Source organism: Exiguobacterium sp. LL15 (assembly GCF_024436095.1).
GTDB classification, from domain to species: domain Bacteria; phylum Bacillota; class Bacilli; order Exiguobacteriales; family Exiguobacteriaceae; genus Exiguobacterium_A; species Exiguobacterium_A indicum.
The window spans coordinates 1,510,667-1,620,549 of the sequence record NZ_JANFNX010000001.1 but is presented as its reverse complement, the minus strand read 5'-3'; the positions used below and the strand labels follow the sequence as shown (position 1 = coordinate 1,620,549).

The window sequence follows — 109,883 nt, the reverse complement described above, 5'->3', positions numbered from 1 at the left end:
GGTCACGCCCACGGCATCACATTCGCGCCGATGAGTACGTTTGAGCCGGCAGCCTACGCAACACTAGACGATATCGATGAAAAACTGATCACCGTGCCACAATTGATGCACGGGTCGCGTGACTTAGAAGCGAGCATGTTGCAGGACATACAAAAAGGGCAACCGACCGAAATTCGTTTCATTAATGGGATCGTCACGATGTACGGCAACACGTACGATATCAAAACGCCGTTCAACTCACTCATTCAAGAAATCGTCGAAGAAGCGCAAGCAGCGAAGACGGTTCCAGATTTTGAAACAAGTGTCGCACGCTTTGCCGCATTGTTAAACGCATAAAGGAGGGATTCAGATGAGACAGAAAGATGTAAAAAATATCGTCGCGACACCGATCAATGCACCGGTCTTTCCGGCAGTCGATATCTTCTTTCGGAATCGGGAATACTTGAACATCATCTATGAGACGGACATCGAAGCGTTACAAGCAGTCGTTCCGGAACCGCTCGAGGTGCTGAGTAATCAGATCAAGTTTGAGATCATCAATATGCCGGATAGCACAGGTCTTGGGAGTTATCTCGAGTGCGGGCAAGTCATTCCGGTTCGGTATCAAGGAGAGGTCGGTGAGTTTTACCTCTCGATGTATGTCAACAATCAGCCGGCGATCGCCTCTGGTCGTGAAGTGGCTGCGTTTCCGAAGAAGTATGGTTCACCCCGGCTTTATCTCGACAATGATGTACTCGTTGGAACGCTTGACTACCATTCACTCCGTGTCGCCCAAGCGACGATGGGATACAAGTATGTTCCGATGGCGGTCGAAGAGGCACAATCGATTGTCGGTGCGCCGCAGTTCATGCTCAAACAGCATCGCGGTTATCAAGGCGAGTTGATCATCTCCGAACTGACGCGGAGTCAAATCACGGATCTTGAGATTAAAGAAGCATACCGTGGACCGGCGCGACTTCAGTTATTCGAACATGTCATGGCACCACTCGCTGACTTCCCTGTTCGGAAGATCGTCGATGCCCAGCATATCATCGCTGATCTTCGACTTGGTGGACCTGCGAAACTGTATGATTATTTAACGGATTAACGACTCTCTAACATTAACGACCTCCAAAATGGATGGTCGTTTTGTTTTACCCCAAAAACTGGCATACTGAATTGAGAGGGGGAAACGACCATGCGACAAGTCATTGTGTTACCGTATCAATCAGAATGGGCGAGTGAATACTCACGAGAAGCGGATCAGTTACGAGAGGTTTTCGGAGCACGTCTTAAGCAGATCCATCATATGGGAAGTACATCAGTTCCGGGACTCGCTGCAAAACCGATCATCGATATCTTACCCGTCGTCGATACACTCGAGGGAATTGAGCAGTTCGACGGACGGATGGAAGCGCTCGGTTACGAAGCGAAGGGTGAATTCGGGATGCTGGGGCGTCGGTACTATCGAAAAGGTGGAGACGAACGGACGCATCACATCCATCTCTATGCGGCAGGAAATCCAGAAATCATGCGTCATCTCGTCTTTCGGGATTACTTACGTACCCATCCAGAAGAAGCCGCTGCTTACGGAGCATTAAAGGAACAATTAGCAACGACATATCCGCTTGATATCGAAGCCTATATCGCCGGCAAGGATGCGTTCGTCAAGGAACTCGAACACCGCGCAATCGCTTGGAAGAATGCGCATGACTGACTGGGAACATGCCCTCATTCGCCATGTCGGTGTTGGTGTAAAGACGTCGAAAGCATTATTTGAGAAAATCGAGGTGCAGGATTGGGACGCGCGACCAATCCCCGGGAAACGGACCGTCGGTGAAGTCGCTGTCCATCTCGCTGTGTTACTTGAAGCCGATTTGATGCTAGCAGAAGGGGCGACGGCTGAAGCAATGCAGGCGTTTTATACGGAACCGGTCCCGCGCGATCAGTTAAATGAACGAATCAATCGTGCGTTTTCTATCTATCATCATCGATCCCAGTTATTTGATTACTTGAACATCCTTGGGTACGAGCTAGAGATCTCGTTATTTGAATGAATGGAAGTAGGGGTAGTGTATGGAATATATCGTTGAAACATCAGCCGGTCGCTTTGATACCCGGCTGACAGGAAGTGGGGACGTCACATTCGTCCTCGACCACGGGATGATGTCGAACCGACACCAGTGGGGCTGGTTACGAACTGAATTATTGAAACGGGGGCGGGTCTTTGAATATTCGCGTCTCGGGTATGGTCGGTCGAGTCGTGGCAAAAACAAACGACTCTTTACGCATCAAGCGGATGAGCTCGCGGACGTCTTACGGATGCTTCGTGTCGAAGGACCGTACATCTTCATCGGGCACTCGCTCGGAGCCTATATCTCGCTCGCGAGTGGACGATTGTTTGCAGACGAGACACGCGGCATCGTCTTGCTCGATCCCTCGCATCCCGATGTCGACGAGGCATTACCGAACTGGTACGAACGAACACAAGAGGAGTGGAATCGATTCCTCTATTTCCTTAGTCACGTCCGACCGATCGCCTGTATGATTCCTGATCGTCTCGGCAAAAAGATGTTCAGTGTCTTACCGGAAGCCGATCAATTACCGATGTGGCGGCATTTTGCGGCACCTGGACATTGGCGGGGGACGCTCGACGAATGGCAAACGGTCGAGGAGAACAATCAGCTGATTCTTTCGTTGCTTGAAGACGTGACACAGCCGGTCCTCGTCCTGTCCGCTTCGAACTGGGCGGGTGGTATGCCAGAAAGTTGGTTAAATCCAGCATTGACCGAACAAATCAATGCGGCTCACGCTGCGTTCGCCGATAGTTTACCGAACGGGATGTATCATGTGATTGCGGATACAAATCATTACACGATTGCCGGGTTTTCGCACGAGGCAGCGGAGCGGATCACGGATTTGATTGGTACAACATGGGATTTACCGATTCATAGTCAGTAGTAAGGTTACGCTTTTTCGTTTCGCTCGAATCGTTTTCCTGGGACAAGCATCGCACCGCTTCACTTCGTTGCAGGGTCGCTTCTGCTTGTATTTCCCTAGAAAGCGATTCCGAGCTAAAAAACGTTTTTTTCTTGTGCTTCGGAATATCTGACGGAGCTGACTCTAAAGCCAGTATCTACAAAAAATGACGCGTCACACGCCACTCCTACAGGAAAAAGCGCATTATGCGCTGTCAGAGACAAACAAGACCCGCTTTCCTGCTTGAAGGAAGCAGGAAAACTGGCTTGTGTCTCGCCTGAGGAAAGGGCGTGAGAAGATGCGTCATTTTTTTGGAGTCAGACCGGTCTACTCCTTGAGTCGATGCTTATCGGCTTTTTTTTAGGGAACAAAATAAATCGAAATCATTACGATTGACGTCAGGTAAAAAGTCGGTTACTCTATAAAACGTAATGATTACGTTTTAGGAGATGAATGATGATGCAACCGATATCGATCACCGTTTTATCTGGATATCTTGGATCCGGTAAAACGACACTATTGAACCATTTACTACATAATCGCGAAGGGCGCCGCCTCGCGATCATCGTCAACGACATGAGTGAGGTCAACATTGACGCGGCATTGATTGAGCAAGGCGGGTTCTCGCGGACGGAAGAGTCGTTCGTCACACTTTCGAACGGGTGCATTTGCTGCACGTTACGTGACGATTTATTACTTGAAGTCAAACGCCTCGTCGACCAAGGCGATATTGACGGTATCGTCATCGAGTCGAGTGGTATCTCGGAACCGATTCCGGTCGCACAGACTTTTACGTACGAAGATCCGGACAGTGCCATCGACTTATCACAAGTCACGAAAATCAACGCGATGGTCACGGTCATCGATGGATATCGTTTTCTGAAGGACTTCGAGTCTGGTGAATCGTTGATTGAGCGGAAACAGGCAGTCGATGAAACAGACGTGCGCGAAGTCGTCGATCTACTCGTCGATCAAGTCGAGTTCGCGGACATCATCGTCTTGAATAAAGTCGATCGCCTGACACCGGAAGAGCGCCATACCGTCATCGGTTATCTAAAGGCATTAAATCCAGTTGCCCGTTTGATCGAGACGACGTATGGTCAAGTCGATCCGGCAGACATCTTAGATGTTGATCTATTTGATTTTGAACAAGCGGCAGCGAGTGCTGGTTGGATCCGTGAGTTGAATGCGGAAGAACATATTCCGGAAACGGAAGAGTATGGGATCAGCTCGTTCGTCTACAAGCGCGACGTGCCGTTCCACCCGGAGCGTTTGCTTGCCTTGATCGAAGACTGGCCGCAAGAAGTCGTCCGGGCGAAGGGATTCTTATTCCTTGCGACACGTCCCGAGATGGCATTGCTGTTCCATCAGGCAGGATATGCGTCGAACATGGAATACGCTGGTCGTTTTGCATCAGATGAGGATCGACGGACCGAACTCGTCTTGATCGGCATCGGACTAGAACAAGAGAAGCTCGAAGCGCTATTCGATGCGTGTCTCGTCCAAGCAGACGAAACGGACTGGGCGTCATTGAATGATCCAATTCCTGGTCGCGAGATGTACGAAGAAACATTTTTATAAGAGGTCAATCTTTCGAGAAACCGTATCTGCGGTTTCTCTTTTTTGTTATATTTTCATAGTGAATGGGGAAAGAATACTAGTGAAGGTATGTTAATTGAAGGAGGAAAATCTGTGCGCAACCGGATTTTACAATTCGCACTCGTATTTTTAGTCGCCGGTGGCATCATTTGGGGACTATATCAACTCGGCTATTTATTTTATGTCTTAACGATTTCAGCGACGGTCGTGCCGCTCGCCGTCATCATGATCATTTTCATCGAAAACCGGACAGCAGAATCAACGATCGCTTGGTTCCTCGTTCTGATTTTCTTACCAATTCTCGGAGTCATCATCTGGTTGATGTTCGGTCGGAATCCACGGCGTCGCCGTCGGAATCGTCGTTCGCATGACGAACGGAAATTGCTCAAGCAAGCGATTCGTCCAGTTCGGTCGCTTGCTGTCAGTGAGTTGCCACCGAATCACTTGAAGCTTGCGAACACGATTCGTAACTTCGGTGGCGGCGGGGTGGACGTTCATACAGCAAGTGAAATCCTGACGAACGGGGAAGAGACGTTCCCAGCGATTTTGGACGCGATTCGTCAAGCGCAGCATCATGTCCACATCCAGTACTACATTTATCGGAACGATGAGACAGGCAAGGCAATCCGTGAAGCGTTGATGGAACGACTCGAAGCCGGAGTAACGGTGCGGTTCATGTATGACGGACTCGGAAGCTATATGCTCGGTGAGAACTTCCTGCGCCCGCTACGCGACGCTGGAGCGCATATCGCAGCCTATGATCCAATCTCGAGTCCCTTGTTCATCTTCACGGCAAACTTCCGCAATCACCGAAAAATCGTCGTCGTTGATGGAAAAGTTGGCTTCACCGGCGGATTGAACGTAGGGGATGAGTACGACGGCAAGAGTAAGAAGTTCGGGTTTTGGCGTGATACGCATTTGCGGCTCGAAGGACGTGCCGTCAAAGAATTACAAGCGACGTTCCTCGACGACTGGATCTATGCCCAAATCGAATCGGATGACACATGGGAGACGTTTGCGGGGGGTGAGTCAATCCACCAGTACTTCCCGAAACATGATGTGGCGTCAGACGGGGCGATTCAAATCGTCACGAGCGGACCGACCTCAAAGGACCCCGCGATTCGCAATGCGTTGATTGCCGCGATCATCGCAGCGCAACGTTCGATCTGGATTGCGACACCGTACTTGATTCCGGACAATGAGACGATGACGCTACTCCGACTCGCGGCACGTGCCGGACTCGACGTCCGCATCCTGACGCCGGGGAAAGGCGACAGTTTTACGTCTTATTACGGGACCCGGTCCTACTTCGGACCACTTCTGAAGGACGGCGTCAAGATTTACACGTACAACCGTCACTTCATCCATGCCAAACTGTTTCTCGTCGACGGGAAAATCGGTGCCGTCGGGACGGCAAACATGGACATTCGCAGTTTTGTCCTCAATTATGAACTAATGGCGTTCCTGTATGACACAGAAAGTACGGAACAGCTCGAGCGTGACTTCATCGCTGATTTCGATGTCTCGATTCAGTTATCATCGAACGATTACGTCAAACGTCCGCTCCGCTTCCGCATTTTTGAGTCGCTCTCGCGCTTGATTTCACCCTTATTATGACGCAACGTTCCGCATCGATTTTCAGGTGCGGGACGTTTTTTTGGTTCATTCTTCCTTGAAGTGGGAACATGAACTCTTATACACTAGATGTGTAATCGGTTGCACACTACTTAGCCTGGAAGGAAGTGAAAGGGGCGTAAGTCCCGAACCCGTATGCGAACAATTGATGAATCCCATTTCTACACGCGCGACATGAAACCACAAGCACGACCAGACGCCATCATCCAAGGAGATGTCTACCGTTTCACGGTCTTGACGAGTCGCATGATTCGACTCGAGTACGCGGCGGATGGACAGTTCGAGGATCGACCGACCCAAACGGTCTTCAATCGTGATTTCCCGGTACCTGCTTACCGCATCGTCGAAAACGAGGAAGAATTGCAAATCATCACCGAGCACGTCCATCTGCATTATACGAAGGGACCGTTCGCTGCGAACACACTCTATATCGATGTCTTAGGGAACTTCAGTACCTACTACAGCCGCTATACGTTCGGCGGACCGCTCCGGACGTTAAAAGGAACGGCACGGACGCTTGATCATGCGGACGGCGTCATCCCACTCGAAGAAGGGATTCTTTCACGACAAGGTTACGCGGCGATCGACGACTCGAACGCCTTCGTCCTGACGGAAGACCACTTCGTCGAACCGCGACGCTCCGGTACGCATGACATCTATTACTTCGGATACGGTCACGACTACAAACAGGCACTGCGTGACTTCTACCACCTGACAGGACCGACGCCGATGTTACCACGTCAGGTACTCGGCAACTGGTGGAGTCGCTACTGGCGTTATAGTGAGAAGGAATACAAGGATTTGATGACGCGCTTCAAGACAGAAGACATTCCGTTCTCGGTCAGTGTCATCGATATGGACTGGCACGTCACCGATATCCCGGAACGGTACGGGAGCGGCTGGACGGGCTATACGTGGAACCGTGATCTATTCCCGGATCCACGCGGATTCTTACAATGGTTGAAGGATGACGACCGGATGGTAACGCTCAACTTGCACCCGGCGGACGGTGTGCGTGGGTTTGAAGAAGCCTACGAGGCGATGGCGGTCGCGATGGGCGTCGATCCCGAATCGGATGTCCGGATCCCATTTGATTTCTCGGACCGGACGTTCATCGAGAACTACTTCACGAAGCTTCATCACCCGCACGAGGCAGATGGCGTCGACTTCTGGTGGATCGACTGGCAGCAGGGCGCGAACTCGAAGATGAAAGGGCTTGATCCGCTCTGGATGCTCAATCATTATCACGCGCTCGATATCGCTCGCGATGGCAATCGACCGTTGATCTTCTCACGTTACGCGGGACCCGGAAGTCACCGCTATCCGGTTGGTTTCTCAGGCGATACGATCATCTCGTGGGCATCACTCCAATTCCAGCCGTACTTCACGGCGACAGCGTCGAACATCGGTTATGGATGGTGGAGCCATGATATCGGGGGACACCAACGGGGAGAGAAAGATGACGAGTTATCGACACGTTGGCTCCAATACGGTGTCTTCAGTCCGATCATGCGCCTGCACAGTACGATGAGCATCTTCAACGGGAAAGAACCGTGGCGTTATTCGACCGATGCGGCGAACGTCATGAAGAAATATTTACGACTTCGGCACCAGCTCGTGCCGTACATCTACACGATGAATGCCCGTAATCACTTTGACGGCTTGCCACTCGTCTCACCGATGTATTATGAGCATCCGGAAGACGATCAAGCATACAACGTTCCGAATCAGTTCTACTTCGGAACGGAATTGATCGTCGCGCCGATGGTCACACCAATGCACCGGAAGCTGCACATGACGGCGACGACAGCGTGGTTGCCGGAAGGGGAATGGTTCGATTTCTTCAATGGGCACCGATACCGCGGCGGCAAGCAGATCCGTCTGTTCCGTTATCTCGAAGACCAAGGCGTACTCGCAAAAGCCGGTGCGATCGTTCCACTCGGTCGTCATCTCGAACAGTCGAATGCCCTGCATAATCCGGACGATCTCGAAGTCGTCGTCTTCCCGGGAACATCGAACCGGTTTACGTTGTTCGAAGACGATAGCACAGGTGTCGCGCACCGCGACGGTGTCAACGTTGAGACGACGTTTGCGCTCGACTGGGAAGCACGTGAGTTGACGATCGCGGCACCAACCGGACACCGTGACTTGCTACCCGAAAACCGCTCGATTACGTTGATCTTACGTGGAGTCCGTGAAGGATACGTTCAGCGCGACGGAGAGAGTGTCACCGGCGTCTATGATCATGCGACGCAGTCCCTTCGCGTTGAACTGGGTGAAGTGACCGATACGATCACGTTGTCGCTCCAAGTCGAGATCTCGACGAACGAGAATAAGATGGACCGGTTGTATGCGTTCCTCGACCAAGCGGAAATCAGCTATGATTTGAAGGATCGTTTGTACCGTCTGCTGTCACAAAAGCTCGACCCGGTCAACATGATGCACCAGTTGCAAGCACTCGAACTCGAGAAGGATCTCGTCGACTGTCTGCTTGAGTTGATGTTGTCTTAAACGATTGTATAGGCATGCGAAAAAGCCAGTATTCGTCATACGTATGGACGAGGAATACTGGCTTTATGGTTTAGGTCATAACTCTTCGTCTATCTCTTCATCCATCCAAGATAGCAAGTCTTCTGCATCGAGATCGTCACCTTTACTGAGGATCAAGGTCGTGACGTCATCTCGTTTCTGTTCTAACAACTCCGGGTTGTTCGTCAAGACTTCCATGAGGTAATACGCATAAGAGTCGAGGAGATCAGGCTGGTTGTTTCGTTCGATCAGTGTCATGAACGCTTCGATGAGTTCTTCCTGTTCTTCATCGAGAATCATCCAGTGGGAGTAGGCAAGAAGTTTTTCGTTTTCGTCATCTCCACGGAGAATGTCCTTGATTTCAGGTAACGTCAGAAATACGACATCCGGCATGACGACTTCCGGAACATCGGTACTCAGCTTCGTTAACCACTCGTCATATGTCGCCGCGACGAAATGTGTTTCTGCGACAGAAATATCGAGGCACCAGACAGTCGGCTCAGCAGCTTCCGTGAAGTGGAAGTACCAAAAATAGCTACCTTCTCCTTCCGCGAACATCATGACGTTTCCTTCGACATCCCATTCCCGGAGGACCGACAATTCGTCCACATACCGTTCGAATGTCAATGACGTCATGGAGCGGAGTGGGAGGTGCAACCCGCTTTCTTCGTCCGACCATGTATTCTTGAACTCGACCATCACGGCCATTGCTTCTGGGGCACCACCGTTTTGTTCCCGAATTTGTTCGAGGTAACGGACGGGGAGTGAACCGTTGACGGCTTGCTCGATTCGTTTAATGTCTGTTTCTTTGACTGAAATCATCGTTTCTTCCTGTAATTCTTCATCCCAAAATGGCATCGTATGACCTTCCTTGCTATGTAATATGTAGACCTTGATTATACGCGAAGCTGATGGAAAATGTTTCAAAAAAGACCCTATCCGTTATGGAAGGGTCTGTTGTGTCATTTACGACGCAATTTTTTCGCTTTTTGTTTCATGTCGTTGTACGTGATCATCGGGCTATCGTCCATCGTCAAGCGCAGATGGTTCGGTTCACCTTTGTTCGTGATGCCGGAGCAGTACAAGATGTCGGCATATTCATTGAATAGATCCTCGTAAGCCGGTAAATGGTGCATCAGTCGACCAGGCGATCCCCAGCCACAGAGGACGACGCCATTTTTCGCTTTGACTTCAGCAAGTGTCTTTGCGACGAACTCATAGTTCGTCTCATCGAAGCTCGCTTGCGCGAACGGCAGATCCTCGCTGACGAGCAGGTCCGGCATCAAACTGATGATGTCATATTGTTTGACGGGGTCACTGACATACTTCTTCATCAAATTGTACGCACGTTGTGTCGTCGTTCCAGAGAGAAAGGCATCCGTCGTCCGTGGTGTGTAGATTAAAGCGGCGACGTGCGTCCCTTCTGCGATGTCGTCAAAGATGTAGCTTCGTAAATAGCGTTTCGTCTTGTCTCGATCAAACGTCGTCTGGACGCGGATCGACGATTCCTCAATCAAGAGTTCGGAAGAATCGGCTGGTGTCATGGGTGGTGCCTCCTTTTAATTGGTCAAACGTGAGCTGATGCGAAGGAAGAATGCGAGTGTTTTCTTCTTGAGGTCGAGGTCGTTCGCATCGATCGCCTCGACATGTTGCTGGTAACGATCATATTGGGCGAGCACGTCAGAAACATATTGTTCACTGCGATTGTATTCAAACAGTGCTGTCGCGAGCGTGTCTCGGTCTGATGTCTTCGTAACATCGTGTTGGTTCAGGTATTTCGCTGCCGTGTGGGCGCTGTCGACGAGACTCGTCGGATCGGCTTTCCCGTCGCCGTCCGCGTCCACTCCGAGACCACCATATTTCTCGATGGCTTCCGGATCCGTCACGTCGATGCCGTCATGCTCGATGTCACCGAGCGACGTGCCACCTTCGTATCCCCAACCGACCCATGTTTTCGGCATGAATTGGAACGGACCGATGGCGCCAACGGACGATTGCATCGCTGACGAGTTTGAGAAGATTGTCTCGACGCGATGGATGGAGGCGAGTAGCTTCCAGTCGATGCCGTAACGTGCCGCGGCTTGTTCGTAGATGTCGATGTTCTCGGCAGGTACGCCATGCTGTCCATAATACGTACGATACATTTCATTTTGAACACGTTCCCGATTTTGCCAGTAGATGAAACTACTGACGATGAGGGCGAACAGTACGAACAAGATGCTGATTCGAAAAACTTTTCGCATATTGTTCTCTCCTCTGTATAGGATTCCACTGAATGGTATCATATTTTAGTAGGGTCTAATAGCACTTTCTGTGACGGGAGTGTGGAATCAAAAAAGGAGTCGAAGTCATGTATCTCTTCGTAAATGGATTTTTACTCGGATTGCTCGTCGTCCTTTCAATCATCGCAGCGGTCCGACCGGTCGACTTGACGATCGTCCCACGCAAGGAATTCTACCCCTCGATGGTCCAGTCGAGCGGTATCTTATGTCTGTTGCTCGTCGGTGGAACGCTGGTCAGCGGTACGCTGTTACCGGAAATCGGCTTGACGTTTTTTGTCCCAAGTGGACCAATCTGGTACGCGACGATCGGACTGATCGTCTTTCTCTGTATCGTCTTGCTTTTGACAGCGACCGTTCCAGCGTTTCGCAAACGTTTGTTGCCGCTCTATCAAAGTGAGGCGGAACGACTGATTCTGCCGCGAACAAAAGAGGAGCGAACCGGGTTCCAAATGGTCGCGCTGATGGCAGGAGTGACGGAAGAGTTGATCTATCGCGGGTTTCTCTTTCATACGCTCGGATTATTTTTACCGTTTTCAGACGTTAGCTTTGTCTGGATCGGGGCCATCTTGTTCGGGGTCGCCCATCGTTATCAAGGGTGGTTCGCGATTCTCGTGACGGGGCTGATCGGGGCGGGGTTCGGCTACTTGTATCTAGCGCTCGAGACACTCTGGCCGCTGATCATCATCCATGTCTTGATTGATCTCGTTGCCGTCTACGTCTACAAGGACGATGTTAATTCCTGACATCGTCAAAAAGCGTTGAGTTTGATAGACTGAATGTCAAGCGAAGTTATCGTTTAAATTGGTCAAGTTGACGGTTGCAGAATAGGTCAAATGACAGGTAGAATGAGAAGGTAAACGCTTACACATCAAAAGGAGATGGATGAAACCATGCGAACGATCACTTCCACTGGCGAGCGAAAGAAGACGAGTTGGGCATTGAATATCGGCAATCAGCCACATTTGATGATGGATGGTGTGACAGAACAAACGCTTGATGCCGAGCAGCGTGTTGTCTATGACGAATTTTTAATTCCGACGACGGACACTTTGATTCATCGGTTCAAAGCCCGCTTCCCGAACCATCTCTGCGAGAACGGGTATGATGTGTATGGCGCTGCCGCTTTTGACGAACAGGTCGTCGAACTGATCTCGAATTGGTTTATCGAGCTGGTCACCGTCTTAACAGCGATGCAGCGGACGAAAGGCATTCAGCATGTCCAGATTGAAGGCGGTGTCGCAAAACGGACCGACTTCTTACCGACCGTGCGTCGGACATGCCGGGCACTGGAGTCGACGATTGATATTTATTGAAGTACCAGTCACGTGTTCAGAGGGGGCGTCCATCAGGGCGTCCTCTCTTTTTTGTTCATCTCGAATCGTTTTCCTAGAAAGCGTTTTTGAGTGAACAAAACGTCTCTTCTTTCATAAATTAAATAGCAAAAACGAAATCGAAATACTCGCAGAGTCGGACATGATTGTCCGGCTCTTTTTCATTTTCTGGATGATAGCAGGAAAAAACAGGTTGACGCTAGACTGTATGGCATGTACCATACAGTTAACAGATGTACTATTGTCTTAATACAATGGTCGTAATCAAGGAGGGAAGTCTAGTGCTTGAAGTGAAAGGGCTACAAAAGCGATACGGACGAAAAAAGCACGTCTTACGTGACGTGACGTTCTCTGTCGGTCTAAACGAAGTGACATGTCTGATCGGCTTGAACGGGGAAGGGAAGTCAACGATCCTAAAAGCAATTCTCGGTTTGATTCCGGTGGATGCCGGGACGGTGACGGTCGACGGTAAAACGTCGCGTGACAAAATCGCATTCGTGCCTGATCTTCAGACGATGCCGAGCTACATGACGATCGGACAAGCGCTCACGTATATGGCGGATCATTATCCGGATTGGAATCAAGAGACAGCGGAACGGTTACTAGAGACGTTCCAGCTGTTTACGACGGATAAAATGGCGAACTTATCAAAAGGGAACAAGGCGAAGTTCAATCTCGTCTTAGGATTCGCGCTTGATCGACCGTACATAGTACTCGACGAACCGCTCGCGGGAATCGATCTCTTCATGAAGGAACAGATTGCCTGGATTTTCTCAAGTGAGTTCATGGAAGGACGAAGCATCCTGATGACGACACACGAAATCGCTGAGGTCGAGCAGGTGATTGACCGAGTATTATTCTTACGGGACGGAAAGATCGTTGAAGTCAAAGAGACGGATGAGCTGCGCGGCCGTCATCATCAATCGGTCCAGGACCGGATGCGGGAGGTTTATCAAGGATGAAACGTTGGTTGTTATTAACGAATGAAGAACTGAAACGAAGTACGAAATTACTGGTTTTGTTGATTTCAGGATTGATTGTCGCAGAAATTGCGTCACTGCTCTATCAGATTTACGATTATCAGCACTCGGTTGAGGCAACGATGCGGATCGAACAGATATCAGAACTCGACGCCATCGAGCAGGGTGGTGGTCCGCTGTTATTTGCGCAAGCAACGAATTTTTACGATTCGATCATTGTATTAGCGATGGGGATGATTGTCCTGTTCGCGTTCTGGATTTGGTACCGCGACTGGATGGGCGAGACGAAGTACATCTACCGGCTACTATTGCTTCCTGGATCACGCCGGGCGATTGTTGCATCGAAGATGACGACACTCTTACTTGTCGTCGCTAGTCTGATCGGCATCCAGTGGGTCTTGTTGTTGCTTAGTCGCACTCTCTACTTATGGTTATTACCAGATGCTCAACAAGTCACAGCTAGCATCAACGAATACTCCTTCTACATGAAGTTGTTCTACACAATGTATCCGAGTGATATTTTATTCATCTTACTGATGACATTCATCGTCATCTCGTTCGTTTTCATGACAGTTTTACTTGAGCGATCGTTCCGAAAGAGCAAAGCGTTCTTCCTCGTCGGATTAACCGGGATTGCGCTGATTGCCGGGTGGATCGTGATAGGTGTGACGTTGTCAGCTATTTCGAACGATTTGAGTCAACTGCACATGCAATTTTATCTCGGGTACGTCGTGCTCTTGACGTTATATGTGTCGTACAAAAATCTGCGGTTAGTCCAGACGCGCCTATCCGTCTAAAGGAGAACTTTCATGAAACGATATCGTCAACTTTTGATCTATGGATTGATCATTCTCATGACAATCGGAAGCTACATCGGTTATACACTATCGATCCAAGGGGCGGACTTGTCGCTTGAGACCGTCAGTGGAAAGTCTTCGCAAATCGAAAATTTTAATTTACGTCTTCAGACGAAAGGGATGCGCTCGACGATTTATGATGTCAACGCAAAGGGTGACATCGAAAAACAGTCAAACTCTTACGTCGGACAACTATTCCGTGAAGATAAAATGACGGATTTACCAGACAAATATTATGCATTCACGACAAAAATGGAAACAAATGTAAGTGGAGATGAACAATCGGAGTATGCGATTCAGATTAAACACAATAAATTACGATTTAAGATGTTTACGTTCAAGACGGAGGAGATGTTTGAGAAAACATTTCAGTATGATACAAAACTTGAGACAGGGATTGACTTACAAGCCAGTGTCATCGATAAGCAGGCGATGAAAGTTTACATCCAACTTGATCGGATCGATCAGCCCACGAAAACGAAACTTCTTGTGCTCGATTTAACAGGCGACCGAGTCGAAGAAATCGTTCTTCAAAAACCAGTAGCGCCTAAAAACGCGCGTCAATTTTTAGCAATTCATCAAAATGAGATCGTCTACACGGAACAACCATTTGATGGCGACGAAGAGAACACGAAACATTCTTATTTCCTTGATGATGGGAAAAGCGTTCGGTCCATCAAGGAGTTAGATCAGCAACAAATCGGTTATACGCCTTATGCAAATGGTCGTTACCTGATTGGACTCCGTCTGCCAGAAGGAGAGACGAAACGCATCGAATGGTCGACGTTCGACTTGGAAACAAAACGATTATCCGAGCATAGTGTAAGTAGTCCGCTTGTTTTGAAAAAGACTGATTGGTTAGATTCGACGGACCAAATGCAGCTTTATCTCTCATCCGAGACGAACGCTGGCTTCCAAGTGTCCGTGATTGATTTGAAGCATGAGCAATTGATATATCAGGGAAAAATCAAGGATGCGAATCGCAAAAAAGGAACGAATATCTACGATTTTTCAGTTCAATGATCAACGAATACAAAAACGCTTCACACCGGAAAAGTTGTCCGGTGCGAAGCGTTATTTTTTCGTTTTGACTAGGAATCGATACGTGTTAAGGCGAAAGCATTAAGACGTGAAGTTTTTCTCTGCCGCTTTACAGGCACGCAATAAGGCATCCTTGAAGAAGCGATCTTCTTGCGAAGCGAGTTGTTGTGTCGCTTCTTCGTCACCACGCAGGGAGCGGGCGAGCATCTGGATGACCTTGACCCAGCGCCGGACGTGATCGAGTTGCGGGCGACCCATCGCGACGTATACCGTGAACCAATCGTTCTGATCGCGACGGATCATGCGTTGGAACAGTGATTTTGCAAGGTCGACTTCTTCGGTCGTCGGGAGCTCGTTCGTCTCGAAATAGCGACGTAATGCGGCGACGGCAGTCGCATACGCTGCCTTGACGTCTTCTGACGGCTGGTGTTTACCGTAATCGGATGTCGACAAATGAAGTAAGGCAGGTTTCTTTTCGACACCCGTGATCCAGGCGGAAATCGTCTTGTTGCCCTTATAGGCTTGACGGTTCGCGACCGGAAGCTTCGACGTGACGTTACCGACTTTTCCGATTAAGGTCACTTTGTTGTTGCGGTCCTGGATTTCGGTCACTTTCATCTCGACTGTATCCCCCATTTCATGAGGAATGGCTTTCGGCTGGAGCTTTTCTCCTGCCGAGAGCGGCGAACGTTTGCGGATCATCCGCAGTGCCTCTTGTTCAATCCGGTCGTCAAGCGACCACAGATGTTCCGGTGGGACGTTGCGGAACCGGCGACGTCGGACCTTGATGTACTGGTCAAGCGCGTCAGCAGCTTGCTCCCGCGTCGATTCACCACGTGCGACGGGGCCGATGATGTCTCGAAGCGTAATGGATTCGAGACGTTCCATGATGCCTTCGAACGGGATGAGTTCCATTACGTAGAGACTACAGACGACGAGTTCGCATTCGCGAGGAGTGAGTGGGCGTTTGGCCATAAATTGACTTCCTTTCAGCTGGTTGATGTTTCTAGTATACCAAAAAAAAGCCATCGTCACGTAATCCCGTGACGATGGACTGAAAAAGCTTACAAGACGAATGCCGATTCCGAACTGTTTTGCAATTCGGCGGACGCGAGACGTGTGACACCGTTCATGAACGGGTCATGGGCGACGAATAAGTCACCGATTGCTTTGATCTCAGCCACGGTCGCATTCTCCTTCGCACCAGCGATGCGTAAGCGATACGGTTTTTTCGTCACCGTATCGAACGTCAGGACGATCGTATGTTCCATCAATGGTCACTCCTTTCATGAAATGTAGAGGATGGGTTATGCCTTCAGTAAAGCGTAGTCACGACTGATTTCCGTCAGCGCATAGCGTCCGTCGAGTAAGCTGCCGATCGATTGCCCGATCGAAGCGACGACGTCTGCTGGAAGATTCGAACGTAAGCCGTTGTAGCGGCGGCGAGCGACGACGGCATCACCGTTCGCTGTCACCTTGTCCTTCCGCTCGAAGACGATGACGAGACTCGTCTTGATCTCTTCTGCTTGTGTCATGTGTATCACCTCCTTCGCCCTTATTGACAGGGGAAGAGACCGGATTGTTCGAAAGGAATGAAAAAAACATGGTCTGGTTACGTTTTTTACGAAAAGTCTCGTTTCTACGGATGCGGACGCTCGGATATGCATCGTTGATCTTCGTCTTCGGTGTCGCGGGTATCATGTATGCGCTTGAGCCGGAGACGTTCGGGTCCTACTTCCGCGCTGTCTACTGGACGATGACGACCGTCGTCACGGTCGGATACGGTGACTTCTTCCCGAACTCGGATACCGGTCGGATTCTGACGATTTTCGTGTTCATCTTCGGGATCGGGATCGTCGGTGGATTGATCTCAAAACTGGTCGATGGTGTCCAGTTGATTCGTAATCAAAAGGAAAGAGGGTTGTTACAAGTGAAGGAAACAGGACATACGGTCGTCTTCGGATACAGTCGGCGTTCGAAGCACGTCATCGAGTCATTGCTCGAACATACGGATGTCGTCCTCGTCGACGACCTAGAGCGGGAGCCATTCAGCCACCCCCGGTTCCATTACGTCTGTGGTGATCCGGCGCTGACGTCGACGCTCGAGCGAGCTCACATCGAAAAGGCGGTCCGTGCGATCGTTCTCGCGGATCATTCGATTCCCCCGGTCCATGCTGACGGACGGACACTGTTGATCGCTTCAAGCATCGAACGGGCGAATCCGAACATCTACACGATCGTCGAGATGATGCTCGAAGAACACCTCGACAGCTTTGAACAGGTCAAGGTCGATGAGGTGTTGCTTGGTGACGAGACGATTGCCCGGATGGCGATCCTCGCGTCCCATCATCCTGGCGTGACGAAGGTCGTGACGAATCTGTTGACGAAAGACGGTGAAGGGATGTTCTCGATTCCGACGCGACCGGAATGGGCGACATACCGCGATGCGTTTCATGCCTTGCTAGAAGAAGGGGTGACGATTCTGTCCGACGGGAAACGGCTTGATTTGAATCGGCGACTTGATGAAACGATTCCGAAAAACGGGACGTTGATCGTCCTTTGCTCAGAAGAGACGGCGAATCGAATTGGAGCGATTTAGGGAAGAAAGGATTTAACTAATCTTTTTTCGGGTATAGTAAACAAATTTACTGGACGGAGGAAAAGGATTATGACACAACCACAACCAGAATGGATTCAAGAATTATTCGAGACGGTCGATCAAGGCGAAATTAAAAACGCACCAAAATTACTCTATATGGCATTAACGCTTGAACCAAATTATTTTACAAAAGCAGTTAGCCGTTTTAATCAGCGATTGGAAGTCGAACCATTAACGGACGTTTCGGAATTGCTGACGGTCTATCGTCAATTCTTCCTTTCAGCTAATCCATCGGAAGAATACTGGTCGCTTGCCTGGAACGAACTCATCCAGACCCTACAACATATGATCGATCGACCAGAAGCACAGCAATTACTTAAAGAACATGTCGATTTACTCGACTGGTGGTCAAGTGAATCGTTGCTGTCGCTCCCGAGTTGGTTAACGATTCTCGACGTTGCAGAACGCATCGACGCGCTTGATCAATTTAGCAGTTATCTTCCAGATATCTTCGAGAGCTACGCGCTCGAGACAGCAAAGGATGAGCCGTTCGCTCGACTTGCCTGGTACGCGCTCGCGAGCAATCAACAAGCGTTGCTTGCCCCGTACAGAGACCGGATTGAAGCCGGTTCATCGAAGGAAATTCAGTCTCTTCGTCAAGCGGATCTCCTCGATCAAATTGAAACGACACGGGTCGTTATGTTAAAGTCGAAAGATAACGAGCCGATTGAATTAACCTTTGATCGAAAATGGACATTATAAATTATCGAAGAAAAAATGACACCTAGAAGCCGCACGAATCCAATCCAAGGGGTGTAGGGATGATTCACGTCAATTTACCGAGTGGTGACTATGTCGTGTTAGTAGAAATAAATCGTGAAGTGCTGCTGTGTCATTCGATTGAAGAAGCGGAACAAGCACAACGCGACCGGTATGAACTGGTCGGACGGATGAGCGAACGCTTGCCGGCAGAAGTGATTGGACCCTCGATTGCGGACTTCGTCCGCTTTTCGACCGGGTTCATCGGCGAAGAAGTAACGTGGCATGAAGAAGAGGAAGCGTTCTTTTGCCAACAGTTCGAGACGTTCGACGGGTCCCCGTTAGGTGAAGATCTGACAGGCATCGATGCAACGCGTTGGCGTGCGGTCCTTGCACGCTATTATGCTTACGTGACGATCGGAAAAATCATTCCTTTTGAAGTCAGCGAAGAACCGGACGGTACGGTTCCGCTTTAGTCCAGACGATTCTTCGGTCGGCGCGTAAACAGAGAAGGGCAGGGTTCCCATGAAAAAGCAACTTGCACTACTCACGCTAGCGACAATTGTCGCCATGCCAACGTCTGCCTTTGCGCAGTCTCAATACGTACAATACGACCCAACTTTTACAGAACAACAAAAACAAAGCTGGTTGGCGAATCAGGGACTGAGCGAGATTCGTGCCTTGAAACAAAAAGGATTCTCTCTCGTCGAGCCACTTGCACATCTCGAAGAAGAGGATATCGATGCCGACTTGATTCCGATCACGGACGTCAAGAAAGCGACGGATTCTGCCCAGTTCCAGCAAACGTATCTCGATCAGTCACGGATCCCTACTTACTGGAAGTACAGCCGTGGTAAGTCGGATATCCGCGTTGCAATCATTGATGACGCAATCGATACGAAACACCGTGAGTTCAAGGACGTCATTTATAAAACGACGACGATCTCGGGCATCCGTAAACCGGATGATCACGGAACGCATGTCGCTGGGATCGTCGGGGCACGGGAAGACGGGAAAGGGATCGTTGGTGTCGCATCCGGTGTTAAATTGATCGGAGCCGACGTATTCGATGGTGACTTTGCTGCGTCGATTGATATCGGTGACGGTATTTTGTATGCGATCGAGCAGGGAGCAGACGTCATCAACCTGTCGCTCGGACAATATGAATTCGATCCCTACATGGAAGAAGCAATCAAAAAAGCAGAAGCGAAGAACATCCTTGTCGTTGGAGCAGCGGGGAATGATGGGCGCAATAAAGTGCTCTTCCCAGGTTCGATGAGTCAAGTCGTCGCCGTTGGGGCTGTTGGCACACTCGGTCGAGCGTCGACGTTCTCGAATTACGGCAAAGGACTTAACATCATGGCACCGGGTGAAGGGATTTATTCAACGATCGTTGGGAATAAGTATGGTTACTTAGACGGGACATCGATGGCAACACCGGTCGTCAGCGGGGTATTGGCGCTTGCGAAATCAAAGAATCCATTCGTCACGAATGAAGCGATGCGCAGTAAACTGTATGCTGCTGCGACCAAAAAAACAGGAGATACAAGTTCACATTACGGAGTCGGTCGCTTGAATGCCGGAATGTTAGCGGCGCTTCCGGCGCCAATTTCTAAAGTGTCGCTCCCTTCAACAGTCAAACCGAATCAACTATTCGCGTTTTACTTTGACGAATATTCGAATGCGAAAACGACGACCCGTCTTTATAAAGATGGGAAAGTCATTAAAACGTTCACCCAGTCGAAATTAAAAAATGGGACGCACAAGTTCACGTATCAATTGAAACAAAAAGGGTCCTATAAACTCGTATTCAAGACGAGTGGTGGACGCCATACGCGAACGGTCGAACGACTCCTGACCGTCAAATAAAAAAAGCGCCTCCCACCGAGTGGGAAACGCTGTACGAGACCTGAAGGTTACTTCGGGTCTTTTCCTTTTTTATAGACGGGCGTCGGAGGTGTTAATGCCTCTCCAGTCCACGTGATCATCGCTTCCATTTTGTATCCTGTGTCATCCTCATGGACGAACGACAAGCGACTGGAATCGATCAATTGGTATAAACCATAAGCGACCTGGTCGGCCCAAGAGCGTAACGTCATTGCTTCATCATACAACGGGATTTGCTCAGGGAAACGTTCATTCATAAGCAAGATATCGTGTTGATCGAAATGATAGCTACGTTTTGAGAGTGCATCGGGCGCCTTGACGTTGAACGGCTCGAACGCGTGGATGAGCTCTCCTTGACGATAGAAGGCGAAGATGCCGTTTCGCAGATGAAGTGCCTTGATCTCATCGATCTCGATCAGGAACGTCAACTTGCGAACCGTTCGCCGGTTCGTACCAGAGCGTCGTTTTTTCATACTGCATGCCCCCTTCTGAACTCTTGTACTATACCGTGAAATGAGGCAGGGACGCAACTTTTTCGTTTATAAAACGAGAATTGCCTCTTGCAGGAAAGCGGCATCTACGCTACACTCATAAGCAGTGACTATGTTGGTTCGGACAATCGCGGGGCATTTCGGTGCTTTGAGGAAAGTCCATGCTCGCACAGCCTGCGATGGCTGTAGTGATCGTGCTACACAAAAAGATAAGTGTAGGCAGCGTCAAGCTGACGGCAGAAGGAACGCCTAAGTCTTCGGATAGGGCCGAAACTTCTTGAAGGTGCCACAGTGACGGAGCTTCATGGGAAACCATGAAGGTGGAACGAGGTAAACCCCACGAGCGAGAAACCCAAATTTGGTAGGGGAATTTCCGGAGCGGAACTGAACGCGAAGGAGAGCGTATGCAAATACGGAGATAGATGATTGTCGCCTGCGTGTGAGGGTCAAACCGTTTGAAACACTAAGGAACAGAACATGGCTTACAGGACCACATAGGCTGTTATTTTTAAGTTGAACGAGAGTCCAGGTCCACCCTGGGCTCTTTTTTTATTGCAATGAAACGATTCAGTGGAAGAAACAATAAAGGAGTGAACGCGATATGGCAAAACGCTTAGTCATCGCGACAGCGGCGATGGGAATCGAAGCGCTCGTCGCAAAAGAAGTCCGTGCGTTAGGATACGAATGTACGGTCGAGGACGGAAAGGTCTACATCGATTGTGAGATGGAGGACATTCCCCGTTTGAACATGTGGCTTCGGACAGCGGACCGGATCAAACTCGTCGTTGCTGAGTTCCGCGCGACGACATTCGAAAAATTGTTCGATCAAGTCAAAGCACTGCCGTGGCACGAGTTGATGCCGTGGGATGCGAACTTCATCGTCAACGGTCGTTCGGTCAAGTCGAAGCTGTTCTCGATCCGTGACTGTCAGAAGATCACCGAGAAAGCAATCGTCTCGCACATGCAAGAACAGTACAACAAAGGAACGGAATGGTTGCCAAAAACCGGCGCAAGTTATCCGATTGAAGTTGCTTTGTTAAAAGATATCGCGACATTAACGATCGATACGTCAGGTGACGCGCTGCACAAACGCGGCTACCGTGAATTCCACTCAGCAGCCCCACTCAAAGAAACGATGGCAGCAGCGATGCTGATGCTGACGAACTGGAAGCCGGATATGCCGCTCTACGACGTCTTCACCGGTTCAGGTACACTGGCGATCGAAGCAGCGATGATCGGGCGTAATATCGCACCAGGGATCAACCGCGAGTTCGTCTCACAGGAATGGAAATGCATTCCGAAGAAGGCATGGTTCGATGCGATCAACGAAGCGAACGAAAAAGCAGAGTGGGACAAACCGTTGAAAATCTACGCAAGCGATGTCGATCCAGAGATGGTCAAGCTCGCGAAAACGAACGCAGAACTCGCAGACGTCCGTGATGCGATCAACGTCATGCAACGCGACGCTGCAGACTTCAAACCAAAGGAAGACTTCGGTGTCATCATCGGGAACCCGCCTTACGGGGAGCGTTTGGAGGACGCACGTGAAGTCCATCAGTTGTACCGTAAGATTGGAACGGCGTACAAAGAATTCCCATACTACAGTGTCTATATGATCACGTCGTATGTTGAGTTCGAAAAAGCGTACGGTCGTCCAGCGACGAAGCGCCGGAAGCTCTATAACGGGAACATCGAAGTTCAGTTCTACCAATACTATGGTTTGCGTCGGAAACGTCCGCAGGCTTAAGCCATTTTTTGAGGGTGACGGACCGCGAGTTCACACTCAGTTCCCACTTTTGTATTTTTTCAGCAAAATGTCATGAGCCGCTCGGTTGAGCGGTTTTTTTGTCGTCTAGTAATGAGGCGAGCATCTTTCGAGAACCTTCGAACAGGTGTGTAAGAATATATATACTTTATCATGATAACAATCGAGTAGTGTCGATTTTTGACGAACGATTTTTTGAATACTTAGCTTAACAAAAGGATAAAGTTGGTTTGATGATATTATAATTTATAGTATCTATATATTAGATAATTATATTGGAGGTATCTAATGTCTAAAACAGTATATTTTTACAACTTTAATATTTACAGTTATGATGACAATATTCAACGAACAGTTTCTTCCCAAAGAGCAAGAAATCAGTTAAATAGATTCATCAATGGTTTACCATATCGCAACAGACAAGATGAGCAATCTGCAGCTGCAGCCTTAGATGAGATTGCAGAAGAAGTAGAACAACAAGATACAACATTAGATGAGCGTATACATTTATTTACTAACAGAGCAGAGAATGGTGATATCTTCTTGGAAGTAATAAATGTAACTGAGGAACATGTTTTTGGGCTTATAGGTAAAAATATAGACACATATTTGCATCTAAGAAACCGTCGTACAAGAAGGAGCCGAGAAATCGCTAGAGAAGAAGGAGAACAAATTGAAGCTACAACATTTTTTGTAATTGATTTTGAAAATATGATTTGTGCTTTTTTTAGGGAGCAAGGTGCTCCACAAATTGAAGAAATGAACAAATTATTTTATCGAGTTCGAGGTTTTGAAAATTATCAAGTTAATATGGCAAAAATGACAAACGATGAAGTGTTAAATTCAATAGCACGTAAAGAGATAATCTCAACCCTCGAATATGAAATTCAAGTACCCCATGATACATTTTTCGCTCATATTAATATAGATAAAAATGATGCTTTAAGAATTCGAAATCAAGGGACTACAAAAATGGTTTTAAAAATTGCATCTGTAGGGCGTGATCAATCTCTTCTACAAGATTCTGGTTATGAAGAAAAGATTGGATTTTTTAATCGAATTTCAGATCTAATAAGAGGCGTGGATAATAATGCAAAAGGTAGAGCAGGCGTAAAAGATGAAGGAGAAAGAAAAGCTGAATATTCTTTTTTAGATGATAACATTACTTTAAAAACAAGAAGAGACATCAATTATGCAGAAGTGGCTGAGATGCATAGGTTAGAACCCACACGCCCATACACAGAAATTTTATTTAATTACTTTGAGGAACAGTTATTAGAGGCATTAGCAGAATTAAATTAACATGTTTCTTGACTTTCACTTTAGGAGGGATATCATGGTGAAATTCAGACGAAATGCTTCAAATATAATATTGGGTTTAGTTAGTATAGCTATAATTATTGGTGTTTTTGTAAAACCTGATTTATTTTTGATTGATCCTGATAAAGATTTTCATAAAGATATTATTACACTATCTTCTGTGTTCGGCGGTTTTTCATTTACCACATATGGAATCATTATTGGATTATCAAGTCAAAAAATAATGCGTACACTTGAGAGGATGGGCTACACCTCCCCATACTATGTATCAGTTTCCATAAGCCTTTTTACAATTGTGATATCCTTAATTTTCTCACTAACGGGTATGTTTATTACACAGTTGAACGGATCAGTTATTGTAGCAAAATTGGAATTGGCTACTTTTATGATAGGAGTATTGTTCTTTATTTCATCTATATTTAACGTTCTCGATATGCAGAAAGTTATAAGAAATGAAATTAAGAATTCTAATGATTAAAAAGATACTTTAATTTACATGATGTTCTAGGCTAAACTAAAATCTTAAGACAATATAAAACATTTTTTGGGTAGTGCATTTTAAAAAATACTGATATTTGAATCGGAGGTTTTTTGCGACGGGTAAAAACGTATATTCGAATGAAGTGAAAGGGGAGTTGCGAAAAGTAATTGAGAACTCCTAGACGTCTGCGATGTGATCAACGTGATGCAACGCGACTCAGCAGACTTCAAACCGAAGAAAGGCTACGGCGTCATCATCGGGAATCCACCGCATTGTGAACGTCCTGAGGATGCTCGTGAAGTCCATCAGTTGTACTGATGAATTGGAACATTATGCAAATAATTCCCATACTATAATATCTAGATGATCACGTCGTATATTCAGTTAGAAAAAGCGTAAAGTCGCCTTGCGACGAAACGCTGTAAGCACTTTAACAGGAACATCAAAGTTTTCAGTTTAATCAATATTATGGTTTACGTTGGAAACGTCCGTAGGCGTAATAAAAATTGAAAGTTTTCAATAATATTGTTAAGGGATTGAAACGAATAATAAACTCCTTTTAAAAACTGCTTAATTGGGCATTTTTTTTTAAAGGAGAAAATTAACTAATTTAATTTATAAATAAAGAAACTATTGAATAGGTGATTTCATGGTATTTAATAAAAAATCAATTACTAATGCTGTTTTAATTAATATAGTTTTTTTTATAATCGTTAGTATACTTAGCTATAGTTTTTTTGAAAATCCAAATAAAGAAATAACTCATGTGCTAAATAGAAATCATATTAGAGTTTCTGAAATATTTAGTGTTGGTTTTATAGGAGAATTTTTACTTTTATTAATTTTAACTTTTTCTATTTTATTATATAGCTTATTAGCAACTACGCAAAAAATTGAAATTACTAAATTCTATATTTCGTCATTAATTGAAAGAATAAAAGTAAGTGATTTAAAATGGCATATAGCAACATTTTTTGTAATGTTAATTCTAAATTCTATATTTGTTAATTATAAGAACGCTTACAATTACATTTATGTTTTCCCATTTTTAATTTGGCTAATAGTATTTTCTATTAAATATATAGTCAATTTAAAAAAAGAATATTTTTTTACCAATTACTTAAATGTAAATTTGAATGATTTATTTCATAATTATGAAAGAATTGTTTTCTTTGTCTCATTATTTATTTCTATTGGTTTAGTAATTCCTACTAAATTACTAAATATTATTCAGATTCCCTTTCTTCATTTTTTCGTAAATTTAATGTTATTAATATTTATTGCAACTATTTCGAATATTATAAAAATTATTAATCTAGAATATTTATCGGCAAAATTGCATAAACAGATAATTACAAACAAATACATTTTTGATTGTATTTTAAATTCACTAAAAGATGATGAAAGAAAAGAATTTTTGGAAAAAACAAAAATAAATATTAAAAATAGCGGAAATTACAGATTAAATAGTAAACGAATATTTATGATTTTTTTGAAAGATTTAAATTTAAATAATATTTTGTTAGAAAAAAGAATAAAAAAAAATTACCAGGATCTTATTGTAGATCCAATCCACCTCTCAAATAGTATTGGGGAAGTAGTAAAACAGAGAAACAGTACAAATTTTCTCGTTTCTTTATTTCTTATACCTTTAACCTATATTTTTATAATTTTTTTAAAGACAAATGCTTTATTAAATTCAACAATTGATTTAATCCTTAAAGTTTTCTTTATTCTAATATTATTTAGATTGATAATGAGATCTATTGAGATTGGCCATGCTTTTTATAGAGATATTCAGCCAACAGTTAAAATTAAAAAAACAAATTTATCAAATAGGTCAAGAATAAAATTAGTTATTTATAGTTTATTTGAAGTTACTTTATTATCAAGTGTTTTATATTTGTTCTCTAAAATCATTTTGTTGAAAGAATTTACACCTATGAATTTACTATCAATATATATTGAAAATATTGAATATTCTATTGGAGTTGCTTTTTTTAACGTTTCATTTCCACTTACATATTTAGATAAAGTAAATCATTTAGTTTCCGAAGATTATTGGAGTTTGCCTAGCGCGATTAGAATAATTCATGCCATACAGTTAATTATAAGTATAATATTGGTATCTTTATCAATTACCTCTTATTCTTCAAGAGAGCGAAATTTGATGGCGTATAGTATTGAATTTTTAAATGATTACTACGTTATTAGTGAAACTAATATAAATAATAAAAAAAATAGAGTTATTTTCAAATCTTCATCTAAAAAAGGATTAAAAATGGTGATTGAGAGAGCCTGGAAAAATAATAGAATTGGAAGTGATCAATATTTAGAACTAAATGAACTAGTTAATATATACGCTCTGAAAAAGATTAATTGATTAGACTGAGGTAGCTGATACAAATATAAAATACTTTAATTAGGCTATCTGATACCGTATTTTTTCGGTGTCAGATAGCCTAATTTTTTTTGGATTCGTTCTTAGTTATAATAGTTTAAGTAATTAATAACGCGTTCAGAGACCTTATGGTCTCTTAGCGAATTAAAATTGACGTACTGGAAATCCTCAGGCTTTAAATTAGAGTGGGGAACGATTCAATAACTGTGTTGTCCCAACAGTTTCCTTTACGAGACATGCTACTTGTTAGGTGATTCCTCTTAACGAATTCTTGAAAGGCATATGATGTGTAAAAACTACCTTGATCCGAATGAAGGATGACCCCTTTGGGAGTTTCGATTCTCAAGCGCTATCTCCAACGTATCGATGACCACATCAATTTTGCAGACAAGATGGTCCTGCGGAACCAGTTGTTCCAATGTGAGGGTGACATGTTTTGATCGATGAGGGTGATTTCTCTTACCCATCATTAGAAATCCTCCTCCTTCTTCGTTTTTACTTTTTATACTTGTAAGAAAGAAGAGAGAAGCGCTTTGTCTTCAGTCTGAACCGCTTAATTGAGCGGTTCTTTATTTTTTAAAATTGCTATTTTTACTATGAATAAGGTACAAAGTTCCTTAGTATGCAACTCGTATGACCTGTTCTCTTAGTTCTTTAAAACTATTTCGATAAATAAGTAGGGAAATTAGACTAGTCTATCGAAAGTTATCCTTAGAAAAAATCTAAGAGGATTAACTTCTTTAATGAAGACTTTGAAGTGGAGGGAACATGTTGGATAATTTTTTAATGATATCGTCAACGATTTCAGCTCCAATCGAGACTGTATGGCGTCTGTGGACAGAACCGCAGCACATGATGCAATGGTATCGATCGTCGAATGGCTGGTACACGACACATGTCGAGAACGAATTAATGGAACAGGGACATTTTAAAAGTCGAATGCAACGCGAAGGAAGTCCGACATATGTCGAATATTTGGGTACGTATCAGGAGGTCTCACCCTTAGAGCATTTGCGCTATCAATTAGAAGATGGACGACTTGTCGAAGTCATGTTCATTCCGTTGCGCCATCGAACGAAAGTGATTGAAATTTTTGAAGACGATCAAGTGAATGATCCGGATGCACAACGTGCTTCATGGCAAAGTATTCTGGATCGTTTTACGACTTATGTCGAAGCAGGTAACTATACTCTTGTTGATCAGTTAAATCCATAACACTCTAAAAAAGAGAAATGTATCGTTTTGCATATTAAATCCCTTCTTACATGGACTTTAGTCTAAGAAGGGATTTTTTGTGAGTAAGGTATAGAGAGTAATGCTGTTTAGTTTGTAAAAAGATAAAAAATAAAAATATAAAATTTTTAACAATTGTTAAATGATGTTATTTAAAGTATAATATAAACATTTTATTTGGAGAGAATGATATGATGGAAAAAAGGAGGTCAAATTATGCTTAGAAAAGTGTTGCTCGTGTTTTTAACAATGTGCTCCGCAGTGGCATTATTATTCATCGCATCAAAAAATGCATTAGGAGATCACGTCATTTCGTTAGAGGAGCCGGTAGCCTTTCGTATTTCGGTAATCATGACTATCGTATTGTTCTTACCACCGCTCATTTTATCGTTCTTTAACCATCCACTAATCAATATCATCAATGTAGTCTATCAATCCTTTATTGTTCTAACATTTATTGGATTGATGCCAATTGGCTTCATGATACAAAATGGAATGACAACAACATTATTTTCGTTCATTGGAACGATTTTAAGTGTTTTCAGCATCTGGAGTATTTATAAATACCGCTCACCACGCACTTGAATACACGCGTCTTAATTAAAGTAAATGAATGATACCAAAAATGTATGAGTGAAGTAGCATGAGGCATACATAATCTTGAAAAGCGTTCAAAACGAACGGTATTACACAACGAATTATCTTTGGGGGAAATGAAAGATGTGGATCATTCTTGGATTAATGGCAATTGGATTTACTGCACTGAATATCATCTTTTATTTGATTGGTAAGGATTATCGTTTCCTGATGTTGCTTGGACTGAGTTTTACGGCACTGACGCTGTGCGCGGAATACCGACTCGTCGCGGAATTCGTGGCTCGAGAAGATTGGGCAGCGTTACAAGACGTCGTACCGGGCATGGAGCTGGCACTGTGGGTGTTGACGTTCATCTCAATCGGATTAAACGTATTGCCGCTACTGTTAGACTATCGAAAGAATCGATTGCGTTGACGAACCGAAGAGGAGCTGAATCTTGATGAGCTATACATTTTCACCGCTGACGCAACGACAGGCGGAACAGGTCGCATACGAGTGGCAATATGACGGGGCGTTTGCATTTTATGATATGCCGAACGACGAAGAAGATTTAGCAGAATTTCTCGATCCAGCAAAGCGGACGGAACATTATTTTGCTGTGTTGGATGGGGAAGAATTGGTTGGTTATTATGTATTTGAACCAAACGCAGACGTCGTTGACGTCGGGCTTGGCATGCGACCAGATTTGACAGGACGAGGAAATGGAGTGGGATTTTTAGAAGCCGGTCTTGCGTTCATCATGGACCGGTACGCACCTAAACAAATTGAATTAGCTGTTGCGACATTCAACGAGCGGGCGATTCGCTTGTATACGAAAAGTGGCTTCCTTCCAGTCGAACGCTTCCAACAGGCGACGAATGGTGGAAGTTATGAATTTTTGAAGATGCGTTTACAACTCGTCCACTCGACGGAACCTTTTCCAAACTCTATAAGTAGATAATAGAAAAGGAGATGATGTTATGGCACGCTGTACGAATTGTCAGTATAAGTTCAACACAAAAGAAGTGCTCGCTGTCAGTGTTGCAATACACGGGAAAGGCAAACCATGTCCGAACTGTGGCGTGAAACAATACATATCCCGGAAGTCACAATTTTATCTATCACTCGGGAATATTAGTCTCTTGTTCGTCCTGTTCTTGCCATTTCTGATTCGGTTGAGTGACCGGGAAGAATCGATGAGGTAAGATGTCAGTTACCTTCGATTTCATGAAACTTTTTCCTGAATCAACCAGTAGATAAGGAAGAAGGAGATGGTCAGATGGTACATTGTACGAATTGCCAGTATACGTTCAAAACAAAAGAAGTGCTTACTGTCGGATTTTCGAAACATGGGAAAGCATGTCCGAACTGTGGCGTGAAGCAATACATTTCGAAAGACTCGCAACATTACTTATCGCTCGGATATGTCAGTCTCTTGTTCGTTTTGATCCTACCGTTCGTCATCAAACTGAGCGACAAAGAAGAGACGATTTGGTAAAGCATTACGCGCATGCCTGAAAACGACAGGGTGCGCGTTTTGTCTTATACTCGGGGCAAAGGAGCTGGGAAACATGCAAATCGTATACGATGCAACCGTACAAAACGCAGCGGGCGAGACTGTTTCATTAGGTGACTATGCGGGGCGTGTCCTCGTGATCGTCAACACGGCAAGCAAATGTGGGCTTGTTAAACAACTTGGCGAACTACAGGCATTGTACGATAAATATGACGAGCAAGGAGTCACGGTGCTTGGCTTTCCGTGCGATCAATTCAATCAGCAGGAGTTCGCGAGTCAGGAAGAGACGATGCAGTTCTGTCAGCTGAACTATGGCGTGACGTTTCCGATATTTCAGAAGATCGACGTCAATGGACCAAATGAGCATCCGCTTTATACATTCCTAAAACGCGAACGCTCCGGTCTGCTGTCGTCGAAGATTAAATGGAACTATACGAAGTTTTTAATCGATCGCCAAGGTCGTGTCGTACAGCGGTTCAGTCCGGTCGATTCCGTCCAGTCAGTTGAAAGAACGCTATCTTTGTATTTATAAACCAAATAACCGTCCGGTGTGAATCGTCGGACGGTTACGAATGAATGTGAGAGGTACATATGAAAATCAATTCTATCTCAATCAGAAAGATGCAACATACTGATTATGAAATCATGTCTCAATGGTTAAGTACAAAAGAAGTGTTAGAGTTCTATGGAGATATGAACGCACCATTTACGTTGCAACAAGTGATAGATAAATACGAACCGAGAGTAAATGGAGAGATACCTGTCGCTCCATACATCGTAGAGTTAGATGATGAACCTATTGGATTCATGCAACGTTATTTGATAACGGACGAACAAAAAGAGGTATTTGGATATCCTGCGAATTTTATCATAATTGGAATTGACCAGTTTATTGGTTATCCTGAACTTTTTAATAAGGGTATTGGAACGAAAATGATAAAGTTATTCGTTGAAGATATCGCTCGAGGCAAGGAAGTAAATCGAATTATTCTAGATCCTGACGTATCAAATCTTAGAGCAATTAAAGCTTATGAAAAATGTGGGTTTCAGAAAGTTAAAAAAATCAATGAAGATACGTGCTGGATGATGGAGTATACGATTGATCATCCATAATCTGCTCCTATGAATGTTCATAGAAAAGATCCACGAAACGAATATCCGTTTCGTGGATCTTTTGCGTATGAAAATGGTTCAGGTCATTCAACGCTAAACGAATCAAAGGAATGCTTGACGATCGCATCGCTGCGCTTATGTCCGAGATCGGTCAGAACCGGTGGACGGGGAGACAAGACATGAAAATCTTGCTCGAACGCCCGGAGCCAGTAATGAACCCAGTCTTTTGTAGGATCGAGATTCATCATTTCACGTGCGAACGTCAGTAGCTTTGAATCTGTCAGCGTCAGAAGTGGAATCGGGTTGATCTCAACATCTTCTTTTAGTTCGTAGAGGTCCGGTGAACGAAGCAGAATCGCATCCGCTTCGAAGGTCAATCGGAAGTAATTACAGCTGTAGTCGCCGACGATGACCATCGTCTCCTCCGTATGCCCGCGAAAATGAAAGATCAATCGGTTACCAGTTGCGACATCCATCAAGAACTGATTGAGTCCGATGTGATAATCTTCGCGAAATTGTAGTTTCTCAAGCGTGATTTCTTGCATGATTTAGCCTCCAGTCCGAGTTTGTCGTTCTTCTGTCAAAACGGTTTGGCGCGCTGCTAGGCGAGACGAACCGATCAATAAGGCGATTCCGAGTAACAATAACGAGATTCCGAACCAGGCCGTACCATTTAACTGTTCACCGAGGACGAACACACCAAGCAAGGCGGCAGTCAGCGGCTCACCGAGCGAGAGCGTGACGGCAGTCGACGATGGTACGTTCGATAGTCCTTTCGCGAATAACCAGTAAGCGATTCCGGTCGCAACGACGCCGAGATGGAGGCTGATTCCGGCACCACGTGACGTGAACAACCAGGAGAGATCGAATAAGAAGAGCAGAGGTGACAACAGTAAGGCGCTCGTCGTAAAAATGACGGCAACGACTGACAGCGGTGCGTGTGTCTTGACGAGGTCTCGACTGACGAACGTATACCCGGCAAACGATAGTCCGGCACCGAGTGCAAGGACGATCCCGATTGGATCAATCGCAACTGTTCCTTGATTGTTCAAAAGCAACAGACAACCGGTGATCGATAGTCCGGTCGATGCCCACCACAGCAACGCTGGACGTTTCTTTAGGAACAGCCACTCGATACACCCGGAAAAGATCGGCGCGCTACCGATTGCGACGACGGTACCGACGGCGACACCGGTCATCAATACAGCGGAGAAGAACAGTGGCTGGTAAGCCGCCATGCTGACGGCAGCAAGTAAAATCGTCCGCACCGGCCAGTCGCGTAACGTCAGCGTTCCTTTGAAGAGAACGAGACAGAGTAAGAACAGTCCACCGACAGCCAGACGAACGGCACCAATTGCAATCGGATGTGCATCTTCCGGCGCAAAGGCTTGTGAGGTCCCCGTCGTGCCCCAAAAGATCGCAGCAAGTAATATGAGTAACATCGATGATGATTTAGACATGAGTCACCTCTTCGAATGCAATTTTTTTTAATGATATTAGAACGAGAATACCATAGAACGTGTAGGATGGAATACACCAAATAATTGAAAAAATGGTATGGTGTATAGGGTGAAGTCGTATGATTCACGAATGCGAAAACGAAAAGGATGGGACCCATGAAAGAAATGAACCAAATCGAAGCGATACTTGACGTCTTATCACAAAAAATCAATCACGGGTCGACCTTCATTCAGCGGCGATACGATACTGGAGTCGCTCAATTCAATTTGAATGACCCGGTGACGGAACAGGCGATTCAGTCATTTGAAAAACAGTTCAAGCTAACGTTACCAAGTGAATATAAGACATTCCTTCGTTTACATGACGGAGCAGAATTGTTCATGATTCAAGGTCTCGGTATCGAACTGTATCCACTTGAAAAAGTCATTGAAATGACGATCCAGGCTAAAGAGGACGACCTGATCCATGAAGACTACGATCATTTCTTGATGATTGGCGAAATGAACGAAGGATATGTCTTGATCCAGACGGAAGATGCAAAGACGGATGAGACACCGTATATGCACTGGATGTTTCATGAGTTATCGACAGAGGAGACTGACCCGATTGGACAGAACTTCGGCACGTTCCTCGAGTATGCGATTATTGCGCAAGGCGATATGTTCTGGGAGTTCAAGGACTTCTCGATTGCAACAAATACTTATTATGTAGAGGACTACAATTCCGAAGAAGAAGTGAGCAAACCACGACCGATTCGCTTCGTCGACTCGGTTCGCGTTGAAATCGAGTATCCGATTGCGAAAAGAGATGCGTATTTCTCGGTTAAGATTTTCGAAGGGAAACAAGAAAAAGAACGTCTTAGCAGTAGCTACGACTCGGATTCGCGCTTTGATAAAGTGATGCAATCGGTTCGAGAATATCTAATGGCAGAGCGATTCCAGTATTCGTCAATCATGGTCTTTCAAAAGGAGCATCGGTTTTGGCAGAACGAGGACGAGACAGGTGATCCGTTGATTCGTAATCATAATCCGCAACGTCAAGGACTGAGCTTCAATGGATATCGTGCCTTCGTCGAGGAGCCACCACGCCCACTCCCAGGGTGGGAATGATTTAGAAATTCTTCACACAGCACGGAGTTTTACAAATGAAAAATGGTTGTTGATCCTCATGATTCTTTGTTTCAGCGGTTGTATGATCCAACCGCAAAGTGGAAGTGAGACGAATGAGACGTCCTTCACAGGGACTACGAAAGAAGGATTCGTCTTTGAATACAAATTGACGAACACAGGAGACCATGCATTTGATGTCGTTGCGCGTTCTGGACATTTGTTGAATGTCGTCGTTCGTGAGAGCAAGTCGAGGACTGTCGTCTTCGATTCAAGAAAACAACAGATTAAAACAAGACAACAAAAGAAACGTGTCAAAGCATCAGAAACCGTCGTTCTCAAACAAACGGTACAAGGCGAGACAATCGAGCCGGGTACATACGATATCGAATATCTCGTTGAGGAGAAAGAACAGTACAGCGACAGTTCTAGTTCAGTAGAGAGTATGGAAGAGAAATTAAAATGATTTACGCCTCTGGTGAACGACTTCTTTAATAAATATCTTAAAGCCACATTCAGGTTTCAGTACGAATGATGTTATGAGTAACATGAGACGTACAAAAGTGGTCCATGTGAAGCTGGTTTTCGTCTGTTAGGCATCTAACGGGTGAAAATCAGCTTTTTATTCACTAATGATACTATGCGACGATAGGTCGGGAGCGAATGTCTGCGTTACTGGACTTTTCGAATGAGGAAATCAAAGCAAGCAGGAAATCAAGGGACTAAGCCTGAAAAAGAAGGACAAAACCTTATTTTTATATATCGAAATTTAATTTCAAAAATAAATAAATAATATTGAATTAAAATTTCTTAATTGTATAATAAAGGGAGGGAAGAGAAAGGGTGAAGCAGATGTTAGATCAATTAGCAACGGAACGTCGGAATGAACGGACGATGCAACTCGATGAGATGACAGTCGAGGATGTCTTACGGGTGATGAACGCTGAGGATCAAACGGTCGCGACGGTCATTCGGGAACAAATTCCTGTTATCGCGGAAGTCGTCAAACATGTCATTGCATCATTCAAAAACGGAGGACGCTTGATTTACATCGGTGCTGGTACGAGCGGACGACTCGGTATTCTCGATGCGGCGGAGTGTGTACCGACGTTCGGGGTCTCACCAGACATGGTCGTTGGTTTGATTGCAGGCGGCGAACGCGCGTTAATCAAGGCGGTCGAGGGAGCAGAGGATAGTCGGACGCTTGCCGTCGACGATTTAAAAGGGCTCCAGCTAGGAGCTAGTGATACGGTCATCGGGATCGCAGCAAGCGGTCGGACGCCGTATGTCATCGGCGGGCTTGATTACGCGAAGGAAGTCGGAGCGGTGACGGCAGCGATTTCTTGTAACACGGATGCGATCATCAGTGGGCACGCGCGTTATGCGATCGAAGTCGAAACAGGTCCGGAAGTCTTGACGGGATCAACAAGACTAAAGGCTGGAACGGCACAAAAGCTCGTCTTGAACATGATTTCGACGGCGGCGATGATCGGTGTCGGCAAGGTCTATCAAAATCTGATGGTCGACGTCCAGTCAACGAACGAAAAACTGGAGATCCGGGCGAAGCGGATGATTTGTGAGGCAACAGGAGTCGACGCTGTAACGGCGGAGCGTGTCTTTAGTGAAGCGCACGGTCACGTCAAGACGGCAATCGTCATGATTCTCGCGAATGTTTCGTATACAGAAGCCGTCGAACGATTACAACAAGCAAACGGATTCGTCCGAGACGCACTCTAAGGGGGAAACACGATGAAGAAGGAAGAAGTGCTGGCACACGCGATTCTCGAGCACGTCGGTGGAAAAGATAATCTCCGGCAGCTTGCGCACTGTATGACGCGGGTTCGTTTATCGTTAAAGGATCCGACGCAAGCCAATATCGATGCGTTAAAGCGGATTGATGGGGTCATGGGGGTCATCGATGACGAGACGTTACAAATCGTCGTCGGTCCGGGAACGGTCAATCGGGTAGCCGACCACTTAAGTCGCGAGACGGGACTCGCGATCGGGGAAGAGTCCGTTGATCCGAACTTGACGCCAGAAGAACGAGCCGCCGTCGAACGGCAAAAAGTAAAAGCAAAACAACAATCTCCGTTCAAACGCTTCTTGCGCCGAATCGGGAACATCTTCATTCCGCTCATTCCGGGTCTTGTTGCTTCCGGTATCATCAACGGTGGTGCGAACTTCGCGAAAAATGCGGGTGTCGATGCAACACAGACATGGATGCAGATTTTACTCTTGATCGGTGGGACGGTCTTTGCATATCTCGCAATCCTTGTCGGTTGGAATACGGCGAAGGAGTTCGGCGGAACACCGGTGCTCGGGGCGATTGCCGGTGGGATTCTATTCAACCCCGTGCTTGCGGACATCACGATTTACGGGGAACCGCTCGTTCCAGGCAGGGGCGGCTTGTTTGGTGTCATCTTCGCTGCGTGGTTGATGACGTATCTTGAGAAACACATCCGTCGCTTCATGTTCGCATCGATCGATATCATCTTTACGCCACTGTTTACGGTGCTGATTGTCGGATTTGCCTCGCTCTATGCGATCATGCCGGTTGCTGGACTGCTGTCAGACGGTATCATGAAAGCAATCAATGCCGTACTTGAGGTCGGTGGACCACTCGCCGGGGCAGTACTGGCCGGCTTCTTCCTACCACTCGTCATGGTTGGTCTTCATCATGGACTGACACCGATCCATCTCGAGTTTTTGAACACGATTGGCAACACGCCACTCTTACCGATTCTTGCAATGGCAGGAGCGGGTCAAGTCGGGGCGGCAATGGCGATTTTCGTCAAGACGCGCAATCCGCGCCTGCGTAACATCATCAAAGGGGCGATTCCGGTCGGATTCCTCGGAATCGGTGAACCGTTGTTATACGGTGTTACGTTGCCGCTCGGTCGTCCGTTCGTAACGGCATGTCTCGGCGCAGCAGTCGGTGGTGCCTTCCAAGCAACGATGAAGACGACGGCGCTTGGAGTCGGCGTATCCGGTTTGTCATTGACACCGTTGATCGACAACGGAATGTACTTGACGTACATCGGTGGTCTCGTCATCTCGTACGCGGCAGGATTCCTGTTCACGTATTGGTTCGGTTTCAAAGAAGAGATGGCAGACGGTATTTAAGGTATTGAAAAGCAGTTGAATCCTTCGAAAAAGAAGGAATCAGCTGCTTTTTCCCTAAGTAGATAAAGAGAAGGAGTGAGTAGATGAAAGGATTATCAATCTATTTAAGTGAACCGATCACAGACGAGACGAGCGAGTGGCTACAGCGGATGCGTGTTGTTGGCTTTACGTCGCTCTTTACATCGCTACATATTCCCGAGGACGATTCTTCACTGTACGTCGAACGCTTGCAAGCGCTCGGTCGTTTAGCACGTGAGCTCGGATTCGAACTCGTGGCGGACATCGCACCAGCGTCGCTCGCGACGCTCGGCAAGACATGGGAGACAGCAGCGACGTTAACGGACTGGGGCGTCACTGGACTGCGTCTTGATTACGGCATCAGCCCGCAGCAAATCGCGACGTTATCGAACCAAATGATGGTCGCGCTGAACGCTAGTACGTTAACAGCAGATGAATTAACGGAGATGAAGGCACAGGGTCTGCGAATCGATCACACGGAAGCGTGGCATAATTTTTATCCGCGACCGGAAACAGGACTCGACCGGACGTGGTTTGATGCAAAGAATACTTGGTTGCAGGCGCAAGGATTACGGGTTCAAGCATTCATACCGGGTGACGAGACACTCCGTGGACCGTTGTTTGAGACGTTACCGACACTTGAAGAACACCGGCATGCGTCACCGTTCGCCAGTTATATCGATTTACAATCGACCGTCGATCGAATCCTCGTCGGAGATCCACGATTGACGGAGGCGACGATTCGGCAATTCGAAGCAGAGCAAGACGGAATCATCCTCCTCCGAGCCGTGGCGAACGGACGACAGATACAACGAGAGACGGAAACGAATCGGTTTGATCCGGCGCGGGATGTCATTCGGTCCGTCGAGTCGCGGATGAAGCCGTCGACGATCGATCTAACACCGCAAGATCCGTCTGCCCGTCTGCTTGGAACGATTACGATCGATAATGAAAAATACGGACGATACGCGGGCGAGGTTCAAATCACGAAACGTAATTTGTCGGCAGATGAGCGAGTCAACGTCCTCGGACGCGTCATTGAGGCCGATCAACCATTGATTGCACGGCTTGGTCCAGGAAGTAAGTTCCGGATTGAATGGGTGACGCCATGAAGCAGCTCGTTGCGGAACGACTCGCCTATCTGTACCGAGGAGAATTGTTCACGGTCGTCACGATTTTACCACTCAGCTGGTTTGGCAATCGTGTCTTTCCACGACTGCAGTTATTTGAACTCAGTGCCTTTTGGATGTCACTGTTTTTGTTTGAGCTGTTGTTGATTCAAGGAGCTTGGTATTGGTACAGCAAGTCAAGGCGTCTGAAGAAGGAAGGAACGTCGATCACCCCGGAATCCGTCATCCGACGATTACGTCACTGTCGTGTCTTCAATCTGGCTTTGATCGTCCTGACAGCATGTGCATTCGGACTCGATTGGATTCGCTTTCAATCCGATTTTCCAGTGTACGGGTTACGAATCACGTTGTTTTTGTATGTCTTCGCGATTCTTGAATACATTAATTATTTCCATATCCAACTGATGTACGATAACCGGTCGGATGTGCAATACTTAATACAGAATAGACGTTTGAAACGATCGGCTTTATATAAGGATATGCAACGACTTCGTCAAGTAGTCTAAGGGTTCATCGAAAATAGGAGGGATTGTATGCTCGATATGCTCATTCGTGGCTATCGAAAGTTACGGAAGTTAAGAGGGCGATAAAAAGGAGGGTGTTATGAATGAAATGGCTCAATCGACCGACACGGATCAAGGAGGAAACACCATTACGCTTCGTGACGGATCCAGATACGGATTTTTGGCGCAATACCCATTATCAGTTTAACCGTCTGACAGGTCATGCGTTGTTACAGCATTCTCCGGACGGGGAATTCAAGTGCCGAATCGAAGTAAAATTAAACCCGAATGCGACATATGATCAAGCGGGGATTTTGCTTTATGTGAACGACGATCACTGGGTGAAAGTGTCGGCTGAATTCATTCCGGATGGTCCGTCACATCTCGGTGCTGTCGTGACGAGCTTCGGTTACTCGGATTGGTCGTGTCGGGACGTCGATAATACGCTGTTTGACGCACCGCTGGTCTTTGAACTCCATTACCTCAATCAAGACGTCACGTTGTATCACGTGACAGGAGAGCACAAAGAGCAGCTTCGCATCGCACACTTACATGACGTGACGGATTTGAAGATTGGACCGTATGCGTGTAGTCCGGATGTAGAAGCGGCAGGGTGTGAAGTGGAAGTACTAGATTTCTCATTAGAGACAATCGTTAAATAAAACGTCATAGCAAATGGACCGATGTCAGGCATCGGTCCATTTTTTGATCGTATCTAGAGACTGATTAAAACTTAGCTGCTTGTTCCGGCATCTGTCCTGTATAGGACGATTGTGGTCTGAAGATCCGGTTATCTTGCGATTGTTCGAGGATGTGTGCCGTCCAGCCGATGATACGGCTAGAGGTGAACGTCGGTGTGAACAGTTCTTTCGGAATGTCGAGTCCTTTTAGGACGGCTGCCGCGAAGAATTCAACATTTGTATACAGTTTTCTACCCGGTTTGTATTCTTCGAGTAAATCGATCGCCGTTTGCTCCATTTGTGTAATCAGGTTGAACCAATCGCTCTCTTGCGCGAGATCTTTTGAGACGACTTTTAAGGCTTCTGAACGCGGATCGCGTGTTTTGTAGACCCGGTGACCAAAGCCCATCAGTTTTTCGCCTTTTTCTAACTTGTTTCGGATCCACGGTTCGATGTTGTCGATCGTTCCGATCTCATCAATCATCTCAATGACTTCTGACGGAGCGCCACCATGAAGCGGTCCTTTCATGGAACCAATCGCGGCACAGACGCCAGAAATCATTTCCGATTCCGTCGAGACGACGACACGGGAAGCGAACGTTGAAGCATTCATACCGTGTTCAATCGTTAGGATCAGATACGCCGTCAGCGCTTTGATTTCAACTTCACTCGGCAATTGTCCTTTGATCATATAGATATAATTCGCGACATGATCGAGTTCCGGATTCGGTTCGATGAAGTCAGCGCCTTGATTTTTTTGATATTTATAGGCAATGATCGTTGGCAAGAGTGCTGTTAGATGCATCGCTTGATCGATTGTCGGTGGCCAAGCGAAAGCGGGTGTACCGAGTGCTGAGATCGCTGTTCGCATCGTACTCATGACATCCATCTCGTTCGGCAATGTATCGAGAATCGTCTTAATATAAGAAGGAAGTTCACGATAGCTCGTCATCTGTTCCTTGAATGTGACCAGTTCCGCTTCAGTCGGGAATTCACCATTCCAGATGAAATACGCGACTTCTTCAAACGAATAAGATAATGCGAGTTCCTTTGCCCAGTGTCCGCGATAAATAAGGTGACCTAACGTTCCATCGACTAAACCGATTTGTGTTTCAGCGGCAATGACGCCTTCGAGTCCTTTTTTGTATTCCATCTTCAACACTCCTTTTCTATTACCTACAGTCAGTATGACGTACGTTACCACTAAATCACCAGTAATTTGAATGCGTTTACAAAATTATTCTGAGGAGTGGTATAAACTAAGGTATGTGGGAGTCATCAGTTTATGCCGAATGTTCCATCTTTTTTCAATAAATCTAATATTTCTTGAGACGCTTGGATTTTCTATAGTTTCTCATACCTTAACGTAACTATATGTGTATATACTATCTTTTATCAAAATGCATATCGCAATCCAAGGTATGTTTTAGATGTACTCATTAAAAAAGACTAGGACATCTACACAGTCCCAGTCTTTTTATATTAAATGTAAAGAGATCATCCTCCTAATTCATTATGCATGATCTCTTCGTTTAAATAGATAGATCAGTTGTAATCCATCGCTTGGAAATCCACTAATTAAACGAAGTGGTAATAGATTGAAAATGACGAATATAGCGGACATACGTACGAAAGCTTGTAGCATGTAATGTATTGTCTCATTATGCAATAGAAAAAGGATCAGACTCCCGATCACAACACAAATGAAGTTAAACAATACACCACCTAGATAATAAAAAGATTTTTGCGTGCGATTTAACGTACTGATAGGACCGCCCGGAGTATATAACCCTTCCCAAATGTACTTTCTAGAAATAAAGAAATGTCCCAGTTGAAAAAATGGTTCTCCTTTTCCTAATGCAATGGATTTAATCGGAATACCATAACATCGTGCAGCGAACGCATGACCATACTCATGAATAATCAAACAAGGGAAATAGAAGAGAAACATGATGAAGTTGTAGAGTAAAACATCCATATTCAGTCATCCTTTCATAAACTCATGTTACAAAATATGGATGATGGTTTCAAGAGGAGAGTATATACGAAAATGAGCAAACGACACCACTGTGTGACGTTTGCTCATTGATTTAAAAAGATATTAGGTACTCGCTATCAGCATCAATAGACGGCAATCGGACCGTATGGACCTTCGATGATCTCAAGTCGTGTCTCGAAAATCTCGGATAATAGCGCTTCATCCATGACTTCGGCGACCGTTCCGAAAGCGGCAATTTGTCCGTCCTTCATCGCACAAATGTGATCGGCATATTTCGCGGCAAAATTGATATCGTGTAAGACGGTGATGATCGTCCGTCCGAACGTATCAGCGACGTGTCGCAGGTACTCCATCATCTGGACCGAGCGGGCGATATCGAGGTTATTGAGGGGTTCGTCGAGTAGAATGTATTCTGTTTCCTGACAGAGTACCATCGCGACATATGCCCGTTGCCGCTGTCCGCCCGATAATTCATCGAGGTAACGGTTCTCAAGCGACGTCAACTCGAGAAAATCGATGTATTTCGAGATGATCGTCTCATCGTCAGCCGTCAAGCGACCTTTTGAGTAGGGGAAACGTCCGAAGCCGACGAGCTGCCGGACGGTCAGTCGGGTCACGAAATGATTTTCCTGCCGCAAGATGGTGATAATCTTTGCTAAGTCTTTCGATTTGCTACTCGTGACATCCATGCCAGCGACTTCGATCTGTCCGGCATCGAGATCAAGTAAACGACCGATCATCATCAACATCGTCGACTTCCCGGCACCGTTTGGACCAATCAACGCCGTGAATCCACCTTTTGGGATCGTTAAGTCGATTGGACCGATTCGGACATCATCTGTATACGATTTTTTAACTTGTTCAAGTGATATCATAGGGACCTCTTTCTAAGCAACACGATAAGGAATATCAGTCCGCCGAACAGTTCAATGATGACGGAGACGACGCTTGGCGTGTTGAAAATGTGATACATGAAGAAATAGGCAGTCGTTAAAACGAAGAAACCGATTGCGAATGCCATCGGGAAGACGTATTTATGATCGTACGTCGCAGCGACCTGATAACTGAGTGTCGCCACTAAAAAGCCGAAGAACGTCAACGGTCCAATCAATGCCGTTGACATCGACATCAGGAGTGAAATCAGAATCAAGAAGTAGATGACACTGCCACGATGATTGACGCCGAACGATGTCGCGACCTCTTTACCGAGTGCGACGACGTTGAGTCGTCTTGACGAGAAGAAGAGCAATAGACCGACGATGAGGACGACCGGAATGACAATCGGGAAGTAAGACGCGTCGGCATTCGTGACCGAACCAAATAATCGTGCTTGTAAGATATCGAATTCGGACGGTGCAAGCATTTTTCGCATGAATGACGACAGCGAGTTCAGACCCGTGCCGAGAATGATTCCGACGAGTAACATCAGCTGCAGGTTCGCGTATTTTCCGGATAACAACCATCCGTATAATAAGAGACTCATCGCGAGCATGATCGCGACCTGTGTCAAAAAGGCGCTCGTGCCGGTAAAGCCGACGAGTGCTCCCGCACCGAAGAAGAAGATCATCGATGTCTGGATCGTCGAGTAGAGAGCATCAAAACCAAGCAAGGATGGTGTGATGATCCGGTTGCTCGTGACCGAATGAAAGGCGACGGTCGCGAGACTTTGGCAAATTGCTGCAATCGCCATCGTGATGACGGCGGTGATCCGGCGTTCGACGACCGGCCAAAAGGACGGAGAATCAAACGGAACCGGATTGTTGTAGAGCAAGAGACCAATCGTACTGAGCACTCCGCCGCTGAGGAACAGGATGAGGAGAATCCAGTAGCGGCGCTCGAGTCGTTTCGACTGAAACGCAGACGCCCGGCGATTGGTTTCACGTGTAACGCTCGGTTGAATTCGTGTATGTTCCTGTTGTCTAATCGCGGTACTCATCTGACACCTCCAGTCTTCCGTCGACGTAACAGAATGATGATGAAGACGGCTGCCCCGACCGTTCCGAGAATCAAGGAGACCGGTAGCTCAAACGGACGGATGATCGTGCGTGAAATCAAATCACTGATTAAAATCGTCGCCATCCCAATCAGACAGACCCACGGCAGATTACTACGGAGATCGTCACCGCGAAACATCGAGACGATGTTCGGAACGATCAAGCCGAGGAAGGGCAGATTGCCGATGACGGTCGCGACGACACCGACGGATAAAGCAATCAGCCCAGTCGCAATCAGCATCAGTCGATTGTAGTTGACGCCAAGACTCGTCGCGACGTCTTCACCGAGCCCGACGAGCGTCAAGCGACTCGCGAGAAAGAAGATACAGACCGTGACACCGATGATGATCCAGAGGTATTCGTAGCGACCGATCTGGACGGACGCGAACGAACCGACGAACCAGCCTTCGATCGCTTGGCTGGCACGGAAGAACAACCCGAGGAACGTCGATATCGCGGAGATGACGGCTCCGAGCATCAGACCGATGATTGGAACGATCAACGATGACCGCAATCGGACCGAACGGAGAAACCAGAAGAAGACCATCGTCCCGATGAACGCAAACACGATGGCTCCGGTCATCCGCATCAACAAGGACGGTGCCGGAACGAGTAAGTAAACGGCTAACAGTCCGAGTCCCGCCCATTCGATCGTTCCCGTCGTCGTCGGTTCAACGAGCCGATTTTGCGTGATCAGTTGCATGACGAGTCCAGCCATTGCCATCGCAGCACCCGTCAGCATCAAGGCGAGTGTCCGCGGAACACGTGTGATCCAGAACATATCGAAATCGTTCGCTGCACTCCGTAGTTCGTAGACGCCCGTGAAGAGGGAAGCCGCTGCGAGCGCTAAGACGAGACATAAGGTCAAGACGAACGGCTTCGTCCAAACGACAGAAAAGGAAGGTCGAGCGGGTGGCTCAACTCTTCCATTCATTTGTTGCTGTGCGTGTGCCATTACTTCTCGAGCGCTTTCGCGATGTTAGTGAAGAATTCAGAGTACGTCTGAATCGATTCATTCAAGTACGTGTCTTTTGGTGCGTAAACGATGTTGTCGTCTTTGATTGCTTTTGTTTTCTGCATGGCAGGCGCACGGTCAATGACATCTTGCGCCGGTACGGCACCTTCAGCGTTTCCAAGTGGTGCGTCGCGGTCAAGGACGAGTAACCAGTCCGGGTTACTTTGAGCAATCGCTTCGACCGAGACTTCATCACCTTGGTCGTTGCCCGATTTTTGTTTGACTTCGAGGGCTGGTTTCCAATCGAACAGATCATACATCGGTCCGAAGACACGTCCACTCATCGGAGCCGAGAATCCGATATCGCCGCCTGAGACGATGACCGACATGACGCTGTCCTGTCCGTTATACGATTTTTTAACGTCTTTGATCGATTGCTCAAGCGTTGTCACGAGCTGGTCCGCTTCTTGTTTTTTATCGAAGATTTGTCCGAGTGTTTCAGTCGTATCTTCAAGTCCTTTGACGAGTAACTCACCTGGCGTACCGGAGTCTTCCGGTAAAGCGATGTCAAGATCGATGACAGCGGCGTTCGGGACGAGTTTTTTGATGTCTTCGTAATGATCAGCGAAACGCTGGCCGACGATGACGACGTCTGGATTGACACCAGCAATCGCTTCGAGGTTCGGTTCGAAGTGCATGCCGACATCGACGATATCCTTGTCTTTTGCGTATGGTGATTCAGCCGGGAGCAGTCCGACTGGTGCTGCTGCGAGTTCGACGTTCCATGCGGCAAGCGTCTCGAACGTTCGGTTGTCGAGTGCGACGACTTTTTTCGGATCGACCGGGACGTTGACTGTTCCGTGTGCGTCCTTGATTTTGACTGTCTTCGGTGCTTCTGCGTCCTTCTTCGTGTCTGCTTCTCCTGCGTTCCCGCATGCCGCCAATAAGACAGCAAGCGAACTCACGACGAGTGGTGTTTTCCATTTCCCCATGATGATTCAGCTCCTCTTGTTCAATTTGATAAACATGGATCACGGATTGAGTAGCAGATGGATTATGTATACCTACGTGATTAATCTGCTCTCAATAAGTGATAATGATTATCATTGTCATGTTCACCGAGAATGATAGCAGACGATTTTGGAAGACGCAACGCTAATTTCCAGCCAAATGGCTGTCTGAATTTTTACCTTCTATAAACTATACGAAAATAAAAAAATGATAATCTTTCTCATTTAGGACTGGAAGTAGGAACATTGGACGCTTTTGACGAAAAGAGGTTTAGGTGACTGAAAAAAGAGAAAGTGGTAATAAATGTAACCTTTTCGTTTTTTAAATCAGAGACGCTACAGAAGATGACTTCGAAATGAGGTGCTGTATGAATCAACCATTCGAAGACTTGAAGATGTATCAAAATTTTGATGAGCTCGCAGATGATGTCCTCGATTTCGCAAAAGAGATTCTACCGGACCAGATGCTGTATTTATCAGCGATCGAAGCAGGGCAACAACGGATGTTGAAAATCGCGAACGATAAAGCGGATATCCCGATGGTGGAAGGCATGCAGCTTGAATTGAACCAATCGTTATGTAAACTGATTGATTTCGAGACGAAACAGCCGGTCGTCCTCGAAGATATTCCGAACGCGGAACAACTCGGCGACTGGCGAAAAGGTCTGGAGGAGGCTCACGTTCGGTCCTATTTAGGTATTCCGATCGTCTTGACGAGCGGTGAGACGTTCGGAACGTTATGTGCGATCAATAATCAGGTCAGCTTGTATGAGCAAAAGAACATTCAGCTATTGCAACGCATCGTCCGGTTGTTTTTGTACTACTTGGAGCTCGAGCGTCATGCTTGGAAAGACGCGTTGACAGGACTGCACAATCGGAGGTACTTAACGAAACAGTTCGAGGAGCATCGCGGGCAGACAGGAGCCGTCTTCTTCCTTGATTTAGATGGCTTTAAGCAGGTCAACGACGTTTATGGACACGAGACGGGGGACATCGTCCTGCAAGAAGTCGCACAACGCTTGCGACAATTCGTCCGCGAACAGGATGATGCGATAGCCGTGCGACTAGGAGGCGATGAGTTCATTCTGCATTTTGGACATGCTGATTCGAGGGAAGGCTGGGAACGACTTGCGGAGCAGATCGTCACCGCGTTAAGTGAGTGGAAAACGGACTACCGGGTGTCGACGAGCATCGGGATCGTGATGTATGACGGTGAGTACCGTCCAGAGTTGCAAGCCTTGTTACAACAGGCAGATGCCGCGCTATATGCCGCTAAGTCGTTAGGAAAGAATACGTATCAGTTCTATGAGTTGGCGAAGAAATGAAAGAAATAAAAAATGACCTGACGCTTCTGAATCTTCTCAGAAACATTCAGGTCTTTTTAGTTGCCATGAAGACGATAGACGATCCGAATGATATCCTTTTTCGGAAGATCAGGGTACTTGAGACATAACTGTTCGACACATGTCACGGGATCGACATCTTCTAACAAGCGGATGGCTTCTTGGACGATTGGCTCATGTTGTGCGCTGCCTTCAGAAGACGAAGCAGTCGAATCGCTCGATTGATGAATCAGGTAAAACAATACCGTATGTACAGATACCAGCACGACTTTTGTCGCGAGAGAAATCGTGATCGACGCAACGTAGAGGTCCATCCAAAGTAAGACGCTCAAACTGACGGAACCGTTCACGACAGCAAACAGTATGTTCGAGAAACGACGCTTGAACAGTCCGCCAAGCGCACGCATCATCCCGTCGAAGACGACGCTGACGACCAGGCTAGCGAGATAGAAACATACGAGAAACACTAGACAACCAACGAACGAGTCGTAGGACACATCTCCGACGTATAAAATCAGTCCATCGATCATCAGTAAAGGGAGCACTAAGAGCAGACTGAGCAAAACAAGCGAGACGGAGGAAACCAGTCGTGACATCCTATCATCCTTTCCGTGCAATTGATTTCGTTAGACAAGAAATGCAGCATACAAACTAGGATACCGTTTAACACAGTTGATTACAATTATTTACAAACAAGAGACGTACACAGAATGTTACTCAGTTAAGCGTGGAAATCCAGTCAAAAAGCGCCTGTACGTCCAGTTAACATCTAGATTATCCATTGACAATCCTTCCCTTTCCCTCATACAATTGAAAATGATTATCAATACAAGTTGGGAGTTCTGCCTACCATGAACGTTAACCGTAAAAAATTACTGATTTCTACCGTCTCGATCCTGTCTTTGACATCTTTATTGATCGGCTGCTCGAACCCGGGCGAGTCGACAGGAGAGCGAAAAGATAAAGATACATTGACGCTCGCGTGGCCACGCGACGTCGGAACGATGAACCCGCACGTTTATAACCCATCACAACTGTTCGCACAGTCAATGATCTATGAACCACTCGTCCACTACGGAGAAGGTGGAAAGCTCGAGCCATACTTAGCCTCGTCTTGGAAGATTTCTGAAGACGGAAAAACGTATACGTTCACGCTCCGTGACGGCATCAAGTTCTCGGACGGTTCGATGTTTGACGCAGCGATCGTCAAAAAGAATTTTGACGCGATCCTCAAACAAAAAGCCTTACATAGCTGGCTTGGCTTCATCACGAAAATCGAGAAGACGGAAGCCGTCGATGCGAAGACGTTCCGCCTGACATTATCTGAAGCCTATTACCCGACGATCCAAGAGCTCGCGGTCGTCCGCCCGGTCCGTTTCCTCGGAGAAGCGGGATTCCCGGAAAACGGGGATACGTCGAAGGGTGTCAAAAAAGAAGTCGGAACAGGTCCATGGATGCTCGACGAATACAAACCGGATCAGTATGCGACGTTTAAGGTCAACAAGAACTACTGGGGTCCGAAACCGAACATCGATCACATCAAGGTCGACATCATCCCGGATGCAGAGACACGTGTCTTAGCACTCGAAAAAGGACAAGTTGATCTGATTTACGGTGAAGGGGCGATCAGCATCGATGCCTTCAATCAGTTGAAGACGGATAAATCCTACAAAACAGAGATGTCCGAACCAGTCGCGACGCGTCTCCTCGTCTTGAATACGAAAAATAAGCGTCTGTCTGACGAACGCGTCCGCCAGGCGCTCCAGCACGGGTTTGATAAAGCTGCTCTCGTCGAAGGGATCACGTCGGGAATAGAAGCACCGGCTGACTACCTGTTGCCACCGAACATGCCGTACACGTCGAACCTGAAAGTGAAGCAACGGGATTATGACGTCAAGGAAGCGAATCGTCTTCTTGATGAAGCAGGTTGGAAACTGCCGAAAGGTGAAAAGGTTCGCGTCAAGGACGGGCAACCGCTGCAAATCGGGATGATGTATGATGCGGCCGAGCAGGTCCAAAAGGCGATGGCCGAAACGTTGCAGTCGGAATGGTCGAAAATCGGCGTCGAGCTGAAGACGGAAGCTGTCGAATTACCGGATCAAGTCCAGCGCTTCAAAGACAACCGATTTGACATCAACTTCTACAGCAACTTCGGTGCACCGTATGATCCGCATACGTTCGTGAACCTGATTGATACGGATGGCTTCGGCTTCAAAGAAGCGATTTCGGCTTATCCGAATAAAGAACAACTGTTGCAAGAGATCAAAGATGTCTTGAAGACGACAGACGAGACGAAGCGTCAGAAGATGTACGCCGACATTCTGCCATCACTCCAAGATCAAGGGGCATTGATTCCGATTTCGTACTTGAAGAAGATGGCGGTCTATCAGTCGGACGTGACGAACTTCCAGTTCCCGGCGAACCGGGATGAGAGTCCATTTGCCCGAATCGGCATTAAGTAAAGGAGGGATGACATGGGGGTCTTCCTCGTCAAACGCATATTATCCGTCATCCCGATCTTGTTACTTGCTGTCTTGATTCTGACAGGGTTGATTCATTTGTCACCAGTTGATCCGGCACAGGCCTATCTATCCGCTGCCCATATCCAACCGACGGATGAACTGCTCGCTGCAAAACGAGCAGAATTCGGACTCGATCAACCGTTCTACAAACAATACTTCGATGCCGTCATCCGCTTGGCGCAGCTCGATTTCGGCACATCGTATCTTTCCGGCAAACCGGTCCTAAAAGATGTCTTGCTTCGCTTACCACCGACGGTCGAGCTAGCAGTGACGAGTCTACTGCTCGCACTCGTCATCAGCATCCCGCTCGGGTTCCTTGCCGGGATCAAGAAGAATGGCTTCTTTGACCATCTCAGTCGGGCAATCGCCTTCATCGGTGCTTCAATCCCGTCGTTTTGGCTCGGGTATCTGTTCATCTTCTTCTTTGCCGTAAAGCTGGATTGGTTCCCGGTCGGGGGAACGGGAAGTGTGATGCACTTGATCTTACCGGCATTGACGCTCGCCTTTCCGTTGATTGCCTTGTATACACGATTGCTCCGTGGCAGTGTGATTGAAGCATTGAATGAACCGTACGTCTTGTTTGCCCGGACACGTGGCTTAAAGGAAGGACGGATTCTTGGGAAACACGTTCTCCGGATGGCGATTCCACCGATGATCACGGGTCTTGGGATGAACCTCGGGAAGTTGCTGACGGGAACGATCATCGTCGAGACCGTCTTCTCGTGGCCAGGCTTCGGTCGCTACTTCATTGAAGCAATCTTTGATCGGGATATGCCGGTCATCCAAGGCTACGTCTTTCTCGCGGCCCTCGTCTTCATCGGTAGCAGTTTGCTCGTCGACATCATTCAAGCCGTGCTCGATCCACGCCTAGCGAAAAAAGGAGGGACGGTATGAATACTCCACTTCCAGCAACGATGATCCGGTCGCGGTATACGCCGCTTCTTTATCTCTGTGCCCTCGTCTTAATCGGTATGGCAGGCATTGCGTTATTCGCGCCATGGATCGCGCCGCATGATCCGAACCTCGTCGACTTGACGCAAAAGCTCCATGGTCCGTCGTCAGCCTATCCGCTCGGAACCGACCAACTCGGACGCTGTCTCTTGTCGCGTTTGATTTACGGCGCGCGGATTTCACTCGGCTGTGCCGTGTTGATTTTCATCGCCTCGCTCGCAATCGGACTGTTCGTCGGAACACTTGCCGGTTACCGTGGCGGCTGGGTCGACCAACTCTTGATGCGACTGTGTGACGGTGTGATGGCATTTCCGAGTTTGATTCTCGTCCTCGGTCTCGTCGGTATCTTCGGTCCAGGTCTTAAGCAAGTCATCATCGCCTTGATGCTCGTCCAGTGGGTCTACTACGCGCGAATGTTCCGCGGAATGGTCATGACGCTGAAGACGGAAGCGTTCATCGCCGCTGCTCGCGTCAATGGTTCGTCTTCGTGGAAAATCATCCGGACGCACATCCTGCCGAACATCTTACCGCCGCTGCTCGTCATCGGAACGCTAGAGATGGGCTGGGCAATCATGGATATCTCGGCGATGTCGTTCCTCGGGCTTGGTGTTCAGTCACCGACAGCCGAGTGGGGAGCGATGATTCACGAAGGAAAATCGTACATTCGGACGAATCCGGAATTGATGATTTATCCGGGACTTGCGATCATGCTCGTCATCATCAGCTTTAACCTAGTAGGAGAACAGTTAGCAGAACGATTCGGTGTGTCAAAAACGATGAAATGAGAGGAGGTGCCCGTATCGAACCGATCTTAGCTGTCGACGGTCTGACCGTCCATACGAAACAACAAGTAACATTGATCGAAAGTGTGACGTTCTCAATTCAAGCTGGACAGATTCTTGGTCTTGTCGGAGAGAGTGGTTGCGGAAAGACGGTGACGAGTCTCGCCTTGATGCGTCTGCTTAATCCACAGACGACAGACGTCACTGGCGATATTCGACTGAACGGAACATCAATTCAATCCTTATCAGAACGCGCTGTGCGAACGATTCGGGGCGATGAGATTGCGTTCATCATGCAAAATCCGATGAGTGCCTTCACACCGGTCTATTCGATCGGGCACCAGATGATCGAGACGATTCAGACCCATACGCGTTGTTCAAAACGTGAAGCAAAACAACAAGCGATGACGGCACTCGAAGAAGTCAATCTGACCGACGTTGCCCGGTTGCTCAAAGCATATCCGTTCGAACTGAGTGGCGGGATGTTGCAACGGATCATGATTGCCTTAGCCGTTGCCTTGCGCCCAAGCGTCTTGATTGCCGACGAACCGACGACGGCGCTTGATGTCTTTAATCAAAAGACGGTTCTTGAATTACTCGAACGGATGCGGGCGACTTACGGAACGGCGATCTTACTCATTTCACACGATCTCGGTGTGATCGCCGAACTCGCAGACGATGTCCTCGTCATGCAGCAAGGACGAATCGTTGAGCGAGCAGATGTTTTTGAATTGTTTGATCGACCGCAACATCCGTATACTCAGTCACTTCTTGCACAGCATCTAGGAAGGGAGGCGTTCGGATGAGTCTCTTGCAGATCGATCAAGTCTCACACGTCTATAAACGCCGGTTTCAACCAGCAAAGACCGTCTTACACGATGTCTCATTGACGCTTGAAGCGGGACGCTGTCTCGGATTGCTCGGGTCGAGTGGTGCTGGGAAAAGTACGCTCGGACGATTGTTGCTCGGACTCGAACGCCCAACGACCGGAACGATTTGGTTCAATGGTGTCGATCGCCACGCGACAAAACGACCATTTCAAGGTGACGTCCAAGTCGTCTTCCAGGACTCGTTTGCTGCGGTCAATCCGAAGCTTACGGCTGCCGATATCATCGCCGAACCGCTTGATAATTTCATTCGTTTAAAGGGTGAAGCACGGCAACAGCGTCTCGTCACGCTAATTGAACAAGTCGGGCTCAAGGCGACGGATCTGACGAAATATCCGGCGCAGTTCAGTGGCGGCCAACTTCAGCGAATCGCGATTGCGCGAGCGATTGCTGCTGAACCACGTCTGATCGTGTTAGACGAAGCAGTCAGTAGCCTCGACATGGTCAACAAACGATTGATTCTTGCATTGTTAGCTGACTTGAAGCGGCTACACGGGTTAACATATGTCTTCATCACCCATGACATTAAAGCTGCCGAGCAACTTTGCGACAGCTTCGCGATCTTAGAGCAAGGACGCCTCGTCGGGCATTACCCGAGTCTAGTTGCATTTGATGCTGCGACGGATCCTGCCGTTGAACGGATGCGCCAAGCAAAGCTTGCCGTGCATCCAAGGCAACGAACGATTCGAAAGACACAATCAAACAAAGGATAACGGACGGCTGAACGGCTCCGTTATCCTTTTTTATTGTAGAGCAGGATTAGTAAGGCGTTTTTCGAAACCGAAGACCAGACCAGCCAATTGTTAGGGTAATCCAAACGAGACAAGAAGCGACACCGATTAGATGGGACGAAGAAAAAAACGACGTGTTCGATGGAAGCGACAGAAGCGCACCAGGCGTGAAAAATAATACATCTGGCATTAGCGAAGGAAGTGCAACAAGTAGTAAGGAAACGACGAGCGACAGGATACCAATTGGAACAGCACGTCGCAAAAAGGTGCTGATCAGTAGTGTCAGACCGACGACGAATAACGTCCAAAGACTAAAATCGCTAATGATGCGTAGCGCAAGCATCGGCGAAAGGAATCCGAACCAATAGACGGTCAGACAATAGGACGTGAGTGCGCCGATCAAAATCCCGAATAGACTGATCATCCCGTGACTGAACCATTTCGACAGCAGATAAACATTCCGGGAGACAGGGCGCGTCAGAATGAAATCCTGCATGCCAGTTTGTCGGTCTGAAGCAAGCAGTCCCATGAGGCTCATGATCAGGACAATCAAGCCGAGCTGATTGAACTGTCCGTGAATCGTTGCGCTGAAAACGTCAAGCGGTTGCGGAGTAGGACGATTCGGATCGACGATGATTCCGTCTGCATTTCCGACGTGTGCGAGTAAGACATCCATGTACATCAACAGCAACGGTTGTGTCACACCGAGGGCAATGAAGAACAGCGGTAACCAGACGATTTTCCATTCTTTCCATGCTTCCAACCACTCGGTCCATGTCAGTGTATAAAAGGTCCTCATACGTCTGCCACCATGTCGAGGAACCGTTCCTCGAGTCCAATCGGTTGATAGGCAATCGAAGCAATCGACCATCCTAGCTGAATCAGAGTGGTCGCTAACTGTGAGAGGTCAAGCGGCTGCTGTGCGGAGAACTGATAGCAGCACGGGTTGATTCGATCAATCTCGACTCGTGGAAATAGTGTCGCAGAAAAAGACGGGGCAGCTGTAAGCGTCTCGACTTGAATCCGATATTGATCCACGTTGCGTTGATTGTCGAGTGGACCTAACAATTTTCCGTGCTTAATGACGAGGAAGCGATCGCAACACGTCTTTGCGTCTTCTAAGAGGTGCGTTGAGACGATGATCGTCATCCGTTTCTTTAAGCGGAGGATTAATTGATTGATATCATGTCGACCACTCGGATCAAGGGCGGAAGCCGGTTCGTCGAGAATCAAAAATATCGGTTCATGTAAGATGGCTTGGGCGATTCCGAGACGTTGGCGCATCCCGCCGGACAAGCGTTCGATGACTTCTGCTTGTTGATCGTGGAGTCCAACTTCATTTAGAACGTTCGGAATCCGCTTATTTAACGTTGCGCGATCGAGACCTGACAAGCGACCGAAAAAACGTAATGATTGTTCGCATGTCATCCAAGGCTTAAAGTCGGTCTGTTGTGATAAGTAGCCGATCGATTGCTGGTTTTGACGGATGGAGCGCGAAGACATCGTGATGGAACCACGGTCACTCTCGATCATGCCGCTCAGACATTTCAGGAGTGTCGTCTTTCCGGCACCATTCGGACCAATCAGTCCAAGACATTCATGTTCGTGAATCGTAAAGGAAATATCGTCTAGGATAAGACGTCTTTGAAGTGAAAGCTGGAGATGAGAAATCTGAATCATGCTGTCATCCTCCTTCCGAGGACGAAGTAGAGAATCGAGCCAATCGGCTGGACGAGGAGAATAATCAATAACCAAGTAGTCGGTGTCGCGATCCGGTCCTTCCGTCTAAACCAATCGATACAGGCGCAGCTGAGTAGAATCAGGTTGATGGAGATGTAAATCAATAATAGGGGCAGGAATCGTTCCCAGTCGATGTGTGATAAGGCAGAGAAATCTGTGTTCATGAAAAACCCTCCTTTTCTATTACCATTATCAATAATGAAAATAGAAAAGTCAATGCCATGGACGAATCATCGTTAGTTCTCAATCAGTTAGAGCTATGATAAACTTCTCTTATCAAAATTTTCCAAATGAGATTTGAATCAAATAGTTTAAATGAAAGACGAACTATAAACGAATCATGATTTTAAGGAGGCTTATATGCAGATTTATCAATTCAAAAAAGAGGTTGGTAAGAAGATCACGAAATTTGATTCGAACTTTGTGATGTCGCGAATCATGCAAACTGAAAAAGTGACGCACATCGGATGCATCCATTTAGAGAAGGATGGCGTGGTCGGTTATCACCAGGCTGTCGTGCCGCAACTTCTATTAATTGTAGAGGGTGAGGGCTTTGTAAGAGGGGAAACGGATGACTACATAAATGTTCAGCGTGGGGAAGCCGTGTTTTGGAATCAAGGAGAATGGCATGAAACGAAGACGGATACGGGGTTAACAGCGATCGTAATTGAAAGTGAAGAACTCGATACATCATCTCTTGTTTCCATATGACGAAACCAAGTGCGATACATAAAAAAAGCTATCTCAAAAGAAGAATGATTTGTTTTCTCACGCCCTTTCCTCAGGCGAGGCACAAGCCAGTTTTCCTGCTTCATTCAAGCAGGAAAACTGGCTTGTTTGTCTCTGACAGCGCAAAAATGCGCTTTTCCTATAGGAGTGGTGTGTAAAGCATCATTCTTTTTATCTTTGTAGAGACTAAAGTTTACGTCAGCCTCTACTCTGATTCCGTACACCATTTTTCTAATTCTTCGAGGCATAGATGTAACCGAGCAGTGATCATTTCTCGATTTCCCATCTGTTGCGTTGTTTTATGAGTGAGTTGAGGCTGATGTAGAATATCGTAGTGCTCATACGCTTCTTGCAATATCCATAATGTATATTCATCCAGTAATCGTTGAATTTGAGTGGTGCGTTCGTCTCCAACCACGTTAAAGCAATATCCACTTATGAATCCGTCAGCGATTTTGTTAAGAACATTATTTTTTTCTTGATACGCTTGCTTTATGTATCGTGGTGCATTTGAAAAGGCTGGTAGCAGAAATTTGTAACAAAAAACGAAGTAAGCCGCATATTTCAAATCAAAATCCAATCTTGGAAACGGATCAATGATTGCAATGTGTTTATCACTTAAAATTAAATTTTCTGGTGTTACATCTTGATTCACGAGCGAGATGTTTTGAACCTGAGTTCGTCTATTTTCAATTAAAGCATGAATATGCTGACTGACTTTTTCTTTATCAAAGCAAAGATTAGAGTGGATGAGAGTATTTAAGGCGGTTAAGACGTGTTCATTTTCATCCTGCCATAATTTATCCTCGTTTCTTAAATCACTACCTTGTAAAGTTTCCCCTTGCCAGTGCAGTTCCCCGAAACCAACAATAGAGGTTTTCTGGTTGTGTATATTGTGATAAATTCTCCCTAATTTCTTACCGTAAGAATGGGCTTTATTCTGATCGAGTAACAATAAATCCGTTCCACGACCCATGAACGTTTCTACTGTAAATACTGTGTCATCTTCAATAAAATACTGATAAAAGTCAGGACAGACATTTTGGTCACTTGTATTGGCATGTAAATAGTAAGCTTTCGTAGACTCATACTCTGTAGTCAGCTCTTGTTTATCAATCTGTTGCAACTCCCCATAAGCTTCATTCTTTTTTATGCGAATCACAAGGTCTTGATCATCTACTCTCTTTAACTTATATACAGTGTGCCAAGCTCCTTCACCAATCTTTAGAATCTGTTCTGCTTTTACGTTCAACGTATCCAGCACAATTGCATCAAGATTTTCTTTGATCCGTTTCATGGGGTCTATTTTCTCTCCCTCGCAATGTTGTCTCGTTTCAGTTTGGTGAAAATACGCTTCTAGAAACGGAGCGTGTTTACGGCAAGATGACGAGTGAGACGGTCCGTTCAGTTGCCTGGTCTTCTGTCTCTAGGTGATGATATTTTTCGAGCAATGTTCGCATGTCCTGTTGGAAATCGTTGAAGGTTTCATCCGTCAGTTGCAATTTCGCGATCGAGAACGTCGAATGGTCCTGACCTTGCGTTTGAACTGTCTGTTCGAAGTACGTCTGGTACTGCTGCAAGACGTACATGAAGTAGAACGAGACGAAGTTCACTTTTTCATCGTACGTCGCACTGTTCCAGTCTGCTTCGCTGATTTGATAGCCGCTTGTGTTCAAGGCATAGATCTTCTCTTCGACTTTTCCAACACGCTGGACTGCGACGACCTTCAACAACTGATCGTCCATCATCGCATTGACTTGCCGGTATAAGGTCGACTGCGGTACATCCGTTAAGCGTTGATTCAGTTGCATGATTGATAAACCGTCTTCGCGATCAATTAATTCAAGTGCAATCTTAAACCGGACATGATTTTTGAATAAGTTAAAGTTCACGACGTGTTTCACTCCTTCGTTCAATCGATTCTAAAACTATCTTATCATGCTTTTGGAAACATTCTTAAAAATGATAATGTAAAAAGAGGGAATTTGATGTATTCCTTGAATGATTTAGATTAGAGTATGTTTTAGAAAGGAGTCGTCATATGAAAAATACAAGTTATCGCTATGGTACATATGCACTCATTACAAGCTTTTTCTTATTCTTCATCGTTCAGATGTTTCGTGCGTATGTTGAGTTATCACCAGAGTTTCTAGGAGAAAATCTTGGCGAATACTACTTAACATACTTTCCAATCGGTGCATTGATCCTTGGACTCGTATTACTGATCCACGGCTGGTGGACTGAGGATGAGAAAAAACAGCGTGAAAAGCTAGCTGCAAAAAATCAGCAAGAATCGAATGAATCGGTGTGACATCATACCGTTGATACAGAAGACCGACAACGCATTTTCGTTGCCGGTCTTTATCGTTTCATGTGTTCAATTATTTAAATCGCTTAATCGCGAACGGTCCGATCGGTTCGGTCGTCGATCGTTCCATGATCAATTCACTGAGTACTTTTCCGACTAAGCTGCTGAACTTGAATCCGTGACCGGAGAAGCCGGCGGCGATCGCGATGTGCGGATAGTCCGGATGCAAATCGATGATGAAATCTTCGTCTGGCGTCATCGTATAGAGACACGGTTTGCCGTGAGCTAAAGTATCGATTGAGGGCATGAACGTATTCGTGAACTGTCGTAAATCAGCCGGATCACCCGTCTCTTGACCGAAAGGACGGCGTGGTTGATTCGGATCAACCGGGATGCCGCCGTCGTGGCGTCCGATTTTCAGACCGGCTTGAGCGATACTTGGAAAACCGTAATAATAACCGGCGGGTGTATCAAAGGCGAAGGCAGGGAACACCGCGTCATTGAATACCTCTTCCGCTGCTTCGAACCAGGCGAACGTCTTACGGATAGGGCGCAGCGGTAAGGAGAGTCCAGTCTGTTCGAGCAACGGACCAGACCAGGCACCGGCTGCGACGATTAACGCGTCAGCTGAGTAGGTGTCTGTTCCGACGGTTACGTCCACACCATGAGTGTGGGCGGTAAGCGTCGTCACTTTCGCATTCGTCCGGATGTCGACACCGTTCGCGACAGCAAGATCGCGGTATGCTTCAATACAATCCTCGCACTTCAACACACCGGACGTCGGTTCAAAACAACCGATATACTCGTCGGGCATCGTTAAGCCGGACCAGCGCGTTCTCATTTCGTCAGCCGTCAGGATCTCAAGCGGTAAATCATATTGCGCTGCACTCCTGATGATCGTCTGCATCGAACGGGACGAGCGGTGACCAGCGTTTAAGACTCCGGTATTCAGAAACAGACTCCGACCGCTGATCTGTTCTAACTCATACCACAAGCGTTGCGCGGCTAAGGCGAGCGGCACATAAGCTTCACCTTCCCCGTAGGCATGGCGAATGATCCGTGTCTCGCCATGATGGCTCGCTTGATCATGCGGAGGATTATGGGCGTCTAGTAGTAAGATGTTTTGATCGGTTCGTGAGAGATAGTAGCCGGCTGCCATCCCCATGGAACCGGCACCGACGATGATGACATCATAATGGGACATTTGGTTCGACTCCTTCATATGTAAGTTCACACCAGTATAGAGTGAGAACTAGAAAAGAACAAATGAAAGATTAAATCTCAAATCGACGGGCTTCTTGTTCTAAGTGTTCTGTCCGGTCGTTCAAATCGCCGACGAGCGTATGGAGCGTCGTGATCGTCGCGATCATCTCTTCAGACGCAGCGGCAACTTCCTCGTTACTCGCCGTATGTTCTTCCGCGACAGCGGCAATTTCCGTCAAGGCATTGCGAATGAACCGTTCTGCCTGCAAGACGTCTTCCATCTGTTGCGTCATCTGCTGTGTTGCCGTTGAGACGTGCATGACTTGATCCGTCAATCGTTCGAACGTCGTATCCGTATCGAGGACGATCTGTTCACCGGCTGCTGTTGCTTCGACCGTCGTTTTAAAGCTATGTTGCATCTGCTGCGCACTGGCTTCGATTGACGTGACGATCGTTGCGATCTCACTGACACTGCTAGCGACATGGCTCGAAAGATTCTTGACCTCGGTCGCAACGACAGCGAATCCTTTGCCTTGTTCCCCCGCCCGTGCTGCTTCAATTGCGGCATTAAGGGCGAGTAGATTCGTTTGCTCGGAAATACCGCGGATGATACCGACGAGCGTTTGGATATCTGATGATTGCTGTTTCAGTAGATCAATCTGTTCAGCAGATTGCGTGACGTGCTGATGAATGTGACGCATCTGTTCGACGGAAGCGGACATTTGCTCCCGTCCGACTCGTGTCAGTGTTGCCATCTGCTCCGTCGTTCCTTGAATTTCGACACCAGATTGATTCGTCGTCTCGATCAATGTTGCGAACCGATTCATCTCATCATTCAATGAAAGCGTGACTTGGGTCTGACTTTCGGTTCCGGTCGCGATTTCCGACATCGTATGAGCGATTTGCTCAGAACCGTCGAGTACTTCCGACGTACTTTGGTCGATCGATTGACTCGTCGTCGAGACGAGGGTAGCAGTCTGTTTGATGTCGACAATCATCGTCCGCAGCATCTCGTTCATATCACGAATCGAGATCGCAAGCGCATAGATTTCGTCTTTCGAAGCAATCGTCAAATCGGTCAACGTCTGTTTTGCCTGATCCAGTCGTCCCTCGGCAATCAAGGCAGCGACTTTCTGTAACGTCTCGAGCGGACGTAACTTTCGACCGAGGACGATGTAGAGCAATATGAGTGTGGCCGTTAACAGAAGAAGTAAAAGTCCAATGAAAATCGGAGCATTTTGTTTTAATAATTCTGTTGTGAGGGCATCGATTTCCTTCGCAGCGATGTCGACGCCAAGAATTCCGATGATTTGACCAGACGCATCCTTTAACGGAACGTAGACACTCATATACTGTCCATATACAGGATCATCAATGATGTCCGTCGCGTGTGTTCCACCATTTAATACGTCCTTCATGTCAGTAACTTTTGCGCCACTCGCCGGTTCATTAATCTTTGCGGCATCTTTCTTAGGGAGACCGTCAATCAGCAAACGGACCTTGTTTTGGTCGATGCGTGCTGTGTATGTATACAAGAGTCCGTTTTGTTTACGTAAGGTATCAAGTTGATTCCGTAGGGTTTCATACTGCTCGGACGCGACAGGCGATTGTAGGAATTCGCTATAAGCCACTGTGTCGAATGTTTTGCTGATGCGAAGCGCGTCCTTTTCGGCGGTCGCTTTCAGCGTTGAGACCGCAGTTTGTTTCGTATTGAAGTATAAGGCCAGACTACTAAAAACAAAAAAGGCAATCAAAATCAAACTGATCATTACTAAAAGACGTGTTCGGATGGAATGGTTCTTGGTTGTGTTTTTCACATGCAACCGTCCTTTCAACTCATATTTTCTATCTGTAATTCATTTATCGGTCGTTAAAATACATATTAAACAGGACCTTTTGACGATTTTTTTATAAAAGGTCGTAAGAAAAACCGTTTTTTCTTAAAAAAGGATTTATTAAGAATGATTCAGGGCACATATTAGATAGAAAAAAATACAAGTTGAGGGAAGAGGGATTGAGATGGAAAGTGAAGTTGATCATCGAATCAAGGCAAGACATGTATATGAAAATGAATTACGAAGACACGCGGTCAGCACAAAAAAAGCCACATTTCGATTGATGACATGTCTACGTTGTCAATCGAAGATTCTGTTGAAACAGGGACATCAGGATAGCCATCAATGTGACGCGAATTAAAAAATCCCGCTCTTAGGAGCGAGATTGAACAAAGTGCTAGGTAGGAAAAGCAACGGCTAGAATGACAAAAACAATCATGAGCACTTGTTTTTCGGTCGTTCACGTTAGGATTTCATCGGCAACACATAGCGTAATAATAATTGTTGGATACAGGCAAGTAGCGTTCCGATTGTCAACGGAGTAAGAATCAAACCCATTCCGATGATAATCAGACCAGGCGCGTCGTCAATCTGACCAATATAGAAAAAGACGGGAAAGAGACATGCCGTTAAAATAGCAACGATATAAAAAGACAATTTCATCGATTGAATGGAAGCAGTGATGAGTGGAAAAGCCGGAGGAGCCATCGACATATATCGAAGGATTCGGAGCGCATGGAATAAAATCAAAAGAGTCGGGATGAAGATAAGGTATGCGGTCAATAGAACACTGTAGCCAGGTCGCTCGAGTAACAAGTTTTTCGTGATACCATGCCAGACAAGTGGGATACCAAGACCAGCTAAACCGAACAGACTGAAGATGATACCGAAGACGATAAAGCGTAAAAACCGGACTTGCCAGACGAAATGATTCACGATATCAACTCCTTTCGAGGCAACAAACGTTTCTTTTAGTATACTGCATCCCCCGAGAGGCTAGTAGAAAATTCAAGTGAAGAGGCAACCGCACTTTAAAATAGTGTCATTAAGATGAAATAGATTAAGGAAATGGAGGTCACGTGATGAAACGAGAGCAACATGTCACGCCACATTCTAAAGGTGGCTATCAAGTGATAGCTGCTGGTGCGACTCGAGCAACAAAGCGATTTGCTACACAGAAAGAAGCGATTGCAGAAGGGCGTCGGATTGCGAAAAAACAGAAGACGGAGCTTGTCATTCATAACAAAGAAGGGCAGATTCGCGAAAAAGATTCCTACGGACACGATCCATTTCCACCACGAGGTTGAGCTATCATATACGACACGTTCTGGGCATCAGAACGTGTTTTTTAATGATTTTCGTGTCAAATGTTTTTGACATGAGGATGGAATTTCATTACAGTAGAGATGTAAAAAGAATTTGACACGTCGTGGAGGAATGGACATGAGAAACCACATTAAGGAGCGACGTCTAGCGGCAAAATTATCGCAACAAGAACTGGCTGACCGCTGTCAGGTCAGTCGGCAGACGATCAATGCGATTGAAAACAACAAGTATGATCCGACTTTACAATTAGCGTTTAATATCGCCAAAGTATTGCAGACACAAGTCGATCATCTGTTCATTTCAGAACAGGAGGAATGGGATGTCTAAGAAAAAAACGGGTTTATTTTTAGTAACGCTCGTGATAGTGGCGAGTCTTACCATCATTAGTATGATCATCGAAAACAACGTAACGTTCTTCTCGATTGTTCAATTGGCGATTTTGTTGATCATGTTCTTCTCGTATTTTACGTGGGCACGTTCAGGAGAAGACAGTCGACCGACACCGAATGATGAACTTGGAGAAAAGATTACGACGGAGAGTGGGCTCGTTAGCTACAAAATTCTGATCGTCCTGATTTTTGGATTCATCTGTCTCGATTACTTTTTGCATGAATCAGCGAATCTGTTATTGATCGTCTTGTTCGCGATCGGACTGACACTGTTGCCGATCATTGAATTCCTAAAGGCACGATCCTATCGATGAAAAGGAATGGCAGTCGATCTTCTGCAATGGATGTTAGATACATTACTGGGAGAGACGACTCGTGTAAAAGTGCAAGTGCCAATTAACAGCGATTTTTTATGGAGGAAGGGAATCACCGTGACAGAATTAGAGTACCGATTAAGGAAACATATTGCTGAGATGGATTTCGAGAAAGCAGCGAAACTATTTTTAGAGTTAACAAAAGAAGAGCAATTCAACATGATTCTTAGTGCAGGGTTTGATACGTTTCATCTCACGATATATGCCTTTATGAATTATTTACTCCAACACCACGAATCGAGCGAGATACATGATTTGACATCTTCATTGATGCTACATCCACTTTGCCATCTCGAGGGAGCTTGCGTAATCGCTTTATTCCATGCAAAAAAAGCAGTCGAACTAGATCCTGATAACATCGAATGGTACATCAATTTGTTGATGTTTGAAAAGCATCCCGATGCTTGGTTTGCGCAATCAGAAGTAGAAGAAGTCTACCGACGGATCAAAGAGTTAGAGTCGAAGAACCTAAAGTGAGATCTTTGACAGACCACTCACTCCGCAAAATCGAGTACATATACAAATCATCGAACTGACCACGTGTTTTCTCATATTGACGAAGCAACCCTTCCCGCTGGAATCCAAGCCGTTCAAGCAATTGGTGTGAAGCAGTATTTGCTGGTAAGACAAGTGCTTCGATACGATTTAAAGAGAGCTTCTCAAACCCATATGTGATGACTGCAAGTGCTGCTTCTTTCGCGATGCCTTGTCCCTGATAGGCAGGATTCAACTCAAAACCAAGTTCTGCCCGCTGATGGCGTGCCGACTGATTCAAGAATCCGCAACTGCCGATGATGACATCGTCTTCTTGTAACGCGATCCCGAACCGGATACCCGTGCCATCGCGACGAATCGAAGCGTACCAGTCAATCTCTTCAAGCGCGTCTGCTTCTGATTGAAAGGGGTCGAGCCCCATCTGTTTGACGACTTGTTCGTCTGATAAATAGGCGAGGACACTCGTAGCATCTTCGGGTAACACTTCGCGTAAGACGAGACGGTTCGTTTTAAGCGTTGGGAAAGTATGTAACATTCAAAAAAACTCCTTTGCAAGAAAATGTATAAAGCTGTTGTGCAGTCTTTAAGTCATATGGTAAGATTCTCCACAACAAGAGCATATCATTTCGTTGACGAGAAAGAGTAATGATTGTCCCTCTGCCTTACAGAAAACCGGGATTGCTGAGAGCCGGTAGCCAGATCAATCATGAAGATCCTCTCTGAGAAGTCACGCTGAACCATTCAGTAAGCGTGACCGGGTGTCCACCGTTACATGGAATGCGCATGATAGTGTGCAACTAAGTGCTGTCGAGAATAAGCATTCTCGGCGGAATATGGGTGGTATCGCGGTGAAGTCCGTCCCTGTCAAAGGGGGCGGACTTTTTTGTATTCTCTTAGTTACCGACAAAGGAGCGAACAAGAGATGACGTCACAAAATCAAGCAGAAACCGTACAACAACGCGAGGAGCGTGTCCGCAACAGATGGAAACAAGACCAAGTCTTCGCACGATCGATTGAACAACGCACGGAAGCGGAATTCGTATTCTACGAAGGACCGCCGACCGCGAACGGCTTACCCCACGTCGGTCATGCACTCGGACGAACCGTCAAGGATACCGTCGCCCGCTATAAGACGATGCAAGGATTCCGGGTCGAACGAAAAGCTGGCTGGGATACACATGGACTACCGGTCGAACTCGGGGTCGAGAAACAACTCGGCATCTCCGGCAAACAAGCGATCGAAGACTATGGTGTTGAAGCATTCATCGCACGCTGTAAGGAAAGTGTCTTCTCCTATGAAACACAGTGGCGTGCCTTCACGGAAAAACTCGGCTACTGGGTCGACATGGATGACCCTTACGTGACGATGGAGGACGAGTATATCGAAAGCGTCTGGCATATTCTCGGGACGATCCATGACAAAGGATGGTTGACGAAGGGACATCGTGTATCACCGTATTGTCCGAGCTGTCAGACGTCACTCAGTTCCCATGAAGTCGCGCAAGGCTATCAGGACGTGACGGACTTATCGGCGACGGTCAAACTCCCGATCGTCGGCATGGAACAGACATTTCTACTAGCGTGGACGACGACACCGTGGACGTTACCGGCAAACGTCGCGGTGGCGGTTCATCCGGAATTGACGTATGTCACAGTAGCGTTCGAAGGAGAGCGATTCATTGTCGCTAAAGCGTTAGTCGCTGAACTGTTCTCGGAATCCGTCGAGGTCGTATCCGAACAGCTCGGTGCGGAACTCGTCGGTTTGCGTTATGAACCACCGTTTGATTTCGTGACGCCAGAGAATGGTCATACGGTCGTCGGGGCGTCCTTCGTCCAAGCAACGAGCGGAACCGGACTTGTCCATCTTGCTCCAGCGTACGGGGAAGAAGATTACCGGGTCGTCCGGGAAAACGGTCTGTCATTCGTTAATGTCGTCGATGCTGCTGGATGTTACACGGATGCCGTTCCACCACTCGTTGGTCGATCCGTCAAGGAGTCAGACGTCGCGATCATCCAGCTGCTCGCTGAACAGGGACGCTTGTTTGCGAAAAAACGCTATACGCACAGCTATCCGCATTGTTGGCGATGTGACTCGCCACTGCTCTATTACGCACAAGACAACTGGTTCATCGAGACGACGGCCGTCAAGGAACAACTCCTTGCGAACAATGCATCTGTGACGTGGTACCCCGATCACGTCAAGGAAGGACGGTTCGGGAAGTTCCTCGAGCAACTCGTCGACTGGAACATCAGTCGTAATCGCTACTGGGGTACACCACTGAACGTCTGGGAGTGTGAAGCGTGTGACACGACGTTCGTTCCAAAAAACAAGGCTGACTTGTTGCACCGGACGACGACATCGACGGAATCCGTCGAGTTGCATAAACCATACGTTGATGCGTTATCGGTCTCGTGTCCGACGTGTCAGGGAGTGATGCACCGGACACCCGAAGTCATCGATGTCTGGTTTGATAGCGGAGCGATGCCGTTCGCGCAACAGCATTATCCGTCACGGACGCAGACGCTTAACCGCTATCCAGCCGATGTCGTTATCGAAGGCATCGATCAGACACGGGGCTGGTTCTACAGTTTGCAAGCAATCTCGACACTCTTCACGGGACAGCCTGCTTATAAGCGTGTCCTCGCACTCGGTCACGTCCTCGATGAGAACGGACAGAAGATGTCGAAGAGTCGCGGGAATGCCCTCAATCCGGTGGCGTTAATCGAAGCATATGGTGCTGATAGCTTACGCTGGGCGCTACTCGTCGACAGCAGTCCGTGGAGTACGAAACGGTTTGCTGAGCGGATCGTCCAAGAAGCAAAATCAAAATTAGTCGATACACTGGATCATGCCGTCCAGTTCTATCTGACGTATGCCAAGCTGGACGGATTTGATGGCTCACGTCCGCAAAAACGGACGCGTCTCGACGAATGGTTGCTCTCGCGTGTCCATCAGACGACGCAAGACGTGACGGATGCGATGGACGATTATCAATTGACTCAAGCAGCACGGAGTCTTGCGCAACTCGTCGATGAGATCAGTAACTGGTACATCCGCCGTTCTCGAGAACGTTTCTGGCAAGCTGATTGGTCGCAAGAAAAACAAGCCGCGTATACGACACTCCGCTTCGCACTTTCGACGACGGCACGACTACTCGCTCCGTTCACGCCGTACCTTGCCGATGATGTCTATCAACGATTGACAGGAATGAGCGTGCATGTAGCGGATTATCCGGTTGCCGATCGATCGATGCTCCGACCTGATCTGGAATACGAAATGGCACAGGTTGTCTCTGTCGTCGAGTTAGGACGACAGGTGCGTAATACGCACGCCTTAAAAGTCAAACAACCGCTTGCTAGCTTAAGCGTCCAATCGAGTGAAACCTTTTCGTGGTCGGACTATACGGCAATCATCCAAGAGGAACTGAATGTAAAAGACGTCCAAATCGTCCCGACGACGCAAGCGACGACACAGTTCCGTCTTAAACTGAACTTCCGCGTAGCCGGAGCGAAATTCGCACAGCAAGCGAACGCGATCCATCAATGGCTACAACAATTGTCTGTACAGGAGACTTCCGACTTGCTTGAGACCGGAAGATTGATCTATCAAACCACATCAGGCGATGAAGTCGAAGTGCGTCAAGCGGACGTCATCGTCGAACCAATCGTCCAGACGGGCTTTGCTGCTGCGACGAGTGGTGGACTCACCGTGACGCTCGATACACGAATCACGGAAACACTGGAGCAAGAACGCTGGATGCGGGAGCTCGTCCGTTATATCCAGTCGGAACGAAAGGCACAAGCGTTATCGCGGGACGTACGAATCGATCTCGTCTTGTCGGTCGATGCGACGTTCCAACCAATCGTCGAGACGTTTGAGCCTTTGTTATTCAAACACCTTTCCTTATCCTCCGTGCGAACTGAACCGCTACAAGGAGCAGGGGATGTTCAGCTAGGCGGACACGATGTCGGTGTCTCGTTCACACCAACGAAAGAATATTGTTAAGGAGAAGAACATGATTGCATTAGAAGCATTAAAAGGTCGACTCGTCGACGGTTTGTTACAGGTCCAAAAAGAAGAAGGATATGTTGCCCGAGAACGTTTCATCTTTAACCGAGGAGCGACGGACGAACAGCTCGCGCTGTTACCTGCGTGGACGGCAGACGACTATCAGGCGTTCTTACGTCAACATAACGGGGCGAAGCTGTTTCAGCACGAGACGTTATCCTACAACGATGGATTCGAACTCTTTTCAATCGAGGATTGCCTGACGTATAGCGAGATTTGGGAATGTCCCGAAAACTTCTTAGCGATCGGCGCAGGACCAGACGGGGAGTGGATCGTCTACGAGATGAATCGCCCGGCAGGAAATCGGATCTGGAGTGGGGAATTTCTTAATTTCGAGGAATGGGAAGAAGACGCAATGCCGTTCGGCTTCGAGCGATGGCTCGACTACTTGATCGTCGCGCAAGGCACACCATTTTGGGAGTGGTTCCGGTAAGAGAGGAAGAGGTTCAGTGGACATTCAATTACAGACAGCGTCTCTTGCAGACGCTGCGAAGCTTCATACGCTTCAAATCAAGGCGTTTTCAGAAACGCTTGAGCGGTATCAAGATTTTGCAACGAATCCGGCGAACGAATCGATCGATCGTGTCATTCACCGGATCACGCATCCGAGCAGTACGTTTCATCAAATCATCGTCGACGATGTCGTCGTCGGCGGGATTTGTGTCGTTGCGAAAGCACCGAGTCGCTACGCGATCAGTCCGATGTTCTTAGATCCAGCCCGTCAAGGTGAAGGAATCGCCCAACGCGCATTACAGCTCGTTGAAACAGCGTATCCGGCTGCAACGACATGGGAACTGCGGACGATTCGCGAAGAGACACGTAACTGTTATTTCTATGAGAAGATGGGTTACCGATTGACGGGTGTCAGTCAACCGCTCAATGAACGGGCGACACTCGTTTCCTATCAAAAATCGGTTTCGGAATGAGCGGGTTTTGTCGGAAGGAAGCACCACCACAGATTCGTCAAAAGAGCGGCAAGAACGGCAAAATTAAACAGATAAAGGCAAAAGAAGAAGAAGAACTCGCCGATGTCCTCAAGGTTAGCTAACGGATTATCGACCAGGTATGATTCGTGACTAACGCCGAAGAGGAACAAAGGAAAGAAGACATAGAAGTATCGTTTCCAAAAGAATGTCGCACGACCTGTTTGAGACATAAGAGCACCTCCTGAAGGAATGGCACGCTTCTTCTGACCGGAAGAAGCGTGTGTTCGTTTACGATAGAGAGGGTGTACCGACGACTTCGACGTGACGCGTGACCGTATCAAACAGACGTGTCCGCGTATCGTTATGAGACAACAGCAACGGTTCACCGGTCTCGTCATAGATGAAGGCAATCGGAATCGAAAAACCACAGTTGCGGTACGAACCATCGGCATGACTCGTTCCGATCATGAGTGCTCGTTGCGCCTGACTGATGATACGCGCTTCACCGGACCACTCAACGTACTGATCCTCGCTAAACATGCCGACGCCAATCGGATTGAAGATGAGATCAAGTCCGGATTCCTCGCGTAGTCCGTCGTTTCCTAAGAAGATTTCGCGACAGAGGACGTATCCATAGCGGAATGACCCGTCGTTTGCTGTTGATGGTGTATAAAGCGGTCCGGCTTCTGGTGTTTTTGCGCGATCAAACAGAATCGTCCCGGTCGCATCGATGATGACAGCGCGATCGAGATTCGCTTCATCTTTGTAACCGAGGACGATTGCTGTTTCGAACTGCTTGGCAAGATGTTGCACGCGTTCGAGTTCCGTGACCTTACAATAGCCTTCTGGGTAGACAATCAGATCGACTTCAGGATAAGCGGCGATTTCACGTTCGAATTGTTCGAGTCCGGTCTCGCGTTTTGGTTGAGCGATTAATAATTTCATCAAAACATCCTCTCAGGTATAAATATATCTGAAAAATCAGACTTTCCATTCGTCATGATTTTACCATTAGTGGTAAAATAAAGCATATCGCTTTTTGATAAATTTTACTGCAAATGAAGGAAGGTCATCAGCATGAACATTTCAAAAACCATTCTTGTGACACGTCATCTACAAGCAATGAAAGATTTTTACATAAATCAGATCGGATTCCCGCTCGTCTCGGAAACGAACGATTCGTTTACGTTGCAAATCGGTACCGATCAACTGACGTATCGACAGACGGACGATGTTGACACGCAATACCATATGGCGTTCAACATTCCGGAAAACGTCTTCCAACAAGGAAAAGCGTGGCTCGTAGAACGGACACCACTCTTGATCGAAGATGGACAGGACGAGATTTATTTTGATTTCACGGACTCGCATTCCTGCTATTTTTATGATCCAGATGAAAATGTCTTGGAGTTGATCGCGCGGCATCAAATCAATCCATCTAAAGCGGAACCGACGTTTGATATATCCGACATCCTTGGAATCGGTGAGATGAGTCTGACGGTGAAAGACGTGCTTGAAGTGGGTGAGCAGTTAGCAGAAATCGGCGTTCTCGAGCGACGGGAACGTCCGCTCAACGGCGCGTCACTCAACTTCCTCGGACCGGTCGCGGATGGAACGCATATCTTGCTCGTCCCGGAAGGACGGACATGGTTGTTCTCACCGAAGACGGCGAAGGTCAGTCCGATCGAGATGGAACTCGACGGCAGACATCGGGTCCGGCTTGATGCAGCGGGCGTATGGCATCAAAGTGCCGTTTCTTCATAATTCATTATTCTAAAAAGTGAGGGAAGTAAGATGAATAAAGCGGTGAATGCGAGTATCGCGTTCGGATTATTGTTGTTCGTATGTGGTTTCTTTTTTCTGTTTGGTTATTTGACCCGCTCGATGCCGACTCAGCAAGGCGGTGACCCGGTCATCTTACCGGTCGCAGCACTCCTCGTTCTCCTACCGTTCGTGATCCGTGAAGGCATGCGCGTTTTGACGTATGTTACGTTGACACGTCGACAGGTCGGCGTACTCATCTTATTTACAATCAGCGGAATCCTACTTAGTAGTTGGATTGAGGTGCAACAGAATGTTGCCGTAATCGATTTCCGTTCCCTCTTTACGATTCATACGTACGTACTGTTCGTTTCGGGCATCATCTTGTTGTGTATCCTATTGACGGGACTCAAACGGATGCGCGTCCGAACGAGAGTGATTTAAATGGAAAAGGACTGAATGACATGGGATACATCACAGAATTACGAAAACTCGTCGGCACACGACCGCTCGTCATGGCAGGGGCGTGTGTCATCGTCGTCAACGATAAACAAGAAGTCTTATTACAACTTCGGCAAGATAACGGTTGCTGGGGACTCGCTGGTGGAGCGCTTGAGATCGGGGAGACGCTCGTAGAGACAGCAAAACGAGAATTAAGGGAAGAAACCGGTCTTGAAGCAGAGCAGCTCGAATTATTGAACGTCTATTCGGGTGATGCGTTTTACTATAAGTACCCGCATGGGGATGAAGTCTATAATGTCATTTCGGCATTTCTGTGTACGGCTTATACCGGTGAAGTGGTTCGGGATCCGTCAGAAGTCGCAGAATTACGATTTTTCGCTATCGATCAGCTACCAGAAAACCTCAATCCACCGGAACGACCGATCTTGATGGAATATGTTCAGAAACAACGGACAGCGCATCACGTCTCCATTTGAAGAAAAGGAAAAAAAACAAAAAATCTTGAATGAACTGTTCATTCAAGATTTTTTGTTGCACTGGGACGCGTTTCAGCCTGTAGCATCAAGAGGACACGAAAAGGAGGACACGCGATGCGATGCTTTGCGATTGATTTAGATGGAACGTTATTGAATAAGGAACACAGAATTTCGGTGGGAAATCAGGTAGCCATCAAGAAACGGCAGGATAAAGGAGATATCGTCATCATCGTCACCGGGCGAGCTGCCTTTGATGCACGACGGATTCTAGCGCAACACGGACTGGATTGTCCGGTCATTGGTGCGAACGGGGCAGAGGTCGAGGTGGGACAAGGTAGACGGTGTTTTTTGAACCGTTCCAGCAGTCGAACGATTTGGGAGATCGTACGATCTACAAACGTATTCATACATATTTATCTACAAGACAACATCCTGTTACCGCAGTTTTCGCTTGCTGCTCTTCAAGGCGGAGATCGTGCGTTTCAAGAAGCGATTCAGGCTCAATTAACGCAATACGGTGTTGAGGAAGTTGACGAAATCGCAATCGATCAACTGGACGTCATCAAATTCATGTTCGTCTCACCTGACAGATGGCAGCTCGAACACCTCGAGCAACAACTCCTTCAGCTGAAGATCTGTTCCGTGACACGTTCAGGTGCCTATAACTTAGAAGTCATGGCAAACGGCGTGACAAAAGGGACTGCCCTTCAAGACATCGCGAGAGCGTACGGGATGACAGCCGAGGACATCATTGCGATCGGTGATAATCAAAACGATCTACCGATGTTCGAAGTGGCGGGAACATCGATTGCCATGGGAAACGCTGAAGCATCTGTCAAAAGCAGAGCGACATACCTCACCAGTGATCATGACGAGGACGGTGTAGCGAAGGCATTAAACGGCTTAGAACGATGGGAACAAACGAAGGAGGAACAGTATGGCGAACATCTCGGATATCGCTAAACAAGCGGGTGTCTCGAAGTCGACGGTATCCCGTGTCTTAAACGGTCATAAGCATGTCTCAAAAGAAAAGCGGCGGATCATCTTAGACGTGATGGAGCGACTGGAGTATAGTCCGAACGGAAATGCGATCAACCTCTCACGCGGTAAGACGAATACGATTGGTGTCCTCGTGCCGCGTGTGGGTCATCCGTTTTTTCATCAATTACTCGAGGGGATTGGTCAGGTGTGCATGGAACGAAACCACACACTCCTTGTCATCCAGACGGAACACGATCCAGCAAAAGAAGAAGCGAGTATGCAATACCTTCGCGATAAGCGGATTGACGGATTGATCATTGGCGCCATCAGTCAGCCGCAGTTACTTGAAACGATGCGGACGGTTGGACCAGTCGTTGCCTGCGAAGACCATCAGGATATCGTGCCGTCGCTCTTTTTTAATCATGGAAAAGCGATGACGATGTTGCTGCAACATGTAGAAGAACGAGGAGCAAAAACAGTCGGTCTCTGTCTTGGAAATCCAGATAGCGGAGTCGGAAGAGTCAGACGGGAGGCGTTCGACCAATATCTCAAGACGTCTACGCTCTGCCATGGAATTCAATGGAACGCGGATCGGTGCTATTCTTTCGAAGACGGACAAGCACTAGCAGGTCAACTTCTAACGATAGACTTGCCAGACGCCATCATCGTCGGCAATGACGAAGTCGCAGCGGGTCTTATCGATCAATTTCGCAAGGATGGCATTCGGGTGCCAGAGGATATCGCGATTACGGGATTTGATGATGTACCAATTGCCAGAGCGCTTGAAATAACAACGATCCGACAACCGGTTGTAATGCTTGGCAGACTGGCAGCAGAACAATTATTGAGTGACGCGCTGAATCAGAGTGAAAGCGCTAGTTCTTTACTGGAACCTTCTTTGATGATTCGACAAACGACATAAGAGACTGGGGGTTATACAGATGAATAAGGAAAAAACCGGTGCTACCGCTACCGTGATGACGATCTCTGACGAACGAGTCCGTAAGTACTTTCAAGCATCGATTGAAAAACAACGGATCACTCAGGAATTTCGCATGCTCGAAGAACTTGAGCGGACGGCCATCCCGACACCAAACGTATATGCCGTTGAATTAGAAGATTCGCCTTTCATTGAGATGCAGCGGGTCGACGGCAGCGAATTGTTAGAGTTGTTCGAACCGGAGCGAATAACAGATTTTCTTAACGCCTTCGCGACATTACATCAACGGATTCATCAGCAACAATCGCGTGTAGCTCCTGAATGGTACGATGTCACCGAGCACAAAATACGTCATCTATCACTAGAGTTACGCTTGAAGGCGGAACGATTACTCCAAACACTTTTCGTTCCGCAACAGCAAGGATTGCTCCACGGGGACTTCCATTTCCAGAACATCCTCGTGACAGCAGATGAAACGTTCGTCGTCATCGATTGGCATGATGCGACGACAGGTCCACCGATCGCGGATGTCGCGCGGACGTTGCTCTTACTGCGGGCAGCGGGTGGAACAGCGGTGCCGGACGAGATGCGACGTCTCGTCTGTCGCGAATATCTTGACCGTTATCAAGCTGTTTCGTCAATCCAGCTATCGAATCTTTCAGACTGGTTACGACTCATGGCCATTCTTAGGACGCTTGAGCAAATCCCGAGTGCAGAACAAAGGCAGTTAAAGGAATTGATCAGTCATCCAGACCTAGGCGCTTATTTTTTTAATACTTAAAGTATATACAAGTAGGAGGAACACCATTCATGAGAACCATCCTCTCGATCCAAGGTGGCATGGCATCAGGGAAGACGACATTAGCGCGAGCGCTTGAAGACGCTTACCCGGAGTTGCATGTCTATTATGAAAATCCATATCCGATCGTTCAAAAACGAAAAGAGCTCGGATTAGACATCCATACCGAAGACGGATTCGTTGAGAATCAGCGCCTGTTCATTCAAGCGGAAATCGAACGATTTCGCCACTTTCCAGATGGACACATCATATTAGATCGTGGTCCGGAGGATCTTGAATTCTACACGCTTCATTATCCACAGATACATGGGCATGACTGGGATATGGAATCTCGTTTAAAGACGGAACTTGAAGCATTAAGAGAATGTCGGTCCGACCAGATTATTTATTTACAGGCATTAGACCATCTCTTACGAGAGCGGCGCGACGCTGATCAAGAAAGAACTCGTCAATCTTTTGAACAGCATCAACCGCTTTGGGCGCTCGAAGAGAAATGGTATGAACAATTTTCGGTATATCCGATTGATACGACAGCAAAAACGTCGGAACAAGTCCGACGAGCAGCGATGCAGTTACTTGCGTTTGGAAAATTCATATAAAAAAATTTGTTCACTAGGTAAAATCATCTTGGCGCTGCTCAAGATGGTTTTTTCGCTTTCCTGAAGCCGGTTGTTGTAAAATGAACTAACGACAGAGTTGATAAAGGGGCGAACCGACATGGGGAAGCGATCCATTCAAGATGCAGCCTTTCTAGGGAAGAAGAAGCAGGTCATGCGCTGTATCGAACGAGGGGATGATCTGAATGAGTGGGATGAAGAAGGATTCGCGGCACTACACTGGGCAATCCAGGAAGGACACATCGCGATCGTCGCATTGTTGCTCGACCACGGAGCAGACATCAATCTACCCAATCAAGATGGAATGACGCCGCTACACATCGCATTGTATGACCGGAAATCTGAGATTGCTTTGTTATTAATGAAGCGCGGCGCCTATTTAGATTTAACAGGTGATGGATTTACAGCACTACATCTAATATCAGGTCGGTCTGGCAATAAAAAAATCCTGCGTCAATTGGCTCAGGATATGGAATTATTACACGAACGAACTGAAGAGGGTGAGGGAATGACGCCTCTACACATTGCCGCTCAGGCAGGGAAAGCAAAAAAAGTTACCTTATTGCTTGAAGCGGGAGCGGAAATCGAGGCAGAGGGACCAGAGGGCATCACACCACTGTATTTAGCGGTTGAAAATAATCATCCGAAAGCCGTTAAGTCGTTACTCAAAGCAGGAGCAGATCATGAGATGAGCCCATCAGAGGACGGGGAGACGGTATTGACGCTAGCTAGCGCGAAGGGATACGAACGTATCGTCCGCATATTACTTTCTTATGGAGCAAATCCGCTTCACCGCGACGCTGCAGGGAATTCCGCACGCGATCTAGCTCTTGCGAACGAGCATCATCAAATTGCGGAGATTTTACGACAAAAAGAGATTGATGCGTTGTCATGATATGAGCAAAAAAAGTGATCCAACGCAGAAGACCGATGAACGGTTCTTCTACGTTGGATCTTTTTGCATTCGCATTAAATGATTACATCGAACGACAAATTCGTCGGATGTAACGGAAGAATCTCCTGAGGTAATTGATTCGTAGACGGAATAGATGTCTGAACTTCATGACAGATGAATGAATCTGCCCAAACGGTTCCGCTTCCTTCAAGTAATACACCGAAGTGAAGCGATGCGGCTTCAAGTGGTACGTCAAGGACACAAGCGCAATACGTCCAGTCCTGGTCACCGGTCAACCCACGATTCGTCATGTTATCGAACTGTACCGGGTCACCGTGGACGTCATCGACACGAAACCAGATGGCTGCCCTTTCGACTGCTTCCGTTCGCAGAAAACCTGCGACCATGATTCGCTTCTCCCGATAAGCAGTTGCTTGTATGCTTTGCATCATCGTACCGAACATGCCTGCTTCTTCCGTGTCAGATGTAAAACTGATTTTTCCAGAGCTACGTCCTTGATGGACGATCTCTGAATCGGTCTTAAGCGTGTAAGATCCGGCATGACTACCGCTTAAGAACCAACCTTCTACATGCTGTTCTTCCATTTGAATCATCTCCTTATTCGTCATTAGTTCCATCAGCTTTACATATTTTCGTGGAGGTAAATGATATAACCCTTTGAACGCCCGCGTATAGGCTTCTTGTGACTGATACCCACACATCAATGCAACTTCGAGCAAGTCGACGCCGTCTCTTAAAAGAGTGGCGCTGACCGACAAACGACGTAAACGGACATATTCCCCAAGTGTCTGACCGACTTGCCGTTTGAAGAGTCGTCCGAAATGAAAAGTGGAGTAGTGATGGCGCTCTGCTAGTTGTTCCACCAGCCAATCATCAAATAGATGTGTTTCGATATCTTTAAGGATGACATCGATGACAGTCATCGTTCAGCTAATTCCGAGCGCTTCGTAGAAGGCGAGTACATCTGACTATGCAATATTTCCGCTACAATGGACGTTAATAAATCGAGAATCATCGGCAGGACTCCTTTTCTGTTTTATTTACCTCTTTATTATAGACCCGAGCTGGAAACGTTTTTTGATAATAATTGCTATCTTTTGGAGAAAATCAGTTCAAAACAGAATAAGTTATCGTAAAATAAAACATACATTAGGCAGCAGAACTTAAAGGAGGAATACGACATGATCGGAATCAGCATCGCCACCAGATGGGAGTTCGATGCGACGCTTGCGTATTTTCATGTCTCACCTGAAGAAAAAATCACCTATCCGTATGGTGAATATTTCACGCGCGAGATGAATGGGAAAACGCTCTTGTTTTACAGCACAGGCGTTCGAAAAGTAAACGGTATCGGTGCGAATCAATATATGATCCTCCGCTTTCCATTGACGAAGGTCATCGTTGCTGGAACGTGTGCCGGGATTGATCCGAGGTACGACGTACTTGATATCATCGTTCCAGATCGTGCTGTTCAATATGATTGCACGGTTAAAGAGATTGAACCACTGATCAAACCCTCGTTCGTCGTCAATCTCGATGTATCGAAGTATGGTAACGACTTTCATCTCGGAACGATTGGAACGGCAGATCGGGCTGTCGTCATGTGGCGCGACTATATCGAACTGCGGGATAACGGATTGACGATTGCCGATACGGAAGCGGGGGCAATCGCGTACATCTGTCAGAAAAACGGAATCGAATGTATCATCATCAAAGGGATCTCCGATTTTCCGACCGAAGAGAAGGAAGAAAATGCTGTTGAGGCAAACGTTGAACAGATGCGGATTTACATCGCGAATACGCCGAAAGTCATGACAAAAATTTTTTCCGATTATATGGCACGATTCATCTAAAAAAACGCAGATTATCTGTTCGATGACGAACGAATAATCTGCGTTTTCACATGTAATGCTTTCGTTTGTACAGCTTATGTTTGATCCACGTCCAAATACGAGTTGCTAAATAGAAATCAGCAATTGCACCGATCGCCATTGTGATCAACATGAGGATGCCACTCGTATCAAAAGTAAGTAAGGGTTCGAAATGCGTAAAGATGACAACTAACACAAGTGGAATCGTGGTACCGATTCAGATGGAAGAAAACAAGAGTGCCTTCCACATCCGAATGATCCCTTCTTACAATGATTTGTTTAAGTATATTAAATAATGAGTAGGTAAAATGGAGATATAGAATAGAAAATGGAATGGATTGATGGGATTCGGAACAAAACGACGTTCATAAATCCGGACGTACGGTTAATCGACTATTTTTTTCCGCCACCTAATCCAATAAAGGTAATAAACAAACCAACTGTGAGAGCGATAGCAAGTACGATGTTTTGATATAGACCAGCTGGAAAAAAATCAACGATGAAGAGTAGTAAAAATAGTGATGCAACAATCAGTCGCGCATCGCGCACGGAAGAATCTAACGTACGCCATTTGATGAAAAGTAAGATGTACGCTAAAGGTGCAAATAAGTAAGAAATAATAAAGAAGGGGATTCTTCTTAGATAATAAGGTGATTTTTCTTCCTTACCTTCCATTTTTATCACTCCAAAAACGTATTTTTTTTGACTTAACTATATAATAGATCAATTAAAAGTCATGCAACGGAACGCTGCAGACTACTTACATCGGTTTCTAACGCAATCTTTCATTGGCGCACTTCTTTTCCATATTTTCTAATCTTCTTGTGACAGTATAGTTCGATGACATCGTATTTTTGAAAAAGGGTTGATGATTCTCTTCTTTGAGGAGAGTCATCGACTCTTTTTGATATAAACAATTAAAAATTGGGCTAGTCTGATGAAAGTTACTTGATTCCAATGTTCTCAAGGTATTTTTTTTCAGAGTCATCGATTTTACGGCTGATTTGTTTCGTGTATGTCTTCCGCGCGTAAGTTGATCCGTCTTTCTGATAAATGGCTCTTTCTCCTCCCGCTGATTGGTCGTAATAGATTTCAATGAGGCCTTGATCCTCATAAACGATGACACCAGTGTCACCGGTGTTTCGCTTTAGTTGTCGATCAACCTGTTGCTTCTTCAAGTACTGATTTTCAGATTTGAAGACTTGATTGATAGCTACATCATATTTCTGTTTTGCTTTCTCGCTAGTCGTATTTCCGTCTTGATCGTAATCACTGCATCCCGCTAGGAAAACGATCGAAAAAAGGAGGAAAGCTAAACGTTTCATTTTCAAGTACGAACACCTCCGAAGTACACGTTTTTGTACTACCGATAGTGTACATCAAGGAAACACTTCATATGTAGCGTACTTGAGAAATAGGGAAGTGCCTTGGGACGGGCACATTATAGTTCGATCGCTTCGATGACGTCTTCAGTATACGCCTAGAAGTTTCCTTCGATGAGCCATTAATGGTGGTAGTTCGAGCAAGCGACTTCCAAAGAGAAGTCTTACTACATTTCAACACCTAAGCGCCGCTCCTCAAACGATACACTATGTAAATCTTCGATGAGAATCTCATCCTTGAATTTCGAATAATGACTGATCACTGTATCCATTCGATTCCACCCATAAAGAAAGAATAAGTACCGTATAGAGCGTAATAATGCTGACATAAAAGATCTTGAATTTTGAATTGTAATCAAAATAGAATATATCAACTACATTTGATTTAAATTAATAGCGAGTACGCTGATAAGAATTAATTAGAAAGAAGAGGAGTTTAATGATAAATAAAAATTCCCATAAATGGTTATGACTTTTATAATGAAGTAGAGAAATTGATTTTTTAAGAAAACAGCTATTTAGGAGAAATTATAAATTTCATTGACTTATTACATAAAGGATTGTGTGACGATATGCAACTCATCAAACCAATGAACGGTCAGAATCTTTTTTGGCTGTTCGAGAAGGATGGACGGACACTCTACACGTTTCACGGAATCATGGGAGAGAGATTGAAAGAACCAATGAGCGAGCAAAAGTTCTCGCGCTTTTTTAATCTGGATGCCTACATTCGAGAACTCGTAGCTGAGAAAGAAAAGGACGGATACTCGGTCGTTCAAGAAGCGGATTACCACGAAGTTGTCGTCGAGATCTTTTGTCAGGATACAGAGTATGACGTCATCTTTGAGCATCGTTCGAGCATTGAAGAAAACCTCAATGAATTTCTTTTTGAAATCGGCAACGGGTATTTTGTTGAAGATGAATATGGTCCAGAAGCGATCGAATTCGTCCTTCATATCTTGGAGCCGTCCTATATCGTTGAATCCGTCATTGATTATTTTAAGGACCAGTTTAATCTGAAGAAAATCCGAATGGGGCAGGCAAAAGTTCATTACGGCAGACGTTTGACCGGACTTTATCCCAAAGGCAAGAATTTTAACCGGAAAAATTAAAGACAAAAATGTATAAGAAGGAGTCATATAGATGACATATCAAATCGGTTTACCAGGCGTTACAGAAGAGAGATTACAAGAGGTAGAAGCAGAACTTGGCTTCGAGCTTCCGAAAGAACTACGAAATAGGTACAAGCACGAAAATAAATTCAGCATCGGCGAATGGGAATTTCATCCAATCAAGGACGAGCAGTATATCAAGCGGACATGGGACGACCTTGTTCGTGTCAACACGACGGATGCGGAGGACTACCCATCCGATTTCTTACGAATTGCCAGTGACGGAACAGGTGACGAACTCGGATATCAGTTACCGGACACAGAGACGATCGTCTTATGGGACCACGAAGAACAAGAACTATTTCCGGTAGCACCGACGTTGAATGCGTTCGTTGAAAAGGAACAACAAAAGGAACAGAGTGCGGAACAAGCAGAACTTTTCTTAGAGACGGTTCTTGAAACGGGAGCTGTCTATGGTCTATCAAAATTTGAACAGTCGGGCTGGGCCTATTGTCCGTCGAATCAAGACGAGACAGACGTGCTGTTATTCTTTTCGACGGAAGCAGCGGCGAAGGCGTTACAGACGAAGGAATGGACGAATTATCATCTGATTCGATTGGATTTAGACTTGTTTATTAACGGTTGGTTACCGAACATGATTGACGACGATCTGTATTGTGGCTTGGATTGGGGACCGGAGCTCGTCGGACTTGAGCTGGATCCAGAAGATGTCCTAGCAGATCTGGAGGGTTAACATGATTCGGACGCTTCGTAAACAAGTCGATGGAATGACAGCCGTTTGGCTCATCTATCGCGATGGACGAAAATTGTATACGTATCACGGTGTCATGAACGAAATTCATCAGGAGGATATGAAACAAGCGATGGAAGAGCGCTACTTGTTCCGATATCAAGCGAAACGTCGGATGGATACGTGGATTTCGGAAAAACAGGCAGAAGGATACATATTCGAGGACGTATTCGGACTGACACCGAACCGCAAGAAAAGACAGGCGTTCAAGCGTCGAATGATCGGACTCGCGTCTCTGCTGATTAGTGTCGGTTTGTTTCTGGTAGTGATGCCTTTTCTCGTCTCTCCAATTATCATCGCAGTGCTTGCGCTACTTCAAATGGGAATGGTCGTTTTCAGTAAAGACTATTTACCGGGCTGGCTACGCACGGTTTGTTTCATCAGTTGCTGTGTCATGAACGTTGAATACCAAGAGGGGTTATACGCTGGTTTCGCGATTGGAACGGGTACACTCCTGTTGTTTTATGTCCAAAACAGATACAATCAAACGGATTTTCTAGCGGAACAGCCGAACCATGCTTCTATTTAAAAACTGCTACAGAAGACCAATTCAATTGATAAGGATGATAATTTAATGATTGTCACGCTCAGTAAGCAAGTGGATGGCATCATCTATTTCTGGTTCATGTACCGGGATGGTCGAACAATCCAGATGTATCATGGTGTCACCGAACAATGGAAACTCGATCAGGATGTCAGTGATTCAATGGAAGAACGATATACATTTCGGCGTCAAGCTAAACGACGACTGAAGGAATTGATTGCTGAGAAACAGGCTGAAGGATACAGGCAGGATGATATTTACGGGATGCAACCCGGACGTAAAGAGCGTGAGAAATTTCACCGCCGGACGTCCTGGCTCGCTTATCTTCTTCTGGGTCTCGGTCTGTTCCAGTTCGTGACACCGTTCACTATATTACCGTTTGTTGTATTAGGTATCGGTATCACTCTGATGTTCTTAGCGTTTCTTAGTAAAGATCAGTTTCCGATGTGGCTACGTGTCATCTGTTTCGTCGATTATTTCTTAATGCATGTCAGTTTTCGGCAAGAGCAGTATATCCCGCATCTATTTCCGATTCTGTCGATTGGAACGGGTTTACTCCTCTGGTTTCATCTTCGAAAAACGAGACAACAAATGAAAGTGGAGCAATGACATTTTAGAAGGAAATGAAAGATGTCGCTTCTAGATAAGTTATTACAAGAACCTGCCGTTTCTGAGGTACCACGTTTACATAGTGCTCTTCTTGCGAAAGAACGAGGCTAGCGCAAAGCGTGGTTGTTACATATGGAGGGGTTCATTGAAGAAGCGGATACATGATACTTCGAACGACAGCGGACGTTTGTGAGTGGGTCATTGACTACCTGTGAAGGAGAGACAGACGCTTCGTTCCTCTTGATTCATCCGCTAAAAGAACGTCTTCTAAAACCGACTTTGAAGAAGTGGATGAAAGAGATGTCGGATGACGTCCGACCGTATCGCTGGTATGGTCTTTTCTTTGATGAAGATGACCGTTACATCTACTTACAAGAAGCGATTACGCGAGTGGGAAGACAGGAGCAGTTAGCGATCGAGAGAATGATTGATCATCTTTTGTATGGACTTTGGTATTCTTTCCACCATCTCAATGAAGACTTATATTTAGGAGAAATAGAAGAGGATGCAGCAACCTTAACAGAGGCTTGGTTACTAATCGAGCAACTCGAAGATGCGGTTTTGAAATCGGAATGTATTAACGAATGGCAGAAGAGGAATCAAACCTTAACGTATTGGACTCGTTTCCGGCAAGAGCAAACCACCGGATTCATGGAGTGGCGGATGCAACAAGAATCAAAGGATTAAGTATGATTAATCCAATGGCATTAGCAAGTTGGAAATGTCCTCTCCGTTATATTTAAGAAAGAGGTATACACCATGAAAAAACTAGGCACGTTTATAAGTCACAAAGGGAATTTGATTGTCTCGGATCCTGCTTTCCTTGAGCCGGATGTAGAATACAACGTGACAATTCCAGTTGAACAAGGTTCGATTTGGACGGTCTTCTATGACGAAGATGAGTTCGAATCAATCAATTTGCTTTACCTAACAATGAATGAAGAAACGAAGATGGATCCATCCGATTTCGAGCCGTTATCCGATCTAGTCGTCGTCGATTCAGCGCAGCTCGTCGTCATGAACACAGCGGATTACGGGAGACGGGAAGCCATCGATTGGGAGATTCGAAATACGCTAGAGTTCGACGACGAGATCGACCCGTTCTATATCGCAATCTCAGACGAAATGATGGAAGACGAGATCTTCCTGTTTCCGTTCGGTGTCGCCGTTCAGTTAATGGGGGACGGACACTATGAAGTCCTCGTCCGACGAGAAAACGGTAACGCGACAGGTATCGCAATCGTCCTCGGGGAACATGAGGCTTTTGAAGAACACGATGACGAGGAAGACGTGTCACTAGAAGACGTTGAAGTTCCACGACTGAATCATCAGAACACTGCTTTACCAGACGATGTCTTTCTTACGAATATCCTTCAGGCGATGCGACTATTTTATGTGAACGATCAAAAATCCTTGAAATACAGTATTCCAATCGAAGGTGAGAAGGTGGAGCACAAGCTGTATTTGTATGATTATTCATCCTCCATCCAAAACTATCAAGTGTCCTTGGAGAGTCCTTGTCCAGAAGCCCGCATCCAAGCATTCGAGATCGATCATTTTGCGATTCCGGAGTGGTATAAAAATATTTTGCGAGTCTGTAACGGTGTACGTTTTACCGAAGAGTTGAACTTATACGGTATACCGCTAACGAGCTGGAACGGGTTATCGCATGAGATCCAAGACAATCTCTCGGTTAGTCTTGATGAATACGCGTTAACCGAGTTCGATGCGATCCGTGACAAGTATTTCTTTTTTGGCTTGTCGTTTAAACAGGACGAATACTATGCGGTATTGAAAGAGCGTCCAGACGAAGCCGTCTATCGCTTCGATTATAGAACGTTGAAACTCAAACCGAAGGCAACGACTTTCCAAGATATCATCCGTGATGCATGGCGCGCGTGTAATCTGAAAGCACTACATAAAAGAATGTGAGGATAATATCATGAAAATAATCTATTCTCGTGAAGACTTACTCGCACTCGAAGATCCCTTTGAATATGAGGTGGGTCTGCCGATTCGCATCAGAGAACTGCCGGCTTCCGTCATCGAAGAGGAGCTTCCGGATAGCCGAGAACAATTGAATCATTTTCTGAAAGAGGGCTATACCTTGGTCATTCAAAAACCGCGAATTCCGAATCCTTCTATATTCGCGGGGTTACACGTGATAGCCGAGAACACAGTCATGAAATTATATGTCTACGAGGCGAATCATTGTGAGGATGCGTTATGGGATGTTCTGTCCGAGAATGAATACAATCAGCACTGGTCATATTTTTTATTGAAAAAAATCGAAGGTGTCAGATTCGAATTGCCTTACACAAATGAAGCTCAATTTGCGCTGAAACTGTCTAATCTCAAAATAAATGAACTCGTACATCTACGATTTGAAACTAATCAAAGCGTAACGTGTCAATGGGAATGAAAAAGGAGATACTTCATGAAAACGTATCTTGAAGAGCATAGCGATGCGACACGCATCTTTCCATGGCTTGCGGATGCGAGTTCAACAATTCACTGTCTATGTGTAGTCGGTGAGATGCTTTTGTTTCCAGAAGACATCGTCCAATTCAAACAAATCAGTAGTGAGATGTTCCGTGATGAGCTAAAGCAAAAGCATGCGTTGAGTACCTATCGCTTTTATGTAGTAGTGTGTGTCGGAAATCAGTTCCAATCCATAAGAATCTTTGATTACTACAAGCTGTGGTGTTTGCTCGAACGAGAAGAGATGCTCGATGGATTCACCTCCCGAATGGAAGTACCGGTCCAAGTTGGCAAAGAACCGTACTACGTTGGGATTGCTGAATTTGGCATCGAACAGCTCACAACAGCCATCGAGATGATTAGTGATTCTCCAGCTATGTATACCATTATTTGTGCGAATCATGATCGACCGTCACACTGTCAGGAGTTACTTGATAAGGTGCTCGACATCGGCTTAACAGAGAGTGGAGGTTTGCCAGTCGTCGAGATGGTCACGACATTGACCGCACAAGGTTATGCCATCTGCACGTGGGGAAGTTCGAGTGAAGAACAGGAACTACAGTGTTTTTATACGGCAGACTTCTTATAACAATGTAGAAAGAAGGAATTCGATGAGTCTGCGTGGCGTATCGTTTGAAATCCCGAATGAACCGGGACGTGTCTTGCTCGACATATTAAGTGCGATCGAGATGAACGCGTATGACTGGTTTCTTCGTAACTTTGATTTTCCGATCCAAACCATGGATGGGGACTTGTATGACAGTTTAGAAGAGTTTTCAATCGATCAGAAAGCGACAGGACATGAATTAGCGAAATGGCTAAGGGGACCAAGCAATTACTTGATTTTTGCTGAATTGTTTGCATTTCAAAGTGGTCAGACTGAAGAAGTAGGAATGACGTATGAGTGGTTTCAGAAAAGCAATTGTCACATCGCGATTTTGGTGTATGACTGCACGTACGTCGATATCTATTGTAAGGAGCAGCACGTATCCGAAGCATTTTATGAGAACGCCGTGAGACGTGGATATACCGGAATCGAATGGGTGACAGATGACAATGATCCTCGCACCCGTTTGTCAGTATGGTCAGAATAAGAAGTAGTTCTGACGAACAGATGTAAACGCTCAGCGTTTAAGACAAGAGGGATGAACTGCTGGGTATTAATGAAGGAGAGAAAATCATGAATCAAGAGTTGGAAGAATTCGTTCAAGCAGTTTATCGAACGGTTGTTAAAGAAGGTATGGCGGACTATAAGGACATCTACGAAGAAGAAGTCGATCCAAGTGTTAATGCCTATACTGCCTGTATCGCGTTTTACCAGCAGTCGAGCGAAGCGGATCAAAAACGGATGAGGCAGATGATTGAACAGACAATCATCGATACGGTTTCCCATGTATTTGGCATCATCGACGGGAGTTCAGGATTAAGTGGATCTGAGCTTGAAGCGAAATTGGCACTCGTTCTTGTCGATGAAGCAGGAGATCCGGTCGAGACCATGGAGACAGACGGTGAATTGCAAGAGTCGTTTTTAGGTTATATAGAAGAGCATGACTTGCACGCATTGTGATGGAAGGTAACGAAACCAATCATGATCCAACTAATTAAACAAAACGGCTCAGATATGCTCTACCAAACAATCTATACAGAGGGACGCATCATCGTTCAGCACCAAGGAATCGTTGGAGCGTGGGTGAAAGCAGAAAACGTAAAACAGATGCGCGTTTCTAGCTTCAAACGATTAGGTGTACAGACTTTGTAGCTGGTCGAGTCGTTAGAACGTCAAGGCTATCACGAGCTGAACGAGACCGATTATACGGAACTGATCGTTCAGTTTTCTTATGAGAAAGGTCAGGAAGAAGCATCGCTCGAGCGACGTCACATGATGGAAGAAGTAATCCATGATGGTCTGCTTCATATAGGGAACGGCTACTGCGAAGGAGGAGATATCGGCAGCGGCACAACGAATATCATTTACCACGTCCTTGATGTCGAAGCAGCCGTCTCATTGATCTTTGAAGAAATAAAAGCACGCGATGTACAGGACGAACTGAAAATCGCAGTACAAGAAGGAGAAAAATACACCGTTCTGCATCCTGAAGGAGCGACGTTCGAACTGATTGGCGAGGGGAAACCATGGAGCTGGATTCCGATGACGCAAGCGGAGGACGAGAAGATATGGCACGTCATTGATCAACAATTTCAATTCGCACCCAGTACGACAGTTTTCTCCTCATACCATGCCCCGAGTCCGTTCATTACATACGAAGTGGATTATGAGAAACGCGAAGAAATCGAGCAAACGTTAAAGCGTATTCTGACCGAGGTGACTGTTGAGGGGGAACGTGTCATGGCACTCGATTGGAATCATCAAGGGTACTGGATTGATCCAAGACGTCCGTTTCTTCGAGACGAAGAAGGAGACTGGATGATTCCAGCAGTTCCAGATGGCGATTATTCCTTTTTCATCGCTCGTGATTTCCGTTGGGGATACCTCGGTCACCCGTGGGAGAGTAGCATCACGTTATTTGGAGAAAATCTGATTTCTGCGTTCCAAGGGACGGAGAGTTTTACGAATGAAATCCGAGGAGGGGGAGTAAGATGAAAATGACATTTCGACGAAACGACTGGATCGATGTGTTCCGGGAACTGCTACCACGCGACGATTGGCAAGACCTCGTCCGTCTTCAAGTGAGTCAGTATTCGTATCCGGTTGAAGTAAAGTTTCTGGAACGACCACTCAAGCAGAATCCACATATCGACGATTTTTCAGATTGGACGGTCCGATCTCACATGATTATGACCGACGACTCACAGCTTGAAAGATTTCTCGAACACCTTGTCATCGAACAGCAGGAAATGGCGACTAAAGCAGAAGTGACGCTCATTATCCAAAAACAAGGACAAGGAATCGTCCGAGTCACGAACGATTGTGTCTCGATGTATGGAGTCGCATATGAAGAACTCGATGACGTAGGGACAGAATATGAGAACTTTTTTGATGCGGTCTTACCGTATGCCACGTTTCCGGTCTAAGTCGTTTTTTGTGGTCGGGATGTTTTAGAAAATGATGATTCGATTCACGTGATGACGTTGCACGATTCCAATTGGCAAGCGGTATTTGAAGAACATTTATTGCATTTGCTGAATCGAAAAGAATTCACGCCAGGATTATTTTCGAGAGATGCACGTCCCGCGCGGCAAACGCTTGAGGACTTCATTTCTGAATTCTCGTTAATGACGGCCTATAACTTCATCGTGACCCGCGATGCAGCGGATCGATTTGGCATGCTCGATCACTTTTGTACGAATGGAAAGATCGCACATTTTGGAAAAATAGCCGATGGAGAGAAGTCTTTCAAGTAACGATCGAACCATCAAATATAAGGAGGAAGCACAATGAGCTTAGCGTCATATATCTGTATGGAAAGACAAATTCCTGATCAGTACCTCGATTTGGACGATGAAGATGAAGCACCTTCCTTCTATATAGGACCGTGTTTTGCGGATGAAGACCGTCTGTATGAAGTAAAAACGAGGCATTTTCATAAATGGTATGTGTATGAAATTTCAAGTCATTGGGGAATCGAGATCGTTGAACCTTTTGATTCCTTAGTTTCAATGGAGTCAAAGGAAAAGCTACGTCATCTGTTTACGCTCATGAACGAGTTCTTAGATGAGGGTGAATCGTTCGAACTGTATACGTGTTGGCTTGGGGAAGAGTACTATCCGCAAGTGAAAAGTATGACGTTATCATTGGCACTTGATCAGTTAGAAGACATTGAGATTCCTGAAAGAACGTATATGTTGATCACGAAACAAAGTGAAAACTAAAAAGCCGCTGATCCACAGCGGCTTCAGTTTATTTGGTTCACTCTTGTGCATAGACGATGTCTGCGATGGCATGGACTTGGGCAAGGGTCATCTCGGAATAGAATTCGATCGACAAAGGATGATCCGTCGGCTCGAGTTCAAAGAAAGGAAGTTGACCGGTTCCTTCATCATGGACCATCACTTTTAAGTTGACGGTATCCGGGTAAGCGGGTAGATCGTTTGAAAACCAGCCGAACATCGGCTCCTCAATCCGAGGACGTTTTTTCTCGATGAAGCGAGCGAAGTTGTCAGGACTCAGGCTCACCCATGTAATCCACCAGAAGGGTTCGTCTTGTCCAGCAATCGGGAGTTCAAGAATACCCTTCACGAAATAATGTGGACCGTCCAGTTCTAAGACACACCACGTATCATGCATCTCGCTTTTCGTCTCTTGCTCTCTCTCAGACATTTGTTCATAGTATACCGGTCCGAGTGTTTCATATTCAGTCGGCAGTTCGTCGTGGCGTTCGCCACAGATGGCGCAAGGCATAAGTTTTTTCATTGGAATCACCTCTAAGTTGGGTTATGTATGTCTCGTTGTCGAACGTTAGGAGAGAGCATACTTGTAGTGTAACACCCGTTGGTAAAGAATCCTGATGGAGACCGTGACAATCCAGAGAAAGTTAGGTGATTAAGGTGCACATTTACATCGAAGAACAGCAAAATCATGCGAAGACGATTAAGGAATATCATCTGACACTAAAAGGACAAGACCGAATCACATCCATTTTTTCTTTCGAGTATTACAACTATGATTCCAATGAGGAAGAAATCATCTCGCACGAAATAGTGTTGACTCAATTATTCTCGCGGTTAAATCGTTTTCCAATCTATCTCACTTTTGGATCCCATGAACTGACTGATTTAGAAAAAGAAGATTTGCTGTCTACGGTTAAGCACAAACAATTACCGTATACAGAGATCCTAATCACTAAGCGTGAAAGATACATGACCGTCGAAGTGAATCAACCGACTGACTTATTGCAAATACTAGCGAAGACCATTTCATTGGCTAGGAACAACGGCTACTATTTGATTGCTTTCACTGATGTATTGAAGTTTGAAACGAGGAGAGTCAGACGATGGTTGATCAAAAAAGAGAGAGTAATGCCAGTAATCGATATGACGAAACCGACGACATTTTTTAAAACCGGCTTTGATTTCGAAAATGTCCTGATCTTCTCGAATGAAACAGGTTTCGATGCGTTAGAAAAAATAGAAGCACTGTTTCCAGAAGATGAAATCGAGCGGTAGTAGAGAGGTTAAGAGGGGAGAGAACGTGTTGGATGTCTATTTTGAGAAGCATGTGGATCATTCAAAAGTGATCAAAGACAGATGCTTATATATTAATCAACCTGAACGTATCAACTTCATCTATTCGATAGACGGTATTCCGGAAGATGAAACAAGAAGTTATCAAGAGGCATCGAATCGAGCATTGAAACTCTTTCTGATGCGGTTAAATCGCTTTCCGCTATTTGTTACGTTCGGTGGTGATCTTATCAATGAAAAAATAGAACCATTTTTTCAAAAGGAAAGTCTATTGTATAAAAAAATTCAACCAGATAAAAGCAGTCCTTATTATAGCCTTCAAGTAAACAATACGAGCGAACTTGAGCGTCTGCTTGACGAAACATACGGGTATGCAGCTGAAAACAATTTTTACTTCCTATCCTTTACGAATCTCTTGACGTTTGAGCGGAGAATAATTAAGGGATGGTTTTTCAAAAAAGAACGAACCGTTCCTGTCATTCATGCGACGAAAGAGATGTCATTCATCACGATGGAGCATGATTTCATGGGCTACTATCTATTTTCGAATGAAGCTTGTTTTGATAGTGAGGACAAGGTAAAAGCATTTCTTCCTAAAGGAGAAGGCATCGAATACTAGGATTGATATCCGCACGGATGATGTAAAGGAGGACGATCATGTTTGGGATCAGTATGACTCTAAAAGAAGTATCAGAAAACGAAAAAGAGATTCTCCCATTTCCGAGCCACGTCCAACGCTTTTTAAGAGAAGAATTCGCAAGTACCTCCAATCGCTGTGACCTCTTGATTGATCTCGATCCTTACGGCGATAAGTTGTTTAGAGCGAGAGAAGTGAACGAGTTGATTGGAATTTGCGAGCTGCTTATTCAACGCTATTGCACACCGAAGGAAGCGTGGATGATGAATCAAGCGAATCATTATGCGAGTGAGCCGTGGATGATACATCAATCAGATAAACGAATCATGGAACTACATCAATTTTTAGAATTGTTGAAGCGGATGTGCATCGCGTCGGTCTATCAAAATACGTTGATTTGCTTTTGGGGAGACTGATTGATTGAATGTTGAAGAATATATAAAAATTGGAGTTTTGAAAAGTGAGAAAAAAGCTGAAGATAACGGGAATCATAGCAGGTGTAAGTCTTTCGATATATGTCGTGTGGACGATCTACCGACTATTTTTCTTGGTTGATATCAATGTTGTACCAAAAGAAGAGTATATCTCAAAAAGTAGCTCGCCCGATCAAACGTACACGATTCGCTTTTACCGCGCGAATGGTGGCGCGACGGTGGATTATGCGATGCTCGGCATTATGGAGAACAAGGACGGAGAAAAGCGTAGAATGTACTGGGAGTATCCTTGTCGCGAAATGAAAGAAGTGAAGTGGACGAAGGATACGGTGACGATCAATGGCACAAAAATTAAGATATGGAGTCAAGTGTATGACTTCAGAGAGGGAATATACGAAGCAGACTAAGAGGAACATGAGGATGATGGTATGCATTCAACAAATCTTGGCGTGCGATCATGAGGCGTAGCTGTTAGAAACCAAGCATGCACGGATGATGATTACCGATTGCCCGGTTTCTTCAACAAATAGCGAGGTGGTGGACCGAAAGATTGCTCCGCTTCGAAATACGCCAATTCGCCTGGAATACAGGAAATGATCGAGGCGAATCCCAAGCCGATGGCGTGTTCGAGTGCCTCACGGAGAGGTAACGTTTTCCCGCTAATCAGCTCGTTTTCTGATAGACAATAGCACGTATCCGGTGCACCATGCTGCTTCAGTAAATCATACGTATCGTCTGGCCATGAATTAGGTGGTTTGATTTCAATCAAATAATCATTCTTCAGCATGCTTAAATATCGGTGATCTAACCGCTGAAGCGCCATATCTCGTTTTTTTGGCGTGAACAATTCATGTAGAACGCGCTCTTGAACGCGCTTGACAAAAAATGATTGGACGAGCACTCTTTCTTGTTCTTTATCCATGTTTTCATTTCCTTTCTACTCAATTTAGCGAATCAAATCCATTACATACACTCATTGAATTCATTTTACATAAAAAGGAGCCAATTTATGAGCTACCTATCTGCGGGATATTATCTTATTCTGCCAACTCCTCGAAAAGAATACATGGACAAGGCTGTTGTTCATGAGTCCGTTCTATCCGTAAGTGAATGCATCTGTACACACTATCCTGACATCAGTATCTTATGGGGAAACTCGGAATTAAAGAAAGACCGTTATATGGAGCAACTTGGTCTCTCACTTACCACCTTTCAGTTACTCGAACAATGGATAGAAGAACATCGGAAGACAGGAGATATGTTGTTTCCTCAAGTGTTCTCTAACTTAAATGCTGCGCAAACGTTCGTAGATCGTTTTTTGAATCATCTTCCTGTCATACGTATCATCAGCATCGGTTTGCCTGAACAGTTTAAAGTAGATTTTCTGGAAGATGTAGCGGCTTTTAGTAGTAAAAATTCAGAGCCTTATGGAGTAGAAAAAATGGTATCACAACATCTCAGCCCTGACACGGACGGTGCCAAAAAAATCGGGTACGAAGTGTTAGGATTTGATTCGGGATTATTTCATTCGTATTTGTGTAACGGACTGGAACGCGATTTCGATCATCAATTCAACACTTCACTAAACAGCCATGGTTTAATCCATACGTTCGAAGAAGCGGATCGTTACTCAGACTATTGTAATGAATTAGGCGAGGCGACAGAAGCAGTCTTATGGCTGCCGTGGGCGATTTTTGAATATGAACGCAGCAATTAAAAGTAAAGATGCTGCTAATCAAGTAACAATCTTTAGCGTAATGGATCAGGAGGATAAAAAACAATGGAATCGATCGAACAATTAGAACAGCATGTAAATCAATTAAGAAATACACTTTATGAATTCGAAAAGAAGATGGAACGCAAATTTTCGATTGAGGAATGGCGGTACCTTCTGGAGAACGGATTAAATAGTCTTTTAAGCACACGTGAAGACACACAGCAAATGATTTCAAAGCTCTCCATTCGAACGAAAAAAAGGCCTACTCGTTGGAAGCTAACATCTGGAGTTGTCTATGCCATTCCGTTACCTCGACTTGGAGGATATGGATATGCAGAGATGAGAATTTCGCAAGATGAGAATCATGAGACTGGAAAGATAGAGCCTATGGGTTACATCCAATATTATAATCTCAAGACAGACTCGATTTTTTCACTCCAGGAGTTAGACCAAAAGAATCCTGAGACTTGTATCATCATAGATACGGGGTATTACGGGATTACAGAAGGAGAATGGATCGTACTTGGAAAACGGCATCGAGAAAAAGAAACGTTTGAAACGCCATTACTATTTGGTAGTGTACCTAGCTTAGATTCTGATGAAGAATACTACTACATTACTCGAGGTATTTATGGAGAAAGAATGTTTGTGGAAGAGGAAAAGGCACGAGCGGTAATCAATCCCTCAGGAACGTGGGGTGATTTATCTGCTGTATACAAATATGAAGAACGATTAAAAATAATGAATGATTTTAAGAATTCATAATAAGTTAACGGGGATACAAACCATTGGAGAATAAAGAACAACTAGAACTGTATGTAAATCAATTAAGAAATACACTTTATGAATTCGAAAAAAAGATGGATCACGAATTTTCTGTTGAAGAGTGGTGTTACCTGCTCGAACATGGACTAAATAGCTTATTGAGTACACGGATAGATGAACAACAATTGATTTCACGCGTCTCGATTCGTATGAAAAAGAAACCTTCGCGATGGAATTTATCATCAGGAGTTGTCTATGCGATTCCTTTACCTCGACTTGGAGGGTATGGATGTGCAGAAATGAGAATCTCTAAAGATGAGAACCATGAGACTGGAAAACTAGAGTCTATGGATTACATCCAATACTATAATCTTAGAACAGAAAGAATTCTTTCACTCCATGAGTTAGATAAAAAAATCCTGAACCTTGTATAGTCATTCGAACGGGTTACTATGGTATAAAAAATCGGGAATGGATTGAACCTGGAAGACGCCATCGAGAAGAAAGAACATTTTCAACTCCGTTGTTATTTGACACTTTAGAATCGAATGATGAAGAGTATTTCATCACGAAAGGCTTATGGGGAGAGAAAATTTTTGTGGATGAAGAAGAGGCTAAAGCAGTCGTAAATCCATATGGTTCAAGTGGGGATATAGCTGCTGTTTACAAATACGAAGAACGATTAAAAGAAATCAATGACAATTCGAAATGACTATTTATGTTGGAATCACAGATTGATTTAGAAGTATTAAAAGGATACCCAAACGGAGGTTTATTAAATGAATTATCTTGATCATTTAGAAAAGCATTGTGGAGAATTCACGGAAGCATTCCCAATTGAGGAACTTGAACAAAAGAACGTCCAAATCTTGAAATTCAAAGACGCACCGTTCAAGGAGACCTATACGATTGCATCCCTTGGATTACTTTTTCATCCACTCCAAATGGAAGACGGTTCACTGATGCATCAAGAAATAATGATGTCAGCGGAACAACCAGACGTTCAGGATGAGATCATTTTTCTACTCTGGCAATTGGCTGAATACGCTATGAGAACAGGACGTGCATTTGATGCAGCAGAGTATTATCCACTCCCTGAAGGAATATTTGAAAAGTATCAGTTCTCCTCTGTTTATGTTACAAGTCCTGTGTACTTTGATGAATCCTTCTTCCTATTTGAAACAGATTCTAATGTTGGGAATGAGCCAGATACCGTATTGCCAGTCTGGTTCGTACCGATTTTTGAATCTGAGGAGAAATATATTGAAAAGTATGGAGCAGATCGATTCGAAGATCTTTTGTTCGAGACAGATGAGTTAGTAGATTTTAACCGTAAACCACTCGTGTAGATGGTTATTGATAGCTATTTGAAAGATAGAACATCGATCATACACGATCTGATAGAAAATCCTAAAGGTTTAGAGAATAATGGAGGATCAAATGAAGACGCCTCGTATACCTGACATCATATCGAAATTAGAATTGGTTTTAGAAAATAAACTTTCTAGAGAAGAAGTGTCTGATTGGGCTTATAAATGGATGATGGTTTTAGAAAATAAAGAAGGATGGGAGACTACAGATTACGATATTTTAGTTTTTCAAGGCTTAACTACAGTGTATGGCATGGACTTACTCAATAGCCCTACCGAATATCTGCACTGTGAGGAAGATATCCGTGATTGGGTGAAAGAACTCCAAAAAATCGAGAATAACGATCATCAGAAGGTTAGAAAGAAGTTTAACTAAAGTTTTGATATATCGCACAATGACAGTAAATCATCTAGTGGATGCTTGAACTCCTCAAGTGAATTAGAAGAATTTCCATAACTGTTTTAAAAACAGGAGGTATGAATGAATAAGAATCAAATCATGGATTCAGGATGGAATCGCCAAACCATATGGCAGGGATGTATACTCGCTTCAATCGCTCATGCTATCTTTGTCGCGAATAACTCCGATTTTGCTTATGAGCATTCGTGGGATGGTGATCATTACAGTACGAATGATGGTCAAGGCTGTAGAGGAACAGTATCATTTGGACTGGATTTTTTTGTGGCGGGCTTTCGAAACGAAGAATTTTTTGAAGAGACTATAGAAGCGAATGACTTGCTAATCGAAGCTCCAGAAAAAGTACAAAAAATGGCTGTAGATGATACTTTTCAATATCTATTAGATGATATTGAAGGAGTCGTTCTCCCGGTCGTCACTACTGTCTTGTGGGGAGGTGATCGTCAATCTTTTTCTAGTCATCAATACGAAGAAATGATGGATCGGGGATCAAATCTATTAGAAATACAGGCATCGGGTTACGAAGCTGGACTGGCATATTGGGAAGAGTACTACGAACTCACGGAACGACAGCTGTTGCTCTTGGAAACACTATATCACTTGAAAATAGAGAATCCATCTCAAGCTATTATCTTATCACATGAGGACATTCAAGCATTAGATTCGAATGATAAGGAAGGAATTGAGGAGAGTATAACTTCTTTTGATGAGATTGCTATTCATTGGCCTGATGATGTTTCTAACTAATCTATTCACTTGCGTAATCTAGTTATGATTGCAAAGAAGCACACATCGTAAAAGAGATGTGTGCTTCTATTTTTTAATACTAGATGCGTGTAGCTTACATCCTTTAATTCAGTAGTAGTAGTGTTTAGTACATATTAAAAGTGACTACTTCGAGGATGTTTAATTTGTCTTATATATTTAGAATAGTTCAAGTACATAAAGAAAGAGCTTTGTTTTAGGATTATTAAAGCAACTCTATCGCATATGTTGTCATTCTAAATCAAGTTCCTTCATCATGTCGTCGAAAGAGATTGCTTCTGATTTTTTACGATATGTTGTCATGGAATCATGATAGAGTTGTAAATCGATTTCGTCTTCGATACAGTCGAGGACGGCATCGCGAACGAGTGTAGAAATCGTGATGTTCTTTGCCTTCGCATATTCCTTGATGAGTCGTGTATCCTGATCATCCAGACGTACGGAAATGGTACTCATGATTATCAGCTACTTTGTAATACATTGTAATACAAATTTCGGAAGTAGTCTAGAAATGGCACCGATTTAAAATAGGATTGAACCTGTTATAACTAGTATGAAAACGATGAAAAAGTATGAAAAAAGAAAGGCTACTGTATCGCATGCCTTTCTTTTTGTATGGGACGTCGCACACGCTGAAATGCTCATGTGGAGAATCATAAATACACGGAAATACTATACAACGCGGCGAAAAATAATGAGATCGAGACACCTAATCCAAGATAGAGGGTCTTGATGGAGTCTTGGGTTGATCGGATGACGTACACCAACAATCCCACGAAGAGGAGGCTGATTGCCATCAAGAGGAGGGATATCATGGTCGGCTCGAACTGGATATCAGAATAGGTGAAACGCAAGCTAGGGAAAAGAAACCCTGACAGTGGACCAGCCCCGCTGGATTGAAGTGTATCCTTGATCGAGTGAGGGGGTTCCTGTTGACCGAGCCACGCAGTCGCTGTGAAGAGAAGCAGGATCAAGATACCTTCCATGCGCATCCGCATCCGTCGGACTTCAAACGATCGTTCAGGAGACGCGTAACTCCACTTCCCGTTCATGATACCGATGATCAGCACGGGTAGAATCAGGACGTGTTTCCAGAGTAAGGCTTGTCCATACGGTAAAATCCAGGAATCGGAATACTCCTCTACCTGCACGACGACAGACATCAGATAGATGCCGGAACCGACGATCAGTAAGAAACATAGCGTCACGAGTGGTTTGAACCATTCGAGGAAGATGCCCCAGTTACGGTCTGATGGACTCCAATAGCCGAGTATGAGCAATCCACCGGTCCAGATGAAGACGGCGAGTGCGTGAATAGAATGTACGAGCATGCCTTCTGTCCCTTTGATGCTAGAGGCGTGCCCGGACCACGCGAACGTAACGACCATCGCCATAACAAGGAATACCCCTAGTTTTATACGTCCAGGACTGAGTGATGCACGATTGATGACGATGAGAAGGAGTACACTCCAGAGAGCCATCAGAATCCAAGCGTTCCCTGCCTCGAATGTAAGTAACACGGATCGCAGTGTTATCCAAAAACCGATCTCTTCATATAAATACAGTACGATTCGTAAGACGGACAGGGAAAAGGATAACAGCATCAGCACGATGAGCATGCGAACCCAGCGGATTGAAAGCGATACGTCAGGTCGGTAAGAACGAGGGATGAGCTGGACGGAAAAGAAACCGATCAACAGCGCAAGACAACCGTAGAGGAGCGTATCGCCGATCAGATAGAGCGCGGTCATCGCTTCCGCCCCTTCAGGATAATCTGGTAGAAACCATACAACGCCAAGACGAACAAGCCTCCGGCAATCCAGAAGGGAAATCTGCCATCTTCCGTCGTGCGAGTAGTGACCTGAGAAGGTGCTACTTTTTTCGTTTCCTTTTGAACAGATGATGTCTCCTCTTCTGGTTCGGACGTAGTATTACTTGATACGACAGTGAATGTATATGTACCATTGATCGGATGTCCATCTGTCCCGATAATTTTCCAATCGACCTGGTATTTCCCTGGCGCCATGGGACGGTCAAGTGTCAAAATCATCCGTTCGCTTTCTTGAGTGAACGTCCCCTCAAGGTTGTCGGAAGCATCCACGGCGGATACTTGAAGACTACCGCCAGCCTCGATCTCGGATTCAAAACGGAGGGTCAGTTTGTCAGTTGGTTGAACAGTCTGATTCGCTCCCGGAGTGGAAGATTCCAGCCCGGTATGTGCGGAGGTGTGCAGAGGGAACCACCATAATGCGCCCGTAAACAACAAAAGGAGAAAGCTTTTTTGATACATCGTGTCAACTCCTTCATTTGTAGGTATGTATGGTCGAAAAGATAAGGAAGAAAATCCAGTCCATTATTTTTTTGACGCTTACATTAGGAAATGCTAATATGATGATAACATATTAGCGGATTCGAATATGAAAAAGGAGTGAACATTTTGGAACAATTACTGGAACCATTGGACTTAAAGGTAAGGGTCGTACATGGTTTTTCTAATAAGACACGATTGCAGATCTTAGAATGTATCCGTGACGGAGAGAAAACCGTCACGGAAATCGTCGAAGCGATTCAAGGAAATCAGTCCAACGTCTCGCAACACTTGGCGTGTCTAAAAGGATGCGGATTGATTCAAAAACGGACACAAGGGAAGTTCGGGTACTACTCGTTGCGAAACGATACCGTACGAGAATTATTGCGACTGTTTGGAGAACTGACGTTAGAAATCGGTCAGGAATCTGCTTGTTGTGAACATCACATCGAGGAGGCGTAAAGATGGCAAGTTCCTGTTGTAACAATGACTCTTCGAAGGAGAGCGCTCCAAAAGAAGGGAAGAACGCTTCTTTACCGACAACGACGTGCTGTACCTCGAGCGCAGACACGCAACTTGGAAAGGCGGATCAGACAAGGTGTTGTACGACCTCCGAATTAGCGGGTACGTCGTTACAAACGGAACCTTCTGAGTCTCCGCCTACCGATACGGAGACATGCTGTAGTAAGGTGCCACTGGAGAAGGTGAATCCGGACGATGCGTCATGTTTCGCCTCGAGTAGCCCTGGATCAGCATCGAACCTCGCTACTCGTGCGACGTATACCTACCGAATAGAAGGGATGGATTGTCCCTCTTGCGCCGCGACGCTAGAGAAGGGGTTGGCGACGATACCGGAGTACCAGCACGTGTCCGTCCAATATGGTGCTGCTCGTCTGAAGATCGACAGTGAAGAAGAACCAGATGATCGTCGTTTAGGGGAGGAAGTCCGAAAATTAGGATTCCATCTCATCCTTCCCGATAAATCAGATCAGCTCGTCCAAACATTCACCGTTTCCGGGATGGACTGTAGTAGCTGTGCTAAGACGATCGAACAACACTTTCAAAAGATGCAAAATGTCCAGACCGTCACAGTTTCGTTTGCCCGTGGGGAGATGGAAATCGACCATCAGCTGGATGCTCGACAAGTCCAAAGCGAGCTGAACAAGATCGGTTTCGATGGATACGTCAAGGGAAAGAAAACGTCCGAGGCACCGGTCCGGTCGTTCGAGGGGATCTCCTTGATCCTGTCCGGGATTTTGATTGGTCTGGGATTGCTCATCCAAACGAGCGGAGTAGCGTATCTTCCGAATGTTTTGTACGGTATCGCCTTGATCCTCAGTGGAGGGAGAGTTTTTCGGAGTGCCTATTATGCCGTCCGTGCCCGCTCACTCGACATGAACGTATTGATGAGCGTAGCAGCCATCGGTGCCGCAGCCATCGGGGAGTGGCTCGAGGGGGCGACCGTCGTCTTCCTCTTTGCCATCGGCAATTTGCTTCAGAATCGCTCCCTTGCACGGACGCGCAATTCCATTCAGAAACTGATCGAACTGTCTCCGAAGGAAGCCTTCGTGCTGACGGACGGGGACGTTAGACGTAAACCGGTGGAAGCGGTGGGAGTCGGAGAAATCCTCCGGATTCGACCAGGTGATCAGGTTGCACTGGACGGCACGATCCTGAACGGGACGACGACCATCAATCAAGCACCGATCACGGGCGAATCGATTCCTGTCGATAAGAAGGAAGGCGATCACGTATTTGCCGGAACGCTCAACATGGATCGTTCGTTCGACATGATCGTCGAGAAGACGTATCAAGATACGACGCTTGCGCACATCATTGAACTGGTCGAGGAAGCGCAGGATAATAAAGCACCGAGTGAAGCGTTCATCGATCGTTTCGCGAAAGTGTATACACCGTTCGTCTTCCTAGGTGCATTGTTGCTAATGATCGTCCCACCTTTACTCCAACTTGGTAGTTGGGGAGAGTGGTTCTATAAGGGATTGGAATTGATCGTCATCGCCTGTCCGTGTGCGCTCGTCATCTCGACACCGGTCGCGATCGTGACGGCGATCGGAAATGCTGCCCGTAACGGCGTCTTGATCAAAGGCGGAGTGTTTCTAGAAGAGGCGGGAAAAATCAATGCCATCGCCTTCGACAAGACGGGAACGCTGACGAAAGGAACACCGAGCGTTCAACGGTTCATCTCGTTGTCACCTGATCGACGACTCGCTCTACAAGTCGCGCATTCACTAGAACGGCATTCCAGTCATCCATTAGCTAAAGCCATCACGACATATGCGAGTGAAGAAGGTATCCGACCACTTGAAGCGAATACCATCGTGAATCAGGTCGGGAGTGGAGTATCTGGAACGGTTGATCAAGTGATCTATCAGATTGGCGGAATGAAATGGTTTCGGGAGATGGATTATGATATCGCTCCGATCGAATCCGACGTTCGAAAAGCTGAAGAACGTGGTCAGACGGCAGTGCTCGTAGGAAGCGCGTCGCGTTTACTCGGTCTTTTCCTCTTATCGGACGATGTACGCGAAGAGAGCGCTGCGGCTTTACGTAAATTAAGGGAAGACGTAGGTGTCGAGCAACTCGTCATGTTGACGGGGGATAACGCAGGAGCAGCGCACCATATTGGGGGACAATTACACTTAGATGCTGTCCATGCTAATCTATTACCCCAGGATAAGGTGAAAATCATCGAACAGATGCAGGACCGAACGTTACGAACTGCGATGGTCGGTGACGGGATCAACGATGCCCCTGCTTTCGTCACGGCGGATGTCAGTATCGCGATGGGAGGAGCTGGGACGGACACGGCACTTGAGACGGCAGACATCGTCTTGATGGCAGATAACCTGCATAAGCTCCCCTATACCCTCGACCTCAGCCGTGCGACGATGCAGATTATTAAACAAAATATCGTGTTTTCTATCGTAATCAAAGTTATCGCGATGGCGCTTGTTTTCCCAGGGTGGTTGACGTTATGGATGGCGGTTCTCAGTGACACGGGTGCGGCTGTCCTCGTGACCCTGAATGCGTTACGCCTGCTGAAGAAGCGGACATCGTGAGGACGCACAATTCCACCATTATAGGTACGTTCGAACGACTGGTTCTTGGAAAAAGAGCCGGTCGTTTGTCGTGGTTAATCGTTTGACGAGAAATCATGAAGCATGATCTGTATTGTAGAAAGTATGAAGTTGAATACGCAATAAAGAAAGTGAGTCGAAAATTAAAAGTGACCTATAAGTCGTTAAGGCGTGAACGAGACGATTGACTTAAAAAATAAAGGAACTGACGGAAGGAGACTGAAATTGGGCGTATCACTAATCTTATTTTTTATCGCAGGACTTGCTGAAATCGGTGGAGGCTATTTGATATGGCTTTGGTTACGAGAAGGAAGATCGATACATATGGGAGTAACGGGAGGTATCTTGTTGGCGCTGTATGGCATCATCGCAACACTTCAAACATTTCCGAGCTTTGGGAAGGTGTATGCTGCTTACGGTGGTGTTTTTATCGTTCTCTCTGTGCTCTGGGGATGGGGGATAGACAAGAAAGTACCCGATTTTTATGACTGGGTGGGAGCCTTTATTTGCTTGATCGGTGTAGCGGTCATGCTGTGGTTCCCTAGAGGATAGCACGTCAAAGTAGCGATTCATCTTACGGCGCAGATGAAATAGTAAAAGAGTGAATGATAGGGAAAAGACGCTAGATCACGGCAATTCACTTCAAAATAAATGACTGGATGAAGTCACTCGTGCATTCGTCAAGCTTCATTAGAAAAGCGACGCATGCACGATGAACTTGAAACAAAACGCTATCGTGATGCAAAAAGACGCCGTATCATCCTTCGTGCATGCTGACTATATGAAGACGCGCACGACTGATGATCACATTTCATCCTAACATTTGAACGCTTACTATTTGCTTGAACGCGACGATCTCGACGTCGAGGTTGCGTTTGACGAGATGGACCTCCTCTCGCACGTAGTCGAGCTTCTCGACGAAGGCATCGAAACGATGCCTCAACGGACCATTCATCGCCGTCACCGTAACGATGTCTCCGCTGAAGATGGCATCGTTCAACGCGTTCTCGATCGTTCCATCGATTGGTCCCTCCGTATCCTCAAACTTGAGATGATGTACCTCTTGGTAATAGCGTTTTAGCAATCCTTTGGGCTCGGGCGTGAGGAACGGGATCCATTTCTTGTTGCCCCGGTCTTCATAACTCATCTAAATCACTCCTTTTTATAATAAGAGCATTTGTTCCTGTTATGTTCCTCCTTTCTGACGTTTTCAATCCGTTTTTTTCGACGTCTCATCAATTCCTCCGTTTCTAGGGATGAAAAAAGGCAGTGACGAGGATCTCATCACTGTTCCAATAAATTTCGAAAAGAAAATTGATAAAAGCTTTTTTCTTTACCCATTCTGTTATACTCATTCATTTTTTATGAATGAAAATCGATTTTTTACTAAGCTAAAATCATGTTATTAAAGAACACTAATTTGAATATTAAATCAATCTTCTACTCTTCGTTAAAAAATCTTCATTTCTACCTGTGACACCGTTTTGCGCCCAATTTCCTGGAGGCATTTCTCGAATAAGAATCAATATCTTATCTCCCGGTGCAGGGGTGAAAAGCGAGAGAATTTCAGTTAACTTATTCACCCAAGCATCTTTTATTTCTTGATTGAACGTATCCCACACATCGATCGTCAAGATAGCCATTCCTGCGACAGGAGTGACGTCTGTTGCATAAGACGCTCGTGTCTGCCAATTCGTTATGCGACTCTCGGAAGAAAAGGTCGGATCGGATGCCATGGCACCCGCTTTTCCAAAGTTTTCTGGTTCTTGTTCGTGAATCAAGACTTGAATCTTGTCAGGAATCATGTTCAATGTCTCGACCGTTATATTCGTCAGTTGATGGATGAGTTGTCGTTTCGTATCACGTGACATCGCTGGCCAAGTATTTAGAGAAAGTAATGGCATCAGAGCACCTCCCGTTCGTTTAGATAAGTACGCAATGCATTTACTACGATCGTATGATCTTCTTCAGGAGTTAACCCCGAAACTGTGATCATTCCGACAATCAGTCCACCATCCAGTATGATCGGGAAAGAACCGCCGAAAGCAGCAAAGCTTGAGTCTAGTCGGTGTTCCTCGTTATACGTCATCTCGCTACGTGCAGTCCGTAATTGCATGAAGTAAGAACTGTGAAGATGATAGTCGACGACTCGTTTTTTTCGTTCGATCCATTCGCCATTCATGCGGGTCGTACCTGGCATCTTATAATGGAACATCGACGTACCATTGACGGTAATATCAATGGCGATGGATACGTTGTTTTTCTGTGCTTCTTGAATCAAGGTCAATCCTAACGGAAAGATATCATCGTGTGTGAATCGCTTAAAACGTAAAGTATGTTCTTCCTGTTGTGTCTGTTGTAGCAAGTCTTCAATCGACATTGGTAAGCTCCTTTTCAGATCGGATAAAGTGTTCATGTTAATTAAAAGTCAAACGTATCTGGATCCGGTCCACTCCGAAGGTTTTCATTCAATTGGTTTAATCGTTCCATATCTTCTGGAAGGATTTCGAAATCAGTGATGCGCAGATTTTCTTGCATCCGTGAAGGCGTCATGGACTTAGGAATCGTGATGATACCCTGCTGAATATCCCATCGAAGAATGATTTGAGCAGCTGATTTCTTGTATTGTGTAGCGAGCTCCTGAACGACCTCATTTTCTAGAAGTTCCGCATTCATAAGCGGTGACCAGGCTTCAATTTGAATCCCATGTTCACTGCAGAATTGACGTAACTCTGACTGAGTTAGCTTCGGATGGAGTTCGATTTGATTAACGACAGGCATGATGGAAGCATGTTGCAGTAAGTCTTCGAGATGGTGGATTTGAAAATTACTCACACCAATCGCGCGGACCTTGTCCGTTTGAACCAATTCTTCAAGTGCTTTCCAAGGAGCTTGATACTTGGCTTTCCCCGGCCAATGGATCAAGTAGAGATCGAGGTACTCTAACTGCATTTTTTCTAAGGATTCTGCGTAAGCAGCAAGAGTTTCTTCATATGATCCATGTGCATTCCAGACTTTTGATGTCACGAATAGTTCTTCGCGTGTTACGAGTCCTTCTTCGATAGCTTTCGCAATGCCTCTGCCGACACTTTGCTCGTTACCATAGATGGCTGCAGTATCGATGCTGCGATAGCCTTCGCGAATCGCAGTCACGACCGCTTGCTCGAGATCCGCACCGTCTTCGACACGAAATACGCCATATCCGACTTGTGGCATGTCCACACCATTGTTTAACCGTACTGTAGAGATTTTCATATTCATCTAGCTCCTTTATCAAAATTACAGCAAAAAAATCATGCTGTATGTGTGACATCATCATATCGGGAGCAATCAGAAATAAGAAGACGGCACTTTAAAGTTCCATAGTCACCAAAAAGTGACTTTTCCTAAATCACAGGGGCGAGGGAAGTACAAAAATTAAACAGCAAACAGCCCTGCATTCGAAAATGCAGGGCTGTTTAGGGAAGTACAGAAAAATTAACAGCTATTCTTCAAGTGTTCATTTTGGAGATGTTGCTCTCCCCAGTCACATAAGACATCCATGGTCGATTTTAACGATCGTCCATAGTCCGTTAACTCATATTCGACCTTAGGTGGAGCTTGGTGATAGATGACACGTCGAATGACACCGTCCTGTTCTAATTCTCTTAATTGCTGGACCAGCATTTTTTGAGAGACATTCGGCATGAGGCGTTTCAACTCACTCGTCCGGTATTTATCTTTAAACAAGTGGCACAAGATGACGACTTTCCATTTCCCGCCGATTACTTTTAAAGCAGCTTCGACAGGAATACTAAATTTACTCAACACGATAACTCCTTCATCTATAAAATTAAAATACAATGACTGATTCCTTCGTTAAAAGAATTACCAAAACGAAATATAGCATAAGTTGTACTTTATTCAAAAGAAGTGAACTCGTATGACTAAATGAACTAGTATTGAGCATTACTCGTGTTGTAAAGCAGGACGTTATCAAAATATCCGATTTAGTTTTTCTTAGACGTAGCTGTACGTTGTTTTATTTTGTTGCCTCTGCTTCATACTTCTCTAAAAATTCATCAACAGAAACCTTTTCATTTACTTCACTCGTTGATTTACTTGAGGAAATGGTGTGAGATGATCCTTTTAAATCATCTGGACTTGATTGGATTTCAAGCACTAATGTATCACCTAGACCCGTTTCAAGCCCACTTTTGAAGTTAAAAGTTCGTGTTACATAAGCTTCAGCATAATTTCGTTGATTTTCGGAGTACACTTTTACGTTAGAAATTTTATAACTAAATGAATGTAGCTGTTGTTTATCCACTTTTGTACTAGATAGAAAAATTAATACAGCCTCGTCGCGTGAAGATAATCTCGATTGATTGGTGTGTGCTAACGGCGTATTGTTTAAAAAATCCGCTTTTTGTTGCTCCAGGACGTTCGTGAAAAAAGTGTAGGCTTGCTCCTTTGAAATCGCGCTTTCAAATTTTTCCTGTGAAATATTAGAAGTCGCTATTGCGTTACTTATCAAAAAACCAGAAGATAGAAGTACACCTAAAGAGAGTGATAATAAAATAGTTTTCTTCAATATCAAAACCTCTTTCTGTTGTATAGATAATGTTACTATATAACAAAAAAAACCAAAAAAGGAAAGGTTGAAAAAGATGGGTAAATCGAATTCTAAGAAAAAGAACAGAAAGAAAATAGTCCTGATCTGTTTCGGAACGCTAGCCATCATCGTACTACTCATGCCAATCCTATCACCGGTTCTGTTTACGGATGCTTCGCCGAGAGGTGCTCTAAGACACGAACTTTATAAAGAAGGCTATTTCTATCAAAGTTACTTTGCAATCATTACGGAACAAGATCCACAAGCGGAGCGCTACCATATGTTTTGGTACCATTGGAAAAGTGAAACAGGCGGAACTCCTTTTGTCTGTTATTCGAAGAAGGTGAGTGAAGAAAAGTACGCGGTCTCTTGTGGTACAGGTCCATGACCTGATTTTTTCGGACAAGAATCTTAAATAAGAAAAGTAGATACCTCATGCGAAATAGGAGTGCAGGCTGGTGCGATGGAAGCGTAAATAGTTTTGCACTCCTTTTGTGAAAAATCGAGATATAAAAGAAAAAATTATACGCCAAACATCATAAATGTAGACCAGACATAGAAAAATTCCAATGAAACTTAATAAAGGAAAATATCGTAATTAATAGTTGTATAATAACTTCATGAAACAAATATATTCAAAGAATACATATGTCGGAGGAGACGTCGATGGTGGTACCGTTTCTTGGACTTGGTGTCGGGATATTCTTGTTGACGTTAGGCATCTATTTCATCCGCTCGAAGCATGCGAAAAAGACACCGCTAGCGGGACACGGGGATAGCGTCGACTCGGTGGATTCATTTGGACTCAGTATCATTCTGTCAATTGGCGTCATCCTATTTTGTTCGTTGACCGTCAGACATTATGGTTATGTCTGTGTCTTAGATGGACTATTCATACTATATGTGGTCAGCGCAGCATGGTGAGACCTATGGGAATGTAGAAGGTAAGATAAAGGGAGCACAAATCATGATTCAATTAGTAAAACAAATCGACGATCGTGTGTATCACATCGTCTTTCACCAAGAGGGGCGCACTTTATTCTGCCGGGAAGGTGTTGCCCAAAAAGAGCAGGCAATCGATAGCGAGGATATGATGGAAACGAATGAAGAGTCTGCAACGAAGCGGATTATTTTCAAAAATCCGTTCCTCGCGTATTGCCAGAAAAAAACGTGGGTTCGTGAAAAATTAGACGATGGATATATCCGGTCACCTTTTGCTCTGTCTGAAGCGATGGATTTTCGAGCCGACCGACGAATCATAAAGTTGCGTATTTTAAGCGCTCTATTGATCTTATTCAGTGGATTACTGACGCTGACTGATATCTTGCCGATTCCGGGATACATAACACTCGTCGTTCTGATGATTTTCTGGCCGATTGATCTCGAAGGGAAATCTGCACGTACTCGCATGTATCGCTGGTCAGGAGCACTTTTCATGTTCGCCTTAGCGGGTTCATCAAAAAACTATTTATCACCAATCAATCTCTCGATTAACGGAGCGATCTGTCTCATCTCAGGATTCATTCTCCTGTTGTATGCGTCAGAACAATTACAGGAACTTGCGACGAAAGGAATCACATATCATGACGAATCAACAAACGAAGGTGATTGAACTCAAACGCGACAATGGTCAAACGACTGACTATTGGGTCAGTTACCGAATGGGGCGCACGCTGTATCAGGTATCCGTGCAAGAACAAGCGGATGGTCAGACGGATGAAGGGGAGGTCGTCAAAGAACGTTTTCCGTTTTATTTCGGGATGAAGACACGAATGCTTGAGTTAGCGGAAGCGAAAGAAGCCCTTGGTTTTCGACCATTGACCGAAGCGGAGAAAGCAGCGCCCGTCATCGAGGAAGAGGAAGCGCAGCTCGATCCTGCTTTCTTTAAGCCCGCTATTCGATACGCTTGGTTGATGCTTGGTCTCGGCATTCTTCTCTTCCTCCTTCCTTCGCCGATCCTGAACGGACTCGCGTTCGGACTTGGCTTATACATTTGGTATGAGACGTTCAGACAGCCAGGAATACCGCGCAACTATCAAAGGTATTTTCACGGGATGCTTGCGGGATTGACAATCTTACAGGTGCTATCGGCGATTGAGTTGGAGCGATTTACACACCCATATTATGCGACAATTTGTGTGCTATCTGCGATCGTATTGGTGTTGCTCGTCGTTCAGCACCGTTTGAAAGAAACCGATCAAATCGGTCAGGAGGAAAGTGTTCGGGTTAGGAAAATGAAAGACTATTCTGATTTGGATCTTTAAAAACTTATTTGCTTAACTTTCATAAGGCTAGAAGAGTTTGTATTGCTGTAAAATATAGGTATCAATCGCATTCAATCAGCCTATTGAAAAGGAGAGTAAGTCATGGATGTACAATGGAACGATAAGACTATCCTTGAACTCATACTCATCGTCTGGGTGATCGGTGCCATCATCATCATCGTGAGCCAGGCGCGGAGTAAGAAAAGCTTGAAAGCTAGCTTGATTAGCGGAACGATCATCAATCTTCTTTATACGACGGGCATTTCATTACTGTGGTTTTACACGATTGCTGTCGATGGGATCAGTCAGGTGTTAGTCGTCTATTTCTTCGTCGGCATCTTTACAATCCTTGAGTTTCTGTTCGTGATCGTTTTGTTGATCGTCAAACGCAAAAAAACAACGATCTCTTGAGAAAGGAAATTCGTGATGAACCGTTTTAGAAAGCTGATTTCAGAATTTCAACGTTTGTTTCGATAATCATCCGAAATTCCAGCGGACGATTGAAGGATTAGAGGCGATATCGTGTTGAATCGGAACAAATCAAAGAAGGGATTGTTTTATGTACGACGCAAGGACATCATCTACATAGTAGTAAACGTGCTTTTTCGTAAAGGCTCTATTTACGAAGAAGTATTTTTTTAAGGATTTAGTTAAATTAAATTGAACTTATTGCTTTACATTTTTCTTCCAGTCCTTTACTCTACAATAAAGTTCAATAAAATTTAACTGTTGGAGAGAGGGGAAGGCGATTGAACAAGCAACTAGTCATCTTGCTACTTGGTAGAATTCTGATGAACATATCAGACAGCTTTTATATGATTGCCATCGTTTGGTTCGTCAAGACGACGACGAATTCGCCATTTCTGGTCGGATTAACGAGTACGATTGCTGTGTTACCCGTGACGCTTCAATTTTTGTACGGTCCGATCATTGATCGTTATTCGAAAAAGAAACTCCTCTTTTTCTCAGGCGTCGGGCAAGCCGTTTTGGTCGGAATCATCACCTTGCTTTATTTTAACGAGACGCTCTGGATTCCATTACTGCTCGTTATTCTGTTTTTAGCGTTAACATTAGCGGAAATCTCGTATCCCACCGAAAATACACTCATCGAGCGACTGGCATCAAATGATCAGTTGACGAAAGTCAATTCAGTGTTTGCCTTTTCTTATCAAACGCTTGATTTGATTGCGGATGCGTTAGCAGGCATCGTGATTTTGTTTGTCGGCGTCGGAATCGTATTCGCTGCGAATAGTATCGTATTGCTAGGGATCGGGTTCTTATTTTTGCTCGTACTCAAAGTGCCATCTTCAGAAAAAGAACAACCCATCATTTTACGAAACTTTTGGAACCAGTATAAGCGAGACTTCAAAGAAGGATATTATGTTGTCAAGCAACAAAAGAAATTACTGACCATCATTTATGGCATAATCGGAATGAATTTTCTTGCGACAATGGGACTTGCGGTGTTACCAATCATTTCTGAGACGTCAGCAGAGTATGGATTTTGGTTAGCAGCAATTTCACTTGGAACGATGATCGGAACATTGCTTTCAAGTTACTTGGAGACATTTGCTCTTAATCGTGTCATGCCGATTGCAGCGCTCCTATCCGGTTTATTTTGGATTAGTGCGTTTTTAGTAAAAGATGCTGGGGTACTACCCATCGTCTTATTTGGAATCGCTTGGATTGGAATCGGTGTGAACAGCATTTATCTGTATACGCTCATCCAAGTCAACCTTCCGTCGGACTATTTAGGAACAGGGTTTTCGTTTCTCTCTTCACTGTTAGGGTCTTTAAGTCCGCTTGGATATTTTGCGGGAGGGATTTTCGGAGAATGGTCTTCTAGTGCAGCAATCTTATTGATCTCTGGTATCGGCTATTTTGGCTTCGCCGGTTATTTCTTAATTCATCCGACACTTAGAGCGCTAACGATACCTGTCAATACTAAATTCGAGAAGATTGCTGAAGAGAGAATAAAGGTCAATTAACTCCGATGAAACCATTTAGTTTACATAATGAAGTAGAAGGAGGCATGTCTATTCTTCTACTTTTTTTTTGTAATTATGCAATCGATTGCATTCGTATGCTAATTCAACATCCAGTAAAAGGAATTATATTTCTTGCAAAAAACTAGTTTTTATTTCACACGATTTATGCAAGAATAGAACACAACAAACTGCGAGAATTTTTAGAAAAGTGAATGACTAGACTATTCATCCTTTTGAGTAGAAGAGAGAAGTCATCGTTTTTCGAATTCTAAATAACTTATTTTTTGTAAGCCTGGAGGGGAACGTATGAAAGTGTTGAAGATGTGGAACCAAATCAGTTTAGTGAAACAAATCGCGATTGGCTTGATCGTGGGTATTATTTTAGCCGTCACGATTCCTGAAGCGGCGAAATCCTTGACCATTTTTGGGACTTTATTTATTTCTTCCCTGAAGGCAGTCGCGCCGATTTTAGTCTTTTTCTTAGTTATGGCATCAATCGTGCAGCATAAAAAAGGACAGCAGACGAATATGAAATCGATCATTTTCTTGTATCTGCTCGGGACGTTCCTAGCGGGAGCCATTGCGGTCATCGTCAGTTTCCTTTTCCCAGTAAACATTCGATTGACGGAAGGTGCGGAACAATTGGCTGCTCCGGGGAACACCGTTGAAGTTCTTCAGA

At 45.6% G+C, this 109,883-nt stretch carries 137 protein-coding genes, 1 other RNA gene and 1 other annotated feature (2 of these 139 running past the window's edge); of the genes, 98 read left to right on the top strand and 40 right to left on the bottom strand.

Annotated features, from left to right (window positions below; genetic code table 11):
- The 8 genes from NOM72_RS08535 to NOM72_RS08500 form a co-directional block, all read left to right on the top strand.
- On the top strand, positions 1-336 hold the final stretch of the coding sequence (locus NOM72_RS08535; RefSeq protein ID WP_255998810.1) for a ketopantoate reductase family protein. 684 nt of this gene lie to the left of the window's left edge; the window shows 336 of its 1,020 coding nt (coding positions 685-1,020); its start codon lies off the left edge, out of view; the stop codon is at positions 334-336.
- A 13-nt stretch (positions 337-349) separates the two neighbouring features.
- Entirely contained in the window at positions 350-1,087 is a 738-nt protein-coding gene (locus NOM72_RS08530; RefSeq protein WP_255998808.1) for an acetoacetate decarboxylase, read from the top strand.
- Positions 1,088-1,177: 90 nt separating this feature from the next.
- Complete coding sequence (locus NOM72_RS08525) at positions 1,178-1,696, top strand: GrpB family protein (RefSeq protein WP_255998807.1); 519 nt, start codon at positions 1,178-1,180, stop codon at positions 1,694-1,696.
- The gene (locus NOM72_RS08520; protein WP_255998805.1) at positions 1,689-2,036 is read left to right on the top strand and encodes a DinB family protein; all 348 of its coding nucleotides are present in this window, start codon (positions 1,689-1,691) and stop codon (positions 2,034-2,036) included. Before NOM72_RS08525 ends, NOM72_RS08520 begins: the two co-directional genes overlap by 8 nt.
- A 19-nt stretch (positions 2,037-2,055) precedes the next feature.
- A complete protein-coding gene (locus tag NOM72_RS08515; protein WP_255998802.1) occupies positions 2,056-2,940 on the top strand; it encodes an alpha/beta fold hydrolase in 885 nt (294 codons plus the stop codon).
- A 477-nt stretch (positions 2,941-3,417) separates the two neighbouring features.
- A complete protein-coding gene (locus NOM72_RS08510; protein WP_255999191.1) occupies positions 3,418-4,539 on the top strand; it encodes a GTP-binding protein in 1,122 nt (373 codons plus the stop codon).
- 111 nt (positions 4,540-4,650) lie between these two features.
- Entirely contained in the window at positions 4,651-6,174 is a 1,524-nt protein-coding gene (locus NOM72_RS08505) for a cardiolipin synthase (protein ID WP_023467907.1), read from the top strand.
- A 153-nt stretch (positions 6,175-6,327) separates the two neighbouring features.
- Positions 6,328-8,703, top strand: coding sequence for a glycoside hydrolase family 31 protein (locus NOM72_RS08500; RefSeq protein WP_255998798.1), 2,376 nt, complete (start codon positions 6,328-6,330; stop codon positions 8,701-8,703).
- A gap of 75 nt (positions 8,704-8,778) precedes the next feature.
- Here the strand turns inward: NOM72_RS08500 and NOM72_RS08495 are convergent, their stop codons facing one another.
- The 3 genes from NOM72_RS08495 to NOM72_RS08485 form a co-directional block, all read right to left on the bottom strand.
- Positions 8,779-9,579 carry an SMI1/KNR4 family protein gene (locus NOM72_RS08495; RefSeq protein ID WP_255998796.1) on the bottom strand — a complete coding sequence of 267 codons (801 nt, stop codon included), beginning with the start codon at positions 9,577-9,579 and terminating at the stop codon, positions 8,779-8,781.
- Between the two features lie 104 nt (positions 9,580-9,683).
- Positions 9,684-10,265 (bottom strand): DUF1643 domain-containing protein, encoded by a 582-nt coding sequence (locus NOM72_RS08490; RefSeq protein ID WP_035397944.1) that lies wholly within the window; start codon positions 10,263-10,265, stop codon positions 9,684-9,686.
- A gap of 15 nt (positions 10,266-10,280) precedes the next feature.
- The gene (locus NOM72_RS08485) at positions 10,281-10,964 is read right to left on the bottom strand and encodes a lytic transglycosylase domain-containing protein (RefSeq protein WP_023467911.1); all 684 of its coding nucleotides are present in this window, start codon (positions 10,962-10,964) and stop codon (positions 10,281-10,283) included.
- 107 nt (positions 10,965-11,071) lie between these two features.
- Between NOM72_RS08485 and NOM72_RS08480 the strand changes: the two genes are divergently transcribed.
- The 5 genes from NOM72_RS08480 (at position 11,072) to NOM72_RS08460 (ending at position 15,194) form a co-directional block, all read left to right on the top strand.
- Positions 11,072-11,746, top strand: a complete 675-nt coding sequence (locus NOM72_RS08480; RefSeq protein ID WP_023467912.1) for a CPBP family intramembrane glutamic endopeptidase — start codon at positions 11,072-11,074, stop codon at positions 11,744-11,746.
- A gap of 147 nt (positions 11,747-11,893) precedes the next feature.
- Complete coding sequence (locus NOM72_RS08475) at positions 11,894-12,316, top strand: hypothetical protein (RefSeq protein ID WP_023467913.1); 423 nt, start codon at positions 11,894-11,896, stop codon at positions 12,314-12,316.
- Positions 12,317-12,615: 299 nt separating this feature from the next.
- On the top strand, positions 12,616-13,296 hold the full coding sequence (locus tag NOM72_RS08470; protein ID WP_255998792.1) for an ABC transporter ATP-binding protein: 681 nt from the start codon (positions 12,616-12,618) through the stop codon (positions 13,294-13,296).
- Positions 13,293-14,111, top strand: coding sequence for a hypothetical protein (locus NOM72_RS08465; RefSeq protein ID WP_023467915.1), 819 nt, complete (start codon positions 13,293-13,295; stop codon positions 14,109-14,111). Before NOM72_RS08470 ends, NOM72_RS08465 begins: the two co-directional genes overlap by 4 nt.
- Before the next feature lie 12 nt (positions 14,112-14,123).
- Positions 14,124-15,194, top strand: coding sequence for a hypothetical protein (locus tag NOM72_RS08460; RefSeq protein ID WP_255998789.1), 1,071 nt, complete (start codon positions 14,124-14,126; stop codon positions 15,192-15,194).
- Between the two features lie 99 nt (positions 15,195-15,293).
- Here NOM72_RS08460 and NOM72_RS08455 read toward each other — a convergent pair whose 3' ends face one another.
- The 3 genes from NOM72_RS08455 to NOM72_RS08445 all read right to left on the bottom strand — a co-directional run bounded on the left by NOM72_RS08455 (position 15,294) and on the right by NOM72_RS08445 (position 16,747).
- On the bottom strand, positions 15,294-16,187 hold the full coding sequence (locus NOM72_RS08455) for a hypothetical protein (RefSeq protein ID WP_255998787.1): 894 nt from the start codon (positions 16,185-16,187) through the stop codon (positions 15,294-15,296).
- A gap of 89 nt (positions 16,188-16,276) precedes the next feature.
- A complete protein-coding gene (locus NOM72_RS08450) occupies positions 16,277-16,483 on the bottom strand; it encodes a DUF2922 family protein (protein WP_029341392.1) in 207 nt (68 codons plus the stop codon).
- Positions 16,484-16,519: 36 nt separating this feature from the next.
- Positions 16,520-16,747 carry a DUF1659 domain-containing protein gene (locus NOM72_RS08445; RefSeq protein WP_023467919.1) on the bottom strand — a complete coding sequence of 76 codons (228 nt, stop codon included), beginning with the start codon at positions 16,745-16,747 and terminating at the stop codon, positions 16,520-16,522.
- A 68-nt stretch (positions 16,748-16,815) separates the two neighbouring features.
- Between NOM72_RS08445 and NOM72_RS08440 the strand changes: the two genes are divergently transcribed.
- The 4 genes from NOM72_RS08440 (at position 16,816) to NOM72_RS08425 (ending at position 20,439) form a co-directional block, all read left to right on the top strand.
- Entirely contained in the window at positions 16,816-17,811 is a 996-nt protein-coding gene (locus NOM72_RS08440) for a potassium channel family protein (RefSeq protein ID WP_235147642.1), read from the top strand.
- Positions 17,812-17,880: 69 nt separating this feature from the next.
- On the top strand, positions 17,881-18,573 hold the full coding sequence (locus NOM72_RS08435; RefSeq protein ID WP_023467921.1) for a hypothetical protein: 693 nt from the start codon (positions 17,881-17,883) through the stop codon (positions 18,571-18,573).
- A gap of 59 nt (positions 18,574-18,632) precedes the next feature.
- Positions 18,633-19,046 carry a hypothetical protein gene (locus NOM72_RS08430; RefSeq protein WP_023467922.1) on the top strand — a complete coding sequence of 138 codons (414 nt, stop codon included), beginning with the start codon at positions 18,633-18,635 and terminating at the stop codon, positions 19,044-19,046.
- A gap of 49 nt (positions 19,047-19,095) precedes the next feature.
- A complete protein-coding gene (locus NOM72_RS08425; protein WP_255998784.1) occupies positions 19,096-20,439 on the top strand; it encodes a S8 family peptidase in 1,344 nt (447 codons plus the stop codon).
- A 47-nt stretch (positions 20,440-20,486) separates the two neighbouring features.
- On the opposite strand, the gene NOM72_RS08420 is transcribed toward NOM72_RS08425, so the two are convergent.
- Positions 20,487-20,930 carry a hypothetical protein gene (locus NOM72_RS08420; protein ID WP_029341396.1) on the bottom strand — a complete coding sequence of 148 codons (444 nt, stop codon included), beginning with the start codon at positions 20,928-20,930 and terminating at the stop codon, positions 20,487-20,489.
- A gap of 134 nt (positions 20,931-21,064) precedes the next feature.
- On the opposite strand from NOM72_RS08420, the gene rnpB reads away from it, so the two are divergent.
- The 14 genes from rnpB (at position 21,065) to NOM72_RS08345 (ending at position 31,353) form a co-directional block, all read left to right on the top strand.
- An RNA gene (gene rnpB / locus NOM72_RS08415) (RNase P RNA component class B) lies at positions 21,065-21,438 on the top strand.
- A gap of 111 nt (positions 21,439-21,549) precedes the next feature.
- Positions 21,550-22,695 (top strand): THUMP domain-containing class I SAM-dependent RNA methyltransferase, encoded by a 1,146-nt coding sequence (locus NOM72_RS08410; RefSeq protein ID WP_029341397.1) that lies wholly within the window; start codon positions 21,550-21,552, stop codon positions 22,693-22,695.
- Positions 22,696-23,001: 306 nt separating this feature from the next.
- On the top strand, positions 23,002-24,015 hold the full coding sequence (locus NOM72_RS08405) for a hypothetical protein (protein ID WP_255998782.1): 1,014 nt from the start codon (positions 23,002-23,004) through the stop codon (positions 24,013-24,015).
- Positions 24,016-24,049: 34 nt separating this feature from the next.
- Complete coding sequence (locus tag NOM72_RS08400) at positions 24,050-24,511, top strand: hypothetical protein (RefSeq protein ID WP_255998780.1); 462 nt, start codon at positions 24,050-24,052, stop codon at positions 24,509-24,511.
- 195 nt (positions 24,512-24,706) lie between these two features.
- Positions 24,707-24,832 carry a hypothetical protein gene (locus NOM72_RS08395; protein ID WP_255998778.1) on the top strand — a complete coding sequence of 42 codons (126 nt, stop codon included), beginning with the start codon at positions 24,707-24,709 and terminating at the stop codon, positions 24,830-24,832.
- 331 nt (positions 24,833-25,163) lie between these two features.
- Positions 25,164-26,897 (top strand): hypothetical protein, encoded by a 1,734-nt coding sequence (locus NOM72_RS08390; protein WP_255998776.1) that lies wholly within the window; start codon positions 25,164-25,166, stop codon positions 26,895-26,897.
- Between the two features lie 804 nt (positions 26,898-27,701).
- Complete coding sequence (locus tag NOM72_RS08380) at positions 27,702-28,130, top strand: SRPBCC domain-containing protein (RefSeq protein WP_158408688.1); 429 nt, start codon at positions 27,702-27,704, stop codon at positions 28,128-28,130.
- Between the two features lie 234 nt (positions 28,131-28,364).
- A complete protein-coding gene (locus NOM72_RS08375; RefSeq protein ID WP_255998772.1) occupies positions 28,365-28,733 on the top strand; it encodes a hypothetical protein in 369 nt (122 codons plus the stop codon).
- A gap of 135 nt (positions 28,734-28,868) precedes the next feature.
- Complete coding sequence (locus NOM72_RS08370; protein WP_255998770.1) at positions 28,869-29,159, top strand: hypothetical protein; 291 nt, start codon at positions 28,869-28,871, stop codon at positions 29,157-29,159.
- A gap of 25 nt (positions 29,160-29,184) precedes the next feature.
- The gene (locus NOM72_RS08365) at positions 29,185-29,685 is read left to right on the top strand and encodes a GNAT family N-acetyltransferase (RefSeq protein ID WP_255998768.1); all 501 of its coding nucleotides are present in this window, start codon (positions 29,185-29,187) and stop codon (positions 29,683-29,685) included.
- Between the two features lie 19 nt (positions 29,686-29,704).
- Complete coding sequence (locus NOM72_RS08360; protein ID WP_255998765.1) at positions 29,705-29,929, top strand: hypothetical protein; 225 nt, start codon at positions 29,705-29,707, stop codon at positions 29,927-29,929.
- A 74-nt stretch (positions 29,930-30,003) separates the two neighbouring features.
- Complete coding sequence (locus NOM72_RS08355) at positions 30,004-30,222, top strand: hypothetical protein (protein WP_023467992.1); 219 nt, start codon at positions 30,004-30,006, stop codon at positions 30,220-30,222.
- A gap of 73 nt (positions 30,223-30,295) precedes the next feature.
- On the top strand, positions 30,296-30,772 hold the full coding sequence (locus tag NOM72_RS08350; protein WP_255998762.1) for a glutathione peroxidase: 477 nt from the start codon (positions 30,296-30,298) through the stop codon (positions 30,770-30,772).
- 59 nt (positions 30,773-30,831) lie between these two features.
- On the top strand, positions 30,832-31,353 hold the full coding sequence (locus NOM72_RS08345) for a GNAT family N-acetyltransferase (RefSeq protein ID WP_255998760.1): 522 nt from the start codon (positions 30,832-30,834) through the stop codon (positions 31,351-31,353).
- A gap of 83 nt (positions 31,354-31,436) precedes the next feature.
- On the opposite strand, the gene NOM72_RS08340 is transcribed toward NOM72_RS08345, so the two are convergent.
- Both NOM72_RS08340 and NOM72_RS08335 read right to left on the bottom strand, forming a co-directional pair.
- Positions 31,437-31,898 carry a hypothetical protein gene (locus NOM72_RS08340; protein WP_255998758.1) on the bottom strand — a complete coding sequence of 154 codons (462 nt, stop codon included), beginning with the start codon at positions 31,896-31,898 and terminating at the stop codon, positions 31,437-31,439.
- Positions 31,899-31,901: 3 nt separating this feature from the next.
- Positions 31,902-32,813 (bottom strand): EamA family transporter, encoded by a 912-nt coding sequence (locus NOM72_RS08335; protein ID WP_055967431.1) that lies wholly within the window; start codon positions 32,811-32,813, stop codon positions 31,902-31,904.
- A 156-nt stretch (positions 32,814-32,969) separates the two neighbouring features.
- Here NOM72_RS08335 and NOM72_RS08330 point away from each other — a divergent pair, with 156 nt between their 5' ends.
- The 7 genes from NOM72_RS08330 (at position 32,970) to NOM72_RS08300 (ending at position 39,356) form a co-directional block, all read left to right on the top strand.
- Positions 32,970-33,923: an SMI1/KNR4 family protein gene (locus NOM72_RS08330; protein WP_255998755.1), complete on the top strand. Its 954-nt coding sequence runs from the start codon at positions 32,970-32,972 to the stop codon at positions 33,921-33,923.
- 82 nt (positions 33,924-34,005) lie between these two features.
- Positions 34,006-34,386, top strand: coding sequence for a BsuPI-related putative proteinase inhibitor (locus tag NOM72_RS08325; protein WP_145981738.1), 381 nt, complete (start codon positions 34,006-34,008; stop codon positions 34,384-34,386).
- Positions 34,387-34,772: 386 nt separating this feature from the next.
- Positions 34,773-35,657, top strand: coding sequence for an N-acetylmuramic acid 6-phosphate etherase (murQ, locus tag NOM72_RS08320; protein WP_255998753.1), 885 nt, complete (start codon positions 34,773-34,775; stop codon positions 35,655-35,657).
- A 12-nt stretch (positions 35,658-35,669) separates the two neighbouring features.
- Positions 35,670-37,043 (top strand): PTS transporter subunit EIIC, encoded by a 1,374-nt coding sequence (locus NOM72_RS08315; protein WP_035397903.1) that lies wholly within the window; start codon positions 35,670-35,672, stop codon positions 37,041-37,043.
- A gap of 83 nt (positions 37,044-37,126) precedes the next feature.
- Positions 37,127-38,173: a DUF871 domain-containing protein gene (locus NOM72_RS08310; RefSeq protein WP_255998751.1), complete on the top strand. Its 1,047-nt coding sequence runs from the start codon at positions 37,127-37,129 to the stop codon at positions 38,171-38,173.
- Positions 38,170-38,697, top strand: a complete 528-nt coding sequence (locus tag NOM72_RS08305; protein ID WP_152995358.1) for a general stress protein — start codon at positions 38,170-38,172, stop codon at positions 38,695-38,697. The genes NOM72_RS08310 and NOM72_RS08305 overlap by 4 nt, the downstream gene beginning before the upstream one ends.
- 101 nt (positions 38,698-38,798) lie before the next feature.
- The gene (locus NOM72_RS08300; protein WP_058714072.1) at positions 38,799-39,356 is read left to right on the top strand and encodes a DUF1349 domain-containing protein; all 558 of its coding nucleotides are present in this window, start codon (positions 38,799-38,801) and stop codon (positions 39,354-39,356) included.
- A gap of 64 nt (positions 39,357-39,420) precedes the next feature.
- Here the strand turns inward: NOM72_RS08300 and NOM72_RS08295 are convergent, their stop codons facing one another.
- The 5 genes from NOM72_RS08295 to NOM72_RS08275 all read right to left on the bottom strand — a co-directional run bounded on the left by NOM72_RS08295 (position 39,421) and on the right by NOM72_RS08275 (position 45,314).
- Entirely contained in the window at positions 39,421-40,527 is a 1,107-nt protein-coding gene (locus NOM72_RS08295; RefSeq protein WP_035397897.1) for a citrate synthase/methylcitrate synthase, read from the bottom strand.
- A gap of 968 nt (positions 40,528-41,495) precedes the next feature.
- Entirely contained in the window at positions 41,496-42,248 is a 753-nt protein-coding gene (locus NOM72_RS08290) for an iron ABC transporter ATP-binding protein (RefSeq protein WP_255998747.1), read from the bottom strand.
- Positions 42,245-43,309: an iron chelate uptake ABC transporter family permease subunit gene (locus NOM72_RS08285; RefSeq protein WP_255998745.1), complete on the bottom strand. Its 1,065-nt coding sequence runs from the start codon at positions 43,307-43,309 to the stop codon at positions 42,245-42,247. The genes NOM72_RS08290 and NOM72_RS08285 overlap by 4 nt, the downstream gene beginning before the upstream one ends.
- Positions 43,306-44,301, bottom strand: a complete 996-nt coding sequence (locus tag NOM72_RS08280; protein WP_215084837.1) for an ABC transporter permease — start codon at positions 44,299-44,301, stop codon at positions 43,306-43,308. The genes NOM72_RS08285 and NOM72_RS08280 overlap by 4 nt, the downstream gene beginning before the upstream one ends.
- A 20-nt stretch (positions 44,302-44,321) precedes the next feature.
- Positions 44,322-45,314, bottom strand: coding sequence for a siderophore ABC transporter substrate-binding protein (locus tag NOM72_RS08275; RefSeq protein ID WP_255998740.1), 993 nt, complete (start codon positions 45,312-45,314; stop codon positions 44,322-44,324).
- A 386-nt stretch (positions 45,315-45,700) separates the two neighbouring features.
- Here NOM72_RS08275 and NOM72_RS08270 point away from each other — a divergent pair, with 386 nt between their 5' ends.
- Complete coding sequence (locus NOM72_RS08270) at positions 45,701-46,657, top strand: sensor domain-containing diguanylate cyclase (RefSeq protein WP_255998738.1); 957 nt, start codon at positions 45,701-45,703, stop codon at positions 46,655-46,657.
- A 56-nt stretch (positions 46,658-46,713) separates the two neighbouring features.
- On the opposite strand, the gene NOM72_RS08265 is transcribed toward NOM72_RS08270, so the two are convergent.
- Positions 46,714-47,271 (bottom strand): hypothetical protein, encoded by a 558-nt coding sequence (locus NOM72_RS08265; protein ID WP_055967479.1) that lies wholly within the window; start codon positions 47,269-47,271, stop codon positions 46,714-46,716.
- Positions 47,272-47,526: 255 nt separating this feature from the next.
- Between NOM72_RS08265 and nikA the strand changes: the two genes are divergently transcribed.
- The 5 genes from nikA to NOM72_RS08240 are packed head-to-tail and all read left to right on the top strand — an operon-like array spanning position 47,527 to position 52,530.
- Positions 47,527-49,137: a nickel ABC transporter substrate-binding protein gene (gene nikA, locus NOM72_RS08260; protein WP_255998735.1), complete on the top strand. Its 1,611-nt coding sequence runs from the start codon at positions 47,527-47,529 to the stop codon at positions 49,135-49,137.
- A 12-nt stretch (positions 49,138-49,149) separates the two neighbouring features.
- Positions 49,150-50,091, top strand: a complete 942-nt coding sequence (gene nikB / locus NOM72_RS08255) for a nickel ABC transporter permease (RefSeq protein ID WP_255998733.1) — start codon at positions 49,150-49,152, stop codon at positions 50,089-50,091.
- Positions 50,088-50,933: a nickel ABC transporter permease subunit NikC gene (gene nikC / locus NOM72_RS08250; RefSeq protein WP_370688682.1), complete on the top strand. Its 846-nt coding sequence runs from the start codon at positions 50,088-50,090 to the stop codon at positions 50,931-50,933. The genes nikB and nikC overlap by 4 nt, the downstream gene beginning before the upstream one ends.
- The gene (locus tag NOM72_RS08245) at positions 50,930-51,736 is read left to right on the top strand and encodes an ABC transporter ATP-binding protein (protein WP_255998731.1); all 807 of its coding nucleotides are present in this window, start codon (positions 50,930-50,932) and stop codon (positions 51,734-51,736) included. Before nikC ends, NOM72_RS08245 begins: the two co-directional genes overlap by 4 nt.
- Positions 51,733-52,530: an ATP-binding cassette domain-containing protein gene (locus NOM72_RS08240; protein WP_047395853.1), complete on the top strand. Its 798-nt coding sequence runs from the start codon at positions 51,733-51,735 to the stop codon at positions 52,528-52,530. Before NOM72_RS08245 ends, NOM72_RS08240 begins: the two co-directional genes overlap by 4 nt.
- A 46-nt stretch (positions 52,531-52,576) precedes the next feature.
- Here the strand turns inward: NOM72_RS08240 and NOM72_RS08235 are convergent, their stop codons facing one another.
- The 3 genes from NOM72_RS08235 to NOM72_RS08225 are packed head-to-tail and all read right to left on the bottom strand — an operon-like array spanning position 52,577 to position 54,452.
- Complete coding sequence (locus tag NOM72_RS08235; protein ID WP_255998728.1) at positions 52,577-53,347, bottom strand: ABC transporter permease; 771 nt, start codon at positions 53,345-53,347, stop codon at positions 52,577-52,579.
- Positions 53,344-54,228: an ABC transporter ATP-binding protein gene (locus NOM72_RS08230; RefSeq protein WP_255998726.1), complete on the bottom strand. Its 885-nt coding sequence runs from the start codon at positions 54,226-54,228 to the stop codon at positions 53,344-53,346. The genes NOM72_RS08235 and NOM72_RS08230 overlap by 4 nt, the downstream gene beginning before the upstream one ends.
- Positions 54,225-54,452 (bottom strand): PLDc N-terminal domain-containing protein, encoded by a 228-nt coding sequence (locus NOM72_RS08225; protein ID WP_056060843.1) that lies wholly within the window; start codon positions 54,450-54,452, stop codon positions 54,225-54,227. Before NOM72_RS08225 ends, NOM72_RS08230 begins: the two co-directional genes overlap by 4 nt.
- Before the next feature lie 196 nt (positions 54,453-54,648).
- Here NOM72_RS08225 and NOM72_RS08220 point away from each other — a divergent pair, with 196 nt between their 5' ends.
- Complete coding sequence (locus tag NOM72_RS08220; RefSeq protein WP_055967497.1) at positions 54,649-54,999, top strand: hypothetical protein; 351 nt, start codon at positions 54,649-54,651, stop codon at positions 54,997-54,999.
- Positions 55,000-55,222: 223 nt separating this feature from the next.
- On the opposite strand, the gene NOM72_RS08215 is transcribed toward NOM72_RS08220, so the two are convergent.
- Both NOM72_RS08215 and NOM72_RS08210 read right to left on the bottom strand, forming a co-directional pair.
- Positions 55,223-56,314 (bottom strand): hypothetical protein, encoded by a 1,092-nt coding sequence (locus tag NOM72_RS08215; RefSeq protein ID WP_055967499.1) that lies wholly within the window; start codon positions 56,312-56,314, stop codon positions 55,223-55,225.
- A 76-nt stretch (positions 56,315-56,390) separates the two neighbouring features.
- Entirely contained in the window at positions 56,391-56,909 is a 519-nt protein-coding gene (locus tag NOM72_RS08210; RefSeq protein ID WP_035397867.1) for a helix-turn-helix domain-containing protein, read from the bottom strand.
- A gap of 149 nt (positions 56,910-57,058) precedes the next feature.
- Between NOM72_RS08210 and NOM72_RS08205 the strand changes: the two genes are divergently transcribed.
- On the top strand, positions 57,059-57,328 hold the full coding sequence (locus NOM72_RS08205) for a hypothetical protein (RefSeq protein ID WP_023468025.1): 270 nt from the start codon (positions 57,059-57,061) through the stop codon (positions 57,326-57,328).
- 70 nt (positions 57,329-57,398) lie between these two features.
- On the opposite strand, the gene solA is transcribed toward NOM72_RS08205, so the two are convergent.
- The 3 genes from solA to NOM72_RS08190 form a co-directional block, all read right to left on the bottom strand.
- The gene (gene solA / locus NOM72_RS08200) at positions 57,399-58,529 is read right to left on the bottom strand and encodes an N-methyl-L-tryptophan oxidase (protein WP_255998722.1); all 1,131 of its coding nucleotides are present in this window, start codon (positions 58,527-58,529) and stop codon (positions 57,399-57,401) included.
- 70 nt (positions 58,530-58,599) lie between these two features.
- Entirely contained in the window at positions 58,600-60,297 is a 1,698-nt protein-coding gene (locus tag NOM72_RS08195) for a methyl-accepting chemotaxis protein (protein WP_255998720.1), read from the bottom strand.
- 531 nt (positions 60,298-60,828) lie between these two features.
- Complete coding sequence (locus NOM72_RS08190) at positions 60,829-61,299, bottom strand: DUF2975 domain-containing protein (RefSeq protein WP_055967505.1); 471 nt, start codon at positions 61,297-61,299, stop codon at positions 60,829-60,831.
- 146 nt (positions 61,300-61,445) lie between these two features.
- Between NOM72_RS08190 and NOM72_RS08185 the strand changes: the two genes are divergently transcribed.
- The 4 genes from NOM72_RS08185 to NOM72_RS08170 all read left to right on the top strand — a co-directional run bounded on the left by NOM72_RS08185 (position 61,446) and on the right by NOM72_RS08170 (position 62,929).
- The gene (locus NOM72_RS08185; protein WP_255998717.1) at positions 61,446-61,670 is read left to right on the top strand and encodes a DUF2188 domain-containing protein; all 225 of its coding nucleotides are present in this window, start codon (positions 61,446-61,448) and stop codon (positions 61,668-61,670) included.
- A gap of 136 nt (positions 61,671-61,806) precedes the next feature.
- On the top strand, positions 61,807-62,016 hold the full coding sequence (locus tag NOM72_RS08180; protein WP_023468028.1) for a helix-turn-helix transcriptional regulator: 210 nt from the start codon (positions 61,807-61,809) through the stop codon (positions 62,014-62,016).
- Positions 62,009-62,392: a hypothetical protein gene (locus NOM72_RS08175; RefSeq protein ID WP_035397856.1), complete on the top strand. Its 384-nt coding sequence runs from the start codon at positions 62,009-62,011 to the stop codon at positions 62,390-62,392. The genes NOM72_RS08180 and NOM72_RS08175 overlap by 8 nt, the downstream gene beginning before the upstream one ends.
- Before the next feature lie 6 nt (positions 62,393-62,398).
- A complete protein-coding gene (locus NOM72_RS08170; RefSeq protein WP_162236798.1) occupies positions 62,399-62,929 on the top strand; it encodes a hypothetical protein in 531 nt (176 codons plus the stop codon).
- Here NOM72_RS08170 and NOM72_RS08165 read toward each other — a convergent pair.
- A complete protein-coding gene (locus tag NOM72_RS08165; protein ID WP_055967513.1) occupies positions 62,898-63,482 on the bottom strand; it encodes a GNAT family N-acetyltransferase in 585 nt (194 codons plus the stop codon). The genes NOM72_RS08170 and NOM72_RS08165 overlap by 32 nt on opposite strands.
- 85 nt (positions 63,483-63,567) lie before the next feature.
- Positions 63,568-63,813, top strand: a binding site (T-box leader).
- A 56-nt stretch (positions 63,814-63,869) separates the two neighbouring features.
- On the opposite strand from NOM72_RS08165, the gene ileS reads away from it, so the two are divergent.
- The 3 genes from ileS to NOM72_RS08150 are packed head-to-tail and all read left to right on the top strand — an operon-like array spanning position 63,870 to position 67,942.
- Positions 63,870-66,953 (top strand): isoleucine--tRNA ligase, encoded by a 3,084-nt coding sequence (gene ileS, locus NOM72_RS08160; protein WP_255998713.1) that lies wholly within the window; start codon positions 63,870-63,872, stop codon positions 66,951-66,953.
- A gap of 10 nt (positions 66,954-66,963) precedes the next feature.
- The gene (locus NOM72_RS08155) at positions 66,964-67,449 is read left to right on the top strand and encodes an SMI1/KNR4 family protein (protein WP_255998711.1); all 486 of its coding nucleotides are present in this window, start codon (positions 66,964-66,966) and stop codon (positions 67,447-67,449) included.
- A gap of 16 nt (positions 67,450-67,465) precedes the next feature.
- Complete coding sequence (locus NOM72_RS08150) at positions 67,466-67,942, top strand: GNAT family N-acetyltransferase (RefSeq protein ID WP_255998709.1); 477 nt, start codon at positions 67,466-67,468, stop codon at positions 67,940-67,942.
- On the opposite strand, the gene NOM72_RS08145 is transcribed toward NOM72_RS08150, so the two are convergent.
- Positions 67,921-68,172 (bottom strand): hypothetical protein, encoded by a 252-nt coding sequence (locus NOM72_RS08145; RefSeq protein ID WP_023468034.1) that lies wholly within the window; start codon positions 68,170-68,172, stop codon positions 67,921-67,923. The genes NOM72_RS08150 and NOM72_RS08145 overlap by 22 nt on opposite strands.
- 58 nt (positions 68,173-68,230) lie before the next feature.
- Positions 68,231-68,887, bottom strand: a complete 657-nt coding sequence (locus tag NOM72_RS08140; RefSeq protein WP_255998707.1) for a carbon-nitrogen hydrolase family protein — start codon at positions 68,885-68,887, stop codon at positions 68,231-68,233.
- A gap of 132 nt (positions 68,888-69,019) precedes the next feature.
- Here NOM72_RS08140 and NOM72_RS08135 point away from each other — a divergent pair, with 132 nt between their 5' ends.
- The 8 genes from NOM72_RS08135 to NOM72_RS08100 all read left to right on the top strand — a co-directional run bounded on the left by NOM72_RS08135 (position 69,020) and on the right by NOM72_RS08100 (position 74,873).
- A complete protein-coding gene (locus NOM72_RS08135) occupies positions 69,020-69,706 on the top strand; it encodes a glyoxalase (RefSeq protein WP_255998705.1) in 687 nt (228 codons plus the stop codon).
- 30 nt (positions 69,707-69,736) lie between these two features.
- On the top strand, positions 69,737-70,147 hold the full coding sequence (locus NOM72_RS08130) for a hypothetical protein (RefSeq protein WP_255998703.1): 411 nt from the start codon (positions 69,737-69,739) through the stop codon (positions 70,145-70,147).
- A gap of 20 nt (positions 70,148-70,167) precedes the next feature.
- Complete coding sequence (locus tag NOM72_RS08125; RefSeq protein WP_255998701.1) at positions 70,168-70,641, top strand: NUDIX hydrolase; 474 nt, start codon at positions 70,168-70,170, stop codon at positions 70,639-70,641.
- 114 nt (positions 70,642-70,755) lie between these two features.
- Positions 70,756-71,604, top strand: coding sequence for a Cof-type HAD-IIB family hydrolase (locus NOM72_RS08120; RefSeq protein WP_255998699.1), 849 nt, complete (start codon positions 70,756-70,758; stop codon positions 71,602-71,604).
- Positions 71,579-72,544, top strand: coding sequence for a LacI family DNA-binding transcriptional regulator (locus NOM72_RS08115; protein ID WP_255998697.1), 966 nt, complete (start codon positions 71,579-71,581; stop codon positions 72,542-72,544). The genes NOM72_RS08120 and NOM72_RS08115 overlap by 26 nt, the downstream gene beginning before the upstream one ends.
- A gap of 19 nt (positions 72,545-72,563) precedes the next feature.
- Entirely contained in the window at positions 72,564-73,343 is a 780-nt protein-coding gene (locus NOM72_RS08110) for a phosphotransferase family protein (RefSeq protein WP_255998695.1), read from the top strand.
- 29 nt (positions 73,344-73,372) lie between these two features.
- Positions 73,373-73,960 carry an AAA family ATPase gene (locus tag NOM72_RS08105; RefSeq protein WP_255998693.1) on the top strand — a complete coding sequence of 196 codons (588 nt, stop codon included), beginning with the start codon at positions 73,373-73,375 and terminating at the stop codon, positions 73,958-73,960.
- Between the two features lie 118 nt (positions 73,961-74,078).
- A complete protein-coding gene (locus tag NOM72_RS08100; protein ID WP_255998691.1) occupies positions 74,079-74,873 on the top strand; it encodes an ankyrin repeat domain-containing protein in 795 nt (264 codons plus the stop codon).
- Positions 74,874-74,947: 74 nt separating this feature from the next.
- Here NOM72_RS08100 and NOM72_RS08095 read toward each other — a convergent pair whose 3' ends face one another.
- Positions 74,948-75,817 (bottom strand): helix-turn-helix transcriptional regulator, encoded by an 870-nt coding sequence (locus tag NOM72_RS08095; protein WP_255998689.1) that lies wholly within the window; start codon positions 75,815-75,817, stop codon positions 74,948-74,950.
- 258 nt (positions 75,818-76,075) lie between these two features.
- Here NOM72_RS08095 and NOM72_RS08090 point away from each other — a divergent pair, with 258 nt between their 5' ends.
- Complete coding sequence (locus tag NOM72_RS08090) at positions 76,076-76,747, top strand: 5'-methylthioadenosine/S-adenosylhomocysteine nucleosidase family protein (RefSeq protein ID WP_255998687.1); 672 nt, start codon at positions 76,076-76,078, stop codon at positions 76,745-76,747.
- Between the two features lie 411 nt (positions 76,748-77,158).
- Here the strand turns inward: NOM72_RS08090 and NOM72_RS08085 are convergent, their stop codons facing one another.
- Both NOM72_RS08085 and NOM72_RS08080 read right to left on the bottom strand, forming a co-directional pair.
- Positions 77,159-77,440, bottom strand: a complete 282-nt coding sequence (locus NOM72_RS08085) for a hypothetical protein (RefSeq protein WP_023468046.1) — start codon at positions 77,438-77,440, stop codon at positions 77,159-77,161.
- A gap of 269 nt (positions 77,441-77,709) precedes the next feature.
- Complete coding sequence (locus NOM72_RS08080) at positions 77,710-78,096, bottom strand: hypothetical protein (protein WP_058265341.1); 387 nt, start codon at positions 78,094-78,096, stop codon at positions 77,710-77,712.
- A gap of 623 nt (positions 78,097-78,719) precedes the next feature.
- Between NOM72_RS08080 and NOM72_RS08075 the strand changes: the two genes are divergently transcribed.
- From NOM72_RS08075 to NOM72_RS08005, 15 genes are all read left to right on the top strand, one after another.
- Positions 78,720-79,259, top strand: a complete 540-nt coding sequence (locus tag NOM72_RS08075; RefSeq protein ID WP_255998684.1) for a hypothetical protein — start codon at positions 78,720-78,722, stop codon at positions 79,257-79,259.
- A 31-nt stretch (positions 79,260-79,290) separates the two neighbouring features.
- Positions 79,291-80,013, top strand: a complete 723-nt coding sequence (locus NOM72_RS08070; RefSeq protein WP_255998682.1) for a DUF2750 domain-containing protein — start codon at positions 79,291-79,293, stop codon at positions 80,011-80,013.
- 1 nt (position 80,014) lies between these two features.
- Entirely contained in the window at positions 80,015-80,599 is a 585-nt protein-coding gene (locus NOM72_RS08065) for a hypothetical protein (RefSeq protein WP_255998680.1), read from the top strand.
- 45 nt (positions 80,600-80,644) lie between these two features.
- Positions 80,645-81,223 (top strand): hypothetical protein, encoded by a 579-nt coding sequence (locus NOM72_RS08060; protein WP_255998678.1) that lies wholly within the window; start codon positions 80,645-80,647, stop codon positions 81,221-81,223.
- 189 nt (positions 81,224-81,412) lie between these two features.
- Positions 81,413-81,910, top strand: coding sequence for a hypothetical protein (locus tag NOM72_RS08055; RefSeq protein ID WP_255998669.1), 498 nt, complete (start codon positions 81,413-81,415; stop codon positions 81,908-81,910).
- A gap of 72 nt (positions 81,911-81,982) precedes the next feature.
- Positions 81,983-83,155 carry an SMI1/KNR4 family protein gene (locus NOM72_RS08050; RefSeq protein WP_255998667.1) on the top strand — a complete coding sequence of 391 codons (1,173 nt, stop codon included), beginning with the start codon at positions 81,983-81,985 and terminating at the stop codon, positions 83,153-83,155.
- 10 nt (positions 83,156-83,165) lie between these two features.
- A complete protein-coding gene (locus NOM72_RS08045; protein ID WP_255998665.1) occupies positions 83,166-83,645 on the top strand; it encodes a hypothetical protein in 480 nt (159 codons plus the stop codon).
- A gap of 15 nt (positions 83,646-83,660) precedes the next feature.
- Complete coding sequence (locus NOM72_RS08040) at positions 83,661-84,293, top strand: hypothetical protein (protein ID WP_255998663.1); 633 nt, start codon at positions 83,661-83,663, stop codon at positions 84,291-84,293.
- Between the two features lie 22 nt (positions 84,294-84,315).
- Positions 84,316-84,798 (top strand): DUF2691 family protein, encoded by a 483-nt coding sequence (locus NOM72_RS08035; protein ID WP_255998661.1) that lies wholly within the window; start codon positions 84,316-84,318, stop codon positions 84,796-84,798.
- 86 nt (positions 84,799-84,884) lie between these two features.
- Positions 84,885-85,271, top strand: a complete 387-nt coding sequence (locus NOM72_RS08030; protein WP_255998659.1) for a hypothetical protein — start codon at positions 84,885-84,887, stop codon at positions 85,269-85,271.
- A gap of 21 nt (positions 85,272-85,292) precedes the next feature.
- Positions 85,293-85,463 carry a hypothetical protein gene (locus NOM72_RS08025; RefSeq protein ID WP_255998657.1) on the top strand — a complete coding sequence of 57 codons (171 nt, stop codon included), beginning with the start codon at positions 85,293-85,295 and terminating at the stop codon, positions 85,461-85,463.
- Positions 85,464-85,583: 120 nt separating this feature from the next.
- On the top strand, positions 85,584-86,306 hold the full coding sequence (locus tag NOM72_RS08020) for a DUF2716 domain-containing protein (RefSeq protein WP_255998655.1): 723 nt from the start codon (positions 85,584-85,586) through the stop codon (positions 86,304-86,306).
- Positions 86,303-86,737, top strand: coding sequence for a hypothetical protein (locus tag NOM72_RS08015; RefSeq protein WP_255998653.1), 435 nt, complete (start codon positions 86,303-86,305; stop codon positions 86,735-86,737). The genes NOM72_RS08020 and NOM72_RS08015 overlap by 4 nt, the downstream gene beginning before the upstream one ends.
- Positions 86,738-86,785: 48 nt before the next feature.
- Entirely contained in the window at positions 86,786-87,067 is a 282-nt protein-coding gene (locus NOM72_RS08010) for a hypothetical protein (RefSeq protein WP_255998651.1), read from the top strand.
- A 294-nt stretch (positions 87,068-87,361) separates the two neighbouring features.
- Positions 87,362-87,535 (top strand): hypothetical protein, encoded by a 174-nt coding sequence (locus NOM72_RS08005; protein WP_255998650.1) that lies wholly within the window; start codon positions 87,362-87,364, stop codon positions 87,533-87,535.
- 37 nt (positions 87,536-87,572) lie between these two features.
- Here the strand turns inward: NOM72_RS08005 and NOM72_RS08000 are convergent, their stop codons facing one another.
- Positions 87,573-88,076 carry a DUF2199 domain-containing protein gene (locus NOM72_RS08000; protein ID WP_255998648.1) on the bottom strand — a complete coding sequence of 168 codons (504 nt, stop codon included), beginning with the start codon at positions 88,074-88,076 and terminating at the stop codon, positions 87,573-87,575.
- Between the two features lie 287 nt (positions 88,077-88,363).
- Between NOM72_RS08000 and NOM72_RS07995 the strand changes: the two genes are divergently transcribed.
- From NOM72_RS07995 to NOM72_RS07980, 4 genes are read left to right on the top strand one after another with little or no spacing between them, the layout of a single operon-like run.
- On the top strand, positions 88,364-88,828 hold the full coding sequence (locus tag NOM72_RS07995) for a hypothetical protein (RefSeq protein WP_255998646.1): 465 nt from the start codon (positions 88,364-88,366) through the stop codon (positions 88,826-88,828).
- Positions 88,812-89,465: a hypothetical protein gene (locus tag NOM72_RS07990; RefSeq protein WP_255998644.1), complete on the top strand. Its 654-nt coding sequence runs from the start codon at positions 88,812-88,814 to the stop codon at positions 89,463-89,465. Before NOM72_RS07995 ends, NOM72_RS07990 begins: the two co-directional genes overlap by 17 nt.
- A 38-nt stretch (positions 89,466-89,503) precedes the next feature.
- Positions 89,504-89,899 carry a hypothetical protein gene (locus tag NOM72_RS07985; RefSeq protein ID WP_255998642.1) on the top strand — a complete coding sequence of 132 codons (396 nt, stop codon included), beginning with the start codon at positions 89,504-89,506 and terminating at the stop codon, positions 89,897-89,899.
- Positions 89,900-89,943: 44 nt separating this feature from the next.
- Entirely contained in the window at positions 89,944-90,324 is a 381-nt protein-coding gene (locus tag NOM72_RS07980; RefSeq protein ID WP_255998640.1) for a DUF5412 family protein, read from the top strand.
- Between the two features lie 92 nt (positions 90,325-90,416).
- On the opposite strand, the gene NOM72_RS07975 is transcribed toward NOM72_RS07980, so the two are convergent.
- Positions 90,417-90,839 carry a hypothetical protein gene (locus NOM72_RS07975; protein WP_255998637.1) on the bottom strand — a complete coding sequence of 141 codons (423 nt, stop codon included), beginning with the start codon at positions 90,837-90,839 and terminating at the stop codon, positions 90,417-90,419.
- Between the two features lie 87 nt (positions 90,840-90,926).
- Between NOM72_RS07975 and NOM72_RS07970 the strand changes: the two genes are divergently transcribed.
- The 7 genes from NOM72_RS07970 (at position 90,927) to NOM72_RS07940 (ending at position 94,934) form a co-directional block, all read left to right on the top strand.
- Positions 90,927-91,634, top strand: coding sequence for a hypothetical protein (locus NOM72_RS07970; protein WP_255998636.1), 708 nt, complete (start codon positions 90,927-90,929; stop codon positions 91,632-91,634).
- Between the two features lie 63 nt (positions 91,635-91,697).
- Complete coding sequence (locus NOM72_RS07965) at positions 91,698-92,399, top strand: hypothetical protein (RefSeq protein WP_255998634.1); 702 nt, start codon at positions 91,698-91,700, stop codon at positions 92,397-92,399.
- Between the two features lie 23 nt (positions 92,400-92,422).
- Positions 92,423-92,833, top strand: a complete 411-nt coding sequence (locus NOM72_RS07960) for a hypothetical protein (RefSeq protein WP_255998632.1) — start codon at positions 92,423-92,425, stop codon at positions 92,831-92,833.
- Between the two features lie 89 nt (positions 92,834-92,922).
- On the top strand, positions 92,923-93,111 hold the full coding sequence (locus NOM72_RS07955; protein WP_255998630.1) for a hypothetical protein: 189 nt from the start codon (positions 92,923-92,925) through the stop codon (positions 93,109-93,111).
- 67 nt (positions 93,112-93,178) lie between these two features.
- The gene (locus NOM72_RS07950; RefSeq protein WP_255998628.1) at positions 93,179-93,748 is read left to right on the top strand and encodes a suppressor of fused domain protein; all 570 of its coding nucleotides are present in this window, start codon (positions 93,179-93,181) and stop codon (positions 93,746-93,748) included.
- A 91-nt stretch (positions 93,749-93,839) separates the two neighbouring features.
- On the top strand, positions 93,840-94,145 hold the full coding sequence (locus NOM72_RS07945) for a hypothetical protein (RefSeq protein ID WP_064300013.1): 306 nt from the start codon (positions 93,840-93,842) through the stop codon (positions 94,143-94,145).
- Between the two features lie 105 nt (positions 94,146-94,250).
- A complete protein-coding gene (locus tag NOM72_RS07940; protein WP_255998626.1) occupies positions 94,251-94,934 on the top strand; it encodes a hypothetical protein in 684 nt (227 codons plus the stop codon).
- Positions 94,935-95,183: 249 nt separating this feature from the next.
- Here NOM72_RS07940 and relB read toward each other — a convergent pair whose 3' ends face one another.
- From relB to NOM72_RS07925, 3 genes are all read right to left on the bottom strand, one after another.
- Positions 95,184-95,408 carry a type II toxin-antitoxin system RelB family antitoxin gene (gene relB / locus NOM72_RS07935; RefSeq protein ID WP_255998624.1) on the bottom strand — a complete coding sequence of 75 codons (225 nt, stop codon included), beginning with the start codon at positions 95,406-95,408 and terminating at the stop codon, positions 95,184-95,186.
- 197 nt (positions 95,409-95,605) lie between these two features.
- Positions 95,606-96,703 carry a copper resistance D family protein gene (locus NOM72_RS07930; RefSeq protein WP_255998622.1) on the bottom strand — a complete coding sequence of 366 codons (1,098 nt, stop codon included), beginning with the start codon at positions 96,701-96,703 and terminating at the stop codon, positions 95,606-95,608.
- Positions 96,700-97,242, bottom strand: coding sequence for a copper resistance CopC family protein (locus NOM72_RS07925; protein ID WP_255998621.1), 543 nt, complete (start codon positions 97,240-97,242; stop codon positions 96,700-96,702). Before NOM72_RS07925 ends, NOM72_RS07930 begins: the two co-directional genes overlap by 4 nt.
- A gap of 147 nt (positions 97,243-97,389) precedes the next feature.
- On the opposite strand from NOM72_RS07925, the gene NOM72_RS07920 reads away from it, so the two are divergent.
- The 3 genes from NOM72_RS07920 (at position 97,390) to NOM72_RS07910 (ending at position 100,910) form a co-directional block, all read left to right on the top strand.
- Entirely contained in the window at positions 97,390-97,722 is a 333-nt protein-coding gene (locus tag NOM72_RS07920; RefSeq protein WP_081780456.1) for an ArsR/SmtB family transcription factor, read from the top strand.
- A gap of 2 nt (positions 97,723-97,724) precedes the next feature.
- Positions 97,725-100,340 carry a heavy metal translocating P-type ATPase gene (locus NOM72_RS07915; protein ID WP_255998619.1) on the top strand — a complete coding sequence of 872 codons (2,616 nt, stop codon included), beginning with the start codon at positions 97,725-97,727 and terminating at the stop codon, positions 100,338-100,340.
- Positions 100,341-100,583: 243 nt separating this feature from the next.
- On the top strand, positions 100,584-100,910 hold the full coding sequence (locus NOM72_RS07910; protein WP_214805972.1) for a YnfA family protein: 327 nt from the start codon (positions 100,584-100,586) through the stop codon (positions 100,908-100,910).
- A gap of 259 nt (positions 100,911-101,169) precedes the next feature.
- On the opposite strand, the gene NOM72_RS07905 is transcribed toward NOM72_RS07910, so the two are convergent.
- The 6 genes from NOM72_RS07905 to NOM72_RS07880 all read right to left on the bottom strand — a co-directional run bounded on the left by NOM72_RS07905 (position 101,170) and on the right by NOM72_RS07880 (position 104,931).
- On the bottom strand, positions 101,170-101,505 hold the full coding sequence (locus tag NOM72_RS07905; protein WP_255998617.1) for a hypothetical protein: 336 nt from the start codon (positions 101,503-101,505) through the stop codon (positions 101,170-101,172).
- A gap of 280 nt (positions 101,506-101,785) precedes the next feature.
- Positions 101,786-102,262 (bottom strand): tautomerase family protein, encoded by a 477-nt coding sequence (locus tag NOM72_RS07900; RefSeq protein WP_255998615.1) that lies wholly within the window; start codon positions 102,260-102,262, stop codon positions 101,786-101,788.
- Complete coding sequence (locus tag NOM72_RS07895) at positions 102,262-102,738, bottom strand: heme-degrading domain-containing protein (RefSeq protein WP_255998613.1); 477 nt, start codon at positions 102,736-102,738, stop codon at positions 102,262-102,264. The genes NOM72_RS07900 and NOM72_RS07895 overlap by 1 nt, the downstream gene beginning before the upstream one ends.
- A gap of 41 nt (positions 102,739-102,779) precedes the next feature.
- Positions 102,780-103,619 carry an aldo/keto reductase gene (locus NOM72_RS07890; protein ID WP_255998611.1) on the bottom strand — a complete coding sequence of 280 codons (840 nt, stop codon included), beginning with the start codon at positions 103,617-103,619 and terminating at the stop codon, positions 102,780-102,782.
- A gap of 216 nt (positions 103,620-103,835) precedes the next feature.
- Positions 103,836-104,165, bottom strand: coding sequence for a winged helix-turn-helix transcriptional regulator (locus NOM72_RS07885; RefSeq protein ID WP_035397757.1), 330 nt, complete (start codon positions 104,163-104,165; stop codon positions 103,836-103,838).
- Positions 104,166-104,379: 214 nt separating this feature from the next.
- Positions 104,380-104,931 (bottom strand): hypothetical protein, encoded by a 552-nt coding sequence (locus tag NOM72_RS07880; RefSeq protein ID WP_255998609.1) that lies wholly within the window; start codon positions 104,929-104,931, stop codon positions 104,380-104,382.
- A gap of 76 nt (positions 104,932-105,007) precedes the next feature.
- Between NOM72_RS07880 and NOM72_RS07875 the strand changes: the two genes are divergently transcribed.
- From NOM72_RS07875 to sstT, 7 genes are all read left to right on the top strand, one after another.
- On the top strand, positions 105,008-105,340 hold the full coding sequence (locus NOM72_RS07875) for a hypothetical protein (protein ID WP_023468073.1): 333 nt from the start codon (positions 105,008-105,010) through the stop codon (positions 105,338-105,340).
- A gap of 278 nt (positions 105,341-105,618) precedes the next feature.
- Positions 105,619-105,876, top strand: a complete 258-nt coding sequence (locus NOM72_RS07870) for a hypothetical protein (RefSeq protein WP_255998607.1) — start codon at positions 105,619-105,621, stop codon at positions 105,874-105,876.
- Positions 105,877-105,919: 43 nt separating this feature from the next.
- Positions 105,920-106,564: a hypothetical protein gene (locus NOM72_RS07865; RefSeq protein ID WP_255998606.1), complete on the top strand. Its 645-nt coding sequence runs from the start codon at positions 105,920-105,922 to the stop codon at positions 106,562-106,564.
- On the top strand, positions 106,536-107,216 hold the full coding sequence (locus tag NOM72_RS07860) for a hypothetical protein (protein ID WP_255998604.1): 681 nt from the start codon (positions 106,536-106,538) through the stop codon (positions 107,214-107,216). Before NOM72_RS07865 ends, NOM72_RS07860 begins: the two co-directional genes overlap by 29 nt.
- A 102-nt stretch (positions 107,217-107,318) precedes the next feature.
- Positions 107,319-107,627 carry a hypothetical protein gene (locus NOM72_RS07855; RefSeq protein WP_058265365.1) on the top strand — a complete coding sequence of 103 codons (309 nt, stop codon included), beginning with the start codon at positions 107,319-107,321 and terminating at the stop codon, positions 107,625-107,627.
- A 338-nt stretch (positions 107,628-107,965) separates the two neighbouring features.
- Positions 107,966-109,204, top strand: a complete 1,239-nt coding sequence (locus NOM72_RS07850) for an MFS transporter (protein ID WP_058713551.1) — start codon at positions 107,966-107,968, stop codon at positions 109,202-109,204.
- 306 nt (positions 109,205-109,510) lie between these two features.
- Positions 109,511-109,883 carry the start of a serine/threonine transporter SstT gene (gene sstT / locus NOM72_RS07845; RefSeq protein ID WP_023468078.1) on the top strand. It continues 899 nt past the right edge of the window, so 373 of the gene's 1,272 nt are visible here — the first part of the coding sequence; its start codon is at positions 109,511-109,513; its stop codon lies off the right edge, out of view.

What these genes read in the sequence shown, in the direction of transcription:
- NOM72_RS07870 (WP_255998607.1), top strand. Translation starts at nt 105,619, where the DNA reads ATGGTGGTACCGTTTCTTGGACTTGGTGTCGGGATATTCTTGTTGACG.
- NOM72_RS08215 (WP_055967499.1), bottom strand. Translation starts at nt 56,314, where the DNA reads ATGAAACGGATCAAAGAAAATCTTGATGCAATTGTGCTGGATACGTTG.
- NOM72_RS08170 (WP_162236798.1), top strand. Translation starts at nt 62,399, where the DNA reads ATGGCAGTCGATCTTCTGCAATGGATGTTAGATACATTACTGGGAGAG.
- NOM72_RS07895 (WP_255998613.1), bottom strand. Translation starts at nt 102,738, where the DNA reads ATGTCGATTGAAGACTTGCTACAACAGACACAACAGGAAGAACATACT.
- NOM72_RS07890 (WP_255998611.1), bottom strand. Translation starts at nt 103,619, where the DNA reads ATGAATATGAAAATCTCTACAGTACGGTTAAACAATGGTGTGGACATG.
- NOM72_RS08345 (WP_255998760.1), top strand. Translation starts at nt 30,832, where the DNA reads ATGAAAATCAATTCTATCTCAATCAGAAAGATGCAACATACTGATTAT.
- NOM72_RS08465 (WP_023467915.1), top strand. Translation starts at nt 13,293, where the DNA reads ATGAAACGTTGGTTGTTATTAACGAATGAAGAACTGAAACGAAGTACG.
- NOM72_RS08115 (WP_255998697.1), top strand. Translation starts at nt 71,579, where the DNA reads ATGGCGAACATCTCGGATATCGCTAAACAAGCGGGTGTCTCGAAGTCG.
- NOM72_RS08145 (WP_023468034.1), bottom strand. Translation starts at nt 68,172, where the DNA reads ATGTCTCAAACAGGTCGTGCGACATTCTTTTGGAAACGATACTTCTAT.
- NOM72_RS08220 (WP_055967497.1), top strand. Translation starts at nt 54,649, where the DNA reads ATGCAGATTTATCAATTCAAAAAAGAGGTTGGTAAGAAGATCACGAAA.
- NOM72_RS08370 (WP_255998770.1), top strand. Translation starts at nt 28,869, where the DNA reads ATGTGGATCATTCTTGGATTAATGGCAATTGGATTTACTGCACTGAAT.
- NOM72_RS08335 (WP_055967431.1), bottom strand. Translation starts at nt 32,813, where the DNA reads ATGTCTAAATCATCATCGATGTTACTCATATTACTTGCTGCGATCTTT.
- NOM72_RS08515 (WP_255998802.1), top strand. Translation starts at nt 2,056, where the DNA reads ATGGAATATATCGTTGAAACATCAGCCGGTCGCTTTGATACCCGGCTG.
- NOM72_RS08205 (WP_023468025.1), top strand. Translation starts at nt 57,059, where the DNA reads ATGAAAAATACAAGTTATCGCTATGGTACATATGCACTCATTACAAGC.
- NOM72_RS07965 (WP_255998634.1), top strand. Translation starts at nt 91,698, where the DNA reads ATGGAATCGATCGAACAATTAGAACAGCATGTAAATCAATTAAGAAAT.
- NOM72_RS08450 (WP_029341392.1), bottom strand. Translation starts at nt 16,483, where the DNA reads ATGGAACATACGATCGTCCTGACGTTCGATACGGTGACGAAAAAACCG.
- NOM72_RS08085 (WP_023468046.1), bottom strand. Translation starts at nt 77,440, where the DNA reads ATGGAAGGTAAGGAAGAAAAATCACCTTATTATCTAAGAAGAATCCCC.
- NOM72_RS08040 (WP_255998663.1), top strand. Translation starts at nt 83,661, where the DNA reads ATGAAAACGTATCTTGAAGAGCATAGCGATGCGACACGCATCTTTCCA.
- NOM72_RS08045 (WP_255998665.1), top strand. Translation starts at nt 83,166, where the DNA reads ATGAAAATAATCTATTCTCGTGAAGACTTACTCGCACTCGAAGATCCC.
- NOM72_RS08490 (WP_035397944.1), bottom strand. Translation starts at nt 10,265, where the DNA reads ATGACACCAGCCGATTCTTCCGAACTCTTGATTGAGGAATCGTCGATC.
- NOM72_RS07940 (WP_255998626.1), top strand. Translation starts at nt 94,251, where the DNA reads ATGAATAAGAATCAAATCATGGATTCAGGATGGAATCGCCAAACCATA.
- NOM72_RS08375 (WP_255998772.1), top strand. Translation starts at nt 28,365, where the DNA reads ATGCTTAGAAAAGTGTTGCTCGTGTTTTTAACAATGTGCTCCGCAGTG.
- NOM72_RS07970 (WP_255998636.1), top strand. Translation starts at nt 90,927, where the DNA reads ATGAGCTACCTATCTGCGGGATATTATCTTATTCTGCCAACTCCTCGA.
- NOM72_RS08165 (WP_055967513.1), bottom strand. Translation starts at nt 63,482, where the DNA reads ATGTTACATACTTTCCCAACGCTTAAAACGAACCGTCTCGTCTTACGC.
- NOM72_RS08100 (WP_255998691.1), top strand. Translation starts at nt 74,079, where the DNA reads ATGGGGAAGCGATCCATTCAAGATGCAGCCTTTCTAGGGAAGAAGAAG.
- NOM72_RS08445 (WP_023467919.1), bottom strand. Translation starts at nt 16,747, where the DNA reads ATGACACAAGCAGAAGAGATCAAGACGAGTCTCGTCATCGTCTTCGAG.
- NOM72_RS08440 (WP_235147642.1), top strand. Translation starts at nt 16,816, where the DNA reads ATGGTCTGGTTACGTTTTTTACGAAAAGTCTCGTTTCTACGGATGCGG.
- NOM72_RS08380 (WP_158408688.1), top strand. Translation starts at nt 27,702, where the DNA reads ATGATATCGTCAACGATTTCAGCTCCAATCGAGACTGTATGGCGTCTG.
- NOM72_RS07905 (WP_255998617.1), bottom strand. Translation starts at nt 101,505, where the DNA reads ATGAGTTATGAAGACCGGGGCAACAAGAAATGGATCCCGTTCCTCACG.
- NOM72_RS08070 (WP_255998682.1), top strand. Translation starts at nt 79,291, where the DNA reads ATGACATATCAAATCGGTTTACCAGGCGTTACAGAAGAGAGATTACAA.
- NOM72_RS08225 (WP_056060843.1), bottom strand. Translation starts at nt 54,452, where the DNA reads ATGAACACAGATTTCTCTGCCTTATCACACATCGACTGGGAACGATTC.
- NOM72_RS08305 (WP_152995358.1), top strand. Translation starts at nt 38,170, where the DNA reads ATGAAGCAGCTCGTTGCGGAACGACTCGCCTATCTGTACCGAGGAGAA.
- NOM72_RS08195 (WP_255998720.1), bottom strand. Translation starts at nt 60,297, where the DNA reads ATGATCAGTTTGATTTTGATTGCCTTTTTTGTTTTTAGTAGTCTGGCC.
- NOM72_RS08175 (WP_035397856.1), top strand. Translation starts at nt 62,009, where the DNA reads ATGTCTAAGAAAAAAACGGGTTTATTTTTAGTAACGCTCGTGATAGTG.
- NOM72_RS07990 (WP_255998644.1), top strand. Translation starts at nt 88,812, where the DNA reads ATGAAATCGAGCGGTAGTAGAGAGGTTAAGAGGGGAGAGAACGTGTTG.
- NOM72_RS08290 (WP_255998747.1), bottom strand. Translation starts at nt 42,248, where the DNA reads ATGATATCACTTGAACAAGTTAAAAAATCGTATACAGATGATGTCCGA.
- NOM72_RS08460 (WP_255998789.1), top strand. Translation starts at nt 14,124, where the DNA reads ATGAAACGATATCGTCAACTTTTGATCTATGGATTGATCATTCTCATG.
- NOM72_RS08435 (WP_023467921.1), top strand. Translation starts at nt 17,881, where the DNA reads ATGACACAACCACAACCAGAATGGATTCAAGAATTATTCGAGACGGTC.
- NOM72_RS08420 (WP_029341396.1), bottom strand. Translation starts at nt 20,930, where the DNA reads ATGAAAAAACGACGCTCTGGTACGAACCGGCGAACGGTTCGCAAGTTG.
- NOM72_RS08295 (WP_035397897.1), bottom strand. Translation starts at nt 40,527, where the DNA reads ATGGAATACAAAAAAGGACTCGAAGGCGTCATTGCCGCTGAAACACAA.
- NOM72_RS08035 (WP_255998661.1), top strand. Translation starts at nt 84,316, where the DNA reads ATGAGTCTGCGTGGCGTATCGTTTGAAATCCCGAATGAACCGGGACGT.
- NOM72_RS08030 (WP_255998659.1), top strand. Translation starts at nt 84,885, where the DNA reads ATGAATCAAGAGTTGGAAGAATTCGTTCAAGCAGTTTATCGAACGGTT.
- NOM72_RS08360 (WP_255998765.1), top strand. Translation starts at nt 29,705, where the DNA reads ATGGCACGCTGTACGAATTGTCAGTATAAGTTCAACACAAAAGAAGTG.
- NOM72_RS08425 (WP_255998784.1), top strand. Translation starts at nt 19,096, where the DNA reads ATGAAAAAGCAACTTGCACTACTCACGCTAGCGACAATTGTCGCCATG.
- NOM72_RS07855 (WP_058265365.1), top strand. Translation starts at nt 107,319, where the DNA reads ATGGATGTACAATGGAACGATAAGACTATCCTTGAACTCATACTCATC.
- NOM72_RS08390 (WP_255998776.1), top strand. Translation starts at nt 25,164, where the DNA reads ATGGTATTTAATAAAAAATCAATTACTAATGCTGTTTTAATTAATATA.
- NOM72_RS08065 (WP_255998680.1), top strand. Translation starts at nt 80,015, where the DNA reads ATGATTCGGACGCTTCGTAAACAAGTCGATGGAATGACAGCCGTTTGG.
- NOM72_RS08005 (WP_255998650.1), top strand. Translation starts at nt 87,362, where the DNA reads ATGAACGAGTTCTTAGATGAGGGTGAATCGTTCGAACTGTATACGTGT.
- NOM72_RS08330 (WP_255998755.1), top strand. Translation starts at nt 32,970, where the DNA reads ATGAAAGAAATGAACCAAATCGAAGCGATACTTGACGTCTTATCACAA.
- NOM72_RS07875 (WP_023468073.1), top strand. Translation starts at nt 105,008, where the DNA reads ATGGGTAAATCGAATTCTAAGAAAAAGAACAGAAAGAAAATAGTCCTG.
- NOM72_RS08410 (WP_029341397.1), top strand. Translation starts at nt 21,550, where the DNA reads ATGGCAAAACGCTTAGTCATCGCGACAGCGGCGATGGGAATCGAAGCG.
- NOM72_RS08095 (WP_255998689.1), bottom strand. Translation starts at nt 75,817, where the DNA reads ATGACTGTCATCGATGTCATCCTTAAAGATATCGAAACACATCTATTT.
- NOM72_RS08075 (WP_255998684.1), top strand. Translation starts at nt 78,720, where the DNA reads ATGCAACTCATCAAACCAATGAACGGTCAGAATCTTTTTTGGCTGTTC.
- NOM72_RS08285 (WP_255998745.1), bottom strand. Translation starts at nt 43,309, where the DNA reads ATGAGTACCGCGATTAGACAACAGGAACATACACGAATTCAACCGAGC.
- NOM72_RS08110 (WP_255998695.1), top strand. Translation starts at nt 72,564, where the DNA reads ATGAATAAGGAAAAAACCGGTGCTACCGCTACCGTGATGACGATCTCT.
- NOM72_RS07985 (WP_255998642.1), top strand. Translation starts at nt 89,504, where the DNA reads ATGTTTGGGATCAGTATGACTCTAAAAGAAGTATCAGAAAACGAAAAA.
- NOM72_RS08475 (WP_023467913.1), top strand. Translation starts at nt 11,894, where the DNA reads ATGCGAACGATCACTTCCACTGGCGAGCGAAAGAAGACGAGTTGGGCA.
- NOM72_RS08060 (WP_255998678.1), top strand. Translation starts at nt 80,645, where the DNA reads ATGATTGTCACGCTCAGTAAGCAAGTGGATGGCATCATCTATTTCTGG.
- NOM72_RS08185 (WP_255998717.1), top strand. Translation starts at nt 61,446, where the DNA reads ATGAAACGAGAGCAACATGTCACGCCACATTCTAAAGGTGGCTATCAA.
- NOM72_RS07975 (WP_255998637.1), bottom strand. Translation starts at nt 90,839, where the DNA reads ATGGATAAAGAACAAGAAAGAGTGCTCGTCCAATCATTTTTTGTCAAG.
- NOM72_RS08430 (WP_023467922.1), top strand. Translation starts at nt 18,633, where the DNA reads ATGATTCACGTCAATTTACCGAGTGGTGACTATGTCGTGTTAGTAGAA.
- NOM72_RS08310 (WP_255998751.1), top strand. Translation starts at nt 37,127, where the DNA reads ATGAAAGGATTATCAATCTATTTAAGTGAACCGATCACAGACGAGACG.
- NOM72_RS07860 (WP_255998604.1), top strand. Translation starts at nt 106,536, where the DNA reads ATGACGAATCAACAAACGAAGGTGATTGAACTCAAACGCGACAATGGT.
- ileS (WP_255998713.1), top strand. Translation starts at nt 63,870, where the DNA reads ATGACGTCACAAAATCAAGCAGAAACCGTACAACAACGCGAGGAGCGT.
- NOM72_RS08400 (WP_255998780.1), top strand. Translation starts at nt 24,050, where the DNA reads ATGGTGAAATTCAGACGAAATGCTTCAAATATAATATTGGGTTTAGTT.
- murQ (WP_255998753.1), top strand. Translation starts at nt 34,773, where the DNA reads ATGTTAGATCAATTAGCAACGGAACGTCGGAATGAACGGACGATGCAA.
- NOM72_RS08155 (WP_255998711.1), top strand. Translation starts at nt 66,964, where the DNA reads ATGATTGCATTAGAAGCATTAAAAGGTCGACTCGTCGACGGTTTGTTA.
- NOM72_RS07945 (WP_064300013.1), top strand. Translation starts at nt 93,840, where the DNA reads ATGAAGACGCCTCGTATACCTGACATCATATCGAAATTAGAATTGGTT.
- NOM72_RS08510 (WP_255999191.1), top strand. Translation starts at nt 3,418, where the DNA reads ATGCAACCGATATCGATCACCGTTTTATCTGGATATCTTGGATCCGGT.
- NOM72_RS07900 (WP_255998615.1), bottom strand. Translation starts at nt 102,262, where the DNA reads ATGCCATTACTTTCTCTAAATACTTGGCCAGCGATGTCACGTGATACG.
- NOM72_RS08520 (WP_255998805.1), top strand. Translation starts at nt 1,689, where the DNA reads ATGACTGACTGGGAACATGCCCTCATTCGCCATGTCGGTGTTGGTGTA.
- NOM72_RS08180 (WP_023468028.1), top strand. Translation starts at nt 61,807, where the DNA reads ATGAGAAACCACATTAAGGAGCGACGTCTAGCGGCAAAATTATCGCAA.
- solA (WP_255998722.1), bottom strand. Translation starts at nt 58,529, where the DNA reads ATGTCCCATTATGATGTCATCATCGTCGGTGCCGGTTCCATGGGGATG.
- NOM72_RS08280 (WP_215084837.1), bottom strand. Translation starts at nt 44,301, where the DNA reads ATGAATGGAAGAGTTGAGCCACCCGCTCGACCTTCCTTTTCTGTCGTT.
- NOM72_RS08275 (WP_255998740.1), bottom strand. Translation starts at nt 45,314, where the DNA reads ATGGGGAAATGGAAAACACCACTCGTCGTGAGTTCGCTTGCTGTCTTA.
- nikB (WP_255998733.1), top strand. Translation starts at nt 49,150, where the DNA reads ATGGGGGTCTTCCTCGTCAAACGCATATTATCCGTCATCCCGATCTTG.
- NOM72_RS08000 (WP_255998648.1), bottom strand. Translation starts at nt 88,076, where the DNA reads ATGAAAAAACTTATGCCTTGCGCCATCTGTGGCGAACGCCACGACGAA.
- NOM72_RS08495 (WP_255998796.1), bottom strand. Translation starts at nt 9,579, where the DNA reads ATGCCATTTTGGGATGAAGAATTACAGGAAGAAACGATGATTTCAGTC.
- NOM72_RS07865 (WP_255998606.1), top strand. Translation starts at nt 105,920, where the DNA reads ATGATTCAATTAGTAAAACAAATCGACGATCGTGTGTATCACATCGTC.
- nikA (WP_255998735.1), top strand. Translation starts at nt 47,527, where the DNA reads ATGAACGTTAACCGTAAAAAATTACTGATTTCTACCGTCTCGATCCTG.
- NOM72_RS08325 (WP_145981738.1), top strand. Translation starts at nt 34,006, where the DNA reads ATGATCCAACCGCAAAGTGGAAGTGAGACGAATGAGACGTCCTTCACA.
- NOM72_RS08240 (WP_047395853.1), top strand. Translation starts at nt 51,733, where the DNA reads ATGAGTCTCTTGCAGATCGATCAAGTCTCACACGTCTATAAACGCCGG.
- NOM72_RS08350 (WP_255998762.1), top strand. Translation starts at nt 30,296, where the DNA reads ATGCAAATCGTATACGATGCAACCGTACAAAACGCAGCGGGCGAGACT.
- NOM72_RS08025 (WP_255998657.1), top strand. Translation starts at nt 85,293, where the DNA reads ATGATCCAACTAATTAAACAAAACGGCTCAGATATGCTCTACCAAACA.
- NOM72_RS08315 (WP_035397903.1), top strand. Translation starts at nt 35,670, where the DNA reads ATGAAGAAGGAAGAAGTGCTGGCACACGCGATTCTCGAGCACGTCGGT.
- NOM72_RS07925 (WP_255998621.1), bottom strand. Translation starts at nt 97,242, where the DNA reads ATGTATCAAAAAAGCTTTCTCCTTTTGTTGTTTACGGGCGCATTATGG.
- NOM72_RS08015 (WP_255998653.1), top strand. Translation starts at nt 86,303, where the DNA reads ATGAAAATGACATTTCGACGAAACGACTGGATCGATGTGTTCCGGGAA.
- NOM72_RS08525 (WP_255998807.1), top strand. Translation starts at nt 1,178, where the DNA reads ATGCGACAAGTCATTGTGTTACCGTATCAATCAGAATGGGCGAGTGAA.
- NOM72_RS08235 (WP_255998728.1), bottom strand. Translation starts at nt 53,347, where the DNA reads ATGAGGACCTTTTATACACTGACATGGACCGAGTGGTTGGAAGCATGG.
- NOM72_RS08455 (WP_255998787.1), bottom strand. Translation starts at nt 16,187, where the DNA reads ATGGCCAAACGCCCACTCACTCCTCGCGAATGCGAACTCGTCGTCTGT.
- NOM72_RS07930 (WP_255998622.1), bottom strand. Translation starts at nt 96,703, where the DNA reads ATGACCGCGCTCTATCTGATCGGCGATACGCTCCTCTACGGTTGTCTT.
- NOM72_RS08125 (WP_255998701.1), top strand. Translation starts at nt 70,168, where the DNA reads ATGGGATACATCACAGAATTACGAAAACTCGTCGGCACACGACCGCTC.
- NOM72_RS08270 (WP_255998738.1), top strand. Translation starts at nt 45,701, where the DNA reads ATGAATCAACCATTCGAAGACTTGAAGATGTATCAAAATTTTGATGAG.
- NOM72_RS08300 (WP_058714072.1), top strand. Translation starts at nt 38,799, where the DNA reads ATGAAATGGCTCAATCGACCGACACGGATCAAGGAGGAAACACCATTA.
- relB (WP_255998624.1), bottom strand. Translation starts at nt 95,408, where the DNA reads ATGAGTACCATTTCCGTACGTCTGGATGATCAGGATACACGACTCATC.
- nikC (WP_370688682.1), top strand. Translation starts at nt 50,088, where the DNA reads ATGAATACTCCACTTCCAGCAACGATGATCCGGTCGCGGTATACGCCG.
- NOM72_RS08485 (WP_023467911.1), bottom strand. Translation starts at nt 10,964, where the DNA reads ATGCGAAAAGTTTTTCGAATCAGCATCTTGTTCGTACTGTTCGCCCTC.
- NOM72_RS08365 (WP_255998768.1), top strand. Translation starts at nt 29,185, where the DNA reads ATGAGCTATACATTTTCACCGCTGACGCAACGACAGGCGGAACAGGTC.
- NOM72_RS08050 (WP_255998667.1), top strand. Translation starts at nt 81,983, where the DNA reads ATGAAAAAACTAGGCACGTTTATAAGTCACAAAGGGAATTTGATTGTC.
- NOM72_RS07950 (WP_255998628.1), top strand. Translation starts at nt 93,179, where the DNA reads ATGAATTATCTTGATCATTTAGAAAAGCATTGTGGAGAATTCACGGAA.
- NOM72_RS08090 (WP_255998687.1), top strand. Translation starts at nt 76,076, where the DNA reads ATGATCGGAATCAGCATCGCCACCAGATGGGAGTTCGATGCGACGCTT.
- NOM72_RS08245 (WP_255998731.1), top strand. Translation starts at nt 50,930, where the DNA reads ATGAGAGGAGGTGCCCGTATCGAACCGATCTTAGCTGTCGACGGTCTG.
- NOM72_RS08500 (WP_255998798.1), top strand. Translation starts at nt 6,328, where the DNA reads ATGCGAACAATTGATGAATCCCATTTCTACACGCGCGACATGAAACCA.
- NOM72_RS08340 (WP_255998758.1), bottom strand. Translation starts at nt 31,898, where the DNA reads ATGCAAGAAATCACGCTTGAGAAACTACAATTTCGCGAAGATTATCAC.
- NOM72_RS07915 (WP_255998619.1), top strand. Translation starts at nt 97,725, where the DNA reads ATGGCAAGTTCCTGTTGTAACAATGACTCTTCGAAGGAGAGCGCTCCA.
- NOM72_RS08405 (WP_255998782.1), top strand. Translation starts at nt 23,002, where the DNA reads ATGTCTAAAACAGTATATTTTTACAACTTTAATATTTACAGTTATGAT.
- NOM72_RS08140 (WP_255998707.1), bottom strand. Translation starts at nt 68,887, where the DNA reads ATGAAATTATTAATCGCTCAACCAAAACGCGAGACCGGACTCGAACAA.
- NOM72_RS08120 (WP_255998699.1), top strand. Translation starts at nt 70,756, where the DNA reads ATGCGATGCTTTGCGATTGATTTAGATGGAACGTTATTGAATAAGGAA.
- NOM72_RS08105 (WP_255998693.1), top strand. Translation starts at nt 73,373, where the DNA reads ATGAGAACCATCCTCTCGATCCAAGGTGGCATGGCATCAGGGAAGACG.
- NOM72_RS08230 (WP_255998726.1), bottom strand. Translation starts at nt 54,228, where the DNA reads ATGATTCAGATTTCTCATCTCCAGCTTTCACTTCAAAGACGTCTTATC.
- NOM72_RS08355 (WP_023467992.1), top strand. Translation starts at nt 30,004, where the DNA reads ATGGTACATTGTACGAATTGCCAGTATACGTTCAAAACAAAAGAAGTG.
- NOM72_RS08130 (WP_255998703.1), top strand. Translation starts at nt 69,737, where the DNA reads ATGAATAAAGCGGTGAATGCGAGTATCGCGTTCGGATTATTGTTGTTC.
- NOM72_RS08020 (WP_255998655.1), top strand. Translation starts at nt 85,584, where the DNA reads ATGATGGAAGAAGTAATCCATGATGGTCTGCTTCATATAGGGAACGGC.
- NOM72_RS08135 (WP_255998705.1), top strand. Translation starts at nt 69,020, where the DNA reads ATGAACATTTCAAAAACCATTCTTGTGACACGTCATCTACAAGCAATG.
- NOM72_RS08530 (WP_255998808.1), top strand. Translation starts at nt 350, where the DNA reads ATGAGACAGAAAGATGTAAAAAATATCGTCGCGACACCGATCAATGCA.
- NOM72_RS08265 (WP_055967479.1), bottom strand. Translation starts at nt 47,271, where the DNA reads ATGTCACGACTGGTTTCCTCCGTCTCGCTTGTTTTGCTCAGTCTGCTC.
- NOM72_RS08480 (WP_023467912.1), top strand. Translation starts at nt 11,072, where the DNA reads ATGTATCTCTTCGTAAATGGATTTTTACTCGGATTGCTCGTCGTCCTT.